The sequence below is a fragment of the Paractinoplanes toevensis genome, assembly GCF_018332695.1.
Taxonomy (GTDB): Bacteria; Actinomycetota; Actinomycetes; order Mycobacteriales; family Micromonosporaceae; genus Actinoplanes; species Actinoplanes toevensis.
In genome coordinates this window covers 57672-170617 of sequence record NZ_BOQN01000015.1, presented here as the reverse complement: position 1 = coordinate 170617, position 112946 = coordinate 57672, and the positions used below count along the sequence as shown (strand labels likewise).

Below are 112946 nucleotides of genomic sequence, written 5' to 3'. Positions count from 1 at the left end.
CCCAGCCGAGGGTGCGCAGCGTGAACAGCCCGGCCGGCGCGGCCAGCCAGGGGGTGTAATCGACCGTGCCGTGATATTCCACCGAGAGGGGGAAGCCCTGCTCCTGCTCCCACGACACGATCAGCGGCTCGATCCGGCGCCGCCAGGCCGGGGCAACCGCGAGCAGGGCCGTGCCACGCGGCGCGAACGCCCACTTGTGCAGGTTGCCCACCCAGAAATCGGCGTCGATCGCGGACACGTCCACCGGCAGCATCCCCGGCACGTGCGCGGCGTCGATCAGCACCGGGATCTCGTGCTCACGGGCGGCGGCGGCGATCTCGCGTACCGGAAAGAGGGCGGCCGTCGCCGACGCGATCTGATCGATGATCAGCAGCTTGGTCTTTCCCGGCCGCAAGGCCGCCCGCACCCGGCCGATCACCTCGCCGGCCGACGCCGACAGCGGCAGCGCGACCGTCCGCGCCGTGGCACCGGCCCGCCGGCACTGACGGCGCGCCGCCAGCGCCACGGAGCCATAACCATGATCGGTGAGCAGCACCTCGTCGGCCGACTCCAGCCGCACCGACTGCAACACCGTGGAGACCGCGGCGGTCGTGTTCGGCATCAGGGCACTGCCGTCCGGGTCGGCACCGAGAAACGCCGCGACGTGCCGTCGGGTATGGACGACCCGGTCGAGCATGCCCTGCGTGTAGAACTTGTGCGGATTGGCCTCGATCTCGTCGCGCAGGCGCTGCTGAGCGCGCTGCACGCCGATCGGCACCGCGCCGAACGAGCCGTGGTTGAGATAGGACACGGCCGGGTCCAGCGAGAACAGGAGCCGGGCACCAGGCAGGGGGGCGGGCGGATCTCCGGCGCTCACGCCTCGATCGTACGGGGTCACGCGCGGGGGTGGGCCTGTTTGAAGGCCGCCCGGAGCCGCTCGGTGGAGACATGCGTGTAGATCTGAGTGCTCGACAGCGACGCGTGCCCCAGCAGATCCTGCACCGCGCGCAGATCGGCACCACCGTCCAGCAGATGCGTGGCGGCCGAGTGCCGCAGGTCGTGCGGGCTGGTGTGCGGCAGGCCGGCCCGCTGCGCGGCAGCCTGCACGATCCGGCGCACCACGGTCTGCTGCAGCCGGCCGCCCCGAACCCCCACGAACAGTGCGTCCCCGCTGTCGCCGCTCTCCAGCGCCGGCCGCCCATGGCGCAGCCAGTCGTCCAGCGCCCGCTGCGCCGGCACCCCATACGGCACGGCCCGCTCCTTGGCGCCCTTGCCGAAGACCCGCACCACCCGCCGGGCGTCATCCACGTCGGCACGATCGAGGCCGCAGAGCTCGCTGACCCGCACGCCGGTGGCGTAGAGAAGTTCAAGAACGGCCCGATCCCGTACGCCCTCCGGGTCCTGCCTCTCATCCTGCTCGACAAGACTCGCCGCCTGGTCGGCGCGCAGCACGTTGGGCAGGTCACGGTGAGCCCGCGGACTGGCGAGCGAGGCACCCGAGTCGTTCGCCATCAACCCACTGCGATGCGCCCACCCCGTGAAAGCCCGGGCCGCCGCGGCCCGCCGGGCCTGCGACGTGCGCGCGGCCCCCTGCCGCATCCGCGCGGCCAGCCAACCGCGCAACAGCGCGATATCGAGATCATCCGGCGAGGTGCGGCCGCTCACGGCGGCATGGTGCAGGAGGGAGACAACATCACCGAGGTACGCCCGGACGGTGTGCGCCGACCTGTTCTCCACCCGCGCCAGATGACGCCCGAACTCGTCCACCGCTTCGCGGAGACCGACCGGCAGCTCTTCGTGCATCGCGCGCGTATCCATCGCCTCCGACCGTTATCGCCGCCGCCCGCCACGTCAAGGGGGCTTGCCGGTCACTTCTAAACTGCGCTCACCATGGCAACGACCCGAGCGCTGGCCGCGCTGACGCTCTGCGCCGCACTGTCCGGCTGCGACCCGGGCGGCGGCGCCGCATCCCCCACGCCGTCCGCACATGCCGGCTTCGGCGGCCCCACCGCCGCTGCCGCGACGACCGACGTCGACGAGGCGATGTTCCGGACCCCGTCGAAGAACATCTTCTGCGCGCTGACCCGTTCCGCTGTTCGCTGCGACATCGCCCAGAACAAATGGAACGTACCCAGCAAACCGGCCGACTGCGAGCTGGACTGGGGCAACGGCGCCTACATCGAGGCCGGAAAGGCCGCCTTCACCTGCACCGGCGACACGTTGCTGGGTTCAGCAACCGAAACCTTGGAGTACGGCCGGTCACTTCGCTCCGGCGACGTCCTGTGCACCAGCGAAAGCAGCGGCCTGACCTGCAAGGACGAGAAGAGCGGCCGCGGCTTCACAATGTCGGTGGCCCGCTACAGCTTCTTCTGACCCGCTCGCGCGCTCCGCCCGCTCGTCCATTCGCACGGCCCCGGCCGGCGTGATCGTTCTGGTCGGTGCGCGGGCCTGGTCGGCGTGATCGTTCTGGTCGGTGCGCGGGCCTGGCCGGTGTCGGAGTTCGCCGGTTGCGAGCTTTCACCGGCGCGGTCATTCGTCGGCTGTGCGCCTCCGCGCACCTGGCCGGTGGCCGCGGGTTCTTGTCGTACCCCCGCCCTAAAGTCGGCCCATGACCACCACCGCGATCGATGTCGCCACCGAGCGCCGTGACGGCCGCGGGCGTGTCCTTCGGCGGGTGGCCGGGCAACGACTATGGGCGGGTGAGTTGCACCCGGTCGGCCGGGTGGACGGTCTCGGTGCCGTCGGTGGCCGTCACGACCAGCACCGGGACGCCCTCGCCCAGCCGATATTTCCGCCGCTCGGCATCGGTGGGCATGCGGGCGATGGCCCGATCCCCGCGAGCAAGCGGCACAAGCTGCGTCGGCTCCGGCACTCGCACGAATGTCCCTCGTGGCCGGTCCACCGTGACGATGCCCTCGGTGCGAAGCTGACCGATCGCCTGCCGCACAGTGGTGCGGCTGATGCCGTATTCCTGCGCCAGGCGCAACTCGCTGGGAAGCGGCTCCCCAGGCCCCAACTCCCCCGACTCGATCTGGTTCCGGAGCAGGTCAGCCAGCTGACGGAACACCGCCCGGTCCGCGGAAGGATCGATCATGTCGGTCACTTTACGTGGCCACGATGCTCCATCGTGTTGTACGTATGAGGCCATGTAGGTATGATACAACCGCCGCACTGAGAAGGCTCCGACTCGATCAGGCGGCAGGGCGGGCGGCGGTTGCCGATCGCTCGTAGGGTCGCCGTCGCGCCTGGTGCGCGGTCCGGCCGTCGCCCGTTCCACCGCAGTGGGAGACCTGCGGTGACCGGCTCGAAGGGCGAAAGCTTCCCGAGCGCGGAGACCAAGAACCTTGCCCCCGGCAGTGCACACAAGGCAGACGTGTGTCCACTGTGCTTGGCCAGCGAAGGAGACTGCCGAATGCCGACCCTGAAGGTCACCCACACCCAAAAGTCACGCGACCATCCATTAAGGACGAATAGCTGAGTGCTACGCACCGTGACGCCGGCCGCCCACCGCCTACGCGAATGCAGAGGCGCGTGGGCGAGCCCGGCAACCAGCTGCCCACCGCCAGAGCAGGCCGCAGATCCCCAACAGGGCAACGGCGACGTCGGTGAAGGCGTGTCCATCGGCAAGCTGCGGCATCAGCAGGTTGCGGCATAGGTACTTGCGCAAAGGGGTCCCGTTGTTGCAAGCGCTTCGCCCCGCACGACCCGACGCCTAGCAGCCGGCGCTTGACGTTGCCGTTCTCGGCGACATCGGCGCCGGGAACACCATCAGGGCATGACCAAATTGGTGTATCGCCCCGTTGCCTGCGTGTTCAGCGCTTGACGTATGTCGTCCCGGTGTGACCGACGCAGGGCGACGCGATTGCTGGCGACGCCGATGCTTGACGGGATCGCGTCCGGGCGTTGCTGTGAGCGACCCGCGGCGCCGTGCAGCACGAGCCCGTGTGCTGGTGTGCCCAAGTAACCCGTGCCGTCCTGCTGCGCCCTGCTGCGCCCTGCTGCGGCCTGCTGCGGCCTGCTGCGCCTGGTCGCCTGGTCGCCTGTGTGCCTGTGTGCCTGATGACGGGCGAGCTGCGTCAGGCGTGGCGGGCCCAGGAGAGGAAGCGCTCGTAGAGATTTGGCGGGGCGGGTTCGCCGCGGGAGGTCATGTCGCCCAGGGCCTCATACATCTGGGCTGACAGGTAGATGGTCAGGACCGACGGAAATTGGCGGAACTCGACCAGCAGATTGGCCTTCGCGTTGGCGCACGGCCACGGCTGCTGACACGAGCGGCAATCCCAGTCAGGACGATCACGCAGGTGTTCGCCCCTTTTAACCATCGTCGTCATCGGTGTTCCCCAATCGCCCGCCGGCCTCGGCTGCGGTGAAGTCGTCGATCTAGTTGTTTGCTCACGGGCCCCGGGGCGATTCGCGGCTCGGCGGTCTACGGGGCGGTTTCGGCAGGACGGTTCGGCTCTTGGTGAGTGGTAGACCACTCGGCTCGGCCGCGCGGCCGCCCGGCCGTTGACCACCCGGCTGTCGGGCCGCCCGGCCCACCCGACCATCCGGCTGTCGGGCCGCCCGGCCTTGACCACCCGACCACCCGACCACCCGGCCGCCGGGCCGCCGGGCTGGTGGGCCGTCGGGCCGTCGGGCTGGTGGGTTCGCCGCTCCGAGTTGCTTGTGGTTCTGCGTTACTCCCCTGAGGCGGTGAGCGACTTTGGGCGGCCGGGTGTGCCCCGCTAGCGCGACTGGCTCGCCTCAGTCGAATGCGCTAGCGGGGCACGTCTGGTCCGGTGGGCCGCCCAGCTTGGCGTGGTTTGGGTCTGGCGGTTCGCCTTGCTTGGTGCGGCCTCCGGTCCGCCTTGCTTGGCGGTCCCTCGGCCCGACGATCCGCATCGCCTGCGGTTCATCGGGTTTGGTGGTCCGCCTCGCCTGCGGCCCGCTGGAGCTGAGGGTCGGCTCGGCTGAGGGCCGACTGGGGATGGCGGTCCCCAGCGTTGGTGGCCCTCCTCGCTTACCTGCGGTGGGCCGGGTTGGTCGCCCGCGCCTCGGTCGCCGGTTTGCCGAGTATGTGAGTTCTGAGTAGTTGGGTCGTTGCCGTTCCAGCTCTGTGCTGAGTGGTTATCGCCGGAGGGTGGCGATCACGCTGGGCCCCGTCCGCATCGGTTCGCGACCCCCGCGTACCGAGTCGGCCGGCGTGGTCGCCGGGGTTGTTCTGGGGTGGCGGTGGCGTCGCTGGCCTTGGTGCCGAATCGGTCGGCGACGTCACCCGCTTTTGTGCTGGCTGGGGTAGGTCGGGGATTTGTTTCCGGGGCGGCCCCGGTCCGGGCGCCGGGGCTGGGGCCTGAACTGGGGCCGCCCCTCGCGCCTTGCCGGCCGGCAGGGACGGCAGAGGCGCTGGGAAGTGATGTCGGGGGGACGGGGCTTGGTCGGCCGAGGCTGGGTGGGGTGGGACTGTGGGGGATTCGGGGGACGGGGGCATCTCGCCGGGGAAGGTCCTCATGGCGGCGAAGCCGCAGTAGACCGGGAACGGGATGGTCGCCAAGTACTCGCTGTAGGTGGGTAGCTGACGTCTGATGTGGATGGGGGCCGGGGGAGCCGGCGGGAACGGGCGGGGCTTTGCGGGGAGTGCTCGATCTACGCAAGGCGAGGTCAGGCCGCAGCTGCAGCGGCGCCACAGGGTGTGCCAGTCGCGTCTGTGGAGGGGGGTCTGAGGGACCGGACGAGCGGTCCGGCGACGCCTAGTCATGGGGCCAGTATAGATGGCATACGACTAGCTGTCTCCTATCAACTTGATAACTGACTAATAGTCTCACGCCTACGGTCGATCATGTGGCAGTGAAACCGATCCGGCTTATGGGCGCGCACGAGATCCGCATCCGTTTGGGTGGGGTCAGCCGGCAGCGTGCGTACCAGATCACCAGTCGGGCTGACTTCCCCAAACCGCTCGCCGACCTGGCGCAGGGCAAGGTGTGGTTGGCCGACGACGTCGAGGCGTGGATGAAAGTCCATCGCCGCGACCTGGACGACTCCGAGGACTGACCTCGGACCCGTCCGAACTGTGCGGGCGGCGCCCGGGAGCCGAGCGGGCTCACCGGGCCGCCTCCCGTCCCGACGAGGCACCAGGCGAAGCGCCAGGCGAACCGCCAGGGGAAGCGCCAGGGGGCGAATCGCCAGAGGGCGAAGCCGGCCGGGGCAGGGCGAAGCCGTCGTCGCGGCGTTCCACGAGGCCGGACAGTTCCAGCAGGGACAGGCGGCGCAGCACCGTGCGCAGGGCCAGCCCGGCGCGGGTGGCCAACTCCTCCGGTCTGGCCGCTCCCTTCGGCGGGACGGCCTCCAGCACCAGGGCCGATTCCTCGTCGAGGGCGTCTCGGCGGTGCTCGGGACCGCGTGGTGCCTCCGCGTAGTACTCACCCATCCGGCCGACCGTCTCCAGCACCTGCGGCAAGCCGGTGACCAGCGTCGCGCCGGGATTGCCGCGGAGCAGCTCGTGGCAACCGACGGACATGGCCGACGTCACCGGGCCGGGCACGACCATGGCAGGCCGGCGGAGGGCCAGCACGCGGTTCATCGTCTGGATCGCGCCGCTGCGCGCGGCGGCCTCGACGACGACCGTGCCGGTGGTGGCGGCCGCGATCACCCGGTTGCGGATGAGGAACCGGTGCCTCAGCGGCTCGGCGCCCGGCGGCCATTCGCTGATCAGCAGGCCGGTCTCGGCGATCCGCTCGAACATGGCCGCGTTGCCGGCGGGATAGGGGCGGTCGACCCCGCAGGCGAGTACGGCCACGGTGAGCCCGCCGGCCGCCAGCGCCGCCCGGTGGGCCGCGGCGTCGATGCCGAACGCACCGCCGGACACCACGGTCCACCCGCGCTCGGCGAGGCCGTAGGCGATGTCCCCGGTGACCTGCTTGCCGTAGCCGGTTGCCGCTCGTGCCCCGACCACCGCGACCGAACGCTCCAGCGCCGGGCCCAGCGGCCAGGACCCGCGGACCCAGATGCAGAGCGGCGGCCGTACGTTCACGTTGATCAGCCCGGGTGTGTCCAGCTCGAGGACGGCCAGCGAGTCGACCCGGCGCGGCCACTCGTCGTCGGCGGGCACCACGATCCGCGCACCGAGCTGGTCGGCTCGGTGCAGTGTTTCGGCGGCCATCCGGCCCGGATCGAAGTCGGTCGCCCGGGCCAGCACCGACGCCTGGAGCGCGCCGTCCGGGATCGCGCCGCGCATCAGCCGCTCGACGGTTTCCGGCGCCCCGTGGGTCTCCACCATCGACCAGACCGTCCGGTTGCCGGGCTCGGCCAGCCAGGTGAGGGCCACGCGGGCGGCGCGGTCGGCGTCGGTGCCCGGCGCGAGACGGCTACGCGGCGTACTCATGGGACTCTCCCATCCGTAACTGGATCGCCTCGGTGATCTCCTCCCGGCCCGGCCGATCGCGGCCGTCGAGGTCGGCGATCGTCCAGGCGAGGCGCAGCACCCGATCGAAGCCCCGGGCCGACAGCAAGCCTCGGTCCAGGGCCGCCCGCAGGTCGGCGGTGTCGGTCGCGGGCAGACTCCACGGCGGGCGGCGCAGCACCGGACCGGGCACGTCGGCGTTCACCTGCCACCCGTGCTCGCGCCAGCGGGTGTTCGCGGCCTTGCGCGCCCGGGCGACCCGGGATGCGACCTGGGCCGATGGTTCGGCCGGTGCGGTGGCCGCCATCAGTTGGGCGGCGTTCAGCGGATGCAGGGTGATCCGGATGTCGATCCGGTCGAGAAGTGGGCCGGACAGCTTGGCCCGGTATCGCCGCCGGACGACGGGCGGGCAGGTGCAGGCGTGATCGCCGGCGGGGGAGGCACAGGGGCACGGATTGGCGGCGACGACGAGCTGCACGCGGGCGGGGAACTCGGTCGTTCCGCGCGCTCGGCCGATCACCACCCGCCCGTCCTCCAGCGGCTGGCGAAGTGCCTGCAGGGTCGATCCGCGCATCTCGGCGACCTCGTCCAGGAAGAGCACGCCGCGGTGGGCGAGGGAGAGTGCCCCGGGCCGGGCCAGCCCGCTCCCGCCCCCGATCAGCGCGGCCATGCTGGCGGAATGGTGGGGCGCCTGGAACGGCGGGCGCCGGACCAGCCGGCCGTCCGGTGGCAGCACGCCGGCGATCGACTGGATCGCGGTGACCTCCAGCGCGGTGGCGTCGTCCAGCTCCGGCAGGATTGATGGCAGACGCTCGGCGAGCATGGTCTTCCCGGCGCCGGGCGCGCCGAACAGTGCCAGGTGGTGGCCGCCGGCCGCGGCGACCTCGAGGCCGTACCGGCCGAGTTCCTGGCCGGCCACGTCGGCCAGGTCGAGGCCGGGTGGGGGCGGTGACGCCGAGGACGGTGGCGGGTCGAGCAGCGGGCCGGTGCCGCGGACGTAGTCGACCAGCCGGCGGAGCGAGTCGATCGCGCGAACCGTCACGCCGGGCACCACGGTGGCCTCCCACGCGTTGGCCGCCGGCACGATGACCTGGGTCACGCCGGCCCGGACCGCGGCCGCCACCATCGGCAGGACGCCGCGCACCGGGCGGACCGCGCCGTCGAGCCCCAGCTCGCCCAGGACGACCACGCCGTCCAGGGACACCGAGGGCAGTTCGCCGGCGCCGGAGAGCAGGGCGGCGGCGATCGCGACGTCGAACGAGGTGCCCTGCTTGGGCAGTGCGGCCGGGAGCAGGTTGATGGTGATCCGGCGGTTGGGCCAGGTCTCACCCGAGTTGACGACGGCGGCGCGGACGCGGTCGCGGGCCTCGTTGAGGGCGGTGTCGGGCAGGCCGGTCAGCGTTACGACGGGGAGGCCGGGTGCGAGGTCGGCCTCGACCTCGACCAGGTGGCCGGCCACGCCGACCAGGCCGACGCAGAGGACGCGGGCGTAGCTCATCAGAAGGCCGAGCGGATGTGCGCGACCCGGGTGGCCCCGCGCGGCTGGGGGAGGACCTCGACCACGTCGAAGCGCACGTTGCGTGGATGGATGCCGGTCTCGGCGAGCCAGCGCCCGGCGAGCTCGCGCAGTTTGCGCACCTTCCGGTAGCCGACCGCTTCGGCGGGAGTGCCGAAGGCCGGGCCGCGCCTCGTCTTCACCTCGCAGAAGACGATGTCGTCGCCGTCCCGCAGGACGAGGTCGACCTCGCCCGCGGAGCAGCGCCAGTTCCGGTGGAGGATCACGAGTCCCTGGTCCTGCAGGTGCTGCGCGGCGACTCGTTCGCCGTAGGCGCCGACCGCCCGTCGTTCCGTCGTCATGGCGGTCAACGGTGGCCCGTTCGCTCCGCGGCCGCACGAGCGGTTGTGGACGGAGCGCAACTGTGGATAACCGCTGCGTAGCCAGGTCGATCTGTTATGGCGTCTCCGGTGGCGCACGTGACCGTCGTCACCTAGCGTGCGAGATCGTGGAAGGACACCGCTATGCCGAGGATGAGCCGGGCTGGTATCCGGGGCGGGGGCAGTACGCCCGCGCGACCGACCCTTACGACTCCGGCATCCACGAACGCCCGTCCGGCGCGTTCCGCCTGCCCGAGCAGCGCCCGGCCGTGACTCCGCCGCCGGCCAATCCCTACCCGGTGGCCGATCCGCTCGTCACGACCGGCAGCCACTCCCGTTCGGTGCGCGGCCCGGAATATCCGGCTGTGCGCCCGAAGGAGGAGGTCTATCAGGCTCGCCGTCCGGTTACGGCGTTCCTGGTGGCTTTCATGATGTTCGTCCTGTTGATTCCGGTGGTCCGGTTGTTGATCGACCAGACGTTCACCGGGGACCCGACGCCGCGCGGCATCGTCCCGGCCGTCCTCCTCACGCTGGGCTTCGCGCTCACCGGTGTCGGCTTGTTCGCTTTCGCCAAGGCCGGGGCGGTCGGCCGGGAGACCTGGCTGCGCCCTCCGGTGGCGTACCTCCCGGTGGGTTTGATCTTGCTGGTGGCCGCCGGAATGGCCGTGGCCTGAGGCACTCGGAGTAACGAAACGGCTTGGCGTATGCTTGGGCCCGGCGACCGCCCTGCGGCGGTCGACCTCGCGTGCCCTCTGCCGGTTCCGTAATCACGGGACGGCGGCGACGGCCCTCCCTGGTCTCGATCTTCTCGAGTCCGACTGTGGCCAGCGACCGGGCACCAGGGCGCACACCGCCGGTGAGCGTGACAACCAGGGTAAATAGGGAGCAATCACCCATGGCCGTCGTGACCATGCGTCAGCTGCTGGAAAGCGGTGTCCACTTCGGGCACCAGACCCGGCGCTGGAACCCGAAGATGAAGCGCTTCATCTTCACTGAGCGTAACGGCATCTACATCATCGACCTGCGCCAGACCCTCGACTACATCGAGAAGGCCTACGCGTACGTGCGGGACACCGTCGCCGAGGGTGGTCACATCCTCTTCGTCGGCACCAAGAAGCAGGCGCAGGAGGCCATCGCCGAGCAGGCGACCCGGGTCGGCCAGCCCTACGTGAACCACCGCTGGCTGGGCGGCATGCTCACCAACTTCCAGACGGTGTACAAGCGTCTGCAGCGCATGAAGGAGCTCGAGGCTCTGGGTGACCTGACCGGCACGGCTGCCGGTTACACCAAGAAGGAGACCCTCCAGCTCTTCCGCGAGAAGACCAAGCTCACGAAGACCCTCGGTGGTCTGCGGGACATGACCAAGACGCCGTCGGCGATCTGGGTCGTGGACACCAAGAAGGAGCACATCGCCGTCGACGAGGCCCGCAAGCTGGGCATCCCGGTCATCGCGGTGCTCGACACCAACTGTGACCCGGACGAGGTCGACTTCCCGATCCCGGGCAACGACGACGCGATCCGCTCCGCCGAGCTGCTCACCCGGGTCATCGCGACCGCCGTGGCGGACGGCCTCATCGCCCGCTCCGGCCGCAACCGGGGCAGCAACGCCGACGAGAAGCCCGAGCCGGGCACCGTCGCCGCCGGCGAGCCGCTGCCCGAGTGGGAGCGCGACCTGTACGAGGGCGCCGAGAAGAAGGCCGCCGACGTCGAGCCGGCCGCTGTCGCCGCTGAGGCCGCCCCGGTCACGGTCGAGACCGCTGAGGCCACCCCGGTCGTCGACGAGGTCGTGTCGGGCGCTCCTGAGCTCCCCGCGCCCGTCGCCGCCGAGTAAGAACGCCGCCAGACACGACATCGAGAGAGAGTCATGGCTAACTACACCGCCGCGGATGTCAAGAAGCTCCGCGATCTGACCGGTGCCGGCATGATGGACTGCAAGAAGGCGCTCGAGGAGTCCGAGGGCGACTTCGACAAGGCCGTCGAGTTCCTGCGCATCAAGGGTGCGAAGGACGTCGGCAAGCGGGCCGGCCGCACCGCGGCCAACGGCATCGTGAGCCACTTCGAGAAGGCGCTGCTCGAGCTCAACTGCGAGACCGACTTCGTCGCCAAGACCGCCGACTTCGTCGCTCTCGGCCAGCAGCTCGTCGAGCTCGGTGCGAAGAACAACGTGGCCGACGCGGCCGCGCTGTCGGTGGCCACGCTGCCCGACGGCAAGTCGGTGGCCGACACGATCCAGGACTACTCGGCCAAGATCGGCGAGAAGATCGTCCTGAACCGTTTCGTCAACCTCGACGGCAACGTCGCGGTCTACCTGCACCGCAAGGCGCAGGACCTGCCGCCGCAGGTGGGCATCCTCGTGCAGTACGAGGGCAAGACCGACGAGGCCGCCGACGCCGACGCCCGTGGCATCGGCATGCAGATCGCCGCCATGCGTCCGCGCTTCCTCACCCGTGAGGAGGTGCCGGCCGAGGTCGTCGAGTCGGAGCGCCGCATCGCCGAGGAGACCGCCAAGGAGGAGGGCAAGCCGGAGAAGGCTCTGCCCAAGATCATCGAGGGCCGGGTGAACTCCTTCTTCAAGGACTACGTCCTCCTCGAGCAGTCCTCCGTGGTCGACAACAAGAAGACCGTGAAGCAGATCGCGGCCGACGCCGGGCTGACCATCACCCGGTTCGTCCGGTTCGAGGTCGGCCAGGAGTAAGAGCGAGCACAAGTGATACGGGAGGTCGGGAACGCGATTCTGCGCCCGGCCTCCCCGTCACATAAGGTCTCTGCTGGGCTATGAAGGGAAGGCGGGTCTCATGACGATGGTGACCGAGCAAGCAGTTCCGGTTGACGATCCGACTCCGCCGTCCTTGCGGCCCCGTCGAGTCGTTCTGAAGCTCTCCGGCGAGGTGTTCGGCGGTGGCGCGGTCGGCGTCGACCCCGACGTCGTGCAGGGCATCGCCCGGCAGATCGGCACCGTGATCCGCCGCGGCATCCAGGTCGCCATCGTGGTCGGCGGCGGCAACTTTTTCCGCGGCGCCGAGCTGCAGAAGCGGGGCATGGACCGCAACCGCGCCGACTACATGGGCATGCTCGGCACCGTGATGAACGCGCTCGCCCTGCAGGACTTCCTGGAGAAGGAGGGCATCGAGACGCGGGTGCAGACCGCGATCACGATGGCCCAGGTCGCCGAGCCGTACATTCCGCTTCGCGCCATCCGGCACCTCGAGAAGGGCCGCGCCGTCATCTTCGGCGCCGGCGCCGGGATGCCGTATTTCTCGACCGACACCGTCACCGCCCAGCGCGCGCTGGAGATCCACGCCGACGTCGTGCTGATGAGCAAGAACGGCGTCGATGGCGTCTACACCGCCGACCCGCGTGTCGACCCCGCCGCGCAGAAGCTCGACACCGCCACCTACCAGGAGATCCTCCAGCGTGGGCTGCGCGTCGCCGATCAGGCCGCGTTCAGCCTCTGCGAGGAGAACAACCTCCCGATGCTTGTCTTCGGTGCCGAGGGTGATGACACGATCGTCCGTGCCGTCAGCGGCGAGAAGATCGGCACCCTGATCACCGCCTGAGCTTAAAAACCACCGAGGAAAGCAAGGAGGCGAGAAGAGCAGGTGATCGACGAGACCCTCTTCGAGGCCGAAGAGAAGATGGAAAGTGCGGTCGAGCACGCCAAGGAGGAGTTCGCCGCGATCCGTACGGGTCGGGCCACTCCGGCGATGTTCTCCAAGATCCTGGTGGACTACTACGGCGCACCCACGCCCGTGACGCAGATGGCCTCGGTCGGCGTCCCGGAGCCGCGCATGGTCATCGTCAAGCCGTACGACGCGACCCAGCTCGGCCCGATCGAGCGGGCGATCCGCGACTCCGACCTCGGTGTGAACCCGAACAACGAGGGCACCCAGCTGCGGATCCACCTGCCGCAGATGACCGAGGAGCGGCGCCGCGAGATGATCAAGGTCGCGCGGGGCAAGGCGGAGGAGGGCCGGGTGGCCATCCGTAACATCCGCCGCAAGGCCAAGGAGCAGCTGGACAAGCTGGTCAAGGACGGCGAGACCGGTGAGGACGACGGCCGCCGTGCTGAGAAGGAGCTCGACGACACGACGCACAAGTACGTGTCGGTCGTCGACGAGCTCGTCAAGCACAAGGAAACCGAGCTTCTCGAGGTCTGATGTCCTACCTCGATCCGCGTGCCGGGCAGACCTCCGGCGAGGAGATGGGCGCGCCGGTGCCGGCCTGGCACGCGGACGATGAGGCACGACCTCAGCATCTGGGAGATGTGACGGAGCAGGACAGGAAGGGCCCCGGCAAGCGCCGCGCCGGCAGGACGGCCAAGGGCCGGGCCGGCCGTAACCTGCCGGCCGCCATCGCGGTCGGCCTCAGCCTCGTCCTGCTGGTCCTCGCGTCGCTGGTGGTGTGGCCACCGGCGTTCATCGGCCTGATCGTGGTCGCGTCCTGCGCGGGTGCCTGGGAGATGGCCAACGCGCTGCGCAAGGCCGGGGCGAAGGCGCCGCTGATCCCGCTGATGGCCGGCGCCGCGGTGATGACCGCCCTGGCCTATTACGACGGGGCCGATTCGCTGGTCGTCGGCCTGGCCGTGACGATCCTCGCCGCCCTGGTGTGGCGGCTGGCCGACGGCTTCGCCGCGGTGCGCCGCGACTTCACCGCGATCCTGATGGTCGCGATCTACGTGCCGTTCCTGCTCAGCTTCGCGATCCTGCTGCAGCAGCCGGACGCCGCCGAGGACGGCCGCTGGCGGGTGCTCTGCACGCTGCTGGCCGTGGTGCTTTCGGACACCGGCGGCTACGCGTCCGGTGTCTTCCTGGGCCGGCACAAGATGGCCCCGTCGATCAGCCCGGGCAAGACCTGGGAGGGCTTCGCCGGTTCGATCTGCGCGTCCGCGATCGGCAGTGCCCTGCTGCTCTACTTCCTGCTCGACATCCCGTCCTACTGGGGCCTGCTCTTCGGCGCGGTGATCTCGGTGGTGGCGGTGGTCGGTGACCTCGCCGAGTCGATGCTCAAGCGCGACCTGGGCGTCAAGGACATGAGCAACCTGTTGCCCGGCCACGGCGGCGTCATGGACCGGCTGGATTCGATCCTGTTCGCGGTGCCGACCGCCTACCTGCTGTTCGCCGTCATCTACGCGAACCTGCTATGACCGAGCTACTCGCGCGGCGTGGGAGACTGGATACGCCATGACGATTCTTCCGGTCATCCCGACCAGCCCCGACCAGCCCGACGCCGTCCCCACCCGACGCCGTCCGTCGATGCCTCCCCGCCACCTCGCCGATCTCGATCTCGCCGCCCGCAAGGCCGCGGTGACCACGCTCGGCGAGCCCGCGTTCCGCGCCAAGCAGCTCTCCACGCACTACTTCGGCCGGCTGGTGCGCGACATCGACGAGATGACCGACCTGCCCGCCGCCTCCCGGGCCCGGCTGACCGACGACCTTCTTCCCACGCTGCTCACCCCGGTCCGCGAGCTGGCCTGCGACGACGGTGCCACCCGCAAGACGTTGTGGCGCCTGCACGACGGTGCGCTGGTCGAGAGCGTGCTCATGGGCTATCCCGACCGGGTCACCGCCTGTGTGTCGAGCCAGGCCGGCTGCGGCATGGCCTGCCCGTTCTGCGCGACCGGCCAGCAGGGCCTGACCCGCAACCTGTCGATCGCCGAGATCGTCGACCAGGTCGTCTATCTGGCCGGTGTCGCGGCGAGCGGCGCGGTCACCGGTTCACCACCGCGGCTGTCCCGCGTGGTGTTCATGGGCATGGGCGAGCCGCTGGCCAACTACCCCCGGGTGATCGAGGCGGTCCGGCGGCTGACCGCCCCCGCACCGGAGGGTCTGGGTCTTTCGCAACGGCACATAACCGTCTCGACCGTGGGTCTGGTGCCCGCAATGCGCCGGTTGATCGCGGAAGAGCTCAACGTGACCCTTGCGCTGTCCCTGCATGCCCCCGATGATGATCTGCGCGACGAGCTAGTGCCGGTGAACCAGCGTTGGAAGGTGGCCGAGGTGCTCGATGCCGCGTTTGACTACGCGGCTCGGACCGGTCGTCGGATCTCAATCGAATATGCCCTGATCAGGGACGTGAACGACCAGCCCTGGCGCGCCGACCTACTGGGTAGGATCCTGCGCGGCAAGCTGGCCCACGTGAACCTCATCCCGCTGAACCCGACCCCGGGAAGTAAGTGGGATGCGAGTCCGAAACCGGTCGAGCGCGAGTTCGTCCACCGGCTGCGCGCGGCCGGCGTGGCAACGACGGTCCGCGATACCCGGGGCCGGGAGATCGATGGCGCGTGCGGCCAGCTGGCCGCGGGCGAGCTCACGGAGGCAGGCGCAGGGGGCGCGGCCGACGCGGAGGTGGCAAGGTGACTGGGCGCAGGTCCCAGCGAGCGGAGTGGGAGACGTTGTGACGAGTCAGGGGCAGCGTTTCCGGCGGCGTGCGCTGCGGCGCGGCTACAAGGTCGACGAGGTCGACAACTTCCTGGACCGCGTCGAGGCGACGCTGGCCGGCGAGCCGGTCGGTGCGCCCGTCGGCGCCCAGGAGGTGCACGACGTCGTCTTCCGGGTGCGCTTCGGCGGTTATGACGAGTGGCAGGTCGACCTGCACCTCGACCGCGTGGAGCGGCAGCTGGCCGAGCTCGAGGACCGGGGCGGCCGCCCGGGTGCTCCGGACCCGATGCGTGACTCGCTGCGTGGTGGCCTGACCACCGGCAGCATCAACACCGGTGGCATGAGCACCGGCGGCCTGGCGGGCCGCGGTGCGGGTGCCATGGGTGGCGCGTCGTCGGCCGGCATGGCGGGCCGGATGGCCCCGCCGACCGAGCGCCTGCCCGCCCCGCCGATCCGCGAGGACCGGATGCAGTCGCAGCAGATGCAGCAGCGCCCCCCGATGCCCACCGGCGACCCGTACGGCCGTTACGAGGACACCGGATCCCAGCAGCAGTACGGTGGCCAGCCTCAGCAGCAGCTCCCGCAGCGTCCCGGACCGCCGCCCGGTTACGACCCGGCGCCCGGTGGTTACGACCCGAGCGGCTTCGACGGCTTCGAGGCCGGCCGGCATGGCAAGACCGACATGACCGCGGAGATCCGGATGCCGCAGCGGGAGGACCCGCGCGGCGGTTACGGCGAGCCCGACCCGCGCGGCGGCTACGGCGCCCCGATGGGTGCTCCGCCGATGCCGGGTTCGCCGATGAGCGGGCCGCCGTCGGGTGGTGGCTACGGCCAGCAGCCGCAGCTTCCGCCGCCGATCGGCGAGCCGGGTGGCGAGCTCTACCGGGTCGACCAGCTGCGCCGCACGTTCCAGGTGCGCCGGTTCGGCAGCGGCTACGACCCGCAGCAGGTCGACCGCCTGTTCGAGGCGATCCTGCAGGCGATGACCGGCCGCGGCCCGATGCCGGTGCCGGAGAACGAGCTGGACATGCTGCAGTTCGGTCTGGTCTCCGGCGGCTACTTCGAGGCCGAGGTCGACGCCGCGCTGCGCGAGGTCAAGGACATCCTGCTCAGGCACCGATGACGAAAAGGGCCCGCGCGAGCGGGCCCTTTTTTCGTTGGCGAGAAGCTACTGGTCGTTGGGCTTGAGGCCGTTCCGCCGCAGCACGGCGTCGGCGATCACGGCACCGACCAGGCCGACCGCGAAGAGGACGAGATAGATGTTCTCGGTGTTGCCCTCGTGGTTGCCCCAGAAGAACAACAGCATCGCCGCGGCCGAGCCGAGGGCGCCGCGACGGGCCCACTTCCGATTGCCCGGCTTGAGCTGGTCGGGAGCGTAGACCGGGTCTTGTTCCGCAGACACGCCGAAAGTCCTTCCTCGAAAGGCCGATCTCAGTAGGTCAAGTCTCGCATGGCGGCTCCGCACGCAAGGCACCAACCCGGACCGGGTACCTTCGAGGCCGTCGGTCGACGACGGAGGAGGATCAGAAAGTGCGGATCACGGGCACCGGCCACGCCAGCATGCGGATCGACACGTCCGCCGGCAGCATCTTGTGTGACCCGTGGGTCAATCCCGCATATTTCGCCTCATGGTTCCCATTCCCCGATAATTCGCTTCTGGACTGGGAAACCCTCGGCGACGTCGACTATCTCTACGTGTCCCACCTGCACCGGGACCACTTCGACGCGGCCCACCTGAAGCGGTTCATCAGCAAGAAGGCCACGGTCCTGCTGCCGGAGTACCCGACCAGCCAGCTCGAGGACGAGCTGCGCGACCTGGGCTTCACCAAGTTCCTGAAGACGAGGTCGAACGAGGTGCACGAGCTCGACGGCGGCCTCAAGGTGATGATCCAGGCGCTGATCAGCCCGACCGACGGCCCGATCGGCGACTCGTCGCTCTGGGTCGAGCACGAGGGCGTCCGGGTGCTCAACCAGAACGACGCCCGCCCCACCGACCTGGCGATCTTCGCCGAGCTGGGCCACGTGCACGCGCACATGCTGCAGTTCTCCGGCGCGATCTGGTACCCGATGGTCTACGAGCTGCCCGAGTCGGCCAAGACCGCGTTCGGCAAGCAGAAACGCGACCGCCAGTTCGACCGCACCTGGCGCTACATCGACGACCTGAAGGCCGACCACGTCTTCCCGATCGCCGGCCCGCCCTGCTTCCTCGACGACGAGCTGTGGAAGTTCAACGACATCTTCGGCGACGAGGGCAACATCTTTCCCGACCAGGGCGTCTTCCTGGAGGAGTACGCGAAGGTCGGCGGAACGAACGCCATCGTCCTGCTCCCCGGCTCGGTGACCGATCTGTCGGAAAAGGCAGCGACGACCGAGCACCCGATCCCGGTCGACGAGTTCTTCGCGAACAAGAAGCAGCACCTCGAGGAGATGCGGCAGCGGAAGGCCCCGATCATCGCGGCCGAGAAAGCCTCCTGGCGGCACCCCGAGATCGACGTGCTGGGCGAGCTCAAGAAGCGCATCGAGCCCCTGCTCGAAGAGTCGATCTACATGGCCCAGGGCGTCGGCGGCCCGGTCCGCTTCGACCTGACCGACAGCTTCGGCACCACCGGCGAGGTCGTCGAGAGCATCGTCGTCGACTTCCCCGGCAAGCAGGTGCGCCCCTACGCCGACGAGAAGGTCCGCTACCGCTTCAAGACCGGCCGCGCCCTGATCGAGCACCTGATCCACATCGACGAGGGCGACTGGGTCAACTCGCTGTTCCTGAGCTGCCGCTTCTCCGCCGCCCGCATCGGGCAGTACAACGAGTTCGTCTACGCCTTCTTCAAGTGCCTCTCCGAGGAGCGCCTGCAATACGCCGAGGGCTGGTATGACGAGCACGAGAAGGCGGTCGAGGCCGAGGACACCCAACTCGGTGGCTGGACCGTGCAGCGCCGCTGCCCGCACCTCAAGGCCGACCTCAGCCGCTTCGGCATCGTCGACGGCAACACCCTGACCTGCCAACTGCACGGCTGGAAGTTCGACCTCCCGAGTGGGCGGTGTCTGACCAGCGTCGGCCACAAGATCCGGGCCGAGAAGACAAACCCTTAGAAGCAGATGTCGTGCCTGGGTGGGTGGTGCAGACCGCAACTCCCGTCGAGGCCGGGCCGGGGCCCAGCAAAAGCTGGCCCTGGCCCTTCATTCTGCGTGCGTGGCAAAACCAAAAGCGGCCGCCGCCCCGAGGGGCGACGGCCGCTTGGTGAGTAGTTACTTGCCCAGATCGCTGAGGATGCGCTTGGCGACGTTGTGGCCGGCCGCGCCGATCACGCTGCCGGCCGGGTGGGTGCCCGCCGAGCCGGCGTAAAGGCCGTCGACGCCGGTGAAATACGGCATCCGCTCGTTGAAGGCGACCGTGTTGTCGACGTGGTGGATGTGGCCGCCGGTGATGCCGAAGTGCTCCTCGATGCCCGGCGGCGTGAGCGGCATGACGTCGGCGACCAGGTCGGACGTGCCGGGCGCGTAGCGGTCGCAGATCTCCAGGAGCCGGGAGACGTAACCGGGCAGTTCGGCCTCCCAGGTCGTGCCGTCCAGCGTGTACGGCACCGACTGCACGAACAGCGCCGACGAGTGATGTCCGGCCGGATCCTGCAGGGACGGGTCGACGGTGGTGTGCACGTACCACTCGATGGTCGGCTCGGCCGGCAGCCGGCCCGCCTGGACCTCGGCCCACATCTCCCGCAGGGCGGCCATCGGCGACTCGCGGTCGCCCGAACCGGCCAGCTCGGCCGAACCCGGCAGCAGGTGGATGGTCGAGCCGAACGGTGGCGGCGAGCCGTCCGGCAGGCAGGAGAAGCGCGGCAGGTCACGCAGCGCCAGGTTGACCTTGAGCGTCGTGCCCGGCCGCCGCACCGACTCCATGTGGGTGGTCAGCGAGGACGGCAGCACCCCGGCCGGGACCAGGCTCATCAGCTGGTAGGGATCACAGGCGCCGAGCACCACCCGAGCCTGCAGCGAGCGGCCGTCGGCCAGCACCACGCCGCTGGCCGCGCCGCCGTCGATGGTCACCGACGAGACCCGGGCGTCGGTGTAGAACCGGGCACCGGCCGCGCGGGCCGCGTCGGCGAACGTGCGCGACACCGTGCCCATGCCGCCCTCGGCGATCATCCAGGTGCCGTCGGCGCCGGGCAGCCGGCACATGTTGTGCACCAGGAAGTTGTGGCCGGTGCCCGGATCGTCGGGGCCGGCGTTGAGCCCGGAGAGGCCGTCGGTCACCGCGTACATGCTCATCAGCAGTTCGCTCTTGAAGCCGAACCGGGCCAGATAATCGGCGACCGAGCCGCGCACCAGGTCGATGAAGGTGCTCTGCAGCTGCGGCCGGATGTGCCGGTCGGCGATCTCCTCGACGCTGGTCGGTTCCTCGAGCCAGGCCGGGGCCAGGTCGGCGCGCAACGCGGCGATCTCGACGGCGAGTTGCTCGTCGGCGGCGATGTCGCGCGGCGAGAAGAACTTCGCCATCTGCGCCCGGGTGTCCTCGCGATCGCGGCCGAACAGCAGGTAGGGCGAGCCGGCCGGGCCCGGGGTGGGCAGGAAGTAGTGCGGGTCGCGGCGCAGCACCGGGATGTCCACGTCGAGGGTGCGCAGCAGCTCGGGCGGCATGAGCCCGAGCAGGTAGGAGCCGGTGGACTGGCCGAGACCGGGCACCTTTGCGAATGGGTGCTCGGTGCGGGTCGCCCCGCCCAGCACGCTCGCCGACTCGAGCACGACGACGTCGAGCCCGGCCCGGGCCAGCAGAATCGCGGAGACGAGACCGTTGTGACCGGCGCCGATGATGACGACGTCGGTCTGAGCGGGGAAGGGGGTCATGACGAGCGAGCGTAGCGCGCCGATATGAGTCGCCGCTTCAGCGTTTCGTATGCGAAAAGTAGCGCAGAGTTGCTCAGGGCCGGCGGGAGAGGGACCGGGTGGCGACGTATCCGGCCAGCAGGATCACGTGGAACAGGTAGAGCCAGAGCCCGATCGCGACCGTTCCGCCGATCTGGTCGAACCCGCCGAACGGCAGGCCGAGGTCCAGCGGCAGCGAGCAGAACAGCACGAAGCCGTGCAGGAAACCGGCCAGGTTGGCCGCGGTGAACGAGCCGATCAGGCTGGTGACCAGCCAATCCGGGCGGCCCGGCGCGACGTACCGGTAGACCCAGATGACCACCGGGGTGAGCACCAGCCAGCAGCAGAGAAACGACAGGACGACGCCGAGAAACGCGTACGCTCCGCCGCGTACCCAAAGGGAACTGGTGGTCGGAAGCGCGAGAAACATCGCCAGCAGCAGCGCCGGCGCGGCCGCGAGCAGCGGCAGCCAGAGCAACCGGCCCTTCCAGCCCACCGCGGTGTCGCCGCCGTCCGGCTCGCGCAGCGAGACGAAGGCGCGACGCAGGCCCTCGCCGTAGAGCGTGGCCGGCAGCAGCCCGGCCAGCGCCATCATCGGGCTCAGGTGCAGCCCGGCGTCGATGAGCGCGCCCAGCGCCCGCGGCGCTCCGATGGCGTCCGGCAGCGCGGCGATGGTGTGCCCGGTGAGCTGCCGCACCCGCCCGGCCCCGACCACCCGCCCGGTCACCCAGATCGCCAGCAGCGCGATCGGCACCACCGCGATACCGGCATAGAAGGTCACCGCGGCGGCCCGCAAAGCCAGATCCCGCCCGCGGAGAGGCCGGAACGCTGCCACTATCGCTGCCCACACACCGGTCTGTTACCCACTTCGGGCGTCCGGGAAGATGGGCGGCATGCGCGACCTCGTTCTGCTCGGTTCGACCGGTTCCATCGGCACTCAGGCCATCGACATCGTGCGGCGCAACCCCGGCCGTTTCCGGGTCGTGGCGCTCGGGGCCGGCGGGGGCAACGTCGAGCTGCTCGCCGCCCAGGCGCTGGCCCTGGCGGTCGACGTCGTCGGGGTGGCCCGCGCGTCGGTCGTGCAGGACCTCCAGCTCGCCTTCTACGCCGAGGCGCAGAAGCGGGGCTGGGCCACCGGCGACTTCAAGCTGCCGCGGATCGTGGCCGGGCCGGACGCGATGACCGAGCTGGCCCGGCAGCCGTGCGACGTGGTGCTCAACGGGGTGGTGGGCAGTCTCGGCCTCGCGCCGACGCTGGCCGCGCTCGAGTCGGGCCGCATCCTCGCCCTGGCCAACAAGGAGTCCCTGGTCGCCGGCGGGCCGCTGGTGCGCCGGGTGGCCAAGGAGGGGCAGATCGTCCCGGTCGATTCGGAGCACTCGGCGCTGGCCCAGTGCCTGCGCGGCGGCACCGCGGCCGAGGTGACGAAGCTCATCCTGACCGCGAGCGGCGGCGCGTTCCGGGGCCGGCGCCGCGCGGAACTGACCGGCGTCACCCCGGAGGAGGCGCTCAAGCACCCGACCTGGGACATGGGCCCGGTGGTCACCATCAACTCGGCCACCATGGTCAACAAGGCGCTCGAGGTGATCGAGGCGCACGAGCTGTTCGGGGTGCCCTACGACGACATCGAGGTGACCGTGCACCCGCAGTCGGTCATCCACTCGATGGTGGAGTTCGCCGACGGCTCGACGTTGGCGCAGGCCAGCCCGCCGGACATGCGGCTGCCGATCGCGCTCGCGCTGGCCTGGCCGGAACGCGTGCCCGGGGCCGCGGCCGCGGTCGACTGGCGCGAGGCGCACAACTGGGAGTTCCGGCCGCTCGACGACGAGGCGTTCCCGGCCGTGCGGCTGGCCAAGGACGCCGGGCGCGCGGGACACTGCCGCCCGGCGATCTACAACGCGGCGAACGAGGAGTGTGTAGCCGCGTTCGCGGCCGGTCGGCTACCTTTTCTGGGCATCGTCGACACCCTGGAACGCGTCCTCGCCGAGGCACCTGACTTTCCCGAACCGAGTACCGTCGAAGAAGTGCTTGCCGCCGAGGCATGGGCCCGTGCCCAGGCACAGCGGATGATCACTACTGTGGCTGAAGGAGCCTGATGCTGTACTGGCTGGGAGTGGCGGCCTTCGCGCTGACCATCCTGATCTCGGTAAGCCTGCACGAGTTCGGCCACCTGCTCACCGCCAAGTACTTCGGCATGAAGGTCACGAAGTACTTCGTGGGCTTCGGACCGACGATCTTCTCGTTCCAGAAGGGCGAGACGGAGTACGGCCTGAAGGGCATCCCGCTCGGCGGCTTCTGCAAGATCGTCGGCATGACGCCGCAGGACGACGACGTCGCCCCGGAGGACCAGCCCCGCGCGATGTGGCGCTTCCCGGTCTGGAAGCGGACGATCGTCATGGCGGCCGGCTCGATCACCCACTTCATGCTGGCGCTCGCCGCCGCCTGGGTGGTCGCCTTCACCCTCGGCCTGCCCAACACCGCCTACCCGGCGACGACGGCCGACCAGCTCAAGCAGGCGCCGTACATCACGATCTCCGACTGCACCTGGATCACCATCCCGACCGACGTCAACGCCGTCTGCACGCCGGGCAGCAACGGCGCGGTCGCCGGCCCGGCCGCCGCGGCCGGCCTGAAGGACGGTGACCTGGTCACCAAGGTCGGCACCACCGCGGTCACCACCTACGGCCAGCTGACCGACGCGATCCGCAGCCAGCCGGCCGGCCCGGTCGCCTTCGAATACCAGCGCGACGGCGTCACCTCGACCGCCACGGTCAACCTGATCACCGCAGACCGCAAGCCGGTCAGCGACGACGACGGCGCGGTCACCAAGGTGGCCGTCGCCGGTCTCGGCTGGGACACGTCGAGCGTCGAAAGCATGATCAAGTACAACGCCGCCAGCGCGGTCCCGGCCACCTTCGAGTACGGCTGGTACCTGGTGGAGAACACGTTCAAGGCGCTCGGCCGCATCCCGGAGAAGGTGCCGGCGCTGTGGCACTCGCTGACCGGCAGCGAACGCGACCCGGACACCCCGATCAGCGTGGTCGGCGCGAGCCGGCTCGGCGGCGAGGCGATCGAGCACGGCGTGCCCGAGCTGTTCCTCAACATCTTCATCTCGCTGAACGTCTTCATCGGCATCTTCAACCTGCTGCCGCTGCTGCCGGTGGACGGCGGGCACATCGCGATCGCGTGGTTCGAACGGGCCCGCTCGTGGCTGTACGCCCGGCTGCGCCGCCCCGACCCGGGACGTGTCGACTACTACAAGCTGATGCCGATCACATACGCGGTCATTCTGATCGGTGGTGCGTTTACCGTATTGACGATCACCGCCGACATCGTCAACCCGATCCAGATCTTCAATAGGTGATGCACAAGTGACCGCTATCAGTCTCGGTATGCCCGCCGTTCCCCCGCCGCCGCTGGCGCCCCGGCGCAAGAGCCGCCAGATCATGGTGGGCAGCGTGCCGGTGGGCGGTGGTGCCCCGGTCAGCGTGCAGTCGATGACGACCACGCTCACCTCCGACATCAACTCCACCCTCCAGCAGATCGCCGAGCTCACGGCGTCGGGCTGCCAGATCGTCCGGGTCGCGGTGCCGTCCCAGGACGACGTCGAGGCGCTCCCCGCGATCGCCAAGAAGTCGCAGATCCCGGTGATCGCCGACATCCACTTCCAGCCGAAGTACGTTTTCGCGGCGATCGACGCCGGCTGCGCGGCGGTCCGGGTCAACCCGGGCAACATCCGCCAGTTCGACGACAAGGTCAAGGAGATCGCGAAGGCGGCCGGTGACGCCGGCATCCCGATCCGGATCGGTGTCAACGCGGGCAGCCTCGACAAGCGGCTGCTGGAGAAATACGGCAAGGCCACGGCCGAGGCCCTGGTCGAGTCGGCGCTGTGGGAGTGCTCGCTGTTCGAGGAGCACGGCTTCCGGGACATCAAGATCTCGGTGAAGCACAACGACCCGGTCGTGATGATCCGCGCCTACCGTCAGCTCGCCGAGCAGTGCGACTACCCGCTGCACCTCGGCGTCACCGAGGCCGGCCCGACCTTCCAGGGCACGATCAAGAGCTCGGTGGCGTTCGGCGCGCTGCTCGCCGAGGGCATCGGGGACACCATCCGGGTGTCGCTGTCCGCCCCGCCGGTTGAGGAGATCAAGGTCGGTAACGCGATCCTGGAGTCGCTGGGCCTGCGCGAGCGTGGCCTCGAGATCGTCTCCTGCCCGTCCTGCGGCCGGGCCCAGGTCGACGTCTACACGCTGGCCGAGCGGGTCACCGCCGCGCTGGAGGACCTGCCGGTCCCGCTGCGGGTGGCGGTCATGGGCTGCGTCGTGAACGGCCCCGGCGAGGCCCGTGAGGCCGACCTCGGTGTCGCCTCCGGTAACGGCAAGGGCCAGATCTTCGTGAAGGGCAAGGTCATCAAGACCGTGCCCGAGTCGATCATCGTGGAGACGCTGGTCGAGGAGGCGCTCCGGCTGGCCGACGAGATGGGCGCCGAACTGCCGGACGAGTTGCGCGAGCTGCTCCCCGGCGCGCAGGTGACCGTGCATTAACTTTGCGGGTCGGTAATCCGCGAAACGGGATGAACACCCGATCGCGGGCTGTGAGGTTGATTCGGGGCGTGTTAGTTTCGCGGGCCTGTACCGGAGATGAATCTTTGGTCGTTTGGCGGTGCCTTCTACGCTGGCACCGCCAAACCCCCCGAACCCGCCGAAAGTGATAGCTGACATGCCGGAAGCTCCGGATGACCTAGAGGTCACCGTTCTGCTGCCCTGCCTCAACGAGGCCGAGACGCTGGAGGTCTGCGTCCGCAAGGCGCTGGGCTCCTTGGCCGAGCTCGGCGTCCGCGGCGAGGTGCTGGTCAGCGACAACGGCTCGACCGACGGCTCGCAGGCGATCGCCACCGCGGCCGGTGCCCGCGTGGTGCACGCGCCGATCCGTGGTTACGGCGGCGCGCTGCTCAACGGCATCGAGCAGGCCCGCGGCAAGTACATCATCATGGCCGACGCCGACGACTCCTACGATCTGGCCAACCTCGGCCCGTTCGTCGAGGGCCTGCGCGCCGGGCACGACCTGGTGATGGGCAACCGGTTCCGCGGCGGCATCATGCCCGGCGCCATGCCGCCCCTGCACCGCTACCTCGGCAACCCGGTGCTGTCGTGGCTCGGCCGGGCGCTGATCGGGCTCAAGGGCGTCAACGACTTCCACTGTGGCATCCGCGGCTTCCACCGGGAGCGCATCCGCGAGCTCCAGCTGTGCATGCCCGGCATGGAGTTCGCCTCCGAGCTGGTGGTGCGGGCCAAGTTCTCCGGTTACGACATGGCCGAGGTGCCGACGACGCTGCGTCCCGACGGCCGCAGCCGCCCGCCGCACCTGCGCACCTGGCGCGACGGCTGGCGGCACCTGCGCTTCCTGCTGGTGTTCGCGCCGCGCCGCACGCTGGTCTGGCCCGGCCTGATCATCTTTCTGGTCGGCCTGGTCAGCACGGTCGCGCTGGCCACCGGTCCGCGGGCCATCGGCGGCGTGGAGTTCGACATCAACGCCCTGGCGTACGCCTGTGTGGCGGTCCTGGTCGGTTTCCAGCTGATCCTGTTCGGTGGCTACGCCGAGTTGTACGGACGGTTCGAAGGCCTGGTCCGCGACCGCGACCTGAGTCGATGGACCCGCTGGCTGAGCTTCGAACGCTGCGTGGCGCTGGGCCTGTCGGTGATCGCCCTGGGCGTGGCCGGCACCATCGCGGCCGTGGCCGACTGGGGTGCGGCCGACTTCGGCGACCTGGACCCGCGCGGCACGATCCGCCTGGTGCTGCCGTCGGCCACCGCGATCGCGATCGGTGTGGTGGGCGTTTTCGCCGGCCTGTTCTCCAGCCTGCTGACCCTGCGCGGGGTCCGCAAGGACACCGTCCTCACCGAGCGCATCCCGCGCCAGCGTCAGCGCGACCGCGACCTGACCCCGACCGCGTAATTTAGAACAGCACCGTCGCGAACGAGCCGGCCGAGGCGAATCCGCACCGTGCGTAGACGTGCCGGGCCGCCACGTTGTAGTCGTTCACGTAGAGACTCACCGTGGGTGACACCCGGCGCAGCGCGTCGCGCACGACGGTGGCCATCGCGGGGGCGGCCAGGCCGCGCCCGCGAAACTCCGGATCGACCCAGACGCCCTGGACCTGTGTCGTGCGCCGGGTGACGATGGCCAGCTCGGCCTTGAAGATCACCCGGTCACCGACGAACCTCGCGTAGGCCCTCTTGCCCTTGACCAGCTCGGCTATGCGCCGCTTGTAGCCGCGCCCGCCGTCGTCGAGCAGTGGCGAGACGCCGACCTCTTCGGTGTACATCGACACGGCGGCCGGGAAGAGCGCGTCGACCTCGTTGGGCCGCACGAGCCGCACCTCGGGGTCGGGCGCGATGGCCGGATCGTGGTCGGCGACCAGCAGCGGCTGGTTGGGCCGCACGTCACGGGCCCGCCCCCAGTAGCCGCCGAGCCGGTCCCACAGATCGAGGACGGCTTCCGACCGGCCGATGATCGACGAGCAGATGCGCGGCTCGGAGCCGAGCATGTCGGCGAAGGCCGCGGTGGCCGCCGGCGTCGAGCAGACCGGCACGAGATGAGCGCCCGACCAGATGATCGACTCGACCTTCCGGCCCGTCCCGTACCCGAAGATGCGGCCGTCGGAGCGCCACCAGTTCAGCCCGTGGGCGGCCACCCGCTCGGCGATCTGGGCGCCCGCGTAGGGATCGCGATCGAGGATCCGCTCGACCGCCGCACGCTCGGACTCCCCGAGCTGGCGAATGGGCACCGTCAGCACAGGTATCACATTGCCAGATCCGGGCCTGCTGACACGTGCCGCAACCCCCTCTCCGCAAGAAACCCTTGCATCCGATGCGTTGCCGATATATCGTCAAACTATCGACAACAGAACGGAGATAGTCATGAGGTTCCAAACTGAGGGTCACCCCGGTCACGGCCGTCGCATGCGCGGCGGAGGTTTCGGTTTCCCGTTCGGGCCCGGCGGCCCCGACTTCGGCGCAGGCTTCGGCCCCGGCGGCGGTCCATTCGGTCCCGGCCAGCGCGGCCATCGCCGCGGCGGCCGTGGCAGCCGGCTCAACGTCCGCCCCGCGGTCCTCGCGCTCCTGCTCGAGCGGCCGATGCACGGCTACGAGATGATCCAGGAGCTCGACGCCCGCACCAACGGCATCTGGCGGCCGAGCCCCGGCTCGATCTACCCCACCCTCCAGCTCCTGGAGGACGAGGGCCTCATCGAGCCCGAGGCATCCGGCGGCCGCAAGAGTTACCACCTCACCGACGCCGGGCGCCCCGAGGCCGAGACGGCCGCTCAGAATCCGCCGTGGGCCAGCATCGGCGACGACACCATGTCCCAGGTGCAGGACTTCCGCGATGCGGCGGTCGGCATCATGGGCGCGCTGCGGCAGGTCGGTTTCAGCGGCACCCCGGAGCAGCGTCAGAAGGCGCTCGAGGTGCTCAGCGAGACCAAGCGCAAGCTTTACGCGATCCTCGCCGACAGCGAGTAAATCAAGGGGCAGACGAAGAAAGGCGCATCCCTCGGGGTGCGCCTTTCCGTCGTTCCAGCTTTATTTGAATACGCCGTCGGGCTGCCCCAACCGCAATACCCCGAACCGCCGCGGCGGCGGCCATCTGCAACACCGGGCCGTCGCGGGCTTCCGGCCCGGGACGCGGAGATCAGCCGCGAGCGCCCAGGTCGGTCAGGGTCTCGATCAGGGTGGGGAAGCCGCCGGACTCCAAGGCCGGGGTCGGCAGCAGGGCCATCACCGGGACCTTGATGCCGGCCGCGGCGTAGGACTCGACCTTGGCCCGGCACTCGTCGGGGTGGCCGTGGACTATCAGGTCGTCGACCAGGCTGTCCGGGATTGCGGCCAGGGCGGCTTTGCGGTCGCCGGCCGACCATGCCTGCCACATCGGGGTCAGGACTTCGGTGCGGCCCAGCCAGCGGTGAAAAGCCGCGTAGGCCGGGACGGTCAGGTAGGCCGTGATCAGGCGGCGGCCGATCGCCCGGGCGTAGTCGGCGTCCTCGGTGGGGCATACGAAGATGCGGGCCGCCACCTCGAAATCTTCGCCCGCGGCCTTCGTCTCGGTCAGGGCCGTCTGGACGTCGGCGGGGGAGAGCCAGTTCAGGATCACGCCGTCGGCCTCGGCGGCGGCCAGGCGGAGCATGCCGGGGCGCAGCGCGGCCAGCAGGATCTGCGGTGGCGTGGCCGGTGGGCGCTCCAGGCGGAAGCGGCGCAGGGCGAACGTGCCGTAGTCGTGGTCGACCGTCTCGCCGGCCAGGGCCGCCTTCAGGAAGCGGAGCGTGTCGCGGCTGCGGGCGTACGGCTCGGTGAAGTCGACCGCGTTCCAGTCGCCGACCACCACCGGTGAGGACGAGCCGATGCCCAGCTGGAAGCGGCCGGGGGCGGCCTCGGCCAGGGCGGCCGCCGTCATCGCGAGCAGGCCGGGACCGCGGGTGAAGACCGGGGCGATCGCGGTGCCCAGCCGCATCCGTGGTTGCCAGGCCGCGGCCAGGGTGAGCGGGGTGAACGCGTCGGTGCCGTTCACCTCCGAGGACCACAGGTCGGTGAAGCCGGCGTCCGCCAGTGCCTGGTAGACGGCCTGGTGGCCGGACAGCGGAACTCCACTCAACGGCACGGTCATGCCCCATCGCATCGACATGCGTTCGATCCTGCCTGGCCTGCCCCAGTGAGGTCTACCACCGCGGCGTGGAATAGATCTCCTTCCCGGGTATGTTTTTGCACTGACTGGTCAGTTCAAATAGGGAGTCGGTCATGTCGGTGCTCACCGCCCGGGCCGTCGGCGTCCGCCGGCATCGTCACTGGCTGTTTCGCGACCTCGACGTCTCGGTCGAGCCGGGTGAGATCGTCGCGGTGGTCGGGCCGCCCGGCAGCGGGCGCACGACGGTGCTGCTCAGCCTGGCCAAACGGTTCCGGCTCGCGGCCGGGCAGGTCACGGCGGAGGGGCGGGTGGCGCTCGGCTACGTGCCCGAGGTGACCGAGCCGGAACCGGTGTTCACCGTCACCGAGCACGTCCGCGAGCGGCTGTCGCTGCTCGGCCGGCGTCGGCGCGAGGCCGCGGACGTCGACCTGTACGGGCTCGACCCGCACGCGAGGGGCCGCGACCTCTCGCCGTACCAGAAGCAGCTGCTCGGCCTGGTGCTGGCCCGGCTGGAACGGCCCGCGGTGATCGCGCTCGACGGCCTGGACGACGGCCTCGACCAGCGCGAGCAGGCAGCCCTGCTGCACCACCTGACCCAGATCGCCGCGAGCGGCCCGGCCGTGGTGCTCACCGCCCGCGAAGTCGATCGGTCGGCCGTGAGCACGGTGATCGACCTCGGCTCCGGCCACGCCGGCGCCGAGCAAATGCCCGAAGCGGCGGCCGAACCCGAGCCGTCCGAGCTGTCCGAGCCGTCCGAGCCGTCCGAGCCGTCCGAGCACTCCGGTGCCGACCGCCCGCTCGACTCTCGGGGCGGCGCACCGTCCGCGAAGGACGGTGCTGAGGCCGTACGCGAAAAGCCGGAAGAGGAAGCCGCGGCCGGCGGCGAAGAGAAGGCGGACGGCGAAGCCGGCGCCGATGAGGGGGAGCGGTGAGCTTTTCGACGTTGTCGCTGGCGGGGCTGGAGCTGCGGAGGTTTCTGCGGAGCCGGCTGACCGCGGCGGCTCTCGCGGTCCTGGCGGTGGTTCCGCTGCTGTACGGGGCCCTGTACCTGTATGCGTTCTGGGATCCCTACGGCCGCCTGAATCACATCCCGGCGGCCCTCGTGGTGGAGGACCGGACGGCCACCGCGACCGACGGCACGACGGTGCACGCGGGCCAGGACCTGGCCGACGAGCTGATCGACCGGCAGATCTTCGACTGGCATGTGGTGGACGAGTCGGCCGCCGAGAAAGGCCTGGAAAACGGCAAATATCAGATTCTGCTGAGGATCCCGGCGGACTTCTCGGCTGATCTGGTGACCGGGCCGGACGACGCGGTGACCGCCGAGTCCGCGCAGCTCACCGCGGTCAGCGACGACTCGACCAACTATCTGTCCGGTGTGTTCGCCCGGACCGCGTTCGACGAGGTGCGGGCCGCGGCGGCGGCGAGCGCGTCGGCCGGTTACTACGACAAGATGCTGATCGGGTTCACCGACCTGAAGTCCCGGACCCAGGAGGCCGCCGACGGTGCCGCCCAGGTCGAGAGCGGCGTGGCCGACGCCGAGAGCGGAGCCGGCCGGCTGTCCGGCGGCATCGACGACGCGCACGACGGGGCCGGGCAGCTCGCCGGCGGGCTCGGCACCGCCGCCGCCGGCCTGAACACCCTGACCGACGGTCTCGCCGAGCTGAACACCGGCGCGCGGCAACTGGCCGGTGGCACCGCCGAGGCGGCCGCCGGGGGTAGGCAGCTGGCCACCGCGGTGGACGGCGCGGCCGACCGGATCGTGCCGGTGCTGCGGGACAACGCCGACACCATCCAGGACGCGGCGAACCAGGTCGCGACCGGAGCGGACACCCTGGCCGCCAACATCGGCGCCATCGACAGCGCCGCCGGTCAAGCCGTGCACGATGCCAAGCAGCTGCGGGACTACCTGGACGGGCTGCCCGCCGACACGCCCGGGCTGGCCGACGCGAAGGCGCTCGCCGCGAGTCTGGTGACCGCGGCCGAGAAAGTGCAGGACACCGTGGATCAGGCCGACCTGGACGGGCTGCGCGCCGAGCTCGAGCAGGTCGCGTCGACGGCCCGGCAGGTGGCGGCGGCCGCGCCGCACCTGGCCGACGACATCCAGGCCGCGCGCAGCCGGGTCGACCAGCTCGCCGCCGGGCTGAACCAGCTGGCCGCCGGCGCGAAGCAGCTGCAGACCGGCACCGACCAGTTGCACGACGGCGCTGCCCGGATCACGAACGGCGTCTACCGGTTGAGGACCGGCGCGCAGCAGCTCGACGGCGGTCTCGGCACGCTGTCCACCGGCGGGCATCAGCTCGCCGACGGGCTCGGCCAGCTGCAGGGTGGTGCGACGCGGTTGGCATCGGGGCTGGCGGACGGCGCCGACCAGATCCCGAGCTACGGCGACGACCCGTCGGACCGGGCCGACGTGCTGGCCGATCCGGTTTCGCTGGACCGCAGCGTGCGCAACCCGGCCGGGACCTATGGCGTCGGCTTCGCGCCCTACTTCCTTGCGCTGGCCCTGTGGGTCGGCGCGATGATCACCTACATGGTGTTGCGCCCGCTGAACCGGCGGCACCTGATGTCCGGCGCGCCGGCACCCCGGGTCGCGCTCGCCGGACTGCTGCCGGCCGTGGCGGTCGGGCTCACCCAGGCCACGCTGCTCTACGCGGTGGTCCGGTTCGGGCTCGGGCTGTCGCCGGTCCATCCGCTGCTGACCTGGGGACTGCTGCTGCTCACGGCCACGGCCTTCGCGGCGCTCATGCAGCTGATCGGGGCCGCGCTCGGCGCGCCCGGCCGGATCGTCGCGCTCGCCCTGCTCATGCTGCAGCTCACCTCCTCCGGAGGCACCTATCCGGTGCAGACCACGCCGGGCTTCTTCCAGGCGATCCACCCGCTGCTACCGATGACGTACGTGGTGGAAGCCGTCCGGCACGCCGTCGACGGGGGTGCCTCGGGGCCGGTGGTCACGGGGGTGGTGGCGTTGCTCGCCTACGGCCTGGGATCGTTGGTGCTGACGGTGCTCGTGGCGTACCGGTCGCGGCGGTTGACGCCGTCGGCCCTGCACCCCGAGCTGGCCATCTGAGGGAGCGGGGCGACGGTGACGGACGGCAGGAGCCGGCGGCGGGAGGACACCCGGCAGCGGCTGTACGAGGCGGCCGTCGAGCTCATCGCCGAGCAGGGCTTCTCGGCAACCACGGTGGACGACATCGCGCTGCGGGCCAAGGTCGCCAAGGGCACCGTCTACTACAACTTCAAGTCGAAGAACGACCTGTTCGAGGAGCTGTTGCGGCACGGCATCGGCCTGCTCACCGCGGCTTTCCGGCAGGCGGTCGAGGGGCTGCCGCCGCGCGAGGCGGTGGGCGCGCTGATCCGCACCCAGCTGGAGTACATCCGTCGCTACCAGGCGTTCGCCCAGTTGCTGCTGTCCGAGATGTGGCGCACCAACCGGGAGTGGCACCAGACCCTGATCCTGCTGCGCGAGCAGGCGATCGGCGTGATCGCCGAGACCGTGCAGGCCGGCGTCGACTCCGGCGATCTGCCGGGCGACCTGGACGTGCGGGTCGCCTCGGCGGCGCTGTTCGGCGTCGGCCTGGTGGTGGCCGTCGACTGGCTGGTGTTCCAGCCGGAACGCCCGATCGAGGACGTCGAGGAGTCACTTCTCGCCATCGTGCGGCGAGTGGGTTAGGCGGCCGTCGTCTTGGTGGGCTGGGAAGCGTCGTCGCCCTCGGTGATGCTGCCGCCGAGTTCGAGGATGTGCCGGTGGGCCGCGGCCAGCCGGTCCTCGAGGGTCACGATGCGGCAGGCCGCGGTGAGCAGGACGCCCTCGTCGAGCAGTTGCCGGACGCGGACGGCGAGTTGGAGCTGGTGCCGGGAGTAGCGGCGGTGGCCGCCGAGGGAGCGCTCGGGCTCGATCAGGCCCGCGGCGCCGAGACTGCGCAGGAAGGCCGGGGTTACGCCGATCATGTCGGCGGCGCGGCCCATGGTGTACGCCGGGTAGTCGGCGTCGTCAAAAGTCGTGCTCATTGCCTTTCCGGGGGTGGTTTCGGTCAGGGAGACAGTCCAAGGCCCCGGCGGGTAACCGGGGCCCTGGCTTTTCAATTCTGATGCCGACCGTCGTCGGCGCATGCGGTCGTCCGTCTGCGTGCCGCTAACGGACGGCCTGAGTGATGGGCATCGGCTGCGATCACCTCTTGTCGGGTCGGGGACGTTGCGATTTCGCGTTGCTGCGGTATCTCGTCCTCCTTAGCCAACTCAGGGTCTGCCAGTTGCTTGTCGGCTGTGCGTGGCCGACTGGAGAAAGACTATGCCTGACGCGGCGTTATTTCTAGTACCGCGGCTGTAGATTTTTCGGACAAAACGTCTGACCGCTGGTGGCTAGAAGTAAGAGCGGCGGTGCGGAGCGGGCGCCGGACGCGGCAAAGCCGCGCTTGAGAGAGGTGACCGCGCCCCGCACCGCCGCGGGAGCAGGGGCGACTGGACAGCCCCTGCGTGTCGCGAAGCCTGCCGAGGGCTCGCGTGTCGTGTCCGTTCTGCGGATGAGTGTGCGGGTTGGCGGGCATCACCGGCAACGCAATTAACGTTGATCATTGACGCGCGTAACAACCCGGCGAGATCATCACGGCACGCGGTGGCCCAGGTCACAGCGCCCCCCTCGGTCAAGGGAGTCGCAGATGAGCGTCAACCCCACACCCAGCACCGACGAAGAACGTCTCGCCCAGCTCGGCTACCAGCAGGAACTGCATCGCCGACTCTCCGGCTTCTCGAACTTCGCGGTCTCCTTCTCGATCATTTCCATCCTCGCCGGCGCGATCACGTCGTACGGCATCGCCATGACCGCCGGTGGCCCCCTCGCCATCACGCTCGGCTGGCTCTTCGTCGGCATCATGGTCACCGTGGTGGCCCTGGCCATGGCGGAGGTCTGCTCGGCCTACCCGACGGCCGGCGCCCTCTACTGGTGGGCGGCCGCGCTGGCCAAGCGCAACAAGGCCGCCTGGGCCTGGTTCGTGGGATGGTTCAACTTCCTCGGCGAGGTCGCCGTCACGGCGGCCATCGACTTCGGCGCGGCGATCACCACGGCGGCGTTCCTGAGCCTGACCTTCGACATGGAGGTCACGCCGGGGAGGACGTTCCTGATCTTCCTGGTGATCATCATCGTGCACGGCCTGCTCAACACGTTCGGCGTGAGCCTGGTCCGGTTGCTCTCCGATGTCAGTGCCTGGTGGCACCTGGTCGGCGTGGCCGTCATCGTGGTGCTGCTGACGGTGATCCCGGACCAGCACAAGCCGATCTCCGAGGTCTTCACCGAGGTGCACAACGCGACCGGCTTCACCTTCGCCGGGGCGGGCGTCTACGCCGTCCTCATCGGACTGCTGATGGCGCAGTACACGTACACCGGTTACGACGCGTCGGCGCACGTGGCCGAGGAGACGCACGACGCCTCCCGGGCCGCACCGCGCGGCATCGTGCTGTCCGTCGTCGTCTCGGTGATCGCCGGTTTCGTGCTGCTGGTCGCGATCACCTGGTCCATTCAGGATTACGAGGCGGAGCGGACCACGTCGCTCGGACTGCCGCCCGCGCAGATCTTCATCGACGCGGTCGGCCACAACACCGGCACGTTCCTGCTGTTCATCTGCATGGTCGCGCAGTGGTTCTGCGGCATGGCCTCGGTCACCGCGAACTCCCGGATGTCGTACGCGTTCGCCCGCGACGGCGCGCTGCCCGGCTCGCGGCTCTGGAAGCAGGTCAACCCGCGGACCGGCACGCCGACCAACTCGATCTGGCTGTGCGTGACCCTGTCGGTCATCCTCGTGCTGCCCTCGCTGTGGAACACCACGGCGTACCTCGCGGCCACGTCCATCGCGGTCATCGGCCTCTACATCGCGTACGTGGCGCCGGTCTTCCTCCGCCGGCGGAACCCCGACTTCGTGCCGGGGCCGTGGAATCTCGGCAAATGGAGTGCGCCGATCGGCTGGATCGCGATCGTCTGGGTACTGATCATCTGTGTGCTGTTCGTGCTGCCGACGGCCGGTCCGATCTCGGCGACCAACTTCAACTACACGATCGTCGCGGTGGCGGTCGTGGTCGGCGCCGCGACCATCTGGTGGTTGGCCAGCGCCAAGAACTGGTTCACCGGACCGCGGCAGAACCTGATCGAAAAAGCCGCACACGGCGAGCCGACCCTGCCGACCGAATGATGTAGTTGCTCCCGGGGGACGGGCGCTCGCCCGTCCCCCACCGCCGTCTGCGAAGGACTTCTGCCATGGACCTCGAGGAGCTCGACGTCGCCGTCGACAACGGCAGCATCGACACCGTGCTGTTGGCCCTGACCGATATGCAGGGCCGGTTGCAGGGCAAACGCCTGCACGGCCGCTACTTCATGGACGAGGTGGCCAGCGGCGGCAGCGAGGGGTGCAACTACCTGCTCGCGGTCGACGTCGACATGAACACCGTCGACGGTTACGAGATGTCGTCCTGGTCGAGCGGCTACGGCGACTTCGTGATGCGGCCCGACTTCAGCACCCTGCGCAAGGTGCCCTGGCAGCCGGGCACCGCGATGGTCCTGGCCGACCTGTTCACCACCGACGGCGACCCGGTCTACGCGTCGCCCCGGCAGATCCTGCAGCGGCAGTTGGAGCGGCTGGCGGCGCACGGGCTGACCGCGTTCGCCGGCACCGAGCTCGAGTTCGTCCTCTACAAGGACACCTACGAGCAGGCCTTCGACAAGCACTACCGCGACCTGATCCCGGCCAATCAATACAACGTCGACTACTCGATGCTCGGCACCGCCCGGGTCGAGCCGCTGCTGCGCCGCATCCGCAACGAGATGTACGGCGCCGGCCTCCAGCCGGAGAGCGCCAAGGGCGAGTGCAACTTCGGCCAGCACGAGATCGCGTTCCGCTACGCCGACGCGGTCACCGCGGCCGACAACCACGTGATCTACAAGAACGGCGCCAAGGAGATCGCCGCCCAGGAGGGCATGGCGCTCACCTTCATGGCCAAGCCGAACGCCCGCGAGGGCAACTCCTGCCACATCCACTTCTCGCTGCGTGGCGAGGACGGGCGCTCGGCCATGCTCGGCGACGGTCCCGCGCACCTGAGCGTCATCGGGCAGCGGGTGACGGCCGGGCTGCTGGCCACGCTGCGCGAGTTCAGCCTGCTGTTCGCTCCCAACATCAACTCGTACAAGCGCTATCAGCCCGGCTCGTTCGCGCCCACCGCGCTGCGCTGGGGCGTCGACAACCGCACCTGCTCGCTGCGGATGGCCGGCCACGGCCAGGGCATGCGAGTGGAGAACCGGGTGCCGGGCGGCGACGTCAACCCCTACCTGGCGATCGCGGCGCTGGTCGCCGGCGCGGTCTACGGCATCGAGCACGAGCTGGAGCTGGAACCCGAGTTCACCGGCAACGCCTACGACGACGCGACGGCCGGCCGGGTGCCCGGCACGCTGCGCGAGGCCCAGGGGCTCTGGCTCGGCAGCGACATCGCCCGGGAGGCGTTCGGCGCCGAGGTGGTCGGCCACTACGCCAACATGGCCCAGGTCGAGCTGACCGCGTTCGACGCGGCGGTGACCGACTGGGAGCTGAGCCGCGGCTTCGAGCGGATGTGAGACGCGCCGGATCCGGCAGATCATGCGTGCTTGTTGTGTAAGGATCGCGCCAGGGAGGTATGCGTGACAACTGACGTGATCAACCCGTCCACCGGGCAGGTATTGACCAGCGTCCCCTCGCTGGGGGTGGCGGAGACCGACGCCGCGATCGAGCGGGCCGCGCGGGCCTTTCCGGACTGGCGCGCGGTCGCGCCGGGTGACCGGGCGCGACTGCTGCGGCGCTTCGCGGCGGTGGTCGACGAGCACATCGACGAGCTCGCCGATCTCGAGGTCCGCAACGCGGGCCACACGATCGGCAACGCCCGCTGGGAGGCCGGCAACGTCCGGGACGTCCTGAACTACTACGCCGGTGCGCCGGAACGGCTGATCGGCAAGCAGATCCCGGTGGCCGGCGGCCTCGACGTCACGTTCCACGAGCCGCTCGGCGTGGTCGGCATCATCGTGCCGTGGAACTTCCCGATGCCGATCGCCGGCTGGGGGTTCGTCCCGGCGCTGGCGGCCGGCAACACGGTCGTGCTCAAGCCGGCCGAGCTGACCCCGCTCACCGCGATCCGCCTCGGCGAGCTGGCCCTCGAAGCGGGAATTCCGGAAGGTGTCTTCCAGATCGTGCCGGGCAAGGGCTCGATCGTCGGGCAGCGGTTCGTCACCCATCCGGCGGTCCGCAAGGTCTGCTTCACCGGCTCCACCGACGTCGGCAAGTCGATCATGGCGGGCTGCGCCGACCAGGTGAAACGGGTGACCCTCGAGCTGGGCGGCAAGAGCGCCAACATCGTCTTCGCCGACGCCGACCTGGAGAAAGCCGCGGCCGGGGCGCCCGGTTCGGTCTTCGACAACGCCGGTCAGGACTGTTGCGCCCGGTCCCGGCTGCTTGTGCAGGAGTCGGTCTACGACAAGTTCCTGGCCCTGCTCGAGCCGGCGGTTTCGTCCTTCCGGGTGCTCGATCCGTCGGACGCGGCCGCCGAGATGGGCCCGCTGATCTCGGCCGGTCATCGGGAGACGGTCGCCTCCTATGTGGACGGCGCCGACGTGGCGTTCCGGGGGTCGGCTCCGGACGGCGACGGCTGGTGGTTCCCGCCGACCGTGCTGCTGGCCCGCTCGACCGACGACCGGCACTGGCGCGAGGAGGTCTTCGGGCCGGTGCTGTCGGTGCTGCCGTTCTCCGACGAGGAAGACGCGATCCGCCTCGCCAACGACACCGAGTACGGCCTGTCCGGCTCGCTCTGGACCCGTGACCTCGGCCGGGCGCTGCGGGTGTCGCGGGCCGTGGAGACCGGCGCGCTCAGCGTCAACAGCCACTCGTCGGTGCGGTACTGGACGCCGTTCGGTGGCATGAAGCAGTCCGGTCTCGGCCGCGAGCTCGGCCCGGACGCGCTGCTCGGCTTCACCGACGTGAAGAACGTGTTCATCTCGATGGGAGATTAAGTGGAGCGTCTGCAGGATCGCGTCGCCGTCATCACCGGTGCCGGCAGCGGAATCGGGCTGGCCACCGCTCGGCGGTTCGCCGCGGAGGGTGCGAAGGTCGTCGCGGTGGACATTTCCCCCGACGCCGGCAAGGCGGCCGCGGAGGAGACCGGCGGCGAGTTCGTGGCCTGCGATGTCAGCGACGAGGAGCAGGTCAAGGCGCTGTTCGACGGGGTCGCCGAGCGGCACGGGCGGGTCGACATCGCCTTCAACAACGCCGGCATCTCACCGCCCGACGACGACTCGATCCTGGTCACCGGGATCGACGCGTGGGAGCGGGTCATCCGGGTCAACACGACCAGCGTCTTCTTCTGCTGCAAGTACGCGATCCCGCACATGCAGCGGCAGGGCAAGGGCTCGATCATCAACACGGCCTCGTTCGTGGCCCTGCTCGGCGCGGCCACCTCGCAGATCGCCTACACGGCGAGCAAGGGCGGGGTGCTCGCGATGACCCGGGAGCTCGGCGTGCAGTTCGCCCGCGAGGGCATCCGGATCAACGCGCTCTGCCCCGGGCCGGTGGCGACCCCACTGCTGATGGATCTTTTCGCGAAGGATCCGGAGCGGGCCGCCCGCCGGCTCGTGCACGTCCCGATGGGCCGGTTCGCCGAGCCCGCCGAGATCGCGGCGGCCGTTGCGTTCCTCGCCAGCGACGACGCCTCCTTCATGACGGCGTCGCAGTTCGTCGTCGACGGCGGCATCACCGGCGCATATGTAACTCCGCTGTGATGTTTTAACACGCCTGCCCCCGGGGAACGATCTGTGATACGTCCGACAGAGATCGGGCGCAGGGGTCGAATCCCCGCTGGTGCAGGCCACAGATCCCTGTGTCGGTGGGACAGATGGGCCCGGGCGCGGCGTCACCTCCCTCTCGAGGTGACGCCGCGCACCAAATCTCCGGCTGAGATCGCCCGGTCGAACGAGCCCGAACGAAACACGATCTGACTACGGTGGAGCGATGCGCCCGATCATCGGCATCACCTCGTACGTGGTGCCTGCCACCTGGGGTGTCTGGCATGACCTGCCCACGGCGCTGATCCCGAACGACTACGTGGCCGCCGTCGAGCAGGCCGGCGGACGCGCGGTGATCATCCCGCCCGACGATCGCGACCCCGATGTGCTGCGCGTCCTCGACGGACTGCTGCTGGCCGGCGGCCCCGATGTCGAACCGGGCCGTTACGGCGCCGAGCCGGAGCCTCTCACCGAGTCCCGCCCGGAGCGCGATGCCGGCGAGTTCTTGCTGGTCCGGCACGCGCTGGCGATCGATCTGCCGATCCTCGGCGTCTGCCGGGGCATGCAGGTGCTGGCCGTCGCCGCCGGTGGCACCCTGCACCAGCACCTGCCCGATGCGCTCGGTCACGAGCGGCACCGGCCGGCCCCGGGTGTCTACGGCGAGCACGAGGCCCGCTTCGAGGGCGGCAGCATGATCGCCAAGCTGATGGGCGACGACGTCGCCATCCACTGCTACCACCACCAGGGTGTCGCCGATGCCGGCACGCTGACCGTCACCGGTCGCACCGAGGACGGCCTGGCCGAGGCCATCGAGGACCAGGACCGCCGGTTCGTGCTCGGCGTCCAGTGGCATCCGGAGGTGATCCGCGACCACCGCCTGTTCGGCGCGTTGGTCGAAGCAGCCGGCTGAGCGCCGGCACACCGCTGCCGAAGAACCGGGAAGAGGAGGAACCCACCGCATGCGCAGGCCCCTTATCGGCATGACCGCGTACGCCCAGCAGGTGCAGTACGGCAACAACGAAGTGATGGCGGGAATGCTCCCGATGACGTACGTGCGGGCCGTGCACGCGACCGGCGGCCGGGCCGTGCTGATCACCCCGGACGAGCCGGACATCGATGTGCTGGAGTCGTTGGACGGGATCGTCTTCTCCGGCGGTGGTGACGTCGACCCGGCGTATTGGGGCGCCGAGCGGCACCCGGAGACCGACGTCGACGCCGTCCGCGACGAGTCCGAGATGATGCTGATGCGCGCCGCGCTCGACCTCGACCTGCCGGTGCTCGGCGTGTGCCGGGGCATGCAGGTGATGGCCGTGGCCGGCGGCGGCACCCTGCACCAGCACCTGCCCGACCTGATCGGGCACGAGCGGCACCGGGCCGCCGCGGGCACCGACCCGCTGGCCGCCGACGCCTCCGCCTACGGCCGGCACGACGTGGTGGTTGCGGCGGAGTCCCGGGCCCACGAACTGCTCGGCTCGCACCTGGTGGTGAACTCGTTCCACCACCAGGCGGTCGACGACCCGGGCAAGTTCACCGCGGTCGGCTGGTGCCCGGACGACCGAGTCGTGGAGATCATCGAGAGCTCGCAGCACGCGTTCGCCTTCGGCGTGCAGTGGCACCCCGAACGCACGTCCGACCTGCGGGTCTTCGGCGCCCTGGTGGAGGCCGCGACCGAGCGCTCGGGTCTGCGCCGGCACGCGTTCGCGGGTTAGGCAACGCCTTCGCCCGGCGGCCCGCGACGGCCGTGACGGACCGCTTGCCGACCGCCTCGGCGGTGCGGCCATCGTTGCGGTCGGGGACGGCCCGGCGCGTACTCGAAAGGGTTTCTTTTCGTCGGGCGAGCCGGTGTTACGGTGCAGACCGTGCCGGTCCGCCGTGGCCGGTTTGATTTTGCGGGAGGATCGATGGGCGCGGAAACTCCGAGCGCCCCCGCCGGTGAATTGCCGCGCCGGTTGCGCACCGCGTTCGAGCGTGGCGGCGAGATGGGCCGGCGGATGCTGGAGCTGGACTGGTCGGCCAGTCCGCTCGGACCACCGGTGGGCTGGCCCGAGGAACTGGTCGATGCGGTCGCCACGATGCTCGCCTCGCGTGCCCAGATCGCCATCTTCTTCGGTCCGGAGTACTGCGCGCTCTACAACGACGCCTACATCCCCGCACTGGGCGACAAGCATCCGGGCAACCTCGGCGTTCCCGGCCGCACGATGTGGAACGAGACCTGGACGCTGCTGCACGAGCTGTTCGACGGGGTCCGCGAGAACGACACCTCCTACCTCAGCCCGGACCACCCGTTCCTGCTGGAGCGGCACGGGTTTCTCGAAGAGACCTACTTCGACATCTCCTACGACCCGATCCGCGGGGCGGACGGCGAGGTCACCGGCATCTTCTGCATCGTCACGGACACCACGTTCCGGTTGTTCGGCGAGCGCCGCACCCGCACGCTCAGCGCTCTCGGCCTGCGACTGGCCGATTCGCCGGACGAGGCCGCGCTGATCGCCGAGGTGGCCGAGGTGTTCCGGGAAAATGCGGCCGACGTGCCGTTCGCCCGGTTGATGCTGGACCCGGACGAGGTGCCGGCGACATCGGCCAGCGGCACGGTGGTGCTGGGTGAGATCACCGACCCGCCGCCGACCGCGGCGGACGAGGCGCTGGTCCTGCCGGTCGGGATCGGTGCGGCGGCGGCCGGCGCGCTGATCGTGGGGGTGAGCCGTTACCTCGCGCTCGACCGCGGTTATCGCGACTTCCTGGAGTTGGCGGCCGCCCAGATCTCGCGCGCGGTGGCGAACGTGCGCGCCTACGCGCAGGAGCGGGCGCGGGCCGCCGAGCTGGCCGCGCTCGACCAGGCCAAGACCAATTTCTTCGCCAATGTGAGCCATGAGTTCCGCACTCCGCTGACCCTGATCCTCGGTCCGCTGGAGGACCTGCTCGACGATCCGGACGTGCCGGCCGCCGAGCGGGAGCGGCTGCTGCCGATGCAGCGCAACGGCCTGCGCCTGCTGAAGCTGGTCAACACGGTCCTCGACTTCTCCCGCCTGGAGTCGGGGCGGATGCGGGCCGTTTACCGTCCGACGGATCTGGCCGACTACACGGCGCGACTGGCGAGCACGTTCCGGTCGGCTGCCGAGCGCGCCGGACTCGAGCTGGTGGTGGCCGCCGAACCGCTGCCTCTCCCGGTCCACGTCGACCGGGAGATGTGGGAGAAGATCGTTCTGAACCTGCTGTCCAACGCGATCAAGTTCACCCCCGCCGGCCGGATCGACCTGCGTGTCTACGCCGAGGCCGGCATGGCCGTCCTGGCCGTGCGGGACACCGGCGTCGGGGTGTCCGCGGCCGAGCGGCCGCTGCTGTTCGACCGCTTCCACCGGGTGGCCGGCGCCTGGTCCCGCTCGCACGAGGGCACCGGCATCGGGCTGGCTCTGGTGCGCGAACTGGCCGAGCTGCACGGCGGCTCGGTGGAAACGGAGAGTGAGGTGGGGCGCGGCAGCGTCTTCACCGTGCGCATTCCCTTCGGGGCCACTCACCTGCCGGCCGACCGGATCGGCGAGGAGGGCGCCCCGATCGTCACCGACGTCACGCCCCGGCTGTTCCTCGAGGAGACGTCCTCCTGGCTGCTCGACTCGGAACCGGCCGAGGAACCCGTCGGCACGCGTGGCCGCATCCTTCTCGTCGACGACAACGCCGACCTGCGCGACCACGTGGCCCGGCTGCTACGCCCGCACTGGGACGTGTCCACCGCGATGGACGGCCTGGCCGCGCTGGAGCTGGTCGAGCGCGAGGCGTACGACCTGGTGCTGACCGACGTCATGATGCCCGGCCTGGACGGCTTCGGCCTGATCGCCGCACTACGCGCCGGTGACCGCACCCGGGACGTACCGATCGTGGTGCTGTCCGCCCGGGCCGGCGAGGAGGCGTCCGGCGCGGGCCTGGCCGCCGGCGCCGACGACTACCTGGTGAAGCCGTTCACGGCGCGGGACCTCACCGCCCGGGTGCGGGCCAACCTCGACCTCGGCCGGGCCCGCCGGCAGGTGATCAGCCGGCTGCGCGGCCTGGTCGACGCGTTCACCGCGGTCAGCACCGTGCGGACCATCGACGAGGTGCTCGACGTGGCCGCCCACCACGTGCTGACCATGACCGGCGCCGGGCGGGTGGTGGTGACCGCCACCGGTGCCCGGGCCGAGGTGGACGGCGGTGCCGACCCGCGGGCCCGGCTCGAGGTCATGTCGCTGCCGGACATCTCCGGCGCCCCGCTCGGCGAGCTGCGGGTCTGGTCCGGTCCGGACGGTCCGCCCGACCCGGAGTTGCTCACCCAGTTGGCCCGGCTGATCGGGCTGCGGCTCGCGAACGCCCGCCTCTACGAGGCCGAGCACCGCATCGCCAGCACCCTGCAGCACAGCCTGCTGCCGCCGTCGCTGCCCCGGGTGCCCGGCACCGTGGTGGCCAGCCGCTATCTGCCCGGCAGCAGCGAGGCCGAGGTCGGCGGCGACTGGTACGACGTGATAGCCGCCCCCGACGACCGGCTGTTCCTGGTGATCGGTGACGTGGTCGGCAAGGGTGTGCAGGCAGCGGCCGGGATGGGGCAGCTGCGCAACGCGCTCCGGGCGTACATCCTCGAGGGTTTCGACTGCGGTGAGGCGCTCACCCGGCTCAACCGGCTGGTCGACAACCTGGGCCGGCGCCAGTTCGCCACCGTGGTGTGCGTGCGGTTCGACCCGGTGATCGGGCAGCTGCACTACTCGTCGGCCGGCCACCCGCCGCCGGTGCTGATCCGTCCCGGACAGCCGGCCGAGTTTCTCTACCGCACCGCGCTGGGCCCGCCGATCGGTGCGCTCGCCGTCGCCGAGTACCCGACCATGGAGGCTTCCCTCGACCCCGGAAGCCGGCTGCTGCTCTACACCGACGGCTTGGTCGAGGACCGCCGGGTCGGCATCGACACCGGCCTGAACCAGCTGATCGAGGATGCCGCGAAACCGGCCGACCACGTCGAGGACCTGCTCGACGCGCTGCTGTCGAGGGCGGCCCGGCGCACCCGGCGGGACGACATCGCGCTGCTCGCGCTGCAGGCCACCGAACCGCGCGAGTTCGTGCTGCGGCTGCCCGCCGACCCGACCCGGCTCAGCATCCTGCGCCGCCGCCTCGAGGACTTTCTCACCGGGCACGGCGTGCTCGAGGCCGACGTGCTCGACCTGACCGTGGCGGTCTCCGAGGCCGCCGCCAACGCGATCGAGCACCCGGTCGACCCGGCCGAACCGCAGATCACCGTGGAGGCGGCGATCGACGAGGACGCGGTGCTGGTGACGGTGCGCGACACCGGGCGCTGGCGGCCGGCTTCGTCGGGCGGCTTCCGCGGCCGCGGCCTCGCCTTGATCGGTGCGCTCACCGAGCTGTCGGTGGCGCGCGGCGATCAGGGCACCGCGGTGACGCTGCGGCGTCCGCTCACTCGCTGAGCCAGGGCTGGCCGGCCAGGCCGGAGATCTCCAGCACCCGCCGCACCTGGGACGACGGCAGCACGATGAGCCCGTCGCCGTACTGCTCGGCGAGCTGGAGAACCGCGTGGATGGCCGCCGAGTCGAAGAACGTGACCTGCCGCAGGTCGAGCGTCGCGGCGGCGGCATCCTCCGTGCGGGCGGCACGGAGCATGGCGCCCGCGGTCGACATGTCGACCTCACCGGCCACGGTCACCGTGGCCCGGCCGTCGGCCACCGCAACGACGGCCGAGAAGTTGGGGTCCGGCCCCTCTTGATCCACGAACATACGATTTCACAGGCTCCCGAGGGCAGCAAGAACCGCCCGAACAGGTTCAGCCGAGCCGTTATCGTGCGGCCGCCGCCACCTCGGCCCGCCGGTGCCACGGCGATAGGCTGGGGCTATGACCGTGCGCGCCCTACTGGTGCCGGGAAAGCAGTCGCCCTGGCGGGCGGTCCCGGCGCAGATCATCCGTCCTGAGTATGTGGGCAAGAAGCGCCCGAAAGAGTGGCGCGGTTCCCACGTGCAGACCCCCGAGACCATCGAGAAGATGCGAATCGCCGGGCGGATCGCGGCGCAGGCGACCCAACTCGCGGGCGAGCACTGCAAGCCCGGCGTCACCACCGACGAGATCGACCGGGTGGTGCACGAGTTCCTCTGTGACCACGGGGCCTACCCGTCGACCCTGGGCTACAAGGGCTTCCCGAAATCGTGCTGCACGTCGCTCAACGAGGTGATCTGCCACGGCATCCCCGACTCGACGGTTCTCGAGGACGGCGACATCATCAACGTCGACGTCACCGCCTATCTCAACGGCGTGCACGGCGACACCGACGCCACGTTCTGCGTGGGCGAGCCGAGCGAGGAGGCGCGCCTGCTGGTCGAGCGCACCCACGAGGCGATGATGCGCGGCATTCGCGCCGTCGCCCCCGGTCGCCCGATCAACGCGATCGGCCGGGTCATCGAGGCGTACGCCCGGCGCTTCGGCTATGGCGTGGTGCGCGACTTCACCGGCCACGGCATCGGCGAGACGTTCCACTCCGGCCTGTATATCCCGCACTACGACAACCCGCGCCTCGACACGGTGATGGAACCGGGCATGACCTTCACCATCGAGCCGATGATCACCCTGGGCACCCACGAGTACGACATGTGGGCCGACGGCTGGACCGTCGTCACCAAGGACCGCAAGTGGACCGCCCAGTTCGAGCACACCCTGGTGGTGACCGAGGACGGCTACGAGATCCTCACCCTGCCGTGACGGTCCTGCCGGCCGAGCATCACCACGCCGACGTCTCCGGCGGCTGGCTGCGGGCCGCGACGTTCGGCGCGATGGACGGCCTGGTCACCAACATCGCGCTGATCGCGGGCGTGGGTGGCGGCGGGGCCGGGCACCGCACGCTGATCCTGACCGGTGTGGCCGGCCTGGTGGCCGGGGCGATCTCGATGGGCCTCGGTGAATACACGAGCGTCCGCAGCCAGAACGATCAGGTGCAGGCCGAGCTGGCCAAGGAACGCCACGAACTCGAGGTCAACCCGGACGGCGAGGCGGCCGAGCTGGTGTCCGCGTGGACCGCCCGGGGCCTGCCGGTGCAGCTGGCCGAGCAGGTGGCGGCGGTGCTGCGGGACAATCCCGAGCAGGCGCTGCGGGTGCACGCGCAGGAGGAGTTGGGCGTCGTTCCCGACGAACTGCCCAGCCCGTGGACGGCGGCCGGTTCGTCGTTCGTCTGCTTCTCGATCGGCGCCCTGATTCCGCTGCTCACCTACCTGTTCGGCAGCGACAGTCTGTGGCTCGCGCTGGCGGTGGGCGGCCTCGGGCTGTTCGGTGCCGGCGCGCTGGTGGCCCGGTTCACCGCCCAGTCGTGGTGGTTCAGCGGCCTGCGCCAGCTGGTCCTGGGCGGCCTGGCCGCGGCCGTCACCTACGGCATCGGGGTCCTGATCGCCTAGTCGAACAGCGCGGTCAGATCTCCGTCGACCGGGCGGCCGCGGGCGGCCAGCTCCTCGGCGTGCTCCTTGAGCACCGCGCCGAGCTCCTGGATGTCGGCGCCCGCGACGCCGGTGCGCTTCACCGCGTCGGCCGCGTTGCGGAAATAGGTGCGGGTGAGCAGGCCGACGATCAGCGCGGCGTGCAGGCGGGCCTCGGCGATCATCACGAGCGCGGCATCCGTCTCATACCACTCGGCGAGCCGGACCGCGCGGGTGTGCGCCGCCGACGCGAGCGCCCAGTTGTGCCGGGCCAGCGTCGTGAACTCGGGCGGCCGCGCCTCGGCGAGCCGGGCCAGGTGGGTGTCGCGCAGCCGGCCGAACCAGCCACGCGGATCGTGCAGCGGGCGGGTGGTCACGTAGCGATCGGCGTCCAGCGGCCAGCGCGACGTCAGCTCCCGCGCCCGGCGCAGCCCTTCGTCCCCGGTGATCACCTCGAGGTCGACCAGGGTGCCGTCCACCCGGCGCAGCGCCGGTTTCGGACCGGTGCCCGCCCGGTAGGTCACGACCAGCAGGTTGACGTCGCTGCCCTCGCGGTCGTCGCCGTGCGCGAGCGATCCGTGCACGCCGACCGCCTGCACCTCGGCCGGCCATCGGCGTTCGATGACGTCGTTCAGCCGCACCGCCAGTCGCCCTCGCGGTGACGTTACGTCGATCTCCTCGAACACCCCGTCATTCTTCGGTATCCGGGTGTCAGCGAAAGGCGTCCGGCGCGGAGCACGAAAACCGACAGAGCGGCGTCAGCCCGCGCGGCCCGGGAAGGCCATCGTCAGTGGGGTCACCGCGTTGAGCCGCCGCCAGCGGACGGCGCGTACCGCGGCGTCGGTCAGTGCGGCGAGCGCGGTGGTCCGGTCGTCGTCCGCGGTCACCCCGAGCACCGGCCGCCAGGCCTGTGCGACACCGTCCTCGATCTTGATGGCGAGGTCCAGTGCGGAGTCCCGGTCGATCACCGGGAAGGGCAGCGTGTAGCCCGCCGGTGTGGGGCCGGAGCTGGACCCGAGTTCGGCGATCTTGTTGATCAGCCAGTCGCGTCGTTCCCGGTGCTCCAGTTCGGCGGCGCGGGCCGCGGTCACCTCGGCCCTGGCGGTCAGCTTCACGCCGAGCAGCCCGTACGCGTAGATGGCCGCCTCCTCGGCGGCCAGCGCGGCCGCGAATTGCTCGCTCATCGCAGCGCCTCGACGTGGGTGGCCCGGCAGGCGGCGATCGAGCCGACCGACCCGGCGCGCACCGCGGTGGTCGCCTTGCAGGCCGCCACCGCGGTCTTCAGGGCGCTCTGCTCGGCCGTCCGGAAACCGGCGATCACCTCGTCGGCCGAGGCGCCGGCCGACGGGGTGGTCAGCGCCGGGCCGGAGGCGGCGGCCGAGGTGGGTGAGGTGCGGCCGATCAGGGTGACCAACTCGGCGGCGTGCGCCCGGTGGTCGGCGGCGAGCGGGCTGAGCCGGTCGGCCACGGCCGGCAGGCTCAGTATCGCCCGGTCGTAGGCGATGGCCAGGGCGAGAGCCTCGTCGAGCACCGGCTGCAGCGCGTCCACCGGCGTCGGCGGATCGGGGTCGTGGCTGAAGAGACCGCATCCACCGAGACTGGTGAGCGCCAGGCCGGCACCGAGCAATCGCCGTCGGCTTTGTCCTACTTCGCTCATCCGCACCGCGTCAGTCAACACCATTCCACCGGCGGCTCGCGGTAAGGGGATGGCGGGGATTTCGGTGCGCCGGGGGACGCCCCTCGAGCCCCGCACGTTACGCTCTGCGTCAGCCGCGGGGCTTTCAGCCCGGCGGCATATAGTGCTTTCCTTGGACCCTTAGTGAAAGGTCGAGCCCGATGACGCAGCGTGGTCGCGCCGGCGCCCGGCCTGGCAACCGTTCCGGTGCCCACAAGCCCCGGGAGGAAGCGGAGCAGCGGACCCCCGCCGCCCCGCGCATCGACCTCGGGGCCGCCAAGGCCCGGGTGCAAGCGGTGATCGAGCCGGTGATCCAGAAAGCCGGCTACGACCTGGAGGACGTGAACGTGTCCCGGGCCGGCCGGCGGCACGTGGTCCGGGTCCTGGTGGACACCGACGGGGGCATCAATCTGGACGGCGTGGCCGTCGTCTCGCGGGAGATCTCGGCGGCGCTCGACGCGGCCGAGGAGAGCGGCGGCGAGGTGCTCGCCGGTGAATACCAGCTCGAGGTCGGTTCGCCCGGCGTGGATCGGCCACTGACCCTGCCGCGGCACTGGCGGCGCAACCGCGGCCGGCTGGTCGCGGTGAACGGACTGACCGGCCGGGTGGTCGACGTGGACGACGCGGGCGTCGTTCTGGACGTCGACGGCGTGTCCCGGGCGGTGACCTTCGCCGAGCTCGGCCCCGGGCGGGTGCAGATCGAGTTCAAGCGGCTCGACGAGGCCGATTTCGGCGATGAAGACGATGACGACGACGAAGAGGATGGGGAGGGCGGGGAGTGAACATCGACCTCGCGGCGCTGCGCGCCCTGGAGCGCGAGCGGGAGATCCCGTTCGACACGATCCTCGCGGCTATCGAGACCGCGCTGTTGACCGCCTACCGGCACACCGAGGGCGCGCAGAGCCACGCCCGGGTGGAGATCGACCGCAAGTCCGGCGTGGCGTCGGTGCTGGCTCAGGAGACGGACGCGGACGGCACGGTGGTGCGGGAGTGGGACGACACCCCGCACGACTTCGGCCGGATCGCGGCGATGACCGCCAAGCAGGTGATCCTGCAACGCCTCCGGGAGGCGACCGACGAACAGCACTTCGGGGAGTACGCGGGACGCGACGGTGACCTGATCACCGGCATCGTGCAGGCCGACGCCGCGCGGGCCGAGAAGGGCATCGTGATCGTCGACCTCGGCAAGATCGAGGCGGTGCTCCCGCAGTCCGAGCAGGTGCCGGGGGAGTCCTACGACCACGGCTCGCGCATCCGGGCGATCGTCGTGCACGTGGCCAAGGGCTTCCGCGGCCCGCAGGTCACCCTGTCCCGCTCGCACCCGGCCCTGGTGAAGAAGCTGTTCGCCCTAGAGGTTCCGGAGATCGCCGACGGCACCGTCGAGATCGCCGCGATCGCACGTGAGGCAGGTCACCGCACCAAGATCGCGGTGCATTCGACCGTGCCCGGCGTGAATGCGAAGGGCGCCTGCATCGGCCCGATGGGCCAGCGGGTGCGGGCGGTGATGAGCGAGTTGCACGGCGAGAAGATCGACATCATTGACTGGTCGGAGGACCCGGCCCAGTTCGTCGGCAACGCGCTCTCCCCGGCGAAAGCCCTGCGTGTGGAGGTGGTGGACGCCGCCACCCGGACGGCCCGGGTGACCGTGCCCGACTTCCAGTTGTCGCTGGCGATCGGCCGGGAGGGGCAGAACGCCCGGCTGGCTGCGCGGCTGACCGGATGGCGGATCGACATCCGCCCGGACAACGAGCCGGCCGAGCGTCCGGCTCAGACGGATCGTGATGCGGCCGAGGCGGGAAGCTGACCGGATACGCGGACGCCACCGGCGAGGGGTAGACTTTGCCGTGGCCGGTCCGACGCGCACCTGTGTCGGTTGCCGTAAACGCGCGCCGGCCTCTGAGTTAGTTAGGTTCGTCGTGGCTGGCAGCTGGGATGATTTCCGCTTCCAACCCGATCCGAACCGCCGACTGCCGGGCCGGGGAGCGCACTTGCATCCCGATCCGGCTTGCTTCGCGCAGGCGGAGCGGCGCCGTGCCTTCGGGCGGGCGCTGCGATTCACCGGTGTTGCTGACACCGGTCCGCTCGCCGAGCACATCCGTTCGGTCTCCATGCCGCGCGGAACGACCGATGATCAGGCCGCCAGGCCCGATCACGACCCAGCAAGGTAGGACGACCCAGATGAGCACACGATGAAGTCCCTGAAATGAACAGGCTTCTAGTGCACGAGTGAGGTCGTTGCGGGTGCGCTCGCACGACCTCGAAGTGAGGAGTGCAGTGCCAGGTAAGGCCCGCGTACACGAGCTCGCAAAGGAGCTCGGGGTCGACAGCAAGACCGTTCTCGCCAAGCTCAAAGAGATGGGCGAGTTCGTCAAATCAGCTTCCAGCACGGTCGAGGCCCCGGTGGCCCGGCGGTTGCGTGGTGCCCTCGAGGCAGGGTCCGCTCCGGCGGGGTCCGCCCCGTCCGCATCCGGTGCCCCCGAGTCCCCGTCCCTGCGGCCGGCCCCATCCACCGGCGCCCGGCCGCAGCCGCCGCGCCGCCCCGCCGCGCCCGCGGCGGACGCACCCAGTGCGCCCAGCGCACCCAGCAGCGCGCCGACTTCCCCGGCTCCGTCGCCGGGTCCGTTCGTGCGCCCCAAGCCGCCGGCCGTCCGCCCGGGCCCCACGCCCGGTCCGGTCGCCAAGCCGGCGAGTGCCCACGACATCGAGGTGGCGGCCGCCGAGGCGCGCGCCTCGGCGCTCAAGGCCGAGCAGGAGGCCGCGGTCAAGGCCGCGCAGGCCGCTCGCACCCGGGACGCCGAGCGTCGGGCCCAGCAGCCGCAGCCCGACATCCGGCCGACCGGCTCCGGCCCGCGTCCGGGCCCTGGCTCGGTTCCGCCGCGTCCGGGTTCCCCGGCCGCCAGCCCCCGCACGAGCGGTCCGTCCGCTCCGGGCGGTGGCCCGCGTCCCGGTCCCGCGGGTGGCAACCCTCGTCCGCCGGCGCGCGGTCCCGGTAACAACCCGTTCGGTGTCTCCGGTGGCGGGGCCGCTCGGCCCACGCCGTCCGCGATGCCCCGTCCCAACCAGCCCGGCATGCCGCCGCGGCCGAGCCCGGCGTCCATGCCGCCGCGGCCCAGCCCCGCGTCCATGCCCGCGCAGCGTCCCGGTCGTCCCGGTGGCGGTCCCGGCGGTGGCGGCGCAGGCCGTCCCGGTGGCGGTCCCGGTGGCGGTCGTGGTGGTCCCGGCGGCGGCGGTGGCGGTTTCCGTCCCGGTGGCGGCGGCGGCGGTGCCGGTGGCGGTTTCCGTCCCGGTGGCGGCGGCGGTGCCGGCGGTGGCGGTGGCTACCGCGGCGGTCCCGGCGGCGGTGGCGGCGGTGGCGGCGGCTACCGCGGCGGTCCCGGCGGCGGTACGGGTGGCCCGGTCGGTGCCGGCGCTCCGGGTCGTCCCGGTGGCGGCGGTCGCGGTCGTGGCGGCGGTGCCGCGGGTGCCTTCGGGCGTCCGGGTGGCCGGCCGACCCGTGGCCGCAAGTCGAAGAAGCAGCGGCGTCAGGAGTTCGACAACCTGTCGGCCCCGGCCATGAGCTCGGGCGCGCCCCGCGGCAACGGCCAGGAGATCAGGCTGTCCCGTGGCGCGTCGCTCTCCGACTTCGCCGACAAGATCAACGCGAACCCCGGCTCGCTGGTCCAGGAGATGTTCAACCTGGGCGAGATGGTGACGGCGACGCAGTCGTGTTCCGACGACACGTTGCTGCTGCTCGGCGAGCACCTGGGCTTCAACGTGCAGATCGTCAGCCCCGAGGACGAGGACCGCGCGCTGCTCGCGCAGTTCAACATCGACCTCGACGCTGCCGTGGACGAGGACCGGCTGGTCACGCGGCCGCCGGTGGTGACCGTCATGGGTCACGTCGACCACGGTAAGACGAAGCTGCTCGACGCGATCCGCAAGACCAACGTGGTCGCCGGCGAGGCGGGTGGCATCACCCAGCACATCGGTGCCTACCAGGTCGTCGTCCCGCACCAGGGCGAAGAGCGGGCGATCACCTTCCTGGACACCCCGGGTCACGAGGCGTTCACCGCCATGCGTGCTCGTGGCGCCCAGGTGACCGACATCGTGATCCTGGTGGTCGCGGCGGACGACGGCGTGATGCCGCAGACGGTCGAGGCGTTGAACCACGCCAAGGCCGCCGACGTGCCGATCGTGGTCGCGGTCAACAAGGTCGACAAGCCGGACGCCAACCCGGACAAGGTGCGTCAGCAGCTGACCGACTACGGCCTGCTCGCTGAGGAGTACGGCGGCGACACGATGTTCGTCAACGTGGCCGCCAAGCCGGGCACCGGCATCGACGAGCTGCTCGAGGCGGTCCTCCTGACCGCCGACGCGTCGCTGGAGCTGACCGCTCCGACCGACGGGCCGGCGCAGGGTGTGGTCGTCGAGTCGCACCTCGACAAGGGCCGTGGTGCCCTGGCGACCGTGCTGGTCCAGAAGGGCACGCTGCGAGCCGGCGACTCGATCGTGGCGGGTGGCGCGCACGGCCGCGTCCGCGCCATGCTCGACGAGAACGGCAACACCGTGGCCGAGGCCGAGCCGGCTCGTCCGGTCCTGGTCCTGGGTCTGACCTCGGTGCCGGGTGCGGGTGACACGTTCCTCGCGGCTGAGGACGACCGCACCGTGCGGCAGATCGCCGAGCAGCGGCAGGCACGCCGCCGTGCGGCGAGCTTCGCCAACTCGCGGACCCGGGCCACCCTCGAGACGCTCATGGAGCAGCTCAAGGAGGGCGAGAAGACCTCGCTCACCCTGGTCATCAAGGGCGACTCGTCCGGTTCGGTCGAGGCCCTCGAGGACGCGCTGTTCAAGATCGAGATCCCGGACGAGATCCAGCTCAAGGTCATCCACCGCGGCGTCGGTGCGATCACCGAGAGCGACGTGAACCTGGCGTCGGCGTCCTCGGATGCCACCGCCACGATCATCGGCTTCAATGTCCGCGCCTCCAACAAGGTCAAGGACATGGCCGACCGGGCCAACGTGGAGATCCGCTACTACAGCGTTATCTACCAGGCCATCGAGGAGATCGAGGCCGCGCTCAAGGGTCTGCTCAAGCCGGAGTACGAGGAGGTCGAGCAGGGCACCGCGGAGATCCGCGAGGTCTTCCGCTCGTCCAAGATCGGCCTCATCGCCGGCTGTATGGTCCGCAGCGGTCTTCTCCGCCGCAACGCCAAGGCCCGCATCCTGCGGGACGGCGTCGTGGTGGCGGAGAACGTCACGATCAGCTCGCTGCGCCGTTTCAAGGACGACGCCACCGAGGTCCGCGAGGGCTTCGAGTGTGGTCTGACGATGAGCGGCTTCGGCACCCCGCAGGTCGGCGACGTGATCGAGACCTTCGAGATGCGCGAGAAGCCCCGCGCATAGCCGATTAAGCCGGGAGCCCTCTGTCCGCGGAAAGCGCGGACCGGGGGCTCTCGGCTATATGCCTGCTATGGGGGCCGAGCCCCCAAACCCCCACGGTGCGGTGGTGGCGCTCGCTGCGTCCGTCGCGCCGCCTGCCAAGATGGCACGCATGTCCCGGTACGCCCTGCTCCTTGCGCCCTATGCCAACCGCGTCTACGCCGATCAGGCCGCTCGGTTGTCGCTCGCCGAACTCGCCGCCTTCCGGCCCGTACTCTCGTCCGACATTTCGGATATCGGCGTGGAGAAGTTCGGCGGGGTGGAGTATCTCGGCTTTACCGGCTCGCTCTCCCTGCGGGATATTTCGTACTTGTCCAATCTGTCCGCAGCGTATGCGCTGTTCGAGCGGGTGGATGAGGATCTGCTGCGGCCGCTGGAGATCACGCCGCTGGCTCGGTACGACAGTGACCTGATCACCATTCCCAAGTACGCCGGGAAGACCAACGAGCAGTTCACGAAGCTTGTTCTCAACCTCACGCTGCTCGCCTCGAAGTCGGCCGACCGGATGCTCGACGGCGGCCTGACCGTCCTCGATCCGCTGTGCGGGCGCGGCACCACCCTCAATCAGGCGCTGATGTACGGCTACGACGGCATCGGGGTGGAGCTCGACGGCAAGGACGTGGAGGCGTACAAGCTCTTCCTGCAGACCTGGCTCAAGCGCAAGCGTCTCAAGCACACCGCCGACCTCGTGCCGGTGCGCCGCCAGGGGCGGCGGGCGGCCCGGCGGCTCGAAGTGACCCTGGCTGCCAGCAAGGACGACCACAAGGCCGGCGCGGTGCAGAAGATCACCGTGTTGCAGGCCGACACCACCCAGCTGGACGGGTTGCTGCGCGGCGGGGTCGCCGACATTCTGGTGACCGACCTGCCCTACGGGGTGGCGCACGGCAGTTACGACGATGCCGGCGGCATCACCCGCAGCCCGCTCGACCTGCTCGAACGCGCGGTGCCGACCTGGTTGCCGCTGCTGCGGCCGGGCGCCGCGCTGGGGCTGTCCTGGAACGTCAAGGTCGCCCGGCGCGAACTGGCCGAGGACATCCTGGTCGCCAACGGTCTGGAGATCGTTGAGCACGAGCCGCTCGCCCACCGCGTCGACCAGGGCATCGAGCGCGACGTGATTATTGCCCGCACGATGAACTGAAAAAGGTCTACCCTGCTCGCTGATGTTTACCGAAACCGCAGTGTTCGACCTGCTCCTGCCGGGCGACTCGCGCACGCTCAAGCAGAAGCGTTCTTATGTCCGCCCGATCCTGGCGATGCTCAAGAAGTACGAGGTGAGCGTGGCCGAGGTCGGTTTCCACGATCTGTACGGCCGGGCCCAGATCGGCGTGGCCGTGGTCGCGGCGGAGGCCGGACAGGCCCGCGCCGTGATCGACACCTGCGAGAACCAAATGGCCGGCCGTCCCGAGATCGAGCTGTTGTCGGTCCGGCGCCGGCTCTACGGCGACGAGGATTAGCCCGGCTGCCGGGGCGTTCGTGTGCAACACGGCGTGGGTACGCTTCAGCAGTTGGGCGGGAGCAGTACGGACCCGCGGTAATTACAGTCGGAGGTGGGCGATATGTCGGACCCGGCCAAGACGCGTCGACACGCGGAGCGCGTCAAGGAACTGGTGGCGTCGCTGGTGCGTGAGATCAAAGACCCCCGGCTCGGCATGGTGACGATCACGGACGCCCGGATCACCGGCGACCTCCGCGAGGCCACCGTCTACTACACGGTTCTGGGCGACCCGACCGAGCAGGCCGGCACGCAGGCGGCGCTGGAGAGCGCCAAGGGCATGCTGCGCACCCGTGTCGGCCACGCGCTGGGCCTGCGGCACTCGCCGAGTCTGGCGTTCGTGCAGGACAACGTGATGGACCACGCCAAGGAGATGGAGGACCTGCTCGCCGAGGCCCGCCTCCGCGACGAGGAGGTTCAGCGCCTCGCGGCCGGCAAGCAGTACGCCGGCGATCCCGACCCCTACAAGGCGGACGACGAGGACGACGAGGACGAGGGCGCCGAGCGGGTGGGCGCGCGCGAGGACCTCGGGTGACTAATGCCTCACCCGGGGGAGTGACCGAAACGGAGTGGTCCGCGGCCGTCGACGCGGTCCGCGGGCTCACTCCCGGTCCGGACGGTGACGAGGTCCAGCTGATCTGCCACGTGAACCCGGACGGGGACGCGCTGGGCAGCATGCTGGGCTTCGCCCTGGCCCTGCGCGAGCGGGGCATCACCCGGCTGCGGGCGACCTTCCCCGGCGATTTCGAGCTGCCCACCCCCTATCAGGACCTGCCCGGCGTCGAGCTGCTCGTGCCGGAACCGGAGGCCTTCCGCGCTCCGGCCCTGGTGATGACGTTCGACGTGGCCGCCGAATCCCGTCTGGGCGACCTGGTCGCGCTGTTGCGGGCGCCCTGCGTCGTGGTGCTCGATCACCACGCCTCCAACACCCGGTTCGGCCAGGTCAACCTGGTCGACCCGCGGGCCGCGGCCACGTCGGTGGTGGTCGACGGCCTGCTGTCCCGGCTGGGCGTCCCGCTCGACGCCGCGATCGCCGAGTGCCTCTACGTGGCGCTGGCCACCGACACCGGTTCGTTCAAGTTCGACATGACCACGCCCGAGGTGCACGAGTTGGCCGCGCGGCTGATCGCCGCCGGCATCAGCCCCGGCGACATCTCCCGGCGGATCTTCGACACCCGCCCCTTCGGGGCGATGAAACTCGCCGGCGAGGTGATCGGCCGGGCCACCCTCGATCCCACCGCCGCGGGCGGCCAGGGCATGGTCTGGACGTACGCGACCCAGGCCGACCTGGCCCGCCACGACCAGCGCCCGTACGTCCTGGACACCCTGATCGACCCGGTGCGCGGGGTGGCCGAGGCCGACGTGGCCGTGGTGATCAAGGAGACCCCACAGGGCGACTGGTCGGTGTCGCTGCGCAGCAAGGGCGCGGTGGACGTGAGCCGGGTGGCGGTGTCCCTCGGCGGCGGAGGTCATCGCCTGGCCGCGGGTTTCACCGGCCACGGCACACCCGAAGAGGTGGCCGCGACGGTCAAAGGCCTGTTGGCAGCCAACCTGATCTAGCACGCACCCCTAGCCGTCCGCTTACTATTTGTAAGCGGGCGATTTCTCTGCGTGTCCAGAGTCGCGTGTCTCGACGACGGGTCGTTTCCGCACGTCGGAGGCCTGCGGGAGGTGTCGGATCAACGTCCGTTGTCTCAAACAACGGGAACGGTGCCTCAATCAGCGGACCTGAACGATAGTTTGGTCCTTAACGGTGATTTGGTTTTGCGCGGCCGTGACACCACCGCCCGCCGCGAGGCCTCGAGCCACCCGGGTCCACCGACTCGGGCCGCGTCACTGACGCGCCAAGCGTCCGGCGACCCCGGACCGGCCACGTGACGCCCCGCTCGACCGATTCTGGGCGCGCGCTGCGATGCCGCGCCCCACCCACCGTGGAGGACCATCATGGCTGCCAAGCCGAAGCCCCAGCCCACCGATGAAGCCCGCGAGCAGGCGCGCCGCGCCCTGCAGACCTCGCTGGACACCCGCCAGTAGCTGGTAAGCACCCAACTGAATTGCGTCCCTTACTGCTGGGCGGGCATCATGGTTGTCCATGAGCCCGTCTGCCCGGCCGCCTGACCAGCCCGCGACGTCGCCTCCGTCCTCTGCCGCGCTCGACCCGGCAGAGGCCACGCATCCCGCGTCCGAGCTGTCGGCGGGCATCGGCAGCGGCGCGCGGGAGTCGGCCAGTGCGAAAGGCATCGCTCGGCTGGCGGTGCCGGCCCTGGTCGTACTGGCCGCCGAGCCGCTCTACGTCCTCGTCGACACGGCCGTGGTCGGGCACCTCGGGCGGGTTCCGCTCGCGGCCGTCGCGGTCGGCGGGACGGTCATGTCGCTGGCGGCCTGGTTCGGCAACCTCATGGCCTACGGCACCACCGGGCGTGCGGCCCGGCGGTTCGGTGCCGGCGACCGGTCGGCGGCCGTGGCCGAGGGCGTGCAGGCCTCCTGGCTCGCGCTCGCGATGGGCGCCGTCCTCATCGTGCTCGCCCAGATCGGTGCCGGCCCACTGGCCGCCGCCCTCGCCGGCGACGCGACCACGGCGGACGCCGCCGCCGGCTGGTTGCGCGTTGCCTCGCTCGGCGCCCCCGGGCTTCTCCTGGCCGCGGCCGGGAACGGGTGGATGCGCGGCGTGCAGGACACCCGGCGGCCGTTGCTTTTCGTGCTGGGTGCCAACGTGCTCTCCGCGATCCTCTGCCCGGTCCTGGTCTATCCGGCCGGCTGGGGCCTGACCGGCTCCGCCGTCGCCAACGTCGTGGCGCAGACCGTCTCCGGTGGCTGTTTCCTGGCGGCGCTCATCCGGGAGACCCGCGCGCTGCGGCCGCGACCGCAGGTCATCCTGCAGCAGCTCGCGCTCGGGCGGGACCTGCTCATCCGCGGCGCCGCCTTCCAGGCCTGCTTCCTCTCGGCTACCGCGGTTGCGTCCCGCTTCGGGGTCGCGGCGGTCGGGGCGCACCAGATCGCGTTGCAGCTGTGGTTCTTCAGCGCGCTGGCGCTGGACGCGGTGGCGATCGCGGCGCAGTCCCTGGTCGGGGCGGCGCTCGGCGGCGGCGACGCGGACGGCGCCCGGGACGTCGCCCGCCGGGTGACCATCGCCGGTGGGGTAGCCGGGATCGGATTCGCGGTGCTGGCGGCGGCCGGCGCGGGCGTGGTGCCCGGCTGGTTCACGCCGGACCGGTCGGTGCACGAGCAGGCGGCGATCGTCTGGCCGTGGTTCGTCGGGCTGATGCCGTTCGCCGGGGTGGTCTACGCCCTGGACGGTGTGCTGATCGGCGCCGGTGACATCCGCTACCTGCGCAATCTCACCCTCGCGTCGGCGCTGCTGGGCTTCCTGCCGGCGATCTGGCTGGCCTACTGGCTCGACCTCGGGCTGGGCGGCGTCTGGGCGGGACTCGGCCTGTTCGTCCTGATCCGCTTCGTGACCATCGTCTGGCGCTGGCGCTCCGGCGGCTGGGCGGTCATCGGAGCCACCCGCTGAGAACGCCACGCGCCGGGCGGCCCTAAGGTGGGCGGGTGAGCGCGGACGGGCTGATCGTGGTGGACAAGCCGGCGGGGATGACCTCGCACGATGTGGTGGCGAGGATTCGGCGGCTGGCCAAGACGCGCCGGGTCGGGCATGGCGGGACGCTCGATCCGATGGCGACCGGCGTGCTGATCATCGGGGTCAACCGGGCTACCCGGTTGCTCACCTACGTGATCGGCTCGGGCAAGAGCTATGCCGCGACGATCCGGCTGGGGCAGACCACGATCACCGACGATGCGGAGGGCGACGTCACGGCCACCGTTTCGGCGGCCGGCGTCGCCGACGCCGACATCCACTCCGGCCTGGCGGCCCAGCGGGGCGAGATCGACCAGGTGCCGAGCGCGGTGAGCGCCATCAAGATCAACGGCGAGAGAGCCTACAAACGGGTACGGGACGGAGAAACGGTCGAGCTGCCGGCCCGCCGGGTGACCGTCGCGCGTCTCGACGTCCTGGACATCCGCCGGTCGGGCGACCTGGTCGACGTCGACATCGAGGTGGACTGCTCGTCGGGCACCTACATCCGAGCCATCGCGCGCGACCTGGGCACGACCCTGGGCGTGGGCGGGCACCTCACCGCCCTGCGGCGCACGGCCGTGGGCACGATGACGCTCGCCGAGGCCGTCACCCTCGAAGAGCTGGAGAAGACCGCCCCCGACGTGGTCGGCCTGCCGATGGCCGACGCCGCCCGGCAGACCTTCCCGCAGCGCACGGCCACCCCGGAGGAGGCGCGGGTGCTCAGCCACGGCGGCCCGCTCGACCCGGTCGGCATCGACGGTCCGTACGCGGTGTTCGGCCCGGACGGCGAGGTCCTGGCGATCGTCTCGGAGCGTGCGGGCCGCGCCCGCGCCGAGATCGTGCTCGCCCCGGCCTAGCTCAAGTGGCGGGCGACCGTCGCGACCAGGTCGGCGGCCGCGTAGGGCTTGTCGAGGAAGTCGTCGCAGCCGGCCTCGATCGCGGCGGCCCGGTCCTGCGGGAGCACGCTTGCCGTCACCGCCACCACCGTCGGGCGTTTGCCGGCCGGGAGCAGGCCGGCGGCCAGTTCGCGGGCCAGGTTCAGGCCGTTGCCGTCGGGCAGGTTCATATCCAGCAGGACCAGGTCGACGTCGGTGGCGCGTAACCGGTCGCGGGCCGCGGACAGGCTGGTGGCGTCCACTACCGTGGCGGTGCGGACCGTTTCGTCGGACGCTCGGGACAGCACGGCCTTGACCAGAGTCCGGTTCAGTTCCTCGTCCTCGACCAGCAGGATCGTGCTCATGGTCAGCTCCTTCCGGTCACGGGTGCCCGGGTCGCGGGGTGCGGCGCGGGCAGGACGGTCTCGGCGGGCAGTCGGACGGTGAAGACGCTGCCGACGCCGATCTCCGATCTCAGGGTGATCTCGCCGTCGTGGGCCTCGACGAGACGTTTGGTCAGGGCCAGGCCGAGGCCGGTGCCGGCGCGTTGCCGGTCGGGGTCGCCGACCTGCTGGAACTCTTCGAACACCAGGGGCTGGTCCTCTTCCGAGATGCCGACCCCGGTGTCGGCTACCGACACGTACACCCGATCGCCGGCCTCTTGTGCCGCGACCGTGACCGAACCGCCGGGCTCGGTGAATTTGATGGCGTTGGACAGCAGGTTTTCGACGATCTGCCGGAAGCGCACCCGGTCGGCCAGCGCGGTCGCCTCCGGCAGATCGGTGCGCACCGTGATGCCCTTGGTGGTGAACAGTGGGGCCAGGCCGGTGAGCAACTCGGTGATGGCGGTGTCGACCCGGAGCGGGGCCGGGCGCAGGTCCAGCCGGCCGGCCTCGATCTTGGCCAGATCGAGGATGTCGTTGATCAGGCCGAGGAGGTGGCGGCCGCTGGTGTGGATGTGGTCGACCCACTCGGCAGGGACGCGGCGCCGGTCGCCCTCCGGTTCCTCGACGCGCATCAGGTCGCTGAATCCGATGATCGCGTTGAGCGGGGTGCGCAGCTCGTGGCTCATGTTGGCGAGGAACGCGCTCTTCGCCTGGTTGGCCGCGGTGAGCGCCTCGACCGACGCGCTCAGCTCGGTGGTCAGGCGGCGCTGCGCGTCGGCGACGGCCTGCCGTTCGGCGAGGATGCCGGCCTGGCCGCCGAGCGCGGCGAGCAGGCGCAGGTCGTCGTCGCGGAACAGGGTGCGGTGCCGGTTGAACAGGAGCACCGCGCCGTCGACGTCGGGCGGCACCGGCATGGCGAGCACCGTGACGTAGCTGTCGCCGAGGTGGTCGCCGTAGTGCGCGACCAGGGCCGGCGTGCCTTCGCGCAGCCGGGCCGGGCGGCCGGCCCGGACCAGCGCGGTGATGTCGGCCGCGTCGACCTGGGTGAGTTCGGGCAGCGGCGGCCCGGCGTACGCGGTCTGGGCGAGCTGGCCGTCGGGGCGGGGCATCAGCACGGCGACGGCCTCGGCGCCGGTCTGCTCGCGCATGATCTCGGCGTACGTCTGCCAGACCTGCGCGGGGGACTGGACATCGGCGCGCAGCAGCCGTTCGGTGACGTGCCAGGCGGCGCTGCTGGAGAACATCCGCCGCAGCGAGCGCGAGGGCATGAAGGCGACCAGGTAGCCGAGGCCGCTGAGCAGGGCGAGCACCCGGCTCACGGCGGTCAGCTGAGGGCCGTGCACCGCGCCCAGGGCGACGAATACGATCATGACGCCGAACGTGAGGGTGGCCGCGGACGCGATGGTCAGCCGGGCGCGATTGGCGCCGGCCCGGGTGCGGGCCTTGCCCCAGAGCAGGGTGGCCGCGACCACCTCGCTGAGGCTGAAGCCGAGGGTCATCGCCATCAACCCGCCGGGGCTGAGCGGGCGGGCCGCCATCAGCAGCGGAACGGCGAGACCGATGTACGCCATCAGCACCAGCCGGTCGAGCAGCCGTGGCACCGCCCGTAACCGGGCGGCCAGCCGGACCGTGAGGTAGGGCTGGGCGAGCAGCACGGTGGTGGTGGCGATGCCCACCCAGATGGGCAGCGTGCCGCCGGCCAGCCGGCGGGCGATGTCCACCCCGAAGAACACCGTGCACGGCAGGAAGACCAGCGTCACGTTGCCCTGCAGGGGGTCGCGGCGCAGCAGGTAGCCGCCGAGCGCACGGAGGAACAGCACCGCGAAGGTGAACTCCGCCGCGAGCAGGACGAGCACGCTCCAGTCGATGCGCATATCGGGGCTAATCGTAGCGTTTCGGTCGGTTGGTAAGACCGATACGCTGTGCCCGACGAGTGAGCTGGGGAGGACGAGACATGCAGCGGTGGCGGGGCTACGAGTCGGTGCCCGGGGGCTGGGGCCGATCGGTGGTCACGATCGGCGTCTTCGACGGCGTGCACCGCGGCCACCAGGCGATCATCGGGCACACCGTGAAACGCGCCCGCGATCTGGGCCTGCAGTCGGTGGTGATGACCTTCGACCCGCACCCGGCCGAGGTGGTGCGGCCGGGCTCGCACCCGGCGGTGCTGACCGAGCCGGTGCGCAAGGCCGAGCTGATCGAGCAGCTCGGCGTCGACGCGCTGTGCGTGGTGCCGTTCACGCCGTCCTTCTCCCACCTGACCGCCGAGCAGTTCGTGCACGACGTGCTGGTCGAGGCGCTGCACGCGGCGGTCGTGGTGGTCGGCGACAACTTCCGGTTCGGGCACCGGGCGGCCGGTGACGTGCCGGTGCTGGAGCGGCTCGGGCGGTCGTTCGGCTTCACGGTCGAGGACGCGCCACTGGTCGCGGCGGACGGACTGGTCTTCTCCTCGACGTACATCCGCAGTTGTGTTGATGCCGGGGACGTCCGGGCGGCGGCCGCCGCGCTCGGCCGGCCGCACCGCCTGGCCGGCGTGGTTGTCCGCGGTGACCAGCGCGGACGCGAGATCGGCTTCCCGACCGCCAACCTGATGACGCACCGCTACGCGGCGGTCCCGGCCGACGGCGTCTACGCGGCCTGGCTGATCCGCGGCGGCGAGCACGCGGGCCGGCACCCGGCGAGCGTGTCGATCGGCACCAATCCCACCTTCTCCGGCCGGGAGCGCCGGGTCGAGGCCTATGTGCTGGATTTCGCGGGCGATCTCTACGGTGAGCGGGTCAGCCTCGATTTCGTCGCCCACCTGCGCGAACAGCGGGTCTACGAGGGCATCGAGCCGCTGGTCGCGCAGATCCGCGAGGACGTGGAAGAGACCCGCTCGTTGCTCCGGTGACCCCCTGGTAGGGTTGACAGGACGCTGGTTGTCCAGCGACCGGTTCCGCGTGCCTGCCCGACGCCGCGGGTGCGGAATACCGTTGATCCGGCAACACAGAATTTCGGAGAGTATGGCGCTCGATCAAGACACCAAGAACAAGATCATCGACGAGTACAAGGCGCAGGACGGCGACACCGGGTCGCCCGAGGTGCAGGTCGCGATGCTGACCAAGCGGATCGCCGACCTCACCGAGCACCTGAAGGTGCACAAGCACGACCACCACAGCCGGCGTGGCCTGCTGCTGCTGGTCGGCCGCCGTCGCCGCCTGCTCAACTACGTGCAGAAGAAGGACATCGCGCGCTACCGGACGCTGATCGAGCGTCTCGGCCTCCGCCGATAATTCTTCAGGGGGAGTGGCCGACCGGGCCGCTCCCCCTAGCTTTAACCCACGGACCCGCGCGGTTCGCCAGGCCAAGACAGACACCGGTCCTCGGTAGTGGTTCCCAGGCCAACCATCCTGGGCACTTCGATCGAAGACCGGCCAGCCTGAACACCGCGCTGTAGAAGACCGCCGGGTCCTCGACGAAGGAGTACCGCAACAACATGACAGAGCAGAACGCTCTCGGAACTGAGTCCCGCACCGCCGTCATCGACAACGGTGCGTTCGGCACCCGTGAGGTGACCTTCTCCACCGGCCGCCTGGCCAAGCAGGCCGCGGGCTCGGTCATCGTCCAGCTGGGCGACACCGTGGTCCTCTCCGCGACCACCGCGAGCAAGGCGCCCAAGGAGCACTTCGACTTCTTCCCGCTCACGGTGGACGTCGAGGAGCGGATGTACGCGGCCGGCCGCATCCCCGGCTCGTTCTTCCGGCGCGAGGGTCGTCCCAGCGAGGACGCCATCCTCACCTGCCGCCTGATCGACCGGCCGCTGCGCCCGTCGTTCACCAAGGGCCTGCGCAACGAGGTCCAGGTCGTCGAGACGATCCTGGCGCTCGACCCGGCCCACCCGTACGACGTGGTCGCCATGAACGGCGCCTCGATGTCGACCAAGCTCTCCGGCCTGCCGTTCAGCGGCCCGGTCGGCTCGACGCGGGTCGCGCACGTCGAGGGCCAGTGGGTTGCCTTCCCGACCCTGGAGGAGCTCGAGCGGGCCACCTTCGACATGGTGGTCGCCGGTCGTGTCCTCGCCGACGGTGACGTCGCGATCATGATGGTCGAGGCCGAGGCCACCCCGCACGCGATCAAGCTGATCTCGGCCGGTGCCGTTGCGCCGACCGAGGAGGTCGTCGCCAGCGGTCTGGAGGCCGCCAAGCCGGCCATCCGTGAACTGTGCCGCGCGCAGAGCGAGCTGGCCGAGGTCGCCGCCAAGCCGGTCGCCGACTACCCGGTCTTCCTCGACTACCAGGACGACGTCTTCACCGCCGTCGCGGAGGCCCTCCGCGAGGAGACCGCCGAGGCCCTGAAGATCGCCGGCAAGCAGGAGCGCGAGGAGTCCCTCGACCTGATCAAGGCGAAGGCTCACGACCTGCTCGACGAGCGGTTCGAGGGTCGCGAGAAGGAGATCAGCGCCGCGTTCCGGTCGCTGACCAAGTCCGAGGTCCGGGCCCGCGTGCTGCGCGAGCAGATCCGGATCGACGGCCGCGGGCCGCGCGACATCCGGCCGCTGAGCGCCCAGGTCGGCGTCCTGCCGCGGGTGCACGGCTCGGCCCTGTTCGAGCGGGGGGAGACCCAGATCCTGGGTGTCACCACGCTGAACATGCTGCGTCTCGAGCAGACGCTGGACACCCTCGCCCCCGAGAAGTCCAAGCGCTACATGCACAACTACAACTTCCCGCCCTACTCGACCGGTGAGACCGGCCGGGTGGGTTCGCCGAAGCGCCGCGAGATCGGCCACGGCGCGCTGGCCGAGCGGGCCCTGGTGCCCGTGCTGCCCGCGCGCGAGGAGTTCCCGTACGCGATCCGCCAGGTCTCCGAGGCCCTGAGCTCGAACGGCTCGACCTCGATGGGCTCGGTCTGCGCCTCGACGCTGTCGCTGCTCAGCGCCGGTGTGCCGCTGAAGGCGCCGGTCGCCGGCATCGCGATGGGCCTGATCTCCGATGAGGTCGACGGCAAGACGCAGTACGTCGCGCTCACCGACATCCTCGGTGCCGAGGACGCGTTCGGCGACATGGACTTCAAGGTCGCCGGCACCAGCGAGTTCGTCACCGCCCTGCAGCTGGACACCAAGCTCGACGGCATCCCGTCGGACGTGCTGGCCGGCGCGCTGCAGCAGGCGCACGACGCCCGCGCGACGATCCTCGGCGTGATGGAAGCGGCGATCAACTCGCCGGCCGAGATGTCGGAGTACGCCCCGCGGGTCACCTCGGTGAAGATCCCGGTCGACAAGATCGGCATGGTCATCGGCCCCAAGGGCCAGACGATCAACGCGATCCAGGACGAGACCGGCGCCGACATCTCGATCGAGGACGACGGCACGATCTACGTCGGCGCGACGAACGGCCCGTCGGCCGACGCCGCGGTCGAGCGGATCAACGCGATCGCCAACCCGACCCTGCCGAAGGTCGGCGACAAGTTCCTCGGCACCGTGGTGAAGACGGCCGCGTTCGGCGCGTTCGTCTCGCTGCTGCCCGGCCGCGACGGCCTGCTGCACATCTCCAAGGTGGGCGACGGCAAGCGGGTCGACAAGGTCGAGGACTTCCTCAACGTCGGCGACAAGGTCGAGGTCTCGATCGCGGACATCGACGCCCGCGGCAAGATCTACCTCGACAAGGTTCGCCCCGAGGGCGAGGAGGCCCCGGCGGCGGCTCCGGCCGACGGTCAGGCTCCTCGTGAGTCCCGCCCGCCGCGCGAGGACCGTGGTCCCCGCGGTGACGGTGGCGGCGAGCCGCGTCGTCGTCGGCAGCGGGCCCCCGGTGGCGAGCGTGGCGACCGCGGCAGCGCACCGCAGGCGTAATCACCAGTGACAGCTAGTTCGCGCGGGCCGGCCGGAAGGCCGGCCCGCGTTGTCACCCCGTCCGACCGCCCCGCCACCACCCTGAATCGGATGAAAACAATTATCTTGCAGGAGGGTGCCAAGCGCACCACCCTGCCCAGTGGTCTGCGCATCGTCACCGAGGCGATCCCCGGCACCCGAAGCGCCTCGCTCGGCGTCTGGGTGGGCATCGGCTCGCGCGACGAGACACCGAACATGTCGGGCGCCTCGCACTTCCTCGAGCACCTGCTGTTCAAGGGCACCCACAAGCGGACGGCGCTGCAGATCTCGGCCGAGATCGAGGCGGTCGGCGGCGAGACCAACGCCTTCACCACGAAGGAATACACCTGCTACTACGCGCGGGTGCTCGACGCCGATCTGCCGCTCGCGGTGGATGTGCTGGTCGACGCGGTGGCCGACTCGATCCTCGAGCCGTCCGACGTCGAGACCGAGCGGGCCGTCATCCTCGAAGAGATCGCCATGCACGAGGACGAGCCCGGCGACGAGGTGCACGACATCTTCACCGAGGCGATCTTCGGGGACCATCCGCTGGGCCGGCTCATCTCGGGGACCGAGGAATCGATCACCCCGATGACCCGCAACCAGATCAACGGCTTCTACCGGCGGCGTTACACGCCGCCGCAGATCGTGGTCGCGGCGGCCGGCAACCTCGAGCACAACACGGTCGTACGCCTGGTGCGCAAGGCGCTCGCCGGGACGCCGCTGGACGGTCCCGTGGCCGCCCCGGCCGACCCGCGTACCGGTAGCAAGCGGATCCGTCACCAGAAGCCGCACACGGTCGTCCGCAACCGGGACACCGAGCAGGCGCACGTGGTGCTCGGCGGGATCGGTATCGGCCGCAGCGACGAGCGCCGGTTCGCCCTGGGCGTGCTCAACAACGTGCTCGGCGGCGGCATGTCCAGCCGGCTCTTCCAGGAGATCCGGGAGAAGCGCGGGCTGGCCTACTCGGTCTACTCGTACGCCTCGCAGTACGCCGACGCCGGAGTGTTCGGCGTCTACGCGGGTTGCGCGCCCGGCAAGATCGAGGAGGTTCTCGATCTGGCCCGGACGGAGCTGGCCCGGGTGGCCGCCGACGGCCTGACGGCCGAGGAGATCGCCCGGGGCAAGGGCATGGTCAAGGGAGCGTACGTTCTGGGGCTCGAGGACTCGGGCTCCCGGATGAGCCGGCTCGCCAAGTCGGAGCTGCTCTACGGCGACCTGATGAGCGTGGACGAGCTGCTCGGCCGGGTCGACGCGGTGACCAAGGAGGAGGTCGACGCGATCGCCGCGGAGCTCCTCGCCCAGCCGATGTCGCTGGCCGCGGTCGGCCCGTTCGACGAGGCCAGTTTTCCCCGCGGCTAACCTTGGACCCCGTGACAACGCTGGAGACACCGCCCGAGGCCGCCGCCCCACCCGACCGGCGCAAGCGCCGGATCATCGGCATGACGGTCTGGGCGGTGGCCTTCGGCCTGTTCGTGGCGTTCGTCGGGGTGCCGACCAGCGACCCGCTCACCGCCTTCGGCTGGCTGTGGCTGGCCACCATCGCGTGGCGCAACTACCAGCCGTGGCGGGAACACCTGCTGTTCCTGCGGGACTGGCTGCCGGTCGCGCTGCTGCTGGTCTTCTACAACGTCTCGCGCGGCTCCGCCGACAAGCTCTTCGCGCCGCACGTGCACTTCATGATCGACGCGGACGAGGGCATGTTCGGCTTGCTCACCGGCGGCCGCATCCCGACGATCTGGCTGCAGCAGCATCTCTACGACCCCACCCACGTGCCCTGGTGGGAGGTCGTGACCACGATGGTCTACATCTCCCACTTCCTGACCGTGCCCACGGTCGCCGTGGTTCTCTGGGTGCGCAGCCGCGGCCTTTCCTACCGGTTCATGCGCCGCTGGATCGCGCTGAGCATGGCCGGCCTGGTCACCTACTTCCTCTATCCGGCCGCCCCACCGTGGTGGGCCGCCGAGAACGGCTACCTGGCCGAGCCGGTCGCCCGCTTCTCCTCCCGCGGCTTCGACGTGCTGGGCCTGCACAGCGCCGGCAACACCCTCAACGCGCTGCAGGTCGAGCAGTCCAACCCGGTGGCCGCCATGCCGTCCCTGCACACCGCGTACGCGATGATGGCGGTCGCCTTCTTCCTGCCGATGGTCCGTAAGCGCTGGTGGCCGGTGCTGCTCGCCTACCCGCTGGCGATGACCTTCACGCTCGTCTACACCGGCGAGCACTACGTGATCGACGTGCTGCTCGGCTGGTTCTACGTGGGCATGGTCTTCCTCGCCGTGGGCTGGGCCGAGCGCTGGTGGGCTTCCCGCAAACGATAGGTTGGTCGGGTGACCCTTCGCGTGGGAGTTCTCGGTGCCCGGGGCCGGATGGGCCTAGAGGTGTGCAAGGCGGTCGACGCCGCCCCCGACCTGGAGCTGGTCGCGATGATCGACCAGGGCGACGTGCTGTTCAGCGCCTCCGACAACCATGCCGAGGTGCTGGTCGACTTCACCACCCCCGACGTGGTGATGGACAACCTGCAGTGGGCGATCGAGCGAGGCATCAGCGCCGTGGTCGGCACCACCGGTTTCACCGAGCCGCGCCTGGCCCAGGTGCGCTCCTGGCTGGCCGAGAAACCCGAGGTGGGCGTGCTGATCGCCCCCAACTTCGGCATCGCCGCCGTACTGATGATGCAGTTCGCCGCCAAGGCCGCCCGCTACTTCGAGTCGGCCGAGATCATCGAACAGCACCACCCGCGCAAGCTCGACGCCCCCAGCGGCACCGCGACCCGCACGGCCCAGCTGATCGCCGCGGCCCGCGAGGACGCCGGCCTGGGCCCGATGCCGGACGCGACGAAGGAAGAGGTAGACGGCGCCCGCGGCGCAAGCATCAACGGCGTGCGGGTGCACGCGGTCCGAGCGGCCGGCCTGCTGGCCCACCAGGAGATAGTCTTCGGCACCGACGGCGAACTGCTGACGATCCGGCACGACTCACTCGACCGCGTCTCCTTCATGCCCGGCGTCCTGCTGGCGGTCCGCAACGTCCAGAAAAACCCGGGCCTGACGATCGGCATCGACTCCCTGCTCGACTGAGCCGCGTCTTCCGCCCCGGCTGCGTCGTTCGCCTGCGCTTCTTTTTCGGTACGCCGTGCGACCAGTCCCGGCCACCCAGTTCTCTCTGCGCGGTCCTCACCCTCCGCGCGCCCGCGCCGGGCGGGCCCGCCGCAAACGCCAGACCCCTGCCCACTCCTCCGCCGTGCCGCCGCCGGAGGCTCTGCTCGCGACGCCCCGCTGTGGCTGGCGGCTCTGCTCGCGGACGCCCCGCTGTGGCTGGCGGCTCCGCTCGCGGACGCCCCGCTGTGGCTGGCGGCTCCGCTCGCGGACGCCCCGCTGTGGCTGGCGGCCCTGTTCGGGGAAGCCCCGGCTCTACACCGCCGACCGCTGGCCTGCCGACCTCCCGGAGGGGTATCCGGGCTAGCCCGAGCCGCACTCCACCTCGCGCCCAGATCTTGTGGCCTTGCTGCGCGCTCCGTACCCCAACTCAACAAGGTCGAGCTGGAGCAGTTCTGACAGCGACGATATAAGCGGCATGTCATATTTTCCGCGCGGGCGTGGTCCACTCCGATCGTGCGTCGGCCGGCTGCCGGAGGCTGGCGAGTTGCCGCGCTTGGATCATCGAGCGCAGCTCCGGCCGCCGAGCCACTCGGATATGCCGATCCCCGGCCGCGCCGACCCGGGCGGATATGCCGATTCGAGGCCGCGCCGAGCCAGGCGGATATGCCGATTCGAGGCCGCGCCGAGCCAGGCGGATATGCCGATCCGCGGGCGTGCCGGGTCAGCCGGCTTGGTCGGTCCGTGGGCGTGCCGGTCCGCGGCCAGGCCAGTCGGATATGCCAGTCCGCGGGCAGGCCGGTCCGCGGGTGCTCAATCGCGGTGGGCGGACTCGCGGGGTGGCGGCCGGACGTGCCGGTTCGTGGGCGTGCCGGTTCGCAGGCGGCCTCAACCGCGGTGGGCGGACGCGCGGGGTGGCGGCTAGGCGTGCCGGTTCGTGGGCGGGCTCAGCCGCGGTGGGCTCTCGACGCGCGGGGTGCGCGTGAGCGTGCCGGTTCGTGGGCGGGCTCAGCCGCGATGGGGGCGCGACGCGCGGGGTGCGGGTGGGCGTGCCGGGTTGGTGGACATGGCGGTTGGTGGGCGTGCCGGTTCGTGGGCGGGCTCAGCCGCGGTGGCGGCTCGACGCGCGGGGTGTGGGTAGGCGTGCCGGTTCGTGGGCGTGCCGATCGTGGGCGTGCTGGTCCGTGGGGGCGGGCCCGGCCGTGGGGGTCAGGTCACGCGGAGGGTGGGCGGTAGGCCGGTCAGGGTGGTGCCGTCGAAGTTGACCTCGTGGCCGGCTATGCGTAGGCCGTGGACTGCCGGGGCGTTCGGCAGGGGCTTCAGGTGGATGACGCCGGACGGTACGTCGGGGGTCAGGCCGATCCAGGACTGCAGCATGAGGATGGATGCGGCCGCCGACCAGGCCTGGGGATGGCAGGCGGCGGGATAGGAGACGGGCCGGGACAGGTCTGCTCGGGCGTCGCCGGCGTAGAGCTCGGGCAGTCGGAAGTCGAAGGTCTCGGCCGCGGTCAGCAGGCCGTCGAACAGGGTCAGGGCCTCGGTGGCGAAGCCGCCTCGGGCCAGCCCGGCGGCGACGATCGCGGTGTCGTGGGCCCAGATCGAGCCGCAGTGGTACGACAGGGGCGCGAAGCCGTGGTCGTTCGACGACATCGTGCGCAGGCCGTAGCCGCCGGACATGTCGTCGCGGGCCAGCGCCGCGGCAACCGTCGTCTCCTCGGCGGCGGTCAGCAGGCCGGTGCCGAGCAGGTGGCCGATGTTGCTGGTCAGCGAGTCGACCGGGCGCTTGTCGCCGTCCAGGGCCAGGGCGGGATGCCGGCCTTGGTGCACCCAGAACGCGGCCCGGAAGCGGTCGGCCATCGCGGCCGCCCACTGTCGCCAGCGGTCGCCGCCGGGGCGGCCGAACGCGTCCAGCAGGGCGGCGCCGTCGAGGGCCGCCCGGAAGGCGTAACCCTGCACCTCGGCCAGGGCGATCGGCGCGGTGGCGCGGCGGCCGTCGTGGAAGCGGATCGCGTCGCCCGAGTCCTTCCAGCCTTGGTTGGCCAGGCCGTGGCCGGTCGTGTCGAGGTATTCGAGGAAGCCGTCGCCGTCGGGGTCGGCGTGCTCGGCCAGCCAGGCCAGCGCCGCCTCGAGCTGCGGCAGCAGGGCCGCGACCTCGGCCGGGTCGTGCCCCCAGCGCCAGGTGTCGTGGAGCAGGCTGATCCAGAGCAGGGTGGCGTCGATCGTGCCGTAGTAGGTGGCCGGCAGGGACGCGCTCACGTCGGACCGGCGCAGCTCGTGCATGATCTTGCCGGGGGCCTCGCCGGTCTCCGGGTCGACCTTCGAACCCTGGCGGCGGGCCAGCACCCGCAGCGTGCCGATGGCCAGGTCGGTGCCGAGCGGCAGCATCATCCGCGCCGCCCACAGGCTGTCCCGGCCGAAGAGCGTCAAATACCACGGCACGCCGGCGCCGAGGAACGTGTCGCCGTCGTCGATCGCGGTGGTGAGGCGCAGCGCGGCCAGGTCGTCGAGGGACCGGTCGACGAGCCGGGGGAGCCGCCGGTCGTCGGCCCGCACCGAGGGCCGGGACCACTCGCCGCGCGTGCCGGGAAACATCACCGCTTTCGGGTCGTCGACGGTCAGTGACCAGCGCAGCACCACCGACTGGCCGGGCGCGAGGCTGACCTGCCAGGTGCGGGCCGGGTCGATGTGGACGGTGACGTCGAGCCGGGTGTCGGATTTCCGGCCCGAGCGCACCACCTCGAGCGGCGCGAGGTCGCTCGCGGTCTCGACGGTGACCGTGGTGGTGACCGGGACGGTGGCGGTCGAGGCGATCTCGATCTCCTCGTCGACGGCGCCGGGGCGGACCCGTCGGGTGCGGATCACCCGGATCGTCGGGTCGGCGATCTGGTCGCCGAGCCGGCGGGCCACCGAGACGAACCGGGTCGCGCCCGGCCCGGCCGGGGCGTAGCCGATCGGCTCGGGCTCGCGGTCGTCGAGACGCAGCACCGCCGTGGAGAGAACCCGGCCGTCGGCGTGGAAGACACCCTGCACTCCGGCCGGTCTGATCTGACCGTCCGCACCGGACAGTGCCACGGTCGGGGCGGCGATCGTCGGGATGAGGTCGTGCAGGAGGGGCTGAAGCGGCCTCACGAGATCTCCTTGACAGGTGCCGGGGGTGGTGCGAAGGTCGAAACAAATCCGCAACTTGATCGATCCAATGATGCCGGATCGGGCTTTGATCGTTCAAGAGGATGAAAGGGATTGATAACGGTGGAGAAGGTCACGATTGCCACGGTCGCCGAGCGGGCCGGGGTGTCCCGCCAGACCGTGTCCAATGTGATCAACACGCCCGAGGTGGTGCGCGCCGAGACCCGCGAGCGCGTCCGTGCGGCCATCACCTCCCTCGGTTATCGGGTCAATCAGGCCGCCCGGCAGATGCGCACCGGCCGGTCGAGGCTCATCGCGGTGCGCATCGAGTCGGGCAGCGACGGCATCAACGGCTCGGTGCTCGATCGTTTCCTGCATGGGCTCACCGACGCGGCGACCCTGGCCGGCTACCGCGTCATGCTCTACACGGCCGCCGACGACGCCGACGAGATCGCCACCTACGACGACCTGCTCACCGCGCACGACCTCGACGGGTTCGTGCTGACCAGCACCCACCACGGCGATCCGCGCACGTCCTGGCTGGCCGCCCGGGACGTGCCGTTCGTGACCTTCGGCCGGCCGTGGGGCGCCCCCGACACCCATTCCTGGGTCGATGTGGACAACGACGCGGGCACCCTCGCCGCCACCAAGCACCTGCTCAAGGCGGGCCACCGACGGATCGGCTTCCTCGGCTGGCCGAGAGGTTCCGGCGTGGGCGACGCACGGCGTACCGGATGGGCCGCCGCCATGACCGCCGCCGGCCTCGACGTCACCGGGCTCTCCGTCGCCGTGATCGACGGAGTCGATTCCGGCGCGGAAGCGGCCGGCCGGTTCCCCGACGATCTCACCGCGGTCGTCTGCGCGAGCGACTCGCTCGCGCTCGGCGCCCTGCGCGCGCTGCCCGGCCGCGCGGTGATCGGTTTCGACGACACCGCGGTGGCGCACGCGATCGGCCTCACCAGCGTGAGTCAGCCGCTCGCCGAAGCCGCCGCCCGCTGCATGCACCTGCTCACCGAGTTGCTCGACGGCCGCGCCCCGGCCACATCCACCCAGCTGTTGCTCCCGCCGTCGTTGGTGGTGCGCCAGACGGCCTGACTCCCCCCTCCAGGAGATAGGCATGAAACTCAGAAAGGCGGCCCTCGCCGCGATCGCCTCCGCCTCCCTCGTCGCCGCCGGCGCCTGCGGCAGCGGCTTCGACGACCAGACCACCCAGCAGAGCAGTGGGCCGGCCAGCCTGCAGATCATGATCGCGTCGTCCGGCGACGCCGAGACCAAGGCGGTCAAGGACGCGGCCGCCGCCTGGGCCACGTCGAGCGGCAACACCGCGACCGTCACCCCGGCGCAGGACATCGTCCAGCAGCTCGGGCAGGCACTGGCCGGCAGCACCCCGCCGGACGTGTTCTATGTGGATGCCGCCCGGTTCGCCGACTACGCGAGCGTCGGTGCCCTCGACCCCTATGCGAAGGGTGACGCCTTCCTGCCCAAGCTCAACGAGTCGTTCACCTACGAGGGCAAGCTGTACTGCGTTCCCAAGGACGCCTCCACCCTCGCGCTGGAGATCAACACCGATCTCTGGGCCAAGGCCGGGCTCACCGACGCCGACATCCCCACCACCTGGGACCAGCTCACCGCGGCCGCCCGCAAGCTCAAGGCGAGCGGCGTGACCCCGCTCGCGATCGGTGACACCCGAGACCGGATCGGCGCGTTCCTGGTGCAGGCGGGCGGCTGGTGGGTCAGCGCCGACGGCAAGCAGCCGACCGCCGACACCCCGCAGAACGCGCAGGCCCTCACCTACCTGAAGTCGCTGCTGACCGAGGGTCTGGCGAAGTACCCGAAGGCGCTCGACGCCGGCTGGGCCGGTGAGGCCTTCGGCAAGGGCAAGGCCGCGATGACCATCGAGGGTAACTGGATCAAGGGCGCGCTCAGCTCCGATTTCCCCAACATCAAGTACGTCGTGAAGGAGCTCCCGGCCGGCCCGAAGGGCAAGGGAACGCTGTCGTTCACCCAGTGCTGGGGCATCGCCGCCAAGAGCAAGTTCAAGGACCAGTCGGTCCGGTTCGTCGAGGCGATGACCACCGCCGACCAGCAGATGTCCTTCGCCAAGGGGTTCGGCGTGATGCCGTCACGCACCGACGCGCAGGCCACCTACCAGCAGCAGTACCCGGACGACGCGGCCTTCATCGCCGGCGCGCAATACGCACAGGGCCCGGTGAACGCACCCAAGATGGACAGCGTCCTGGCCGACCTCGACTCGGCGCTTCAGGGCCTGCAGACCGGTGACCCCAAGGCGATCCTGCAGCGCTTCGACAAGAACGCCAAGACGGCGCTCGGCGGCTGATTACATGGCGTCCGGCATCCGCGGCAACGAGCGTGGCGCGGGGTGGCTGTTCGTCACCCCCGCCCTGCTCATCCTCGGTCTCTTCATGGCGCTCCCGATCCTGATGGCGCTCTGGGTGAGCCTGACCCGGTGGAACGGGCAGGGCAGCCCGTTCACCTTCGGCGTGCCGTTCGCCGGGGCGGACAACTACACCCGGTTGTTCGCCTCCGACGGCCTGGTTCGCCAGGACTTCATGACCAGCATCCGGAACAACGGCTACTACGTGCTGTTCGTGGTGCCGATCCAGACCGCGCTGGCCCTCGGTCTGGCTCTCGTGGTCAACAACCGACTGCTCAAGGGCAAAGGCTTTTTCCGTACGGCGTTCTACTTCCCGTCGGTGACCAGCTCGGTGGCGATCAGCGTGGTGTTCCTGTTCATGTTCGCCAACACCGGCGCGATCAACGACGTCCTGTCGTTCTTCGGCATCAACGGGCCGCAGTGGTTCAACGATCCCCGCGGCGTCTTCCACCTGGTGCTCGGCGACTCGGCGCCGGCCTTCATGACGGATCACTCCCTGCTCGGACTGACCTGGTGGGACTGGATCGCCGGGCCGAGCGTGGCGATGTGCGCGATCATCTCGCTGGTCGTGTGGACCACGTCCGGCACGTTCATGCTGATGTTCCTGGCCGCCCTGCAAAACCTTCCGGTGCAGCTCGACGAGGCCGGCATGATCGACGGGGCGAACCGGTGGCAGCGGTTCCGGCACATCACCCTGCCGCAGCTGCGGCCCACCACGTTCCTGGTGCTCACCCTCGGGCTGATCTCGACCTGGCAGGTCTTCGACCAGATCTACGTGATGAGTCAGGGCAACCCGGCCAAGACCACGCTGACGCCGGCGTACCTCTCCTATCGCACCGCGTTCCGCGACTTCGACTACGGCTCGGGCGCGGCGATCTCGTTCGTGCTGTTCGTGTTCATCGTGCTGCTCACCCTGCTGCAACGGTGGATCCTCCGGGAGAGGAAGCCCTGATGCGTACGCTCACCAGCCGTTTCCTCGGCTACGCGATCCTGATCTTCTTCTCCCTGGTCTTTCTCTATCCGTTCGTGATCCAGATCGCGAACTCGTTCAAGACCGAGGCGGACGCCGCGGCGAACCCGCTGTCGCCGATCCCGCATCCGGTCGACACGTCGTCCTTCGAACGGATCTTCGACGGCACCCAGTTCCCGACGTGGCTGGGCAACTCGGTGCTGGTAACCGTGGTCGTCACGGTGGGCCGGGTGCTGTTCGGGTCGATGGCCGGTTACGCCCTGTCCCGGCTGCGCTTCCCCGGCCGGCGGGGACTGTTCGTCCTGCTGATCGGCCTGATGGCGGTGCCGCCGGTGGTGCTGCTCATCCCGAAGTTCCTGGTCCTCAACCAACTGGGGATGTACAACAGCTATCCCGCGCTGATCGTGCCGCTGCTCGCCGACGCCGCCGGCATCTTCATCATGAAACAGTTCTTCGACTCGGTGCCGGTCAGCGTCGAGGAGGCGGCCCGCATCGACGGCGCCGGAGTCTTCCGCACGTTCTGGTCGGTGGTGCTGCCGACGGCCAGGCCGGCCCTGATCACCCTGACCATCCTGTCGTTCCAGGGCTCGTGGAACGAGTTCCCGCACACGCTGGTCTCGGTGCAGGACCCGGGGCTGTTCACCCTGCCGCGCGGCCTGGCCGACCTGGTCAGCGGCTCGCTCGGAGCCGGCACCCAATATCCCCTCAAACTGGGCGCGGCGCTGCTCGCCACCATCCCGGTAGCGATCATCTTCGTGGTCTTCCAGCGCTACTTCGTCCGCGACGCGAACGAGGGGGCAGAGCGAGGCTGAGTTGCCTGGACGGCAGCCGGTAGGTTGTCGGGCGATGGACGAGATGACCGTGCGCGGCCGGTGGATCCGGGTCGCGGCCACCCTGCTCTGCGGGGTGCTGCTGCTCGGCGGCACCCTGTTCGGGGTGGATGACGACTTTCCGTTCGGGCCGTTCCGGATGTATGCCACCGGGCCCGACCCGAACGGCGACGCCAAGGACACCCGGGTCGAGGGCACCGACGAGCAGGGCCGCACGGTGCAGATCACCGAGGGCAACTCCGGCATCCGGCGGGCCGAGATCGAGGGCCAGGAAGGGGCGTACGTCGCGGCGCCGTCCCGCCTGTCCGAGGTCGCCGCGGCCTACCAGGAGCACTCGCCGGGTGCGGCGCCGCTGAAGTCGGTGCGGATCGTGGTGCGGTGGGTCGGGATCAAGCACGCCCGCCCGACCGGCACCTCGCGCGACGAGGTCATCGCCGAGTGGAGGCGGCCATGAGGTGGCTCTTCGCGCCGGTGCCGCTGGGCCGGATCGCCGCGTTCCGCACGCTGGTCTACCTGTTCGTCGCCGCCGACCTGGTCATCTTCACGCCGTGGGTGCGGTCGCACGCGAACACACCCGGCGAGCTCTACCAGCCGCTGCGGGTCGGCCGCCTGCTGCACCTGCCGACGCCGACCGCGCTGATCGTGCATACGGTGTTCTGGGCGCTGATCGTGCTGGCGCTGGCCGCCGCGACCGGGCGAGCACCGCGGGTCCTGGGCTGGCTGGTCTTCGCGCTCTACTTCGAGTGGATGATCATCGCGATGAGCTACGGCAAGGTCGACCACGACCGGGTCGGGCTGCTCGTGGCGCTCGCGGTGCTGCCGACGATCGGCCGGGCGCGGCACGGGGACAAGACGCTCTCCTCGGCCGGCGGCTGGGCGCTGCGGGTCACCCAGATCGCGGTCGTCTGCACCTACTTCCTGGCCGCCTGGGCGAAACTGCGCTTCGGCGGCCTGGACTGGCCGACCAGCGCGGTGCTGGCCCAGGCGATCATCCGGCGTGGCACCTGGTTGGCCGATCAGATCGCCGTCGTCCCCGGCCTGCTGATCGTCGCGCAATTCGGCATCATCGCGTTCGAGCTGCTCAGCCCGCTGATCTTCGTGGTGCCGCAGCGATGGCGCTGGGCGGCGGTGGCGTTCTTCTACTCGTTCCACCTGATGACGTTCGCCATGATCACCATCTCGTTCGCGCCGCACCTGGTCGCGATGACCAGCTTCCTGTCGCTGGAGAAGGTCCGCCCGATCGTCTGGATCCGCCACCGGCTCGGTCGCGCCCCGACCCCGTCGCCTCCCCCGAGCCCGGTGCGCGAGCCAGCAACGTGACCACGGCCCGGTCGGGTGCGGCCGGCCGGGCCTGCCACCGGCCGAGGCCCGCCGAGACCGGCCTGAGTGCCGTCCGGCGGGCCGGGTGGGAGCGGGCTTGCCGTCCGGCGGGCCGGGTGGGAGCGGGCTTGCCGTCCGGCGGGCTGGGTGGGAGCGGCCTGAGTGCCGTCCCGGGCGGGCGAGGCCGGGAGGGGGCCCCGATCACCGCTCCGCCGGGCCCGCTGGGAGCAGGTCGGCCAGGGTGGCCAGGCCCGCGGCCGATGGGGTGTTCGGCTCGGCGTGCAGGAGCAGCATTTCCAGGCCGTCCGCGCCTACCACGGCGAACTTGTCGATCAGCAGCTCCAGTGCGCCGACCCGGGGATGGCGGATCAGGAACCGGCCGCCCTGGGCCGTCCGCACGTCGTGCCTCGCCCACAGCCGGCGGAAGCGGTCGCTCTTCAGGGAGAGTTCGCCGATCAGCGCGTGCAGGCGTTCGTCCTCGACGTCCGTGCCGATCTGGGCCCGCAGGTGGGCGACCGCGTCGGCGGTGTGCCGCTCCCAGTTGGGGTGGTAGTCCCGCATCGCCGCGTCGGTGAACAGTGCCCGCAGCCGGTTCGCCCCGGGTTTCATGTCCGGTGACAGCGCCTGGGCCAGCGGGTTCGCCGCCAGCACGTCGGAGTAGCGGGTGAACACCACGGCCGGCACGTTGATCGTCCGGAGCAGCACCTCGAGGCTCGCCGGGACCCGGGGCTCGCGGCGGCCGTCCCGGCGGCGGGATCGGGGCGTGGCCAGCGCCATCAGGTAGGCCGTGCCCTCGGCGTCGAGCTGGAGCACCCCGGCCAGTGCGTCGATCACCTGGGCCGACGGGTTGCGGTCGCGGCCCTTCTCCAGTCGCAGGTAGTACTCGGCGCTGATGCCGGCCAGCATCGCCACCTCCTCGCGGCGCAGTCCGGGCACCCGGCGCAGGCCGGTCCCGGGCGGCAGGCCCACCTCGGCCGGCGTGACCAGCTCACGCCGTGCGCGCAGGAAGTCCCCGAGGGCGTTGTCCATGGTCACCACGGTAGGTCGCGGTCCGGATCGGTGCGGGGTCCCTGTCACTACCCGTAACGACGGGGAACTCCCGCCCCGGCGCCGGGCCTCGGAAGATCGTCGGCATGACAACTCGAACCTGGTTCATCACCGGCGTCAACAGCGGCTTCGGGCGGGAGCTGGCGGCTCAACTGCTGGATCGCGGCGACCGGGTGGCCGGCACGGTCCGGCGGGAGGGCTCGGTCGGCGATCTTGCCGACAAGTACGGCGACCGCTTCTGGGTCGGTCACCTCGACGTCACCGACCCGGCCCGGATCCGCACCGTGGTGGACGCCGCCTTCGCCGAGCTCGGCCGGATCGACGTGGTGGTGGTCAACGCCGGCTACGGGCTGATGGGTGCGGCCGAGGAGTTCACCGACGAGCAGGTCCAGCACCAGATCGCGACGAACCTGGTGGGGGCGATCCGGACGGTCCGGGCCGCGCTGCCGCACCTGCGGGCGCAGGGCGGTGGCCGGCTGATCCAGCTTTCCTCGGTGGCCGGGCTGGCCGCCTTCCCGGGCGGGTCGCTCTACCACGCGACGAAGTGGGGCGTCGAAGGGTTCATGGAGGCCCTCGCGGCCGAGGTGGCGCCGTTCGGTATCGGGGTGACGATCGTGGAGCCGGGTGGGGCGCGGACCGCGTTCGCCGGCGGCAGCCTGCAGCTCGGTGCGCCGCTGGCCGCGTACGACGGGACGCCGGCCGCGTTCGTGCGCGGGATCAGGGACGGTCGGGTCCCGATCGTGGGGGACCCGGCGAAGATGATGGCCCGGGTCATCGAGAGCGTGGACCTCGAACCCGCCCCGCTGCGGCTGGTGCTGGGCACGGACTCCTATCGAGCGGCCACCGCCGCGCTGCGCGCTCGCCTGGCTCAGGTGGAGCCACAGGAAGCCACCGCGTCCACGACCGACGCCTGATTTTCCGGGCAAACACCGCCCGGCGGTGGTGCACGGAGGGTGAGTTGCACCCGGCTGGACCGGGAATCGGGGACTTCCCGATGCGCGTACTTCTAGTTCTGGTTTCCGAAGAGCAGGTCCCGCTGAGCTTGCGGTAGCGAACAGGCCGCCGTTCCGCCCGGCAGCAGGTGGCGGTGGTCGGCGACCCAGCGGTAGGCCGGCCAGGCCGCCAGGCGGACCGGGCCCAGCTGGAGTGCGCCGCCGGCCAGTTGCCAGGCCCGGCCCGCATCGCGCAGCAGCAGCGCGATGGCGTCGGGGCCGGCGGCGGTCGCGCCGTCGGCGGCGACCCACTGCACGGCTTCCTCGCACTCTTCCTGCGTCAGGCCCAGGCCGTCGAGGTCGGCGAACTGCCACGGGATCACCCTGGCGTGGGTGGGAATGCGGCGTTCGATGAACTCGGCGCAGGTGGTGCAGAAAGCGCAGTCGCCGTCATAGACGAAGGTCGGGGTCACGTTTTCTATTCTGCGCTCAGCGACACGTGGTAACGCAGTTGGGGGACGAGCATGTCGTCCACGTCGAGGGCGCGGCCGGCACCGTCGGGTTCCCAGCCGGCCGTGCTCAGGAATTTGTGCATCGCCTGGTCCTGCTCGTAGAGCCAGGCGACGGCGTGGCTGAAACCGTCCTCCCGCCAGAGGTCGACCGAGGCCGAGAGCAGGCGGCTGCCGTGGCCCCGCCGGCCCCAGCGCGGCTCGACCAGCAGGTCGGTCACGGCGGCGTAGGTGATCGGCAGCGCCGGCTCCTCGGGGGCCAGCGCCTGCTCGTCGGCCGGGCCGGAGGCGGCGAAACCGACCACCTCGTTGGAGCTTTCGCCCTGCTCGACGGCGATCAGCACGCGGTGCCGGGAGGACGGGGGTGACTGGATCGCCTCGTCCCAGCCGCGCGCCAGGTAGGCCTCGTCCAGGTTGGCCAGGATGTGCGCGGGGAACATCCGCCGGTACGCGGTTCGCCAGGTGGAGAGCTGGATGCGGGCGATGTCGCCGGAGTCTTCCGGACGCGCCGGACGGACGAAGCCGAGTGCCATGACGGCGAGCCTACAGAGAGGTTGTGTACCGCAACTCGGGCAGTTGTGCCTCAGTCCCGCGCGGGGTGTACGTGTCGGTGGCACCGTCCGGCGCTAGATCCATCCGTTCGTAGAATTGGCGGGCGCGATCATTCTCGGCAAGCACCCACAGGCGCATTTCCGGGTAACCGCTTGCCTTCAGGGTCTCCTTCGCCGCGGTGAGCAATTGGCGTCCGGTCCCGCATCCCCATTGATCGGGCAAGACATAGATGGCGTAGAGCTCGCCGATCCTCGGATCGGTGCGATCGGGACCGAAACTGACGAAGCCGACGATGCGGCCGTCCTCCTCGGCGACCAGGGTGTGCGCTCCCGGCGGCCGCGGTTCGGTGCGGCGGCGCTCGGCGCTCACAGCCGGATCGAGGGCGGCCAGGTAGTCGGCGGGAATGATGCCCGCATAACCCACCTGCCAGGTGCGTACGTGCACTTCACCGACCGCGCCGTAGTCGGCCTCGGTGATCGGGCGGATCGTCATGCCGCGATTTTGTCGTACCCCTGCTCTAGCGTGCTCGTCGATGACGTTCGAAGAGCTCTCCGTCGCTCAGGCCCGCCGCATCGCGCTGGCGGCCCAGGGCTTCGCCGACCCGCGACCGGGCGGCGCCACCGACATGCGCCACCTGCGCCGCGTGCTGCGCCGGCTGCACCTGATCCAGATGGATTCGGTCAATGTGCTGCAGCGCGCCCACTTCATGCCGCTCTACAGCCGGCTCGGCCCCTATCCGGTCGAGCTGCTCGACCGGGCGGCCTACCGAAAACCCCGGGAGCTGTTCGAGTTCTGGGGGCACGAGGCGTCGCTGATCACCACCGACCTGCAGCCGCTGTTCCGATGGCGGATGGCCCGGGCCGCCGATTTCGCCTGGGGTGGCATGGTGCGCATCGTGCGGGAGCAACCCGAGCTGGTCGCCTGGGTGCTCGACGAGGTGCGCGGCCGTGGCCCGATCACGGCGGCCGAGCTCGAGCACGACACCCCGCGTAACAAGGACAACTGGGGGTGGAACTGGTCGGTGGTGAAACAGGCGCTGGAGTGGCTCTTCTTCAGCGGCCAGGTGACCGCGGCCGAGCGTACGACGTCGTTCGCCCGCCGTTACGACCTGCCCGAGCGGGTGCTGCCGGCCGCGGTGCTCGACGCGCCGACCCCGGCCTATCCGGATGCGATCCGGGCGCTGGTGGGCCTGTCGGCCCGGGCGCTCGGGGTGGCCGCCGAGCGGGAGCTGCGCGATTACTTCCGGCTTCCGGTCGAGGGCTTCAAGCAGGCCGTCGCCGAGCTGGTCGAAGACAAGGTGCTCACCCCGGTCACCGTGCGCGGGTGGCGGCAGCCGGCCTATCTGCACCACGAGGTGAAACTGCCCCGCTGGGTGCGGGCGGCCACCCTGGTCAGCCCGTTCGACCCGCTGATCTGGGAGCGAGAACGCACCGAGCGGCTGTTCGACCTCAGCTACCGCATCGAGATCTACGTGCCGGCCGCGCAGCGCCTCTACGGCTACTACGTTCTGCCGTTCCTGCTGGGCGACCGGTTCGTGGCCCGGGTCGATCTCAAGGCCGACCGCAAGGCCGGGGTGCTGCGCATCCCGGCGGCCTGGCTCGAGCCCGGCGCGTCGGCCGACGAGACGGCCGAGGCGCTCGCCGTCGAGCTGCACCGGCTGGCCGGTTGGCTCGGCCTGACGGCGGTGGAGATGCCCGAGCGGGGTGACTTCGCGGGCCCGCTGGCCAGTGCCCTCGCCGGTGTACCGTGACGGCCATGGTTGTGGAAGGCCCGCCGCTGCCCCCGGAGTGGTATGCACCGCCCCGCCCGGACCCGGTGACCCGTTTCGTGCAGCGCGTCTGGACCCGATCGCCGATCTGGGCCGCCCCGGTCGCCCTGCTCGCCTGCATGGGCGGCGCCGTGGGTTACACGCTGGCCACCCACCCGGCCGAGGCCGCCGCCGGTGACGCACCCACCTGCCTGCTGAAATACACCACCGGCTTCGTCTGCCCGGGCTGCGGCGGCACCCGAGCGGCGTGGTATCTGCTGCATGGCGACATCCCCGCCGCCGCCCGGCACCACCTGATCTTCACGTTCGCGGTGCCGTTCCTGCTCTACATGTACGTCGCATGGGCCGGCAAGCGGTTGTTCAACTGGAAGCTGCCGCAGCTCACCGTGGGTCCGGGCGCGATGATCGCATTCGTTGCGATCTGGGGTGTCTGGAGTGTGCTGCGTAACCTGCCCTGGGCCCCGTTCACCGCTTTCTACGTCTGAGCGGGGCGTCCGATAGGTTGTGGGGTATGACGCACGACCCGCGACCCTTCGGACGGCTGTTGACCGCCATGGTCACCCCGTTCGCGCCGGACGGCTCCCTCGACGTCGAGGGCGCGGCGAAATTGGCCACCTATCTCGTCGACGAGCAGCGCAACGACGCGCTCGTGATCTCGGGAACCACCGGTGAGTCGCCCACCACCTCCGACGCGGAGAAGGACACGCTGCTCCGCGCGGTGGTCGAGGCGGTCGGCGACCGGGCCCGGGTGGTGGCCGGCGTGGGCACCAACAACACGGCCCACACGGTGGAGCTCGCGCACGCGGCCGAGAAAGCGGGAGCACACGGCCTGCTGGTCGTGACGCCTTACTACAACAAGCCGCCGCAGGCCGGCGTCGCGAGGCACTTCCTCACCGTCGCCGACTCGGTCGGGCTGCCGATCATGGTCTACGACATCCCGCACCGGGCCGGCACGGCGATCGCCACCGAGACCATGTGCCGGATCGCGGAGCACGACCGGATCGTCGCGGTCAAGGACGCCAAGGGTGACCTGATCGCCTCCTCGTGGGTGACCACCCGCACCGACCTGGCCTACTACTCCGGCGACGACGCGGCCACGCTGCCGCTGCTCTCGATCGGCGGGGTCGGCCTGGTCGGCACCTCCACCCATTTCACCGGCCCGATCGCCAAGGACATGATCGAGGCCTACGAGCGGGGCGATGTCGCCGCCGCTCTCCACCTGCATCGGCAGGCTTTGCCGCTGTTCACCGGCATCTTCCGGTCGCCCGGCACCATGCTGGTGAAGGCCGGTCTGCGGGCGAAGGGACTACCTGCGGGCCCGGTCCGGTCGCCGCTGGTCGACGCGAGCGACGAAGAACTGAACCAACTGCGCGAGGACTCCGCTGAAGCCGGAATTGTCCTCTGATAAAAGAAAGACGCAAATGAGTCAAGCTCACGTGGAGCTGGAACCGCCGCCGCCGCTGCCGGAAGGCGCCCTGCGCGTCACCCCGCTCGGTGGGCTCGGTGCCATCGGCCGCAACATGACCGTGCTCGAGTTCGACGGCAAGCTGCTGATCATCGACTGCGGGGTGCTTTTCCCCGACGTCGAACAGCCGGGCGTCGACCTGATCCTGCCCGACTTCACCCCGATCCTCGATCGCCTCGATGACATCCAGGCGATCGTGCTCACCCACGGCCACGAGGACCATATCGGTGCCGTGCCCTATCTCCTGGCCCACAAGGCGGACATCCCGCTGGTCGGCTCCGAGTTCACCCTCGCGCTGGTCGAGGCCAAGCTGGCCGAGCGCCGCCTGGACCCGTACACGTTGACCGTGCGGGAGGGTGGCAGCGAGCGGCTCGGCCCGTTCGACTGCGAGTTCTTCGCGGTCAACCACTCGATTCCGGACGCGCTGGCGGTCGCCGTGCGCACCCCGGCCGGTCTGGTGCTGCACACCGGCGATTTCAAGATGGACCAGGTGCCGCTGGACGGCCGCATCACCGACCTGGCCGGCTTCGCCCGGCTCGGCTCGGAGGGCGTCGACCTGCTGCTGTCCGACTCGACCAACGCCGAGGTGCCCGGTTTCGTGGCCCCCGAGCGCGACATCGGCCCGGTGCTCAGCCGCATCTTCGGCAAGGCCCAGGGCCGGATCATCGTGGCCAGCTTCGCCTCGCACGTGCACCGGGTGCAGCAGGTGTTCGACGCCGCCTGGGAGTACGACCGCAAGGTCGCCCTGATCGGCCGCTCGATGGTCCGCAACATGGGCATCGCCCGCGACCTCGGCCTGCTGAACGTGCCGGACGGCCTGCTGGTCAGCCTGGACGAGGCCACCAACATGCCGGCCGACGAGATCGTCTTCATGTCGACCGGGTCGCAGGGCGAGCCGATGAGCGCACTCGGCCGGATGGCGACCGGCGACCACCGGCACATCACCATCACCCCGGGCGACACCGTGGTGCTGGCCAGCTCGCTGGTCCCGGGCAACGAGACCTCGGTCTACCGGGTGATCAACCGGTTGTCCCGGGCCGGTGCCACCGTCGTGCACAAGGAGACGGCCAAGGTGCACGTCTCCGGTCACGCCCCGGCCGGCGAACTGCTCTTCCTGCTCAACGTGGTGCGCCCGAGCAACCTGATGCCGGTGCACGGCGAGTGGCGGCATCTGCGCGCACACGCCCAGCTGGGCATCGAGTCGGGCGTCGCGCCCGATCGGGTGGTCCTCTGCGAGGACGGCGACGTGGTCGACCTGGTCGAGGGGCACGCACGGCACGTGGGCCGGGTGCAGAACCGGTACGTGTACGTGGACGGCCTCGCGGTCGGTGACGTCAGCGAGTCGCTGCTCACCGAGCGGCGCATCCTCGGCGACGGCGGCTTCATCTCGGCCACCGTGGTGATCGACTCGGTGACCGGCAAGGTGGTCGGCGAACCGAGCATCTCGGCCAAGGGCTTCAGTGAGGACCCGGACGCGTTCAATCCGGTGATCCCGCTGCTCACCGCGGCCCTGCACCGCTCGGCCGAGGACGGCATCACCGACACGCACCAGCTGCAGCAGGTGGTGCGGCGCACGGTCGGCCGGTGGGTCAACGACGCCTACCGGCGCCGGCCGATGATCGTGCCAACTGTCGTAGAAGTCTGATTCACAGCAACCAATTTCAACCTTCGGCGATCCTCCTGCGTACCTCTGGTCACGGTGCCGCCCCCACGGCACCCGTGGCGAGGGGAGTACCTCAAGATGCAGCGCAGCAGGATCGCCGTGGCGGCGGCGGTCGTGGCGGCGGCCGGAGCGGCAGTGGCTTTCACCCTGCCCTCCATGGCCGGCACCACGCCGACTGCCGGCCAGGGCGCCTCCACGAAGTCCGATGTGGCCCCGCAGATTCTTGCGGCCATGGCCCGGGACCTCGGTCTGGACGGCGACCAGGCGACAGCACGCCTCAAGCGTTCGGAGTGGGCGAGCGGGGTTTCGGCGCGGCTTGCCGCCGAGACCGGCTCCGACTTCGGCGGGGCGTGGCTGGCGACCGACGGGACCACGCTGAAGATCGCGGTGACCGACCCGGACGCCGAAGCCGCCGTACGGAAAGCCGGAGCTGTACCGGTGCTGGTCAAGCGCAGCGAGCAGACGCTCGTGACGGCCAAGGAGAAGCTGGACGCGGCGCTGTCCGACGCGACCGGCCTCACCAGCTGGTACGTCGACGTGGCCACCAACAAGGTGGTCGTCGTGGCGAAGCCCGGTGCGGCGACCGAGGCGAAGAAACTCGCCAGGTCGGCCGGCCTCGCGAGCGACGCCGTCACGGTCACCACCAGCAAGGCTTCGCCGAAGACGCTGGCCGACATCCGCGGCGCTGACGCCTACTTCATCGCCGTCGAGGGCGGTACCGCCCGGTGCTCGATCGGCTTCTCGGTGGAGGGCGGATTCGTGACCGCCGGTCACTGCGGCGCGGTCGGCGACAAGACCTTCGCCAACGCTCAGGGCACGGCCCAGGGCACCGTGGCCGCCTCGGTCTTCCCGGGCAACGCCGACATGGGATTCGTCGAGGTCGGCGCCGGCTTCACGCCGCGCGCCGTGGTCAACGACTTCGACGGTAATGAGCTGCCGGTGGCCGGCAGCACCGAGGCCCCGGTCGGTGCGGCGGTGTGCCGTTCCGGCTCCACCACCGGCACCTTCTGCGGCACGATCCTCGCCAAGAACCAGACCGTGGTCTACCCGGAGGGGCAGGTCACCGGCCTCACCCGGACCAACGTCTGCGCCGAGGGCGGCGACTCGGGCGGCCCGTGGCTCTCCGGCGACCAGGCGCAGGGCGTCACCTCCGGTGGCTCCGGCGACTGCACGGTCGGCGGCGAGACCTTCTTCCAGCCGGTCAACGAGATCCTGGCGACCAACGACCTGACCCTGGTCACTTCCGGTGGGGGCGGCGGCGACGCTTCGGCCCCGCCGGCCACCGAGCCGACCGAGTCGGCCACCGCGTGCGATGGCCAGCAGGTGCAGCGGACCGGCGACATCGCGGCCGGGGCCGCGCAGGCCCAGCCGAACGGCGGCGCCTACCGGGCCAACGCCGGCCGGCAGACGGCCTGCCTGGACGCACCCGACGGCACCGACTTCGACCTGGTCCTGCAGCGGTTGACCAACCGCGGCTTCCGTAACGTCGCGCAGGCCAGCGGCGACGGAGACAAGACGCTGAGCGTGAACGTGCGCTCCGGCACCTACCGGTACGTGGTCGTGGCTACCTCCGGCTCCGGCTCGTACACCCTGGGGTTCAGCGCCCCGTAACGGATACGGCGGCTGTCGCCCCACCTGCCGGGGGTGACAGCCGCCGTACCGTGAACTCATGTGGGAAGCCGTCGCGTACGCCGCTGTGGTCGCGCACTTCGCGTTCCTGGCCCTGGGCATACTCGGCGGCTTCGCCGCGTGGCGATGGCCGTGGCTGATCGGGGCGCAGGTCGCCGCGGCCACCTGGCTCGTGCTGGTGGTGGCCGCGAGCCTGCCCTGCCCGCTCACCTGGGTCGAGGACCAGGCCCGGCACCGAGCCGGCCGGCCGGCGCACGTCGGCGGTTTTCTCGACAACCACGTAGCGGGCGTTTTCTACCCGGTGGGGCACGAGGCGGCCGCGCGGCTCGTGGTCGCCCTGATCATCCTCAGTTCGTGGGCCGGTCTTGCCGTAGCACTGCGACGGCGTCGGCGAGCTGACAGCCCGTCGCGATCCCGCAGATCATCACCTGATCGAGCTGCTCGAGACTGACGCCTTTCTCCCAGTCGGCGACCACCTCCCCGATCACGTTGACCGTGCCGTCGTCCTGAATGTGCACGTACGCCTTCGGCCAGAGCCGGTCGTGGTTCCACGCGTTGCAGAACTCGTAGAGCCGGGTCACGTCCTCCATCCCGAAGACGTGCTGCACCATCGCGCGGACCTGCAACATCTCGCGCTGTTCGCCGATCTGGAAGAAATAGACCAGGTTGCCCTGGAAGTTGCCGACCACGTCGCCGTCGGCATCGACCATGAACGAGAACCCGCGGGCGTCCAGCACCGACTTGATCATTTCGTGGGTCAAAGCCTGCACGGGAGCGATCCTAGGCCGCCGCGGCCGGAAAAGAGGGTGCCGCGCGCCTTCACGTTAGCTGTGCGTATCGACGCTACGGTGTAGACCATGGCGGGCCGAACTCCTCCGGCGAGCCGGGGCCGTGCCACGTCGCGCGGTGCCGCGACGACGCGTGCCCGGCAACCGGCCCGTAAGAAGCCCGCAGCTCGCCCCCGAGCCCGCCCCACCGCCAGTCGCGCGCGTCCCTCGATGGGTTCCGCCGTCGCCACCGGCGTCGGCCGGGGCCTCGGCGCGCTGTGGATGGGCGTGGCGCACAGCGTCGGCTGGGTGGCCCGTGGCGTCGGCAAGCAGGCCGCCTCGGCCAAGGAGATCGACCCCGAGCACCGCCGCGACGGAGCCGGGCTGCTCATGCTCGGCCTGGCGATCCTGATCGGCGTCGCGGTGTGGGTGGGCAGCGCCGGGCCGGTCGGCAAATGGCTGGCCGACGCGGTGCGACTGTTCTTCGGCGGGCTCGCGGTGCTGCTGCCGCTGCTGTTGCTCTACGGCTCGGTGCGGCTGATGCGCAAACCGGCCGATCCCGAGCATCGCGGCCGCAGTGTGGTCGGCTGGAGCGCGATCATCCTGGCCACCGCGGCGCTGCTGCACATCGCCCAGCACCCCCGGGACGACCTCGACATGGACCGGGCGGGCGGCCTGCTCGGTTACGGCATCGGCGGGCTGCTGGAGAGCGCGGTGACCGGCTGGGTGGCCGTACCGCTGCTGGTGTTGCTCTTCGTCTTCGGTCTTCTGGTGATCACCGCGACGCCGATCAACCGGATTCCCGAGCGGCTGATGCTGCTGGTCGACGTGCTGACCGGCCGGTCGACCGAGCGCGCGCCGCTGCCGCCGCTGGACGAGGACGATCTCGAGCTGGACGACGAGCCCGCCCCGGCCCGGCGACCGGCGCGCCGCCGGCAGGGCTCGCTCGCCGACATCGGTCTCGCGCCGGAGGAACCGTCCGAGGACGACGACATCCTGCACGACGTCGTCCCGGTGCCCAAGGTGCCGGCCAGCCGCAAGAAGCCGCCCAGCCCACCGGAGCACACGCCGGCGCCGCCCACCCGGGCCGAGCAGCTGGAGATCTCCGCGGTGGCCGGCGACTACCGGCTGCCGCCGCCGACCCTGCTCGCCACCGGTCCGCCGGCCAAGGCCCGCAGTCGCGCCAACGACGAGATCATGGCCGCCCTCACCGGGGTGTTCGAGCAGTTCAACGTCGATGCCGTGGTCACCGGTTTCACCCGCGGCCCGACCGTCACCCGATACGAGGTCGAGGTCGGTCCGGGCGTCAAGGTCGAGCGGATCACCCAGCTCTCCCGCAACATCGCGTACTCGGTGAAGTCGCCGGACGTGCGCATCCTCAGCCCCATCCCGGGCAAGAGCGCGGTCGGCGTCGAGATCCCCAACACCGACCCGGAGAACGTCTCGCTCGGCGACGTGCTCCGGTCGCGGGCGGCCACCACCAACCACCACCCGATGGTGGTCGCGCTCGGCAAGGACATCGAGGGCGGCTTCGTGGTGGCCAACCTGGCCAAGATGCCGCACATCCTGATCGCCGGCGCCACCGGCGCGGGCAAGAGCTCCTGCCTCAACTCGCTGCTGGTGTCCATCCTGACCCGGGCCACCCCCGACGAGGTGCGCCTGCTGCTGGTCGACCCGAAGCGGGTGGAGATGACCGCGTACGAGGGCATCCCGCACCTCGTCACGCCGATCGTCACCAACCCGAAGAAGGCCGCCGACGCCCTCGAATGGGTGGTCAGCGAGATGGACATGCGCTACGACGACCTCGCCGCCAACGGGGTCCGGCACATCGACGACTTCAACCGCAAGGTCCGCAGCGGCGAGATCGTCGCGCCGCCGGGCAGCGAGCGGGAGATCAAGCCGTACCCCTACCTGCTGGTGATCGTCGACGAGTTGGCCGACCTGATGATGGTGGCGCCGCGCGACGTGGAGGACTCGGTCGTCCGGATCACCCAGCTCGCCCGGGCCGCCGGCATCCACCTGGTGCTGGCCACCCAGCGCCCCTCGGTCGACGTGGTCACCGGCCTGATCAAGGCCAACGTGCCGTCCCGGCTCGCGTTCGCCACCTCCTCGCTGGCCGACTCGCGGGTCATCCTCGACCAGCCCGGTGCGGAGAAACTGCTCGGCCGCGGTGACGGTCTCTTCCTCCCGATGGGCGCCTCGAAGCCGACCCGGATCCAGGGCGCCTGGGTGGACGAGAAAGAGATCGCGGACATCGTCAAGTTCTGCCGGGATCAGCGCGAGCCGGAGTTCCGCGAGGGCGTCACCGACGCCCCGCCGAGCAAGAAGAAGCAGATCGACGAGGAGATCGGCGACGACCTCGAGGTGCTGATGCAGGCCATCGAGCTGGTCGTGACCAGCCAGTTCGGCTCGACGTCGATGCTTCAACGCAAGCTGCGGGTCGGCTTCGCGAAGGCCGGCCGGCTGATGGACCTGATGGAGAACCGCGGCATCGTCGGGCCGTCCGAGGGCAGCAAGGCCCGCGATGTGCTCGTCAAGCCGGACGGTCTCGAGGAGGCTCTGTCCGAGCTGCGGACGGACAGCTGACGCCCGGCCGGAAAAGGCCCGGTAACCTTGGCGGAGTGTCGGTAACCCCTGCCCCCCGCCGTGTCGCTCTGCTCACCCTCGGCTGTGCTCGTAACGAGGTCGACTCCGAGGAGTTGGCCGCCCGCCTCGATGCCGGCGGCTGGCAGGTCAGCACCGATGCCGAGGGTGCCGATGTGGTGCTGGTGAACACCTGTGGCTTCGTCGAGAAGGCCAAGCAGGACTCGATCGAGACCCTGCTCGCCGCCGCCGACACCGGTGCCAAGGTGGTCGCGGCCGGCTGCATGGCCGAGCGGTACGGCAAGGAGCTGGCCGAGAGTCTGCCCGAGGCGCAGGCGGTGCTCGGCTTCGACGACTACGCCGATATCGCGTCCCGGCTCGACGGCGTCCTGGCCGGGGAGCGCTTCGACGCGCACACCCCACGGGACCGCCGCGAGCTGCTGCCGATCACCCCGGTCCAGCGCCAGGCGGCCAAGGTGGTCATCCCCGGGCACGCGACCGTCGACGAGCACACCCCGGCCCACCTGCGCAAGGTGCTCCGCCACCGGCTCGAGTCCGGCCCGGTCGCCTCGCTGAAACTGGCCAGCGGCTGTGACCGGCGCTGCTCGTTCTGCGCGATCCCGGCGTTCCGCGGCGCGTTCGTCTCGCGCGACCCGCAGGAGCTGCTGGCCGAGGCCGAGTGGCTGGCCCGGACCGGCGTGCGGGAGCTGGTGCTGGTGAGTGAGAACAGCACGTCGTACGGCAAGGACCTGGGCGACCCGCGCCTGCTGGAGAAGCTGCTGCCCCAGCTGGCCGCGGTCGACGGCATCGTCCGGGTGCGGGCCAGTTACCTGCAGCCGGCCGAGACCCGACCGGGCCTGGTCGAGGTGATCGCCACCACGCCCGGCGTGGCTGCCTACTACGACCTGTCCTTCCAGCACTCCAGCGAGCCGGTGCTGCGCCGGATGCGGCGCTTCGGCTCCACCGAGCGCTTCCTCGAGCTGCTCGACTCCGCCCGTGCGCTGTCGCCCGCCGCCGGCGCGCGCAGCAACTTCATCGTGGGCTTCCCCGGCGAGAGCCGGGACGACGTCGACGAGCTGGTCCGTTTCCTCAGCGAGGCCCGGCTCGACGCGATCGGTGTCTTCGACTACAGCGACGAGGACGGCACCGAGGCTGCCGGCCTCTCCGGCAAGGTCCGGGAAGACACCATCAAGCGGCGGTACGACCGGGTGGTGTCGCTCGCCGACGAGCTGTGTGCCCAGCGGGCCGAGGAGCGGCTGGGCGCCATCGTCGAGGTGCTGGTCGACTCGATCGCGGCCGGTGAGGTCGAGGGCCGGGCCGAGCACCAGGCGCCGGAGGTGGACGGTTCCACGACCCTGGTCGGCGGCGATCTCGCGGCGCTGCGGCCCGGCGATCTCGTCCGGGCGCGGGTGACCGCGACCGAGGGAGTCGACCTGATCGCGGAGCCGGTCGAGATGATCGATGCGGCCCCGGTGTCATCGCGTGGCTGACGAGCCGGTCCCGGCGGTTCCGCCGCGGGTGGTGTCGCTGTACAACCCGGCGAACATCCTCACCGTGGTGCGGATCATCCTGGTCCCGGTTTTCGTGGCCATCGTGGTCGCGTCCGGCCTGGCCGACAACGGCTCGCGGATCGCCGCCTGCCTGGTCTTCTGCCTGGCCTCGGCGACCGACTTCGTGGACGGCTGGATCGCCCGGAAGTGGTCGATGGTCACCTCGTTCGGCAAGATCGCCGACCCGATCGCGGACAAGGCGCTGACCGGTACGGCGTTGATCCTGCTGTCCGCCTACGACCGGTTGCCGTGGTGGGTGACCGTGCTCATCCTGGCCCGCGAATGGGGCGTGACGGCGTTGCGCTTCTGGGTCATCCGGTACGGCGTCATCGCGGCGAGCCGGGGCGGGAAACTGAAGACGGTGCTGCAGATCGCCGCGATCGCGTGGTACCTGTGGCCGGTGCCGTCGCCGGCCGACGTGGTCGGGCCGTGGCTGATGGGCGCGGCGCTGGTCGTGACGGTGGTTACCGGCGGCGACTATGTGGTCCAGGCCCTGCGCCTGCGCCGCCGTCGTTAGGATTGGTCTGTGGAGCCCAACGTCGCCGCGGCCGCCGCAGTCCACCGGCTGGTCGAGCGTGGTGAGACCCTGGCCACGGCGGAGTCGCTGACCGGTGGCCTGGTGGCCGCCACGGTCGTCGAGATCCCTGGGGTGAGCGCCGTCTACCGGGGCGGTCTCGTCGTCTACGCGACCGAGCTCAAGGCCGTGCTGGCCGGGGTTTCACCGGAGCTGCTGGCCGAGCGGGGCCCGGTCGACCCGGACGTCGCGCTCGCGCTGGCGGCCGGGGCACGGGAGCGCTGCGGCGCCGATTGGGGCGTGTCCACCACCGGTGTGGCCGGTCCGGAGTCGCAGGACGGCAAGCCGGTGGGACTGGTCTACGTGGCCGTCGCCGGACCGACCTGCGTTGAAGTGCGGGAACTGAAACTTGACGGTAACCGCGCGGTCATCCGAACCGAAAGTGTGACCGCGGTCCTGAGTCTGCTCTCAGAGAAACTGCAAGCGGCGTCGTCTGCCGCCTGAGCTGGGAATCTTCCAGTGATCACGGTGGTTGGAACGATGTCCCGTCGCCGGGTGGTCCCGGAATTCGGCGGGGCGGGATGTCGGCGTCGCCGGCAACGGGTACGGTTGCGGGAAGCCTCCGGCGCATGCCGGCGGCCCGCCGCAGGAGGAGGTGCCATGGTCCTGCTACGCCGGGTTATCGGCGACGCACTTCGGGCGCGCCGGCAGGGACAGCACCGCACGCTGCGCGAGGTGTCCACCGCCGCGAATGTCAGCCTGGGGTACCTGTCCGAGATCGAGCGCGGCCAGAAGGAAGCGTCCAGCGAGCTTCTCGCCGCGATCTGTGAGGCGCTCGGCGCCCGCCTGTCCGAGCTTCTCGGTGAGGTCAGCGACACGCTGTCGCTCGCCGAGGAGATGGAAGGCGTGCTGGTGCCGGTCGAGGGGAAGCCGGCCGCGGTTCGCGACACCGACGTCTCGGTCTCGGTGCGCCAGGACACGCCGCTCAAGGCGACGCTGCGCACCACTCGGAAGCCACGCGAGGTTGTGTACGCCGCATAGGCCGCATGAAACTCCGGGCCGGTCCGCCTTTCGGGCGGTCCGGCCCTTTTCTCGTGCCCTTGCGGGATCGACCCTGAGGCTTGACGCGGCGTAACCTCGGAGCGTGGGGGAGACCCTGAGATCCCCCCGAGGTCACGTGACGCCGGTGGCGCCGAGCTGACACGATGGAACGCACGCGCCATCCAGGTGGCGCCGAAGACTGAGCGACATTGAGGGGATACCGCGAGATGGCGAACCCGTTCGTCAAGGGCTGGCGTTACATGATGGCGCTCTTCGGCGCGAAGATTGATGAATACGCCGATCCGAAGGTCCAGATTCAGCAGGCCATCGAGGATGCGCAGCGGCAGCACCAGGCCCTCGTGCAGCAGGCCGCGGCAGTCATCGGCAACCAGCGGCAGCTGGAGATGAAGCTGTCCCGCCAGATGTCCGAGGTCGAGAAACTGCAGGGCATGGCCCGGCAGGCTCTCGTCCTCGCCGACAAGGCGCGGGCCGACGGCAACGAGTCCGAGGCGCAGAAGTACGAGTCGACCGCGCAGACGCTCGCCACCCAGCTGGTGTCGGGTGAGCAGTCGATGGAGGACCTCAAGACCCTCCACGACCAGGCGCTCGGTGCGGCCGGCCAGGCCCGCAAGGCGGTGGAGAACAACGCGATGGTGCTGCAGCAGCGCATCGCCGAGCGCTCCCGGCTGCTCAGCCAGCTCGAGCAGGCCAAGATGCAGGAGACCGTGGCCAAGTCGCTCGAGTCGATGTCGTCGCTCGCCGCGCCCGGCAACACGCCGTCGCTCGACGAGGTCCGCGACAAGATCGAGCAGCGCTACGCGAACGCCATGGGCCGGGCCGAGCTCGCCTCGAACTCGGTCGAGGGCCGCATGCTCGAGGTGCAGAAATCGAGCCTCGACCTGGCCGGCTCGTCCCGGCTCGAGCAGATCCGGGCCAGCATGGCGGGCGAGAAACTGGGCGCCGCACCGGCTCAGCCGGCGGTCGAGCAGGCTCCGGCGACCGACCCGGCGAGCGTTGCCCGGCTCGACGAGATCCGCGCCAGCATGAATCAGAAGCGGGGCGACACCAGCGCCGCAGGCTGACGCCTGAACCGACGGGGAGGACGACGGTGGACGAGCGGACCAGGTATTTCCGCCGGCTCAAGCGGCTGCGCGGTTCCGCGCGGCGGTGGAGCGTCATGGGTGGTGGCCTGACCGCGGCCGCCGCCGTCCTCATTCCCTATTCCGGGATCGGCGTGGTCGACGCGATCTGGGCGGGGGCGGCCGGTTCCTCGGTCGCCCTGGCCTGGTGGCGGTGGAGTGATCACCGCGCGCTGGCCGCCACTCCGGCACCACCGGCACCCGATCCGGCGCTGGCCAGTCAGCGGCTGACCGCCGCGATCGAGCGGTTCCCGGCCGGCCGCACGGTGATCAACGAGATGCGCCGGCAGAAGAACCGCTATGCCCTGCGCGGCTCGGCGATCACCCGGGCCTGGGACCGGCTGGACCGCGCGTCCGCCACCCTGACCGCCCTGGCCGGCCGCCTCACCGGGCCGGGCGAGGCCGCCCTGCTGGAGGCGGCGGTGGCCGAGCAGTGGCTGCGCGACCTGGGCCAGCGGGTGGCGAGCGTCGAGCGGGCCATCCCGCTCACCCCGGCCGACCGCAAGGCCTCGATCGAGGAGTCGCACGCGAGCCTGGCCGATCAGTTCACCGAGGGCGTCGACGCCTACGAACGGCTGGTCGCGGCGGCCGCCAGCTACGTCGCCGAGGACGGCCACCCGATCGCCGAGGGCCGGCACCCGGCGGTGGCAAGCCTCATCGACGCCACCGACCGCATGCGCGGGATCGCCGAGGGCCTGGCCGAGCTGAAACGCCCACCCGCCGCCCAGGTCTAGGTCGAGTTCGGAGAATCAAACCTACTTTCCGGTACGGGCGACACCGTCACCAACCGCAACATCCCCCGACCGTCGCCACACCGCAAGCACCGTGCGACACCAGCACGTGCCGCGACTCTCGCGCAACGAAACACGCACGCAGCCCGCGCGCGGCAACGCCTTGCGCTGCTCGTAGGGCGTTTTATACGTATTCGGCCCGTCGGTGACGGGCCGATGCCAAGTCTTGACGCCCGGCATCGCAGATCTTGTGGAGGTGCCGCTCCGTCCTCACGGAAAGTCCACAAGATCGGGGTGCGGGCCCGCCCGCAGCGGGCGCGCGGAGGGTGAGGCGCACCTACCGGGACCGCGTGCCACGGGACTGAGCCGGCCCGTACGGAAAAAGGTTTGATCGAAAGCGCACCGGAGCTGGGGCTGAGGTCTCGTCCTTTATGGACATTGGCGAGACCTTGACCCGACAAGATCTCTAGACGCCGTCCGGCCGGGGCTGGCAGCGCGGGCACCAGTAGGTGACACGTTCGTCCTGGTCGGCCTTGCGGATCGCGGTGCCGCACCGGCGGCACGGCTGTGCCCTTCGGCCGTAGACGTAACTGGTCTCGCCGCGCCGCAGCGACCCGGTGGTGGTCTGGGTCCAGCGGCCCCGGTTCGAGGCGACCAGCTTCTGGGCCAGCGTCACCGTGCCGGCGAGATCGGGGACCTTCGAGACCGGCGTCCACGGCCACAGTCCCCGCAGGAACATCGTCTCGGCCTTGTAGAGGTTGCCGACGCCGGCCAGGTTGCGCTGGTCGAGCAGTGCTTCCGCGATGGTCGCGGCCGGCTGCGCGGTGATCCGGCGGACCGCCTCGGCCGGATCCCAGTCGTCGCCGAGCAGGTCCGGGCCGAGATGCCCGACCAGCGTCTCCTCCTCGGCCGTCGGCACCAGCGTCACCTCGTGCAGGTGGTAGCCGACCGCCACCGAGCGGGCCGTGCGCAGCACCACCCGGATCAGGTGCGCGGGGCGGCCGGTCCAGCGCTCACCGGGCGCGTACGCCCGCCAGGCGCCGTCCATCCGCAGGTGCGAGTGCAGGGTGAGCGGTGCCTCGCCGGCGCGGGTGAGACGCAGCAGCAGATGCTTGCCGCGGCTCGCCGACTCGGCCACCGTCCAGCCGCTCAGGTCGGACGTGGCCAGTTGCGGCACCCGGAAGTCGCTGCCGGTCAGCACATCGCCGGTCAGGGCCTTCTCGAGCACGCGGGCGGTGTTCCAGACGGTGTCACCCTCGGGCATGCGTCCATCATCTCGCGGCCGGCAGCGCCATCATCACGGGCTCGTCGAGATCCTCCTCGGGCGGCGCGGCGCCGGGTCCTACCGTGACCGGGTCAGGAGTGGCGCTCGCTGACCCGGATCAGGTCGCCGGGGCGGACGGAGAGGACGACCACGGCCCGGCCGTTGTTCACGGCGACCGCCACGTGGCCGGCCGAGTCCTCGTAGACCAGCAGTTCACCCGGGCCGACCTCGGCGAACGTGTTGCCCCGGCGGGCCCGGACCGCGTCGTTGACCTGCAGGTCGGGGCCGAGCCCGGCCAGCACCTCGCCGCCCGCGGCGAGCTGCACGTTGCCGAACCGGTCGACGGTGATGACCTCGGACTCGATCCAGCCGTCGCCGACCGTCACCACCGGGTCGGGCAGGCGCACCAGCGTGGACGGGTCGACCCGCGGGCCGGCCTCGCTCGGCGCGGCACCGAGCGCGAGCTTGGCCGCGGCCGGCGCGAAGACGTCGCGGCCGTGGAAGGTGCGTGACACGTCGCCCAGCGTCCAGTCCTTGTTGGCCAGTTCGTAGGCGATCTCGACGCCGCCGAGCGCCTCGGCCGCCGAGATCAGCAGCCCGTTGTCCGGACCGACCAGCAGGCCGTTGGGGGTGCCGAGCACCAGGCCGCGCCGCGACGTGCCGACACCCGGGTCCACCACGGCCAGGTGCACCGAGGGCGGCAGGAACGGCGCCGTCTGGGCGAGCACGGCGGCGCCGCGCGACACGTCGGCCGGCGGCACGTGGTGGGTCACGTCGATGACGCGCACCTCCGGCGCCAGGCGCGCGATCGTTCCGTGGCACGCCGCGACGAAACCGTCGAACGTCCCGTAATCGGTAGTGAAGCTGATCCATCCATATCCGGCCACGGTGGTCTACGTTACTGTGCCGACACGCATTGCGATCTGGCAGGTTGGAACCATGCGTCTAGTGATCTTCACCGAGCCCCAGCAGGGGGCTTCCCACACCGATCTGCTCCGGGTCGCGCAAACCGCCGAGGCGGCCGATTTCGACGGCTTCTTCCGCTCCGACCACTACCTGGCGATGGGCGGTTCCGGCGAACCCGGCCCGACCGACGCCTGGGTCACCCTGGGCGCGCTGGCCGTGCAGACGGCCCGCATCCGGCTCGGCACGCTGGTGACCTCGGCCACATTCCGGCTGCCCGGCCCGCTGGCCATCGCGGTGGCGCAGGTCGACGAGATGAGCGGCGGCCGGATCGAATTCGGCCTGGGTGGCGGCTGGTTCGAGCGGGAGCACACCGCCTACGGCATTCCGTTCCCGCCGGTCGGCGAGCGCTTCGACCGCCTCGAGGAGCAGCTGGAGATCATCACCGGCCTGTGGGGCACGCCGTCCGGCGAGTCGTACAGCTTCGACGGCAAGCACTACCAGCTGCTCGATTCGCCGGCGCTGCCGAAGCCGGTGCAGTCGCCGCGTCCACCGGTGATCATCGGCGGGCACGGCAAGAAGCGCACCCCGGCCCTGGCCGCGCGCTTCGCCGACGAGTTCAACGTGCCGTTCTCCAAGATCGAGGACATCGCGCCGATCTACGAGCGGGTGCGGGCCGCCAGCACGGCCATCGGCCGGGCGACGCCGCCCGCCTTCTCCGCGGCCGCGGTGCTCTGCGTGGGCCGCGACGACGCCGAGGTCCGGCGGCGGGCCGCGGCCATCGGCCGCGAGGTCGACGAGATGCGCGAGAACGGCGGCGTGGTGGGCACGCTCTCCGAGGCGAAGACGGCCATCCAGGCGTACGCCGAGGCCGGCGCGACCCGGCTCTTCCTCCAGGTGCTCGATCTGTCCGATCTGGACCACGTGGAGCTGGCCGCACAGTTGGCGTGAGGTGGTTCCGGGCGGCCGCGGCCGCCCGGAAACTCACCAGACGTCGCCGTCGCGCCAGTCGCAGGTCAGAGCGCCGGTCAGGTGCAGCTCGGCGCCGCCCGGCACCACCCGCACGAGGGTGCTGTCATCATCCTCGGCGGTGCGCTCCGGTCCGGCCGGCGCGAGCACGAACGTGCGCCCCTGCCAGGGCAGCCAGCCGCGGCGCAGGTACAGACCGCGACCGGAGGCCGAGGCGGAAAGCGCCCCGAGGTCGTAACCGTGGTCGACGATGCGTTCCACCTCGGCCATCACCGCGGCCGCGAAACCCTGACCGCGCCAGGCCGGATGCACGGCGACGCCCTCGACGTAACCGCAGCGCCAGGCCCGCTCGCCGTGCAGGAAGCGCCGCTGGACCACGGCCGCGTGCGCGACGATGTCGTCCTCCTCGGCCGCGATCACGTGCAGCCCACCGAGCGAGTGATCCCAGTCGTCGTCGCCGAAGTCGCCGGCGAAGGCGAGGTCGAGCATCTGCCGGATGGTGGACCGCTCGGCGGCGGTCAGGTCGGCGGTGTGGAGGGTGCGCAGCACCCGGTAAACCTACTGTTTGACGGCGACGGCGAGCTTGTGGAGCACGTCCTCCCAGCCGGCGCCGAACTGCGCGGCCACCTCGGGCATCGCGGCCGCCAGGTCGTCGAGCCGCTCGTGCGTCAGCCGCAGCAGGGTGCCACTGTCGGCGGTGTCCTCCAGGGTGACGGTGAGCGTCGAGTCGAACATCTGGCCCCGGTCCGGTCCGGTCATGCCCCACCGCCACACGATGCGGCGATCGGGCACCAGCTCGAGGATCTCGGCGTCGAAGCCGCCGATCGGCTCGCCGTCCTGCTCCTGCCAGATCTGGAAGCGGCCGCCGACCCGCTCGTCGACCTCGGCGCGGGTGCACTCGCTGCTGCCGGGCGCCAGCCAGCGGCGCAGGATCTCGGGCTCGAGCCAGGCGCGATAGACCGCGGACGCGGGGACGGGCAGGGTGATCTCGCGATGAACGTTCATGGTGTCTCCTTCTCGAGGACGTCGCGCAGGGCGTCCAGCCGGGTGTCCCAGAACTCTTCGTAGAAACGCAGCCAGGCGGTGGCATCGGCGAGCGGTCGAGGTTCCAGCCGGCAGACATGCCGGCGGCCATCGACCGTACGGCGGACCAGCCCCGCCTGCTCGAGGACCTTCACGTGCTTGGACGCCGCGGCCAGCGACATCTCCAGCGGGTCGGCCAGCTCACCGATCGTGAGCTCGCCCCCCGACAGCCGGCGCAGCATGCTCCGCCGCGCCTCGTGGGCCAGCGCGTGGAACACGCCGTCCAGATCCTCAACCATGTGGTTGAACATAGCGTCGCGCCGTCCAATGCACAACCATTTGGTTGAGCGTTCTCGTGGCCTATCCTTCGAGATCGTGGGGCTCTACATCGCGCGGGACCGGAACACGACGGTGATCTCCCGGGCCGGCCTGCGGGTGCGCGACGGCCGCCGGGTGCGGCGATCCTGGGCCGCCCTCGTCGAGATCCGCGTCCCCGAGGAGCCCGCGCCGGCCGATCGTTCGCTGCCGGTGATCGTGGCGGTCGGCCTGCCCCCGGTGCTGGTCACGTTGGCCGCGCTGCACTTCCTGGGGATCGAGCTCGCTCTGGTGCTGGGCGTCTTCCTGTTGCTCGCGCTGAGTTCGGTGGTCCCCGCGATCCATGGCCGCCGGGCGCGCCGCGCGCGGCAACAGCCCGCACCCGACGCGCGCACGCTGACCGCGGCGGCCGAGCGCACCGCCTTCGACCGGGCCGTGGCCACCGCCGACCGGATCAGCGAGACCTGGCCGGCGCTCGGCGACCTGGTCGACGTCTCCACGGCCGAGGCGCTGCTGGCGGACGCCCTGTGGGAGATCGCCGGCCGGCTCGCCCGCCGTCAGGAGCTGAGCGCGGTGCTGGCCGACCTGACCAGGCCCGCCTTCGCCGGGCTGGCGCCGGCCGACGGCACCGCCGAGCGACTCCAGGCCCAGATCCGGGCCACCAAGGAGGCGTTGTCCGCCATCGAGATCGACCTGGCCGCCCGGGAGGCGAGCCTGCGGCGCGCCGAGGAGGCCGGCCGCACGTTCATCCGCGAGCGCGAGATGCGCCGGGCGATCCAGGCGGCCGAACGCTCACTGGGCACCCGCTCCGAGCCGCCGCGCGCCACCGACCCGGCCGCCGACCTGGCCGACCAGACCCAGCTGGTGCTGACCGCCTACCGAGAGCTGACCGCCGGCCTGCGCCCGGACTGACCGCCGGCCCCAGCGGCTCCAGCCGGTCGACGACTTCGATGCCGACCAGGCTGATCCTGATGTCCGTCATGATCGCCGATCCGGTGCTCAACCGCGCAGGCGCAGGCCGCGCGGGGTGGGGCGGAAGCCGGCCGTGGTGAGGGCCTCGCTCAGCGGGGTGGCGTGCACGGCCTCGCCGTCGGCTCGTTCGACCGACATCGCGCCGAGGGCGCCGGAGCGGACCGCGTCGGCCAGCGCCCGGCCCGCCGCGATCAGGGTTTCCGGGTCATCGGTGAAGGAGAGCAGGGTGCGGCCGCCCCGCTCCACGTAGAGCGCGAGGTCACCGCCGACCACGACGACCAGGGCGCCCGCCTTGCGGCCGGCGCGGTGGCCGGCCTTCGTGGTGGGTTCGCCGTCGCCGGTCTCGATCACCCGGTCGGGCCAGGGCAGGGCGGCGCCGTAGGGGTTGGCCGGGTCGGTCGAGGCCAGGACCACCGCGCTGGTGGCGCGGCGCGGAGCCTCGTCGGGGTCGGCCAGCGCGCGCAGGCGGTCGACGGCACCGGGCACGGCGAACTGGGCCGCGCCCAGGCCCTCGACGAAGTAGCCGCGGCGGGCCGCGCCGCGCTCCTCGAGGGCGCCCAGCACCGGGTAGACGGCGGCGAAACCGCCGGTCACCCCCTCGGCCATGACCGCGCCGCGGGTCACCACACCGTGGCGTTCGAGCAGCAGGTCGGCCAGGGCCGCGGCCCGGCGGGTGGGGTCGAGATCGCGGTCGGGCAGCCGGGACCAGCGGCCGGCCATGTTGGGCGGGCCGCCGCGCGCGGGCATGGTCGGGCGGCCGGGCCGGCCCGGGCGGCGGTAGCGGGTGCGCGCCGGGGCGGCCTTGGCCCGGTGGGCGCCGCTGCCGCCGAGCAGAGCACGCAGCGGGGCGAGGGTGTCGTTGGTGAGGTGACCGGCCCACACCAGGTCCCACACGGCGCCCGACAGCTCGGTGTCGTCGGTGGCGCCCAGGCGGTCGGAGAGCGACCGGAAGAACAGGGCCTGGCCGTCGCCGAGCGCCTCGAGAACGCGCTGGTGCAGCGGGGTGAGGGCCAACTCCTCGTCGGCCGGGGGCAGCAGCAGCGGCGCGCTGTCGGCCCAGGCCAGCGTGACCCAGCCGTCGTTGCCGCCGATCGAGCCGGACCCGGCCCAGAGCACGTCACCCCCCGCGCACAACTCGTCGAGCTGGGGCGGGGTGTAGTCGGCGACCCGGGCCGGCAGCACGAGGCGTTCCCAGGCCGAGGCCGGCACCGCGATGCCCTGCAACTGCTCGATCGAGGCGGCCAGCGCGTCGAGGCCACGGGCGTTGCCACCGATCTGGTGCCAGCGCGGCAGGAACGCGGCGAGCACCCGCGGCGGCACCGGTTCGATCTCGCGGCGCAGCGCGGCCAGGGACCGGCGGCGCAGCATGCGCAGCACCTCGGCGTCGCACCACTCGGTGCCGGCGCCGCCGGGGGTGAACTCGCCCGAGCTGACCCGCCCGGTCGCGCCGAGTCGCTTGAGGGTCTGCTCGACCACGAACACGCCGAGGCCGAACCGGGCCGCGCAGGTGGCCGCCGCGAACGGGCCGTGCGTGCGGGCGTAGCGGGCCACCAGGTCGCCGAGCGGGTCGGCGACCGGCTCGAGGTAGGCCTCGGGGATGCCGACCGGCAGGGCGACGCCCAGGGCGTCCCGGAAGCGGCCGGCGTCGTCGATGCCGATCCAGCGTTCCTCGCCGGCGACCCGGACGCGGATGGCCCGGCGGGACGCCTCCAGCGAGGCGGGCCAGGACTCCTCGACGCCGCGCAGCGCCAGCTCGGCGGGGGACAGGTCGCCCAGCAGGCGCAGCAGCTCGGCGGTGTCCTCGGCGTCACGCGGCTGCCGCCGGCTGGTCAGCCACTGCAGCTGGGACTCGGTCTCGGCGACCACCGCCGGGTCGAGCAGCTCGCGCAGGTCGACCCGGCCGAGCAGCTCGCCCAGCAGCGTCGAGTCGAGGGCGAGGGCGGCGGCGCGGCGCTCGGCCAGCGGCGCGTCGCCCTCGTAGAGGAACGCGCCCACGTAGCCGAACAGCAGCGACCGGGCGAACGGCGACGGCCGTGGCGTCTCCACCTCGACGAGCCGCACCTTGCGGCCGGCCACCTCGCGCATCAGCCCGACCAGGCCGGGCACGTCGAAGACGTCCTGCAGGCACTCGCGGGCGGCCTCGAGGGTGACCGGGAAGTCGGCGAACTCGCGGGCCACGTCGAGCAACTGGGCCGAGCGCTGCCGCTGCTGCCAGAGCGGCTGGCGGCGGCGCGGGTCGCGGCGGGGCAGCAGCAGCGACCGGGCCGCGCACTCGCGGAACCGGGACGCGAACAGTGCCGACGTGCCGACCGACTCCTCGACCAGCTGGGCGATCTCCTCGGGGTCGAAGGCCACCAGGTCGGCGCCGGGCGGGTCCTCGGCGGTGTCCGGCAGGCGCACCACGATGCCGTCGTCGGACGGCATGACCTGGCCGTCCACGCCGTAGCGCTCGGACAGCCGGCGGGCGATGGCCAGCGCCCAGGGCGCGTTGACCCGGGCGCCGAGGACGCAGTGCACCGTCATCCGCCAGTCGCCCAGCTCGTCGCGGAACCGCTCGACCACCACCGTGCGGTCGTCCGGCAGGTGCCGGGTCGCCTCGCGCTGCTCGCGCAGGTAGGCGATCAGGTTGTCGGCGGCCCACTCGTCGAGTCCGGCCTTGCGCAGAGTGGCGGTGCCCGCCTCGTCGCCGGCCCGGGACAGCGACCGCAACTGGGCGCCGATGGCCCGGCCCAGCTCGACCGGGCGGCCCAGGGAATCGCCCTTCCAGAACGGCATCCGGGCCGGTGCGCCGGGCGCGGGGGAGACCAGCACCCGGTCGGGGGTGATGTCCTCGATGCGCCACGATGTGGAGCCGAGCAGGAACACGTCACCGACGCGGGACTCGTAGACCATCTCCTCGTCGAGCTCGCCGACCCGGGACGCCCGCTCGGCACCGGCCAGGAAGACGCCGAACATGCCCCGGTCGGGGATGGTGCCGCCGCTGGTCACGGCCAGGTGCTGGGCACCGGGGCGGCCGGTGAGCTGGTCGGTGCCGCGGTCCCACACCAGGCGGGGGCGCAGCTCGGCGAACGCGGTCGACGGGTAGCGGCCGGAGAGCATGTCGAGCACCGCGTGCAGGGCCGAGTCGGGCAGCTCGGCGAACGGCGCGGCCCGGCGGACCAGGGCGGCCAACTCGTCGACCTGCCAGGCGTCGAGCGCCACCATCGCCACGATCTGCTGGGCCAGTACGTCGAGCGGGTTGCGCGGGTAGCGCAGCTCCTCGATGGCGCCCTCGGTCATCCGGGAGGCCACCACCGCGCAGGAGACCAGGTCGCCGCGGTGCTTGGGAAAGACCACCCCGCGGGACACGGCGCCCACCTGGTGACCGGCCCGGCCGACGCGCTGCAGGCCGGCCGCCACCGACGGGGGCGCCTCGATCTGCACGACCAGGTCGACGGCACCCATGTCGATGCCCAGCTCGAGGCTGGAGGTGGCGACCACGGCCGGGAGCAGGCCCGACTTCAGAGCCTCCTCGATCTGCTTGCGCTCCTCGCGGGAGACGCTGCCGTGGTGGGCACGGGCGACCAGCGGCGGCGCGCCACCGGCCTGCCCGGCCTGCGCCATCACCTGGGCGGGCGGCTTGGTGACCGGCTCGAGCTCGACCCCGGCCCGCTCGGCGGCGAGCTCGTTGATGCGGGCGCAGAGCCGCTCGGCGCCGCGCCGCGAGTTGGTGAAGACGATCGTCGAGCGGTGCTCCTGGATGAGGTCGAGCACCCGTTCCTCGACGGCCGGCCAGATCGACGGGGTGTGCCGGTTTCCGTCGGGGTCGTCCAGGCCGACCTCGGGCACCTCGTCGAGGCGGGTCATGTCCTCCACCGGGACCACGACCGACACCTCGATGGTCTTGGCGCTGGGCGGCTGGACGATCGCGACGTCGTGCGCGCCGCCGAGGAACCGGGCGGTCTCGTCGATCGGGCGGACCGTCGCGGACAGGCCGACGCGCTGGGCGGGCCGGCCCAGCAGAGCGTCGAGCCGCTCGAGGGAGAGGGCCAGGTGGGCGCCGCGCTTGGTGGCCGCGACCGCGTGCACCTCGTCGAGGATCACCGTCTCGACCCCGCGCAGCGAATCGCGCGCGGCCGAGGTGAGCAGGAGGAAGAGCGACTCGGGCGTGGTGATCAGCACGTCCGGCGGGGTGCGGGCGAACAGGCGGCGCTCGTCGGCCGGGGTGTCGCCGGTGCGCATGCCGACCGTGATGTCGGGCGGCGGGATGCCGAGCCGGCCGGAGGCCTGCCGGATGCCGGTGAGCGGGGCTCGCAGGTTGCGCTCGACGTCGACCGCGAGGGCCTTGAGCGGGCTCACGTAGAGAACCCGGCAGCGGCGTTTCGGGTCCTCCGGGACCGGCTCGTGGGCCAGCCGGTCGATCGACCAGAGGAAGGCGGCCAGCGTCTTGCCGGAGCCGGTCGGGGCCACCACCAGTGCGTTGCGCCCCGCGCCGATGGCCTGCCAGGCACCGGCCTGGGCGGCGGTGGGCGCGGCGAAGGCGGCGGTGAACCACTCCCGGGTGGCCACGCCGAACTGCGCCATCACGTCCTTCACGCCCACCATCCTCCCTCGGGGGTACGACAAAAATGGGCCGGTAGCGACACGCGTCTATCGGTCAGGTGGCCGACTACGGCTGCCCGTCAGACCATGGTGCAACGACCTGATGAAGGCATATACACAACGCGTCACGCGACGAATACGACAGGAGGCCCCGTGTTCATCCCCAAGCCACACGTACGGCGCCTCGGGAGCGCCGCGGCAGTTCTCGCCGTGGTCGCCACCGTCACCCTTTTCGCCTCACCGGCCCGGGCGGCCGGCGACGGTTACGTCCGCCTGGCCCACCTGTCCCCGGACACACCGGCCGTGGACGTCTATCTCCGATCCGCCGGCGACGCGATCAAACCGCAGACCTTCAAGGGAGTCGCCTACGGCGCGATGTCGGCCTACCTGCGGCTGCCCACCGGCAACTACCAGGTCGCCATGCGCAAGGCGGGCGCGGCGGCCAGCACCAAACCGGTCCTCACCACCGACGTCGACGTGCAGAACGGCGCCGCCTACACGGTGGCCGGCGTCGGCCGCTTCGCCGACCTGGGGTTGCGCGTGCTCCAGGACGACCTGAAGCTCCCCGATCCGGGCCGCTCCAAGGTCCGGATCATCCAGGCGTCGGTCAAGGCGCCCGTGCTCGACGTGGCCGGTCAGAACGGCACCAAGATCGCCGACGCCGTCCAGTTCGCCTCCACCACCGACTATCGCGAGGTCAACCCCGGTAAGTGGAGCGTGCGGGTGGTCCCCACCGGCGGTGGAAAGAGCAGCGTGCTGCCCTGCACGCTCGGCGCCGGCAGCGTCTATTCGCTGGTCGTCCTCGACGACAAGGGCGGTGGCCTGAAACCGGAGCTCCACGTCGACGCGGAACGGCAGGGTGCGGTCCCGCTCGGCGGCGTCGCCACCGGCGACGGCGGCAGCCAGGCCGGTTCCCGGGTGCCGATGGCTCTGCTGCTCGCGGGGCTCGCCGCGATCTTCGGCGGTGGGCTGGTCGTCGTGCTCCGGCGCCGGCTCCGGGCCGGCTGAGTCGAGGAGTACGAGGTGACGGCGGACGAACGCGACGACCCCCCGACCGAGATCGCCCGGGGGTTCGTCCACCTGGAAGGCTTCCCCGAGCACCCGGCCCGCGGGGTGTCGGCGGTCGCGGGCGCCCTCTCGGTGCCCCGCCGCCGCACCGTCTGGCCGCCGATCCCCCGGCCCGGGGTGCTGTTCGAACGCCCGGCACCGTCGCCGGTCATCGAGCCGCCACCCATCCGGCCGCCCGTCCCCGGTGACCCGGAGAAACCGCGAGACGAGACCGCGCAGCCCCGCGAAGAAGTGCGAAAACCCGTACGGAAAAAGGGAAGCCTGCGGCGTCTCGGACGCCGGGCCGCGCTGCCCGCCGGAGCCGCCGCCCTGGCCGCGTTCGTGGCCGGCACCACCTACCTGGCGCTCGCCGGGCGGACCGCCGCGACCGACCCCGACATCGGCCGATGGGCCGCATCGGCGCAGGTCACCCTGCCCGCGGCGATCCAGGGCGCGGGCAACGCGGGCCGGCCGCCGGGCGATCCGTTCGGCCAGGCCGCCGTCGTGCCGCGAGGCGCGCCGACCCGGGTCCGGGTGGCGGCGATCGGGCTGGACTCGGCGCTGGAGACGCTGCACGTCACGAAAGGGGTGCTGGGGGCGCCGAAACGGTTCGACCGCGCGGGGTGGTATGCGGAGGGGACGGCTCCGGGCGACATCGGACCGGCGGTGATCGCCGGGCACGTCGACTCGAAGGCAGGCCCGGCGATCTTCTACCGGCTGCGGGAACTCACCACCGGTGACAAGATCGAGGTGCTACGCGGTGGCGTCGTGCTGAAGTTCGTCGTCACCCGCACGGCGTGGTACCCGAAGAGCAATTTCCCGACCGACCAGGTGTACGGCCCGACTCCCGACCGCCAACTACGGTTGATCACCTGCGGTGGGGTGTTCGACCATCGGCTCCGGTCCTACCAGGACAACCTCGTGGTCTACGCGGTGGCCGGGTGATCGGCGTTCCGCCGGGCGGGACAGCCTGCTTATTCTTCAAGTCGAGACGACGGGTGGGGGCCTCATGGCGGGACACTTGGTCATCGCCGGTCGGTATCGCCTGCTCGAACCGGTCGGGTCCGGCGGCATGGGCCGCGTGTGGCTGGCCCGCGACGAGATGCTGGATCGGGACGTCGCGATCAAGGAGTTCGTTCCGCCCGACTGGATGACCGACGAGGAGAAAGCGCGGCTGCGCGATCGCACGCTGCGCGAGGCACGCAGCGCCGGCCGCCTCAACCACCCCCATGTAGTCCGCGTCTTCGACGTCGTGCACGCCGAGGACCTGCCCTGGATCATCATGGAGTACGTCCCGTCGCGCTCGCTCCACCAGGTGATCCAGGAGGACGGGCCATATTCGCCGATGGCCGCGGCCCGGATCGGGCTGGCCGTGCTGGACGCGTTGAGCGCGGCGCACCGGGCCGGCGTGCTGCACCGGGACGTGAAACCGCACAACGTGCTGATCGGCACCGACGGGCGGGTGGTGCTGACCGATTTCGGTCTCGCCACGTTCGTGGACGACGGTTCGGTCACCGGGCCCGGCCTGATAGTCGGCTCGCCGCAGTACGTGTCGCCCGAACGGGCCCGGGACGGCGCGTCCACCGTCGAATCCGATATGTGGTCGCTCGGCGCGACGCTTTACGCGGCGGTCGAGGGGCGGTCGCCCTACCAGCGTGAGACGGCCATGGCGACGCTCATGGCGCTGGCCACCGAGGAGCCCGATCCGCCGGTGCGGGCCGGTGCGCTTGCGCCGGTGCTGCTCGGGTTGCTGCGGCACGATCCGTCCTCCCGGCTCACCGCCAGCGAGGTGGACCGGCGGCTGCGGATGGTGGTTTCGGCGGTGCCGGCGCCGCGCCGGGCGCGGGCGGCCCCGGCGCCGCCGCCACCGGTCGTGCCCAAGCAGCGGACCTCGCCGGAGTCGGCCCCCCGCCCTGCTGCCGAGACCCCACCCCGGACGCTGATGGCCGCCGGACTGGCGCTGGTCGCGCTGCTCGGCGGTGGCGGGATCGTGGCCAGCTACCTGGTTCAGCAGAACTCGGTTCCCACGCCCTCCCGGTCGTCGGCCGCGCCCGCGTTCGTCGTCGCCGGATTCTCGCCGGCCCTCTGTTCGTCCGGGTCGTCCGCGTCGGCGGTGGCGATGCCGCAGAAGAACGCGACCCGTGGGGTCAGCGGGTGGGATCTGCTGCCCGGTTGGTCGTACTTCTCCGACGGAACCGGCTTCCACCTGCCGGTTCCGGACAACTGGACATTGCAGAAATTCGGCAGTTTGTACTGCTTCCGCGAGCCGGGTGGGCGGCGGGTCCTGAGCCTCGACACCGGGCGCAACGCGTCGGCCGACCCGGTGACGGCGTGCCGCAACGAGGCCAATCGACTGGTCCGGGCGGGCGCACTGCCCGGTTACTCCGAGATATCCATCGAAGCAAGACCGTTGCTGATCAAGGCGGCCGACTGGGAGTACCGCTTCGACGACGGCGGCACCGAACTGCACGCCCGCACCCGCTGGTTTGCCAGCAACAACAAGGGTTACGCGCTGAGCTGGGCCACCCAGGAGATCGACTGGACCGCCGACCTCGCCAAGGTCAACATGGTGGTGAGCCTGTTCTACGCCGACCGGCCCAGCTGACTCACAGCAACCACTCAGCCGGCGTTGTTAGCGTCTTTCCCCATGATCGGCAGTACTCGGCCGGGCTCGGCCCGGCTCTCTGTCCCTCCTTCCCGCCAGCCATGTTGATCCTCGTCGGTCTTCTGCTGGTCCTCCTCGTCACCGCCGTGACCGGCTATTTCGTGGCCCAGGAGTTCGGATACGTCGCCGCCGACCGCGGCCGCCTGCGCCAGCAGGCCGCGGCGGGCGACCGCTCCGCGGCGCGCGCACTCCAGGTCACCGAGCGACTCTCGTTCGTGCTGTCGGGTGCTCAACTGGGCATCACCGTCACCGCCCTCCTGGTCGGCTACGTCGCCGAACCCTTCCTCGGCGAAGGGCTGGCGTCGCTGCTCGGCGTGGCCGGCCTGCCCGAAGCGGTGAGCATGCCCATCTCGGTAACGCTCGCCCTGGTCCTGGCCACCGTCGTGCAGATGGTGTTCGGTGAGCTCGCCCCCAAGAACCTGGCCATCACCCGGCCCGAGGCGGTGGCCAAGGGGTTGAGCCGCTCGACCCTGATGTACCTGACCATTTTCGGTCCGGTCATCCGGCTCTTCGACAACTCCGCCGCCCGCCTGCTGCGCCGGATCGGCATCGAACCCCTCGAGGAACTGCCCGAGGGCGCCACCTCCGAAGACCTCTCCCAGATCATCGCCGCCTCCCGCCGCGACGGGGTGCTGTCCGCCCAGATGTCCGCGCTGCTGGACCGGGGCCTGGACTTCCGCGGTCTCACCGCCGCCTCCGCCATGGTGGCGCGGGTCGACGTCCGGTGCGTCACACCGGACTCCTCGGCCGCCGACGTGGTCGCGATGCTGGACTCCGGGCACTCCCGATTCCCGGTCCGGGGCGTCAACTCCGACGAGATCCTCGGCATCATCTCGATCTCCGACGTGGTCTCCGTTCCGCCCGCCCGACGATCCACGGTGCTCGTGACCGACCTGCTCAGCGAGCCGCTGATGGTGCCGTCCTCGCAGCGCCTGCCGGCCGTACTGGAACGGCTGCGCTCCGGCCGGCGCCAGATGGCCTGCGTGGTCGACGAGTTCGGCGGTTTCGCCGGCATCGTCACCCTGGAGGACATCGCCGAGGAGTTGGTCGGCTCGATCCGCGACGAGGACGACCTGCCCGAGCCGGCCCCGGTCCGCCAGGCCGACGGCTCCTGGCTCGTGCCGGCCCGCTGGCGGCTCGACGAGATCAGCGACGCCACCGGCGTCGACCTGCCTGCCGGCGACGACTATGACACGGTGTCCGGCCTGGTCATGGCCCGTCTCGGCCGGGTGGCCAAGGCAGGCGATTCGCTGACGCTCGACAACCTTTCGGTACGGGTGGAAAGCGTCAACCGGCACGTACCGCAGACGGTGAGGTTGTCCCGATGACCGCCGTGCTCGCCGTGCTGCTGCTCGTCGGCAACGCGTTCTTCGTGGCCGCCGAGTTCGCCCTGGTCGCCAGCAAACGACACCGCCTCGAACAGGCCGCCCTGACCGGTGGCCGGTCGGCGGCGGCCGCACTGGCCGGCAGCCGGTCGCTGCCGCTCATGCTGGCCGGAGCCCAACTCGGCATCACGCTGTGCTCGCTGGGCCTCGGCGCGCTCGCCGAGCCGGCCCTCGCGCACTGGCTCAGCCCACTGCTGCACGGGCTCGGCCTGCCCTCGCTGGCGAGCCACGCGATCGCCTTCGTCATCGCGCTCAGCGTCGTCACGTTCCTGCACCTGGTCGTCGGCGAGATGATGCCGAAGTCTTGGGCGATCACCGACCCCGAACGCTCGGCGATCCTGCTGGCCGTGCCGTTCCGGGCGTTCGCCCGGCTCGTCGGCCCACTCCTGCGGGTGCTGAACGCGCTGGCCAACGCGGTGCTCAAGCCCTTCGGGGTGCGGCCGCAGGACCAGATTCCGGTGTCGCACGGGCCGGCCGAGATGCAGATCCTGCTGGACCGGTCACGCGCCGAGGGCCTCATCGAGGCCGAACAGAGCGACCTGCTCAGCAGCGTGCTCGGGCTCGGCTCGATGACCGTACGGGAAATCGCCTTCCCGGCCGACAGCCTGGTCAGCGTGCCCACGTCCGCGTCGGCCGCCGACGTGGAGCTCGCGTCGATGGGCAGCGGCCGGTCCCGCCTCGCGGTGACCGCGCCGGACGGCTCGGTGGCCGGTTTCGTGCACGTCCGCGAAGCGGTCCGGGCGACCACCGCGGGCCTCGACGTGACCGCCGCCGAGCTGATCGACCAGCCGTTCACCCTCGGCCCCGAGGACCGGGTGGTCGACGCCGTGGCCGCGATGCAGGCCGGCCGGGCCCAGCTCGCGGTCGTCCGCAGCGGCGGGGTCGTGGTCGGCTTCGTCGCCCTGGAAGACCTGCTGGAGCAGGTGCTCGGCCCCTTCGACGACGAGACCGACCCGGTCCCCGCTCGTTGATCTACCCCGATTCCGCCACCCCGTCTGTTCAAGGAGGAATGACCCGGTGGTTTTCAAGAAGATGATGCGCGCCTTCGGCGTCGGCGGCCCATCCGTCGACACCGTGCTGGCCAACCCGAACACCCGACCCGGCCTGGCTCTGGACGGCCAGGTCCGGATCGCCGGCGGCGACCATGACGTCACCGTCGAGCAGATCGTCCTGGGCCTGGTGACCCGGGTCGAACACGAGCACGGCGACGGTTTCGTCGAGTTCCACCGCCTGCCGGTGTCCGGCGCGTTCCAGTTGCGCGCCGGCGAGCAGCGGGACCTGCCGTTCTCGTTCCCGGTCCCGTGGGAGACCCCGATCACGCACGTCTACGGCAACCGCCTGCGCGGCATGACCATGGGCCTGCGCACCGAGCTGGCCGTGGCGAAGGCGGTCGACAAGGGCGACCTCGACGAGGTGGCCGTGCATCCGCTGCCCGCCCAGGAACGCATCCTGGACGCCTTCGCGCGCCAGGGTTTCCGCTTCGCCAAGGCGGACCTGGAGCACGGCGGCATCTACGGCGTGCGCCAGCAGTTGCCGTTCTACCAGGAGATCGAGTTCTACCCGCCGGCACACTTCGCCGGCGGCATCAACGAGGTGGAGGTGACCTTCATCGCCGACCCGGACGGCGTGGAGGTGATCCTCGAGTTCGACAAGCGCGGCGGTTTCCTGACCCAGGGCCACGACGCCTACGGCCGCTTCCGCGTCTCCCATGCGGAGGCCGACACCACCGACTGGAACGCAGTGGTCGAACGCTGGGTGACCGAGGCATCCGGCCGCTACCAGGGCTTGCGCGGCGCGGCCGGCTTCGCCGGCCACGGCGGTCATGGCGGCTACCCGGGCGGCCACGGCTACCCGGCGCACGGCGGCCACCACGGCCACTACCGCCGGGGCCCCGGCATGGGCGCGATGGCCGCGGGCGTAGCCGGCGGCGTCGTAGGCGGCATGGTCCTCGGCGAGGTGGCCGAGGAGGTCTTCGAGGACGACGGCGGCGACTTCGGCGACGAGTAGCTCCGCCCCACCGGGCCGGGCCGCCCATCGCGCGCCCGGCCCGCGCTGATCGGTCGGTCGGCGGGCTAGCCGATGCTTGCGGTGGCCAGCTTTATGCCGAAGCCGACGAACAGGGCGCCGACGCCGGTGGCGGCGCCGGCCGCGAGTTTCCGGCGACGCCGGAACTGGCCGGCCAGGAACTTCCCGCCGAAGATCAGTGCCGTCAGGTACAGCGAGCTGAAGAGCTGGACCACCGCGCCGAGCACCAGGAACGACAATGCCGGATGCGGGTAGCCGGGCTCGACGAACTGGATGAAGAACGACACGAAGAACAGAATCGCCTTCGGGTTGAGCAGGCTGATCACGGCCGCCCGCCGGAACGGATGGCGCAGATCGCTCGGCTCGGCAGCGCTGCCCGCCGGCCGGGTGTCGGCTTCCGCCGTGCTCATCTGCCTGGCGCCCGCTTCCGCGGTGCCCGCCCCCGCTCTGTTCGCTGCCCCCACGCTGCCCGCCGTGGGCGAGCTGCGCTGCCGCAGCCGGCGCAGGGCACCTCGGATGATGCCGAGGCCCACCCACAACAGGTAGGCGGCACCCGCGTACTTGATGACCAGGAAC

104 protein-coding genes (2 of these 104 cut by a window edge) are annotated in these 112946 nt (G+C 70.9%); 72 read left to right on the top strand and 32 right to left on the bottom strand.

The annotated features are described in order from the left end of the window. Both Ato02nite_RS06595 and Ato02nite_RS06590 read right to left on the bottom strand, forming a co-directional pair. Window positions 1-856 carry the 5' portion of an aminotransferase class V-fold PLP-dependent enzyme gene (locus tag Ato02nite_RS06595; RefSeq protein ID WP_213005472.1) on the bottom strand. Its footprint begins 332 nt before the window's first position, so only the first 856 of its 1188 coding nucleotides appear in the window; it begins with the start codon at window positions 854-856; its stop codon lies off the left edge, out of view. Window positions 857-873: 17 nt separating this feature from the next. Next, a complete protein-coding gene (locus tag Ato02nite_RS06590) occupies window positions 874-1797 on the bottom strand; it encodes a tyrosine recombinase XerC (protein ID WP_213005471.1) in 924 nt (307 codons plus the stop codon). Between the two features lie 72 nt (window positions 1798-1869). On the opposite strand from Ato02nite_RS06590, the gene Ato02nite_RS06585 reads away from it, so the two are divergent. Next, the gene (locus Ato02nite_RS06585; RefSeq protein ID WP_213005470.1) at window positions 1870-2352 is read left to right on the top strand and encodes a DUF6636 domain-containing protein; all 483 of its coding nucleotides are present in this window, start codon (window positions 1870-1872) and stop codon (window positions 2350-2352) included. Between the two features lie 316 nt (window positions 2353-2668). Here Ato02nite_RS06585 and Ato02nite_RS06580 read toward each other — a convergent pair whose 3' ends face one another. Together Ato02nite_RS06580 and Ato02nite_RS06575 are read right to left on the bottom strand one after the other, a co-directional pair. Further along, entirely contained in the window at window positions 2669-3073 is a 405-nt protein-coding gene (locus tag Ato02nite_RS06580; RefSeq protein WP_213005469.1) for a winged helix-turn-helix domain-containing protein, read from the bottom strand. A 982-nt stretch (window positions 3074-4055) separates the two neighbouring features. Continuing rightward, a complete protein-coding gene (locus Ato02nite_RS06575) occupies window positions 4056-4307 on the bottom strand; it encodes a hypothetical protein (protein ID WP_213005468.1) in 252 nt (83 codons plus the stop codon). A 1510-nt stretch (window positions 4308-5817) separates the two neighbouring features. On the opposite strand from Ato02nite_RS06575, the gene Ato02nite_RS06570 reads away from it, so the two are divergent. Then, a complete protein-coding gene (locus Ato02nite_RS06570) occupies window positions 5818-6003 on the top strand; it encodes a DNA-binding protein (RefSeq protein ID WP_203780320.1) in 186 nt (61 codons plus the stop codon). A 49-nt stretch (window positions 6004-6052) separates the two neighbouring features. On the opposite strand, the gene dprA is transcribed toward Ato02nite_RS06570, so the two are convergent. From dprA to Ato02nite_RS06555, 3 genes are read right to left on the bottom strand one after another with little or no spacing between them, the layout of a single operon-like run. Continuing rightward, window positions 6053-7333 (bottom strand): DNA-processing protein DprA, encoded by a 1281-nt coding sequence (dprA, locus tag Ato02nite_RS06565; RefSeq protein ID WP_213005467.1) that lies wholly within the window; start codon window positions 7331-7333, stop codon window positions 6053-6055. Further along, window positions 7317-8849, bottom strand: coding sequence for a YifB family Mg chelatase-like AAA ATPase (locus tag Ato02nite_RS06560; RefSeq protein WP_213005466.1), 1533 nt, complete (start codon window positions 8847-8849; stop codon window positions 7317-7319). The genes dprA and Ato02nite_RS06560 overlap by 17 nt, the downstream gene beginning before the upstream one ends. Next, a complete protein-coding gene (locus tag Ato02nite_RS06555; protein ID WP_213005465.1) occupies window positions 8849-9208 on the bottom strand; it encodes a YraN family protein in 360 nt (119 codons plus the stop codon). Before Ato02nite_RS06555 ends, Ato02nite_RS06560 begins: the two co-directional genes overlap by 1 nt. Before the next feature lie 146 nt (window positions 9209-9354). Here Ato02nite_RS06555 and Ato02nite_RS06550 point away from each other — a divergent pair, with 146 nt between their 5' ends. From Ato02nite_RS06550 to Ato02nite_RS06515, 8 genes are all read left to right on the top strand, one after another. Continuing rightward, window positions 9355-9900, top strand: coding sequence for a hypothetical protein (locus tag Ato02nite_RS06550; protein WP_213005464.1), 546 nt, complete (start codon window positions 9355-9357; stop codon window positions 9898-9900). Between the two features lie 221 nt (window positions 9901-10121). After that, on the top strand, window positions 10122-11057 hold the full coding sequence (rpsB, locus tag Ato02nite_RS06545) for a 30S ribosomal protein S2 (protein ID WP_213005463.1): 936 nt from the start codon (window positions 10122-10124) through the stop codon (window positions 11055-11057). 33 nt (window positions 11058-11090) lie between these two features. After that, window positions 11091-11921, top strand: coding sequence for a translation elongation factor Ts (gene tsf, locus Ato02nite_RS06540; RefSeq protein ID WP_213005462.1), 831 nt, complete (start codon window positions 11091-11093; stop codon window positions 11919-11921). Window positions 11922-12021: 100 nt separating this feature from the next. Further along, window positions 12022-12783 carry a UMP kinase gene (pyrH, locus tag Ato02nite_RS06535; RefSeq protein WP_246606195.1) on the top strand — a complete coding sequence of 254 codons (762 nt, stop codon included), beginning with the start codon at window positions 12022-12024 and terminating at the stop codon, window positions 12781-12783. A gap of 42 nt (window positions 12784-12825) precedes the next feature. After that, window positions 12826-13383 (top strand): ribosome recycling factor, encoded by a 558-nt coding sequence (gene frr / locus Ato02nite_RS06530; protein WP_213005461.1) that lies wholly within the window; start codon window positions 12826-12828, stop codon window positions 13381-13383. Then, the gene (locus Ato02nite_RS06525) at window positions 13383-14369 is read left to right on the top strand and encodes a phosphatidate cytidylyltransferase (protein ID WP_213005460.1); all 987 of its coding nucleotides are present in this window, start codon (window positions 13383-13385) and stop codon (window positions 14367-14369) included. Before frr ends, Ato02nite_RS06525 begins: the two co-directional genes overlap by 1 nt. A gap of 37 nt (window positions 14370-14406) precedes the next feature. Continuing rightward, a complete protein-coding gene (gene rlmN, locus Ato02nite_RS06520; RefSeq protein WP_213005459.1) occupies window positions 14407-15582 on the top strand; it encodes a dual-specificity RNA methyltransferase RlmN in 1176 nt (391 codons plus the stop codon). A gap of 37 nt (window positions 15583-15619) precedes the next feature. Continuing rightward, window positions 15620-16726, top strand: coding sequence for a DivIVA domain-containing protein (locus Ato02nite_RS06515; RefSeq protein WP_213005458.1), 1107 nt, complete (start codon window positions 15620-15622; stop codon window positions 16724-16726). Window positions 16727-16771: 45 nt separating this feature from the next. Here Ato02nite_RS06515 and Ato02nite_RS06510 read toward each other — a convergent pair whose 3' ends face one another. Further along, on the bottom strand, window positions 16772-17005 hold the full coding sequence (locus Ato02nite_RS06510; protein ID WP_213005457.1) for a DUF2631 domain-containing protein: 234 nt from the start codon (window positions 17003-17005) through the stop codon (window positions 16772-16774). 128 nt (window positions 17006-17133) lie between these two features. On the opposite strand from Ato02nite_RS06510, the gene Ato02nite_RS06505 reads away from it, so the two are divergent. Continuing rightward, the gene (locus Ato02nite_RS06505) at window positions 17134-18690 is read left to right on the top strand and encodes a Rieske 2Fe-2S domain-containing protein (RefSeq protein WP_213005456.1); all 1557 of its coding nucleotides are present in this window, start codon (window positions 17134-17136) and stop codon (window positions 18688-18690) included. Between the two features lie 156 nt (window positions 18691-18846). Here the strand turns inward: Ato02nite_RS06505 and Ato02nite_RS06500 are convergent, their stop codons facing one another. Beyond that, window positions 18847-20442: a phytoene desaturase family protein gene (locus Ato02nite_RS06500; RefSeq protein WP_213005455.1), complete on the bottom strand. Its 1596-nt coding sequence runs from the start codon at window positions 20440-20442 to the stop codon at window positions 18847-18849. Window positions 20443-20515: 73 nt separating this feature from the next. Continuing rightward, window positions 20516-21295 carry a YhjD/YihY/BrkB family envelope integrity protein gene (locus Ato02nite_RS06495; RefSeq protein WP_438873017.1) on the bottom strand — a complete coding sequence of 260 codons (780 nt, stop codon included), beginning with the start codon at window positions 21293-21295 and terminating at the stop codon, window positions 20516-20518. 49 nt (window positions 21296-21344) lie between these two features. On the opposite strand from Ato02nite_RS06495, the gene dxr reads away from it, so the two are divergent. From dxr to Ato02nite_RS06475, 4 genes are all read left to right on the top strand, one after another. After that, the gene (gene dxr, locus Ato02nite_RS06490) at window positions 21345-22553 is read left to right on the top strand and encodes a 1-deoxy-D-xylulose-5-phosphate reductoisomerase (RefSeq protein ID WP_213005454.1); all 1209 of its coding nucleotides are present in this window, start codon (window positions 21345-21347) and stop codon (window positions 22551-22553) included. Continuing rightward, complete coding sequence (locus Ato02nite_RS06485) at window positions 22553-23821, top strand: M50 family metallopeptidase (RefSeq protein WP_213005453.1); 1269 nt, start codon at window positions 22553-22555, stop codon at window positions 23819-23821. Before dxr ends, Ato02nite_RS06485 begins: the two co-directional genes overlap by 1 nt. Before the next feature lie 7 nt (window positions 23822-23828). Further along, window positions 23829-25001 carry a flavodoxin-dependent (E)-4-hydroxy-3-methylbut-2-enyl-diphosphate synthase gene (gene ispG / locus Ato02nite_RS06480; protein ID WP_213005452.1) on the top strand — a complete coding sequence of 391 codons (1173 nt, stop codon included), beginning with the start codon at window positions 23829-23831 and terminating at the stop codon, window positions 24999-25001. 175 nt (window positions 25002-25176) lie between these two features. Beyond that, window positions 25177-26412 (top strand): glycosyltransferase family 2 protein, encoded by a 1236-nt coding sequence (locus tag Ato02nite_RS06475; RefSeq protein WP_213005451.1) that lies wholly within the window; start codon window positions 25177-25179, stop codon window positions 26410-26412. Between the two features lies 1 nt (window position 26413). Here the strand turns inward: Ato02nite_RS06475 and Ato02nite_RS06470 are convergent, their stop codons facing one another. Continuing rightward, window positions 26414-27253 carry a GNAT family N-acetyltransferase gene (locus tag Ato02nite_RS06470; protein ID WP_213005450.1) on the bottom strand — a complete coding sequence of 280 codons (840 nt, stop codon included), beginning with the start codon at window positions 27251-27253 and terminating at the stop codon, window positions 26414-26416. Window positions 27254-27377: 124 nt separating this feature from the next. Here Ato02nite_RS06470 and Ato02nite_RS06465 point away from each other — a divergent pair, with 124 nt between their 5' ends. Further along, complete coding sequence (locus Ato02nite_RS06465) at window positions 27378-27977, top strand: PadR family transcriptional regulator (RefSeq protein ID WP_213005449.1); 600 nt, start codon at window positions 27378-27380, stop codon at window positions 27975-27977. A gap of 169 nt (window positions 27978-28146) precedes the next feature. Here the strand turns inward: Ato02nite_RS06465 and Ato02nite_RS06460 are convergent, their stop codons facing one another. Beyond that, complete coding sequence (locus tag Ato02nite_RS06460) at window positions 28147-29115, bottom strand: LLM class F420-dependent oxidoreductase (RefSeq protein ID WP_213005507.1); 969 nt, start codon at window positions 29113-29115, stop codon at window positions 28147-28149. 131 nt (window positions 29116-29246) lie between these two features. Between Ato02nite_RS06460 and Ato02nite_RS06455 the strand changes: the two genes are divergently transcribed. Genes Ato02nite_RS06455 through Ato02nite_RS06445 form a run of 3 tightly spaced genes read left to right on the top strand, consistent with a single transcriptional unit; the run spans window position 29247 to window position 32806 of the window. Then, a complete protein-coding gene (locus Ato02nite_RS06455) occupies window positions 29247-30065 on the top strand; it encodes an ABC transporter ATP-binding protein (protein ID WP_213005448.1) in 819 nt (272 codons plus the stop codon). Further along, window positions 30062-32203 (top strand): YhgE/Pip domain-containing protein, encoded by a 2142-nt coding sequence (locus tag Ato02nite_RS06450; protein WP_213005447.1) that lies wholly within the window; start codon window positions 30062-30064, stop codon window positions 32201-32203. The genes Ato02nite_RS06455 and Ato02nite_RS06450 overlap by 4 nt, the downstream gene beginning before the upstream one ends. 15 nt (window positions 32204-32218) lie before the next feature. After that, window positions 32219-32806, top strand: a complete 588-nt coding sequence (locus tag Ato02nite_RS06445; RefSeq protein WP_213005446.1) for a TetR/AcrR family transcriptional regulator — start codon at window positions 32219-32221, stop codon at window positions 32804-32806. Here the strand turns inward: Ato02nite_RS06445 and Ato02nite_RS06440 are convergent. Then, a complete protein-coding gene (locus Ato02nite_RS06440; protein WP_213005445.1) occupies window positions 32803-33144 on the bottom strand; it encodes a MerR family transcriptional regulator in 342 nt (113 codons plus the stop codon). The genes Ato02nite_RS06445 and Ato02nite_RS06440 overlap by 4 nt on opposite strands. Window positions 33145-33791: 647 nt before the next feature. Here Ato02nite_RS06440 and Ato02nite_RS06435 point away from each other — a divergent pair. The 7 genes from Ato02nite_RS06435 (at window position 33792) to Ato02nite_RS06405 (ending at window position 44355) form a co-directional block, all read left to right on the top strand. Beyond that, a complete protein-coding gene (locus Ato02nite_RS06435; RefSeq protein WP_213005444.1) occupies window positions 33792-35315 on the top strand; it encodes an amino acid permease in 1524 nt (507 codons plus the stop codon). 65 nt (window positions 35316-35380) lie between these two features. Beyond that, window positions 35381-36727 carry a glutamine synthetase family protein gene (locus Ato02nite_RS06430; protein ID WP_213005443.1) on the top strand — a complete coding sequence of 449 codons (1347 nt, stop codon included), beginning with the start codon at window positions 35381-35383 and terminating at the stop codon, window positions 36725-36727. A 63-nt stretch (window positions 36728-36790) separates the two neighbouring features. After that, complete coding sequence (locus tag Ato02nite_RS06425) at window positions 36791-38149, top strand: aldehyde dehydrogenase family protein (protein WP_213005442.1); 1359 nt, start codon at window positions 36791-36793, stop codon at window positions 38147-38149. After that, entirely contained in the window at window positions 38150-38914 is a 765-nt protein-coding gene (locus Ato02nite_RS06420) for a 3-oxoacyl-ACP reductase (RefSeq protein WP_213005441.1), read from the top strand. 229 nt (window positions 38915-39143) lie between these two features. Continuing rightward, entirely contained in the window at window positions 39144-39827 is a 684-nt protein-coding gene (locus tag Ato02nite_RS06415; RefSeq protein ID WP_213005440.1) for a gamma-glutamyl-gamma-aminobutyrate hydrolase family protein, read from the top strand. A 49-nt stretch (window positions 39828-39876) separates the two neighbouring features. Beyond that, window positions 39877-40626 carry a gamma-glutamyl-gamma-aminobutyrate hydrolase family protein gene (locus Ato02nite_RS06410; protein ID WP_213005439.1) on the top strand — a complete coding sequence of 250 codons (750 nt, stop codon included), beginning with the start codon at window positions 39877-39879 and terminating at the stop codon, window positions 40624-40626. A gap of 192 nt (window positions 40627-40818) precedes the next feature. Further along, window positions 40819-44355: a SpoIIE family protein phosphatase gene (locus Ato02nite_RS06405; protein ID WP_246606193.1), complete on the top strand. Its 3537-nt coding sequence runs from the start codon at window positions 40819-40821 to the stop codon at window positions 44353-44355. Here Ato02nite_RS06405 and Ato02nite_RS06400 read toward each other — a convergent pair. Then, window positions 44345-44662 carry an STAS domain-containing protein gene (locus Ato02nite_RS06400; RefSeq protein ID WP_213005438.1) on the bottom strand — a complete coding sequence of 106 codons (318 nt, stop codon included), beginning with the start codon at window positions 44660-44662 and terminating at the stop codon, window positions 44345-44347. The genes Ato02nite_RS06405 and Ato02nite_RS06400 overlap by 11 nt on opposite strands. 115 nt (window positions 44663-44777) lie before the next feature. Between Ato02nite_RS06400 and map the strand changes: the two genes are divergently transcribed. Next, entirely contained in the window at window positions 44778-45635 is an 858-nt protein-coding gene (gene map / locus Ato02nite_RS06395; RefSeq protein WP_213005437.1) for a type I methionyl aminopeptidase, read from the top strand. Further along, a complete protein-coding gene (locus Ato02nite_RS06390; protein ID WP_281419697.1) occupies window positions 45632-46321 on the top strand; it encodes a VIT1/CCC1 transporter family protein in 690 nt (229 codons plus the stop codon). The genes map and Ato02nite_RS06390 overlap by 4 nt, the downstream gene beginning before the upstream one ends. Here the strand turns inward: Ato02nite_RS06390 and Ato02nite_RS06385 are convergent. The 3 genes from Ato02nite_RS06385 to Ato02nite_RS06375 all read right to left on the bottom strand — a co-directional run bounded on the left by Ato02nite_RS06385 (window position 46318) and on the right by Ato02nite_RS06375 (window position 48020). After that, window positions 46318-47025, bottom strand: a complete 708-nt coding sequence (locus Ato02nite_RS06385) for a nucleotidyltransferase domain-containing protein (protein ID WP_213005436.1) — start codon at window positions 47023-47025, stop codon at window positions 46318-46320. The two genes, Ato02nite_RS06390 and Ato02nite_RS06385, sit on opposite strands and share 4 nt — an antisense overlap. 72 nt (window positions 47026-47097) lie before the next feature. Beyond that, window positions 47098-47523, bottom strand: a complete 426-nt coding sequence (locus Ato02nite_RS06380; RefSeq protein ID WP_213005435.1) for a ferritin-like domain-containing protein — start codon at window positions 47521-47523, stop codon at window positions 47098-47100. Next, window positions 47520-48020, bottom strand: a complete 501-nt coding sequence (locus tag Ato02nite_RS06375; RefSeq protein ID WP_213005434.1) for a hypothetical protein — start codon at window positions 48018-48020, stop codon at window positions 47520-47522. Before Ato02nite_RS06375 ends, Ato02nite_RS06380 begins: the two co-directional genes overlap by 4 nt. A 155-nt stretch (window positions 48021-48175) precedes the next feature. Here Ato02nite_RS06375 and rimP point away from each other — a divergent pair, with 155 nt between their 5' ends. The 10 genes from rimP (at window position 48176) to truB (ending at window position 59355) form a co-directional block, all read left to right on the top strand. Then, on the top strand, window positions 48176-48796 hold the full coding sequence (gene rimP / locus Ato02nite_RS06370) for a ribosome maturation factor RimP (protein ID WP_213005433.1): 621 nt from the start codon (window positions 48176-48178) through the stop codon (window positions 48794-48796). Then, window positions 48793-49818 carry a transcription termination factor NusA gene (nusA, locus tag Ato02nite_RS06365; RefSeq protein WP_213005432.1) on the top strand — a complete coding sequence of 342 codons (1026 nt, stop codon included), beginning with the start codon at window positions 48793-48795 and terminating at the stop codon, window positions 49816-49818. Before rimP ends, nusA begins: the two co-directional genes overlap by 4 nt. After that, on the top strand, window positions 49796-50182 hold the full coding sequence (locus Ato02nite_RS06360; RefSeq protein WP_213005431.1) for a YlxR family protein: 387 nt from the start codon (window positions 49796-49798) through the stop codon (window positions 50180-50182). Before nusA ends, Ato02nite_RS06360 begins: the two co-directional genes overlap by 23 nt. 106 nt (window positions 50183-50288) lie before the next feature. Then, on the top strand, window positions 50289-53396 hold the full coding sequence (infB, locus tag Ato02nite_RS06355; protein WP_213005430.1) for a translation initiation factor IF-2: 3108 nt from the start codon (window positions 50289-50291) through the stop codon (window positions 53394-53396). 148 nt (window positions 53397-53544) lie between these two features. After that, window positions 53545-54570, top strand: coding sequence for a TRM11 family SAM-dependent methyltransferase (locus Ato02nite_RS06350; RefSeq protein WP_213005504.1), 1026 nt, complete (start codon window positions 53545-53547; stop codon window positions 54568-54570). 22 nt (window positions 54571-54592) lie between these two features. Further along, window positions 54593-54886 (top strand): DUF503 domain-containing protein, encoded by a 294-nt coding sequence (locus Ato02nite_RS06345; RefSeq protein ID WP_213005429.1) that lies wholly within the window; start codon window positions 54593-54595, stop codon window positions 54884-54886. 102 nt (window positions 54887-54988) lie between these two features. Continuing rightward, the gene (rbfA, locus tag Ato02nite_RS06340) at window positions 54989-55459 is read left to right on the top strand and encodes a 30S ribosome-binding factor RbfA (RefSeq protein WP_213005428.1); all 471 of its coding nucleotides are present in this window, start codon (window positions 54989-54991) and stop codon (window positions 55457-55459) included. Window positions 55460-55479: 20 nt separating this feature from the next. Beyond that, entirely contained in the window at window positions 55480-56484 is a 1005-nt protein-coding gene (locus Ato02nite_RS06335) for a DHH family phosphoesterase (RefSeq protein WP_213005427.1), read from the top strand. Between the two features lie 532 nt (window positions 56485-57016). Further along, window positions 57017-58438 carry an MATE family efflux transporter gene (locus tag Ato02nite_RS06330; protein ID WP_438873016.1) on the top strand — a complete coding sequence of 474 codons (1422 nt, stop codon included), beginning with the start codon at window positions 57017-57019 and terminating at the stop codon, window positions 58436-58438. Between the two features lie 77 nt (window positions 58439-58515). Continuing rightward, on the top strand, window positions 58516-59355 hold the full coding sequence (gene truB / locus Ato02nite_RS06325; protein WP_246606199.1) for a tRNA pseudouridine(55) synthase TruB: 840 nt from the start codon (window positions 58516-58518) through the stop codon (window positions 59353-59355). Here the strand turns inward: truB and Ato02nite_RS06320 are convergent. Further along, a complete protein-coding gene (locus Ato02nite_RS06320) occupies window positions 59352-59738 on the bottom strand; it encodes a response regulator (RefSeq protein ID WP_213005425.1) in 387 nt (128 codons plus the stop codon). The genes truB and Ato02nite_RS06320 overlap by 4 nt on opposite strands. A gap of 2 nt (window positions 59739-59740) precedes the next feature. After that, the gene (locus tag Ato02nite_RS06315) at window positions 59741-61633 is read right to left on the bottom strand and encodes a sensor histidine kinase (RefSeq protein ID WP_213005424.1); all 1893 of its coding nucleotides are present in this window, start codon (window positions 61631-61633) and stop codon (window positions 59741-59743) included. Between the two features lie 80 nt (window positions 61634-61713). On the opposite strand from Ato02nite_RS06315, the gene Ato02nite_RS06310 reads away from it, so the two are divergent. The 6 genes from Ato02nite_RS06310 to dapB all read left to right on the top strand — a co-directional run bounded on the left by Ato02nite_RS06310 (window position 61714) and on the right by dapB (window position 68672). After that, window positions 61714-62646: a bifunctional riboflavin kinase/FAD synthetase gene (locus tag Ato02nite_RS06310; RefSeq protein ID WP_213005423.1), complete on the top strand. Its 933-nt coding sequence runs from the start codon at window positions 61714-61716 to the stop codon at window positions 62644-62646. A 112-nt stretch (window positions 62647-62758) separates the two neighbouring features. Continuing rightward, on the top strand, window positions 62759-63028 hold the full coding sequence (rpsO, locus tag Ato02nite_RS06305) for a 30S ribosomal protein S15 (protein ID WP_203800271.1): 270 nt from the start codon (window positions 62759-62761) through the stop codon (window positions 63026-63028). Window positions 63029-63231: 203 nt separating this feature from the next. Then, window positions 63232-65580, top strand: coding sequence for a polyribonucleotide nucleotidyltransferase (locus Ato02nite_RS06300; protein WP_213005422.1), 2349 nt, complete (start codon window positions 63232-63234; stop codon window positions 65578-65580). 6 nt (window positions 65581-65586) lie between these two features. Further along, complete coding sequence (locus tag Ato02nite_RS06295; RefSeq protein WP_438873015.1) at window positions 65587-66960, top strand: M16 family metallopeptidase; 1374 nt, start codon at window positions 65587-65589, stop codon at window positions 66958-66960. 80 nt (window positions 66961-67040) lie between these two features. Next, window positions 67041-67919 carry a phosphatase PAP2 family protein gene (locus Ato02nite_RS06290; protein ID WP_246606198.1) on the top strand — a complete coding sequence of 293 codons (879 nt, stop codon included), beginning with the start codon at window positions 67041-67043 and terminating at the stop codon, window positions 67917-67919. Window positions 67920-67928: 9 nt separating this feature from the next. After that, entirely contained in the window at window positions 67929-68672 is a 744-nt protein-coding gene (gene dapB, locus Ato02nite_RS06285; RefSeq protein WP_281419696.1) for a 4-hydroxy-tetrahydrodipicolinate reductase, read from the top strand. 1227 nt (window positions 68673-69899) lie between these two features. On the opposite strand, the gene Ato02nite_RS06280 is transcribed toward dapB, so the two are convergent. Next, the gene (locus Ato02nite_RS06280; RefSeq protein ID WP_213005419.1) at window positions 69900-71819 is read right to left on the bottom strand and encodes a glycogen debranching N-terminal domain-containing protein; all 1920 of its coding nucleotides are present in this window, start codon (window positions 71817-71819) and stop codon (window positions 69900-69902) included. 120 nt (window positions 71820-71939) lie between these two features. Here Ato02nite_RS06280 and Ato02nite_RS06275 point away from each other — a divergent pair, with 120 nt between their 5' ends. Genes Ato02nite_RS06275 through Ato02nite_RS06250 form a run of 6 tightly spaced genes read left to right on the top strand, consistent with a single transcriptional unit; the run spans window position 71940 to window position 77331 of the window. Next, window positions 71940-72911: a LacI family DNA-binding transcriptional regulator gene (locus tag Ato02nite_RS06275; protein WP_213005418.1), complete on the top strand. Its 972-nt coding sequence runs from the start codon at window positions 71940-71942 to the stop codon at window positions 72909-72911. Window positions 72912-72933: 22 nt separating this feature from the next. Continuing rightward, window positions 72934-74154: a sugar ABC transporter substrate-binding protein gene (locus tag Ato02nite_RS06270; RefSeq protein ID WP_213005417.1), complete on the top strand. Its 1221-nt coding sequence runs from the start codon at window positions 72934-72936 to the stop codon at window positions 74152-74154. 4 nt (window positions 74155-74158) lie between these two features. Next, window positions 74159-75163, top strand: a complete 1005-nt coding sequence (locus Ato02nite_RS06265; protein ID WP_213005416.1) for a carbohydrate ABC transporter permease — start codon at window positions 74159-74161, stop codon at window positions 75161-75163. Further along, complete coding sequence (locus Ato02nite_RS06260; protein WP_213005415.1) at window positions 75163-75993, top strand: carbohydrate ABC transporter permease; 831 nt, start codon at window positions 75163-75165, stop codon at window positions 75991-75993. The genes Ato02nite_RS06265 and Ato02nite_RS06260 overlap by 1 nt, the downstream gene beginning before the upstream one ends. 34 nt (window positions 75994-76027) lie before the next feature. After that, entirely contained in the window at window positions 76028-76465 is a 438-nt protein-coding gene (locus Ato02nite_RS06255) for a hypothetical protein (protein ID WP_213005414.1), read from the top strand. Further along, a complete protein-coding gene (locus Ato02nite_RS06250; protein ID WP_213005413.1) occupies window positions 76462-77331 on the top strand; it encodes an MFS transporter permease in 870 nt (289 codons plus the stop codon). The genes Ato02nite_RS06255 and Ato02nite_RS06250 overlap by 4 nt, the downstream gene beginning before the upstream one ends. A 201-nt stretch (window positions 77332-77532) precedes the next feature. Here the strand turns inward: Ato02nite_RS06250 and Ato02nite_RS06245 are convergent, their stop codons facing one another. Beyond that, a complete protein-coding gene (locus Ato02nite_RS06245; RefSeq protein ID WP_213005412.1) occupies window positions 77533-78360 on the bottom strand; it encodes a helix-turn-helix domain-containing protein in 828 nt (275 codons plus the stop codon). Window positions 78361-78464: 104 nt separating this feature from the next. Between Ato02nite_RS06245 and Ato02nite_RS06240 the strand changes: the two genes are divergently transcribed. Further along, complete coding sequence (locus Ato02nite_RS06240) at window positions 78465-79292, top strand: SDR family oxidoreductase (RefSeq protein ID WP_213005411.1); 828 nt, start codon at window positions 78465-78467, stop codon at window positions 79290-79292. 92 nt (window positions 79293-79384) lie between these two features. Here the strand turns inward: Ato02nite_RS06240 and Ato02nite_RS06235 are convergent, their stop codons facing one another. The 3 genes from Ato02nite_RS06235 to Ato02nite_RS06225 are packed head-to-tail and all read right to left on the bottom strand — an operon-like array spanning window position 79385 to window position 80863. Then, a complete protein-coding gene (locus Ato02nite_RS06235) occupies window positions 79385-79792 on the bottom strand; it encodes a thiol-disulfide oxidoreductase DCC family protein (protein WP_213005501.1) in 408 nt (135 codons plus the stop codon). Beyond that, window positions 79789-80352, bottom strand: a complete 564-nt coding sequence (locus tag Ato02nite_RS06230) for a GNAT family N-acetyltransferase (RefSeq protein ID WP_213005410.1) — start codon at window positions 80350-80352, stop codon at window positions 79789-79791. Before Ato02nite_RS06230 ends, Ato02nite_RS06235 begins: the two co-directional genes overlap by 4 nt. Window positions 80353-80362: 10 nt before the next feature. Beyond that, the gene (locus tag Ato02nite_RS06225) at window positions 80363-80863 is read right to left on the bottom strand and encodes a GNAT family N-acetyltransferase (protein WP_213005409.1); all 501 of its coding nucleotides are present in this window, start codon (window positions 80861-80863) and stop codon (window positions 80363-80365) included. A 40-nt stretch (window positions 80864-80903) separates the two neighbouring features. On the opposite strand from Ato02nite_RS06225, the gene Ato02nite_RS06220 reads away from it, so the two are divergent. The 6 genes from Ato02nite_RS06220 to Ato02nite_RS52945 all read left to right on the top strand — a co-directional run bounded on the left by Ato02nite_RS06220 (window position 80904) and on the right by Ato02nite_RS52945 (window position 87347). Then, a complete protein-coding gene (locus Ato02nite_RS06220) occupies window positions 80904-82121 on the top strand; it encodes a winged helix-turn-helix domain-containing protein (protein ID WP_213005408.1) in 1218 nt (405 codons plus the stop codon). 5 nt (window positions 82122-82126) lie between these two features. Then, the gene (locus Ato02nite_RS06215; protein ID WP_213005407.1) at window positions 82127-82624 is read left to right on the top strand and encodes a DUF2752 domain-containing protein; all 498 of its coding nucleotides are present in this window, start codon (window positions 82127-82129) and stop codon (window positions 82622-82624) included. 26 nt (window positions 82625-82650) lie between these two features. Beyond that, window positions 82651-83544 (top strand): 4-hydroxy-tetrahydrodipicolinate synthase, encoded by an 894-nt coding sequence (gene dapA, locus Ato02nite_RS06210; RefSeq protein ID WP_213005406.1) that lies wholly within the window; start codon window positions 82651-82653, stop codon window positions 83542-83544. A gap of 16 nt (window positions 83545-83560) precedes the next feature. Continuing rightward, window positions 83561-85249 (top strand): ribonuclease J, encoded by a 1689-nt coding sequence (locus Ato02nite_RS06205; RefSeq protein WP_213005405.1) that lies wholly within the window; start codon window positions 83561-83563, stop codon window positions 85247-85249. Window positions 85250-85345: 96 nt separating this feature from the next. Continuing rightward, complete coding sequence (locus Ato02nite_RS06200) at window positions 85346-86878, top strand: S1 family peptidase (RefSeq protein WP_213005404.1); 1533 nt, start codon at window positions 85346-85348, stop codon at window positions 86876-86878. Window positions 86879-86936: 58 nt separating this feature from the next. Continuing rightward, window positions 86937-87347: a DUF2784 domain-containing protein gene (locus Ato02nite_RS52945; RefSeq protein WP_213005403.1), complete on the top strand. Its 411-nt coding sequence runs from the start codon at window positions 86937-86939 to the stop codon at window positions 87345-87347. Here Ato02nite_RS52945 and Ato02nite_RS06190 read toward each other — a convergent pair. Beyond that, window positions 87244-87666 carry a YbjN domain-containing protein gene (locus Ato02nite_RS06190; RefSeq protein ID WP_307853584.1) on the bottom strand — a complete coding sequence of 141 codons (423 nt, stop codon included), beginning with the start codon at window positions 87664-87666 and terminating at the stop codon, window positions 87244-87246. The two genes, Ato02nite_RS52945 and Ato02nite_RS06190, sit on opposite strands and share 104 nt — an antisense overlap. A gap of 87 nt (window positions 87667-87753) precedes the next feature. Between Ato02nite_RS06190 and Ato02nite_RS06185 the strand changes: the two genes are divergently transcribed. The 7 genes from Ato02nite_RS06185 (at window position 87754) to pspM (ending at window position 95224) form a co-directional block, all read left to right on the top strand. Next, a complete protein-coding gene (locus tag Ato02nite_RS06185) occupies window positions 87754-90249 on the top strand; it encodes a DNA translocase FtsK (RefSeq protein ID WP_213005402.1) in 2496 nt (831 codons plus the stop codon). A 35-nt stretch (window positions 90250-90284) separates the two neighbouring features. Further along, entirely contained in the window at window positions 90285-91736 is a 1452-nt protein-coding gene (gene rimO / locus Ato02nite_RS06180) for a 30S ribosomal protein S12 methylthiotransferase RimO (RefSeq protein ID WP_213005401.1), read from the top strand. After that, complete coding sequence (pgsA, locus tag Ato02nite_RS06175) at window positions 91729-92313, top strand: CDP-diacylglycerol--glycerol-3-phosphate 3-phosphatidyltransferase (protein ID WP_246606190.1); 585 nt, start codon at window positions 91729-91731, stop codon at window positions 92311-92313. The genes rimO and pgsA overlap by 8 nt, the downstream gene beginning before the upstream one ends. Window positions 92314-92322: 9 nt before the next feature. Continuing rightward, window positions 92323-92814 (top strand): CinA family protein, encoded by a 492-nt coding sequence (locus Ato02nite_RS06170; protein WP_213005399.1) that lies wholly within the window; start codon window positions 92323-92325, stop codon window positions 92812-92814. Window positions 92815-92970: 156 nt separating this feature from the next. Further along, window positions 92971-93351, top strand: coding sequence for a helix-turn-helix domain-containing protein (locus tag Ato02nite_RS06165; protein ID WP_213005398.1), 381 nt, complete (start codon window positions 92971-92973; stop codon window positions 93349-93351). 227 nt (window positions 93352-93578) lie between these two features. Next, window positions 93579-94433, top strand: a complete 855-nt coding sequence (locus Ato02nite_RS06160) for a PspA/IM30 family protein (RefSeq protein WP_213005397.1) — start codon at window positions 93579-93581, stop codon at window positions 94431-94433. Window positions 94434-94459: 26 nt separating this feature from the next. After that, window positions 94460-95224 carry a phage shock envelope stress response protein PspM gene (gene pspM / locus Ato02nite_RS06155; protein ID WP_213005396.1) on the top strand — a complete coding sequence of 255 codons (765 nt, stop codon included), beginning with the start codon at window positions 94460-94462 and terminating at the stop codon, window positions 95222-95224. A gap of 463 nt (window positions 95225-95687) precedes the next feature. Here pspM and Ato02nite_RS06150 read toward each other — a convergent pair whose 3' ends face one another. Both Ato02nite_RS06150 and Ato02nite_RS06145 read right to left on the bottom strand, forming a co-directional pair. Beyond that, window positions 95688-96485 carry a DNA-formamidopyrimidine glycosylase family protein gene (locus tag Ato02nite_RS06150; protein WP_213005395.1) on the bottom strand — a complete coding sequence of 266 codons (798 nt, stop codon included), beginning with the start codon at window positions 96483-96485 and terminating at the stop codon, window positions 95688-95690. Between the two features lie 92 nt (window positions 96486-96577). Continuing rightward, window positions 96578-97372 (bottom strand): SAM hydrolase/SAM-dependent halogenase family protein, encoded by a 795-nt coding sequence (locus Ato02nite_RS06145; RefSeq protein WP_213005394.1) that lies wholly within the window; start codon window positions 97370-97372, stop codon window positions 96578-96580. Between the two features lie 52 nt (window positions 97373-97424). Here Ato02nite_RS06145 and Ato02nite_RS06140 point away from each other — a divergent pair, with 52 nt between their 5' ends. Beyond that, complete coding sequence (locus Ato02nite_RS06140) at window positions 97425-98339, top strand: LLM class F420-dependent oxidoreductase (protein WP_213005393.1); 915 nt, start codon at window positions 97425-97427, stop codon at window positions 98337-98339. Between the two features lie 33 nt (window positions 98340-98372). Here the strand turns inward: Ato02nite_RS06140 and Ato02nite_RS06135 are convergent, their stop codons facing one another. Genes Ato02nite_RS06135 through Ato02nite_RS06125 form a run of 3 tightly spaced genes read right to left on the bottom strand, consistent with a single transcriptional unit; the run spans window position 98373 to window position 99679 of the window. After that, complete coding sequence (locus Ato02nite_RS06135; protein ID WP_246606189.1) at window positions 98373-98906, bottom strand: GNAT family N-acetyltransferase; 534 nt, start codon at window positions 98904-98906, stop codon at window positions 98373-98375. 9 nt (window positions 98907-98915) lie between these two features. Further along, window positions 98916-99362 (bottom strand): SRPBCC family protein, encoded by a 447-nt coding sequence (locus Ato02nite_RS06130; protein WP_213005392.1) that lies wholly within the window; start codon window positions 99360-99362, stop codon window positions 98916-98918. Beyond that, window positions 99359-99679 carry an ArsR/SmtB family transcription factor gene (locus tag Ato02nite_RS06125; protein WP_213005391.1) on the bottom strand — a complete coding sequence of 107 codons (321 nt, stop codon included), beginning with the start codon at window positions 99677-99679 and terminating at the stop codon, window positions 99359-99361. The genes Ato02nite_RS06130 and Ato02nite_RS06125 overlap by 4 nt, the downstream gene beginning before the upstream one ends. 76 nt (window positions 99680-99755) lie before the next feature. On the opposite strand from Ato02nite_RS06125, the gene Ato02nite_RS06120 reads away from it, so the two are divergent. After that, on the top strand, window positions 99756-100607 hold the full coding sequence (locus Ato02nite_RS06120) for a hypothetical protein (protein ID WP_213005390.1): 852 nt from the start codon (window positions 99756-99758) through the stop codon (window positions 100605-100607). 87 nt (window positions 100608-100694) lie between these two features. Here the strand turns inward: Ato02nite_RS06120 and Ato02nite_RS06115 are convergent, their stop codons facing one another. After that, window positions 100695-105230, bottom strand: a complete 4536-nt coding sequence (locus tag Ato02nite_RS06115; protein WP_438873019.1) for an ATP-dependent helicase — start codon at window positions 105228-105230, stop codon at window positions 100695-100697. Between the two features lie 171 nt (window positions 105231-105401). Here Ato02nite_RS06115 and Ato02nite_RS06110 point away from each other — a divergent pair, with 171 nt between their 5' ends. From Ato02nite_RS06110 to Ato02nite_RS06085, 6 genes are all read left to right on the top strand, one after another. Continuing rightward, entirely contained in the window at window positions 105402-106256 is an 855-nt protein-coding gene (locus Ato02nite_RS06110; RefSeq protein ID WP_213005388.1) for a DUF4397 domain-containing protein, read from the top strand. A gap of 15 nt (window positions 106257-106271) precedes the next feature. Beyond that, window positions 106272-107240 (top strand): sortase domain-containing protein, encoded by a 969-nt coding sequence (locus Ato02nite_RS51380; RefSeq protein ID WP_246606188.1) that lies wholly within the window; start codon window positions 106272-106274, stop codon window positions 107238-107240. Between the two features lie 64 nt (window positions 107241-107304). Further along, window positions 107305-108900 carry a serine/threonine-protein kinase gene (locus Ato02nite_RS06100; RefSeq protein WP_213005387.1) on the top strand — a complete coding sequence of 532 codons (1596 nt, stop codon included), beginning with the start codon at window positions 107305-107307 and terminating at the stop codon, window positions 108898-108900. Between the two features lie 101 nt (window positions 108901-109001). Next, window positions 109002-110288, top strand: a complete 1287-nt coding sequence (locus Ato02nite_RS06095; protein WP_213005386.1) for a hemolysin family protein — start codon at window positions 109002-109004, stop codon at window positions 110286-110288. Then, on the top strand, window positions 110285-111316 hold the full coding sequence (locus Ato02nite_RS06090; protein WP_213005385.1) for a hemolysin family protein: 1032 nt from the start codon (window positions 110285-110287) through the stop codon (window positions 111314-111316). Before Ato02nite_RS06095 ends, Ato02nite_RS06090 begins: the two co-directional genes overlap by 4 nt. A 46-nt stretch (window positions 111317-111362) precedes the next feature. After that, a complete protein-coding gene (locus Ato02nite_RS06085; protein WP_213005384.1) occupies window positions 111363-112352 on the top strand; it encodes a sporulation protein in 990 nt (329 codons plus the stop codon). A 65-nt stretch (window positions 112353-112417) separates the two neighbouring features. Here Ato02nite_RS06085 and leuE read toward each other — a convergent pair whose 3' ends face one another. Continuing rightward, window positions 112418-112946 carry the 3' portion of a leucine efflux protein LeuE gene (leuE, locus tag Ato02nite_RS06080; protein WP_213005383.1) on the bottom strand. Its footprint extends 215 nt past the window's final position, so the window shows 529 of its 744 coding nt (coding positions 216-744); its start codon lies beyond the right edge, outside the window; it ends in the stop codon at window positions 112418-112420.

What these genes read in the sequence shown, in the direction of transcription:
- Ato02nite_RS06315 (WP_213005424.1), bottom strand. Translation starts at nt 61,633, where the DNA reads ATGCGCATCGACTGGAGCGTGCTCGTCCTGCTCGCGGCGGAGTTCACC.
- rbfA (WP_213005428.1), top strand. Translation starts at nt 54,989, where the DNA reads ATGTCGGACCCGGCCAAGACGCGTCGACACGCGGAGCGCGTCAAGGAA.
- Ato02nite_RS06185 (WP_213005402.1), top strand. Translation starts at nt 87,754, where the DNA reads ATGGCGGGCCGAACTCCTCCGGCGAGCCGGGGCCGTGCCACGTCGCGC.
- Ato02nite_RS06575 (WP_213005468.1), bottom strand. Translation starts at nt 4,307, where the DNA reads ATGACGACGATGGTTAAAAGGGGCGAACACCTGCGTGATCGTCCTGAC.
- Ato02nite_RS06290 (WP_246606198.1), top strand. Translation starts at nt 67,041, where the DNA reads ATGACGGTCTGGGCGGTGGCCTTCGGCCTGTTCGTGGCGTTCGTCGGG.
- dapA (WP_213005406.1), top strand. Translation starts at nt 82,651, where the DNA reads ATGACGCACGACCCGCGACCCTTCGGACGGCTGTTGACCGCCATGGTC.
- Ato02nite_RS06245 (WP_213005412.1), bottom strand. Translation starts at nt 78,360, where the DNA reads ATGGACAACGCCCTCGGGGACTTCCTGCGCGCACGGCGTGAGCTGGTC.
- Ato02nite_RS06270 (WP_213005417.1), top strand. Translation starts at nt 72,934, where the DNA reads ATGAAACTCAGAAAGGCGGCCCTCGCCGCGATCGCCTCCGCCTCCCTC.
- Ato02nite_RS06405 (WP_246606193.1), top strand. Translation starts at nt 40,819, where the DNA reads ATGGGCGCGGAAACTCCGAGCGCCCCCGCCGGTGAATTGCCGCGCCGG.
- Ato02nite_RS06200 (WP_213005404.1), top strand. Translation starts at nt 85,346, where the DNA reads ATGCAGCGCAGCAGGATCGCCGTGGCGGCGGCGGTCGTGGCGGCGGCC.
- Ato02nite_RS06300 (WP_213005422.1), top strand. Translation starts at nt 63,232, where the DNA reads ATGACAGAGCAGAACGCTCTCGGAACTGAGTCCCGCACCGCCGTCATC.
- rpsB (WP_213005463.1), top strand. Translation starts at nt 10,122, where the DNA reads ATGGCCGTCGTGACCATGCGTCAGCTGCTGGAAAGCGGTGTCCACTTC.
- rlmN (WP_213005459.1), top strand. Translation starts at nt 14,407, where the DNA reads ATGACGATTCTTCCGGTCATCCCGACCAGCCCCGACCAGCCCGACGCC.
- Ato02nite_RS06240 (WP_213005411.1), top strand. Translation starts at nt 78,465, where the DNA reads ATGACAACTCGAACCTGGTTCATCACCGGCGTCAACAGCGGCTTCGGG.
- dprA (WP_213005467.1), bottom strand. Translation starts at nt 7,333, where the DNA reads ATGAGTACGCCGCGTAGCCGTCTCGCGCCGGGCACCGACGCCGACCGC.
- Ato02nite_RS06310 (WP_213005423.1), top strand. Translation starts at nt 61,714, where the DNA reads ATGCAGCGGTGGCGGGGCTACGAGTCGGTGCCCGGGGGCTGGGGCCGA.
- Ato02nite_RS06430 (WP_213005443.1), top strand. Translation starts at nt 35,381, where the DNA reads ATGGACCTCGAGGAGCTCGACGTCGCCGTCGACAACGGCAGCATCGAC.
- Ato02nite_RS06160 (WP_213005397.1), top strand. Translation starts at nt 93,579, where the DNA reads ATGGCGAACCCGTTCGTCAAGGGCTGGCGTTACATGATGGCGCTCTTC.
- rimP (WP_213005433.1), top strand. Translation starts at nt 48,176, where the DNA reads ATGACGCAGCGTGGTCGCGCCGGCGCCCGGCCTGGCAACCGTTCCGGT.
- Ato02nite_RS06095 (WP_213005386.1), top strand. Translation starts at nt 109,002, where the DNA reads ATGTTGATCCTCGTCGGTCTTCTGCTGGTCCTCCTCGTCACCGCCGTG.
- Ato02nite_RS06220 (WP_213005408.1), top strand. Translation starts at nt 80,904, where the DNA reads ATGACGTTCGAAGAGCTCTCCGTCGCTCAGGCCCGCCGCATCGCGCTG.
- Ato02nite_RS06465 (WP_213005449.1), top strand. Translation starts at nt 27,378, where the DNA reads ATGAGGTTCCAAACTGAGGGTCACCCCGGTCACGGCCGTCGCATGCGC.
- Ato02nite_RS06250 (WP_213005413.1), top strand. Translation starts at nt 76,462, where the DNA reads ATGAGGTGGCTCTTCGCGCCGGTGCCGCTGGGCCGGATCGCCGCGTTC.
- map (WP_213005437.1), top strand. Translation starts at nt 44,778, where the DNA reads ATGACCGTGCGCGCCCTACTGGTGCCGGGAAAGCAGTCGCCCTGGCGG.
- pyrH (WP_246606195.1), top strand. Translation starts at nt 12,022, where the DNA reads ATGACGATGGTGACCGAGCAAGCAGTTCCGGTTGACGATCCGACTCCG.
- Ato02nite_RS06150 (WP_213005395.1), bottom strand. Translation starts at nt 96,485, where the DNA reads ATGCCCGAGGGTGACACCGTCTGGAACACCGCCCGCGTGCTCGAGAAG.
- Ato02nite_RS06230 (WP_213005410.1), bottom strand. Translation starts at nt 80,352, where the DNA reads ATGGCACTCGGCTTCGTCCGTCCGGCGCGTCCGGAAGACTCCGGCGAC.
- Ato02nite_RS06460 (WP_213005507.1), bottom strand. Translation starts at nt 29,115, where the DNA reads ATGACCGTGCCGTTGAGTGGAGTTCCGCTGTCCGGCCACCAGGCCGTC.
- Ato02nite_RS52945 (WP_213005403.1), top strand. Translation starts at nt 86,937, where the DNA reads ATGTGGGAAGCCGTCGCGTACGCCGCTGTGGTCGCGCACTTCGCGTTC.
- Ato02nite_RS06435 (WP_213005444.1), top strand. Translation starts at nt 33,792, where the DNA reads ATGAGCGTCAACCCCACACCCAGCACCGACGAAGAACGTCTCGCCCAG.
- Ato02nite_RS06580 (WP_213005469.1), bottom strand. Translation starts at nt 3,073, where the DNA reads ATGATCGATCCTTCCGCGGACCGGGCGGTGTTCCGTCAGCTGGCTGAC.
- rpsO (WP_203800271.1), top strand. Translation starts at nt 62,759, where the DNA reads ATGGCGCTCGATCAAGACACCAAGAACAAGATCATCGACGAGTACAAG.
- Ato02nite_RS06265 (WP_213005416.1), top strand. Translation starts at nt 74,159, where the DNA reads ATGGCGTCCGGCATCCGCGGCAACGAGCGTGGCGCGGGGTGGCTGTTC.
- Ato02nite_RS06485 (WP_213005453.1), top strand. Translation starts at nt 22,553, where the DNA reads ATGCTGTACTGGCTGGGAGTGGCGGCCTTCGCGCTGACCATCCTGATC.
- Ato02nite_RS06400 (WP_213005438.1), bottom strand. Translation starts at nt 44,662, where the DNA reads ATGTTCGTGGATCAAGAGGGGCCGGACCCCAACTTCTCGGCCGTCGTT.
- Ato02nite_RS06165 (WP_213005398.1), top strand. Translation starts at nt 92,971, where the DNA reads ATGGTCCTGCTACGCCGGGTTATCGGCGACGCACTTCGGGCGCGCCGG.
- Ato02nite_RS06115 (WP_438873019.1), bottom strand. Translation starts at nt 105,230, where the DNA reads ATGGCGCAGTTCGGCGTGGCCACCCGGGAGTGGTTCACCGCCGCCTTC.
- Ato02nite_RS06570 (WP_203780320.1), top strand. Translation starts at nt 5,818, where the DNA reads ATGGGCGCGCACGAGATCCGCATCCGTTTGGGTGGGGTCAGCCGGCAG.
- Ato02nite_RS06380 (WP_213005435.1), bottom strand. Translation starts at nt 47,523, where the DNA reads ATGAGCGAGCAATTCGCGGCCGCGCTGGCCGCCGAGGAGGCGGCCATC.
- Ato02nite_RS06330 (WP_438873016.1), top strand. Translation starts at nt 57,017, where the DNA reads ATGAGCCCGTCTGCCCGGCCGCCTGACCAGCCCGCGACGTCGCCTCCG.
- Ato02nite_RS06525 (WP_213005460.1), top strand. Translation starts at nt 13,383, where the DNA reads ATGTCCTACCTCGATCCGCGTGCCGGGCAGACCTCCGGCGAGGAGATG.
- dxr (WP_213005454.1), top strand. Translation starts at nt 21,345, where the DNA reads ATGGGCGGCATGCGCGACCTCGTTCTGCTCGGTTCGACCGGTTCCATC.
- Ato02nite_RS06455 (WP_213005448.1), top strand. Translation starts at nt 29,247, where the DNA reads ATGTCGGTGCTCACCGCCCGGGCCGTCGGCGTCCGCCGGCATCGTCAC.
- Ato02nite_RS06225 (WP_213005409.1), bottom strand. Translation starts at nt 80,863, where the DNA reads ATGACGATCCGCCCGATCACCGAGGCCGACTACGGCGCGGTCGGTGAA.
- Ato02nite_RS06215 (WP_213005407.1), top strand. Translation starts at nt 82,127, where the DNA reads ATGGTTGTGGAAGGCCCGCCGCTGCCCCCGGAGTGGTATGCACCGCCC.
- truB (WP_246606199.1), top strand. Translation starts at nt 58,516, where the DNA reads ATGACCTCGCACGATGTGGTGGCGAGGATTCGGCGGCTGGCCAAGACG.
- Ato02nite_RS06500 (WP_213005455.1), bottom strand. Translation starts at nt 20,442, where the DNA reads ATGACCCCCTTCCCCGCTCAGACCGACGTCGTCATCATCGGCGCCGGT.
- Ato02nite_RS06585 (WP_213005470.1), top strand. Translation starts at nt 1,870, where the DNA reads ATGGCAACGACCCGAGCGCTGGCCGCGCTGACGCTCTGCGCCGCACTG.
- Ato02nite_RS06555 (WP_213005465.1), bottom strand. Translation starts at nt 9,208, where the DNA reads ATGACGACGGAACGACGGGCGGTCGGCGCCTACGGCGAACGAGTCGCC.
- Ato02nite_RS06415 (WP_213005440.1), top strand. Translation starts at nt 39,144, where the DNA reads ATGCGCCCGATCATCGGCATCACCTCGTACGTGGTGCCTGCCACCTGG.
- Ato02nite_RS06130 (WP_213005392.1), bottom strand. Translation starts at nt 99,362, where the DNA reads ATGAACGTTCATCGCGAGATCACCCTGCCCGTCCCCGCGTCCGCGGTC.
- Ato02nite_RS06260 (WP_213005415.1), top strand. Translation starts at nt 75,163, where the DNA reads ATGCGTACGCTCACCAGCCGTTTCCTCGGCTACGCGATCCTGATCTTC.
- Ato02nite_RS06205 (WP_213005405.1), top strand. Translation starts at nt 83,561, where the DNA reads ATGAGTCAAGCTCACGTGGAGCTGGAACCGCCGCCGCCGCTGCCGGAA.
- Ato02nite_RS06475 (WP_213005451.1), top strand. Translation starts at nt 25,177, where the DNA reads ATGCCGGAAGCTCCGGATGACCTAGAGGTCACCGTTCTGCTGCCCTGC.
- Ato02nite_RS06345 (WP_213005429.1), top strand. Translation starts at nt 54,593, where the DNA reads ATGTTTACCGAAACCGCAGTGTTCGACCTGCTCCTGCCGGGCGACTCG.
- Ato02nite_RS06560 (WP_213005466.1), bottom strand. Translation starts at nt 8,849, where the DNA reads ATGAGCTACGCCCGCGTCCTCTGCGTCGGCCTGGTCGGCGTGGCCGGC.
- Ato02nite_RS06090 (WP_213005385.1), top strand. Translation starts at nt 110,285, where the DNA reads ATGACCGCCGTGCTCGCCGTGCTGCTGCTCGTCGGCAACGCGTTCTTC.
- Ato02nite_RS06440 (WP_213005445.1), bottom strand. Translation starts at nt 33,144, where the DNA reads ATGAGCACGACTTTTGACGACGCCGACTACCCGGCGTACACCATGGGC.
- Ato02nite_RS06125 (WP_213005391.1), bottom strand. Translation starts at nt 99,679, where the DNA reads ATGGTTGAGGATCTGGACGGCGTGTTCCACGCGCTGGCCCACGAGGCG.
- Ato02nite_RS06350 (WP_213005504.1), top strand. Translation starts at nt 53,545, where the DNA reads ATGTCCCGGTACGCCCTGCTCCTTGCGCCCTATGCCAACCGCGTCTAC.
- Ato02nite_RS06410 (WP_213005439.1), top strand. Translation starts at nt 39,877, where the DNA reads ATGCGCAGGCCCCTTATCGGCATGACCGCGTACGCCCAGCAGGTGCAG.
- Ato02nite_RS06320 (WP_213005425.1), bottom strand. Translation starts at nt 59,738, where the DNA reads ATGAGCACGATCCTGCTGGTCGAGGACGAGGAACTGAACCGGACTCTG.
- Ato02nite_RS06375 (WP_213005434.1), bottom strand. Translation starts at nt 48,020, where the DNA reads ATGGTGTTGACTGACGCGGTGCGGATGAGCGAAGTAGGACAAAGCCGA.
- tsf (WP_213005462.1), top strand. Translation starts at nt 11,091, where the DNA reads ATGGCTAACTACACCGCCGCGGATGTCAAGAAGCTCCGCGATCTGACC.
- Ato02nite_RS06140 (WP_213005393.1), top strand. Translation starts at nt 97,425, where the DNA reads ATGCGTCTAGTGATCTTCACCGAGCCCCAGCAGGGGGCTTCCCACACC.
- Ato02nite_RS06590 (WP_213005471.1), bottom strand. Translation starts at nt 1,797, where the DNA reads ATGGATACGCGCGCGATGCACGAAGAGCTGCCGGTCGGTCTCCGCGAA.
- Ato02nite_RS06360 (WP_213005431.1), top strand. Translation starts at nt 49,796, where the DNA reads ATGCGGCCGAGGCGGGAAGCTGACCGGATACGCGGACGCCACCGGCGA.
- Ato02nite_RS06255 (WP_213005414.1), top strand. Translation starts at nt 76,028, where the DNA reads ATGGACGAGATGACCGTGCGCGGCCGGTGGATCCGGGTCGCGGCCACC.
- Ato02nite_RS06100 (WP_213005387.1), top strand. Translation starts at nt 107,305, where the DNA reads ATGGCGGGACACTTGGTCATCGCCGGTCGGTATCGCCTGCTCGAACCG.